Annotated in this window: 89 protein-coding genes and 1 pseudogene (1 of these 90 running past the window's edge); 32 read left to right on the top strand and 58 right to left on the bottom strand. The window is 69.9% G+C overall.

All coding sequences use genetic code 11. The annotated features are described in order from the left end of the window. Window positions 1–266: 266 nt before the first annotated feature. Together ACFY01_RS38560 and ACFY01_RS38555 are read right to left on the bottom strand one after the other, a co-directional pair. A complete protein-coding gene (locus ACFY01_RS38560) occupies window positions 267–1,001 on the bottom strand; it encodes a prepilin peptidase (RefSeq protein WP_390740445.1) in 735 nt (244 codons plus the stop codon). Window positions 1,002–1,009: 8 nt separating this feature from the next. After that, window positions 1,010–3,976, bottom strand: a complete 2,967-nt coding sequence (locus ACFY01_RS38555; protein ID WP_390740444.1) for a BTAD domain-containing putative transcriptional regulator — start codon at window positions 3,974–3,976, stop codon at window positions 1,010–1,012. A gap of 237 nt (window positions 3,977–4,213) precedes the next feature. On the opposite strand from ACFY01_RS38555, the gene ACFY01_RS38550 reads away from it, so the two are divergent. Beyond that, complete coding sequence (locus ACFY01_RS38550; RefSeq protein ID WP_390740443.1) at window positions 4,214–4,858, top strand: hypothetical protein; 645 nt, start codon at window positions 4,214–4,216, stop codon at window positions 4,856–4,858. Between the two features lie 23 nt (window positions 4,859–4,881). Continuing rightward, window positions 4,882–5,904, top strand: a complete 1,023-nt coding sequence (locus ACFY01_RS38545) for a hypothetical protein (RefSeq protein ID WP_390740442.1) — start codon at window positions 4,882–4,884, stop codon at window positions 5,902–5,904. A 250-nt stretch (window positions 5,905–6,154) separates the two neighbouring features. Here the strand turns inward: ACFY01_RS38545 and ACFY01_RS38540 are convergent, their stop codons facing one another. From ACFY01_RS38540 to ACFY01_RS38500, 9 genes are all read right to left on the bottom strand, one after another. Then, window positions 6,155–6,451 (bottom strand): hypothetical protein, encoded by a 297-nt coding sequence (locus ACFY01_RS38540; RefSeq protein WP_390740441.1) that lies wholly within the window; start codon window positions 6,449–6,451, stop codon window positions 6,155–6,157. Next, a complete protein-coding gene (locus ACFY01_RS38535) occupies window positions 6,429–6,623 on the bottom strand; it encodes a hypothetical protein (protein WP_390740440.1) in 195 nt (64 codons plus the stop codon). Before ACFY01_RS38535 ends, ACFY01_RS38540 begins: the two co-directional genes overlap by 23 nt. Before the next feature lie 26 nt (window positions 6,624–6,649). After that, window positions 6,650–7,651, bottom strand: a complete 1,002-nt coding sequence (locus ACFY01_RS38530; protein WP_390740439.1) for an SUKH-3 domain-containing protein — start codon at window positions 7,649–7,651, stop codon at window positions 6,650–6,652. A 44-nt stretch (window positions 7,652–7,695) separates the two neighbouring features. Beyond that, window positions 7,696–8,289 (bottom strand): hypothetical protein, encoded by a 594-nt coding sequence (locus tag ACFY01_RS38525; RefSeq protein WP_390740438.1) that lies wholly within the window; start codon window positions 8,287–8,289, stop codon window positions 7,696–7,698. An 87-nt stretch (window positions 8,290–8,376) separates the two neighbouring features. Next, on the bottom strand, window positions 8,377–8,952 hold the full coding sequence (locus tag ACFY01_RS38520; RefSeq protein WP_390740437.1) for a hypothetical protein: 576 nt from the start codon (window positions 8,950–8,952) through the stop codon (window positions 8,377–8,379). Window positions 8,953–9,049: 97 nt separating this feature from the next. Then, on the bottom strand, window positions 9,050–10,189 hold the full coding sequence (locus tag ACFY01_RS38515; RefSeq protein ID WP_390740436.1) for a hypothetical protein: 1,140 nt from the start codon (window positions 10,187–10,189) through the stop codon (window positions 9,050–9,052). Between the two features lie 759 nt (window positions 10,190–10,948). Then, window positions 10,949–11,326 carry a hypothetical protein gene (locus ACFY01_RS38510; protein WP_390740435.1) on the bottom strand — a complete coding sequence of 126 codons (378 nt, stop codon included), beginning with the start codon at window positions 11,324–11,326 and terminating at the stop codon, window positions 10,949–10,951. Between the two features lie 5 nt (window positions 11,327–11,331). After that, a complete protein-coding gene (locus ACFY01_RS38505; protein ID WP_390740434.1) occupies window positions 11,332–15,888 on the bottom strand; it encodes a DUF6531 domain-containing protein in 4,557 nt (1,518 codons plus the stop codon). An 86-nt stretch (window positions 15,889–15,974) separates the two neighbouring features. Then, window positions 15,975–16,397 carry an ATP-binding protein gene (locus ACFY01_RS38500; RefSeq protein ID WP_390740433.1) on the bottom strand — a complete coding sequence of 141 codons (423 nt, stop codon included), beginning with the start codon at window positions 16,395–16,397 and terminating at the stop codon, window positions 15,975–15,977. A gap of 232 nt (window positions 16,398–16,629) precedes the next feature. Between ACFY01_RS38500 and ACFY01_RS38495 the strand changes: the two genes are divergently transcribed. Next, window positions 16,630–17,481: a helix-turn-helix domain-containing protein gene (locus tag ACFY01_RS38495; RefSeq protein WP_390740432.1), complete on the top strand. Its 852-nt coding sequence runs from the start codon at window positions 16,630–16,632 to the stop codon at window positions 17,479–17,481. 8 nt (window positions 17,482–17,489) lie between these two features. Then, the gene (locus tag ACFY01_RS38490) at window positions 17,490–17,672 is read left to right on the top strand and encodes a DUF397 domain-containing protein (protein WP_390740431.1); all 183 of its coding nucleotides are present in this window, start codon (window positions 17,490–17,492) and stop codon (window positions 17,670–17,672) included. A gap of 3 nt (window positions 17,673–17,675) precedes the next feature. Here ACFY01_RS38490 and ACFY01_RS38485 read toward each other — a convergent pair whose 3' ends face one another. The 15 genes from ACFY01_RS38485 to ACFY01_RS38415 form a co-directional block, all read right to left on the bottom strand. Continuing rightward, entirely contained in the window at window positions 17,676–18,281 is a 606-nt protein-coding gene (locus ACFY01_RS38485; protein ID WP_390740430.1) for a hypothetical protein, read from the bottom strand. 8 nt (window positions 18,282–18,289) lie between these two features. Beyond that, entirely contained in the window at window positions 18,290–18,910 is a 621-nt protein-coding gene (locus ACFY01_RS38480; protein ID WP_390740429.1) for a hypothetical protein, read from the bottom strand. After that, a complete protein-coding gene (locus ACFY01_RS38475) occupies window positions 18,907–20,253 on the bottom strand; it encodes a hypothetical protein (RefSeq protein WP_390740428.1) in 1,347 nt (448 codons plus the stop codon). The genes ACFY01_RS38480 and ACFY01_RS38475 overlap by 4 nt, the downstream gene beginning before the upstream one ends. A 19-nt stretch (window positions 20,254–20,272) precedes the next feature. Beyond that, complete coding sequence (locus tag ACFY01_RS38470; protein WP_390740427.1) at window positions 20,273–21,700, bottom strand: hypothetical protein; 1,428 nt, start codon at window positions 21,698–21,700, stop codon at window positions 20,273–20,275. Beyond that, window positions 21,697–22,011 (bottom strand): hypothetical protein, encoded by a 315-nt coding sequence (locus tag ACFY01_RS38465; RefSeq protein ID WP_390740426.1) that lies wholly within the window; start codon window positions 22,009–22,011, stop codon window positions 21,697–21,699. The genes ACFY01_RS38470 and ACFY01_RS38465 overlap by 4 nt, the downstream gene beginning before the upstream one ends. A gap of 152 nt (window positions 22,012–22,163) precedes the next feature. Continuing rightward, the gene (locus ACFY01_RS38460) at window positions 22,164–22,895 is read right to left on the bottom strand and encodes a hypothetical protein (protein ID WP_390740425.1); all 732 of its coding nucleotides are present in this window, start codon (window positions 22,893–22,895) and stop codon (window positions 22,164–22,166) included. A gap of 3 nt (window positions 22,896–22,898) precedes the next feature. Next, entirely contained in the window at window positions 22,899–23,360 is a 462-nt protein-coding gene (locus ACFY01_RS38455) for a TadE/TadG family type IV pilus assembly protein (RefSeq protein WP_390740451.1), read from the bottom strand. A gap of 5 nt (window positions 23,361–23,365) precedes the next feature. Continuing rightward, window positions 23,366–23,797 carry a TadE/TadG family type IV pilus assembly protein gene (locus ACFY01_RS38450; protein ID WP_390740424.1) on the bottom strand — a complete coding sequence of 144 codons (432 nt, stop codon included), beginning with the start codon at window positions 23,795–23,797 and terminating at the stop codon, window positions 23,366–23,368. Beyond that, window positions 23,798–24,259 carry a TadE/TadG family type IV pilus assembly protein gene (locus tag ACFY01_RS38445; RefSeq protein ID WP_390740423.1) on the bottom strand — a complete coding sequence of 154 codons (462 nt, stop codon included), beginning with the start codon at window positions 24,257–24,259 and terminating at the stop codon, window positions 23,798–23,800. Between the two features lie 37 nt (window positions 24,260–24,296). Next, the gene (locus ACFY01_RS38440) at window positions 24,297–24,548 is read right to left on the bottom strand and encodes a hypothetical protein (RefSeq protein WP_361449563.1); all 252 of its coding nucleotides are present in this window, start codon (window positions 24,546–24,548) and stop codon (window positions 24,297–24,299) included. A 49-nt stretch (window positions 24,549–24,597) separates the two neighbouring features. Continuing rightward, complete coding sequence (locus ACFY01_RS38435) at window positions 24,598–25,518, bottom strand: type II secretion system F family protein (protein ID WP_390740422.1); 921 nt, start codon at window positions 25,516–25,518, stop codon at window positions 24,598–24,600. Next, window positions 25,515–26,546, bottom strand: a complete 1,032-nt coding sequence (locus tag ACFY01_RS38430) for a type II secretion system F family protein (RefSeq protein WP_390740421.1) — start codon at window positions 26,544–26,546, stop codon at window positions 25,515–25,517. The genes ACFY01_RS38435 and ACFY01_RS38430 overlap by 4 nt, the downstream gene beginning before the upstream one ends. Window positions 26,547–26,551: 5 nt before the next feature. Beyond that, window positions 26,552–27,859 (bottom strand): CpaF family protein, encoded by a 1,308-nt coding sequence (locus tag ACFY01_RS38425; protein WP_390740420.1) that lies wholly within the window; start codon window positions 27,857–27,859, stop codon window positions 26,552–26,554. After that, window positions 27,856–28,695 carry a hypothetical protein gene (locus tag ACFY01_RS38420; RefSeq protein ID WP_390740419.1) on the bottom strand — a complete coding sequence of 280 codons (840 nt, stop codon included), beginning with the start codon at window positions 28,693–28,695 and terminating at the stop codon, window positions 27,856–27,858. The genes ACFY01_RS38425 and ACFY01_RS38420 overlap by 4 nt, the downstream gene beginning before the upstream one ends. A 17-nt stretch (window positions 28,696–28,712) precedes the next feature. Continuing rightward, on the bottom strand, window positions 28,713–29,444 hold the full coding sequence (locus ACFY01_RS38415) for a hypothetical protein (protein WP_390740418.1): 732 nt from the start codon (window positions 29,442–29,444) through the stop codon (window positions 28,713–28,715). 285 nt (window positions 29,445–29,729) lie between these two features. Between ACFY01_RS38415 and ACFY01_RS38410 the strand changes: the two genes are divergently transcribed. From ACFY01_RS38410 to ACFY01_RS38375, 8 genes are all read left to right on the top strand, one after another. After that, entirely contained in the window at window positions 29,730–30,659 is a 930-nt protein-coding gene (locus ACFY01_RS38410; protein ID WP_390740417.1) for a hypothetical protein, read from the top strand. Between the two features lie 67 nt (window positions 30,660–30,726). After that, on the top strand, window positions 30,727–31,452 hold the full coding sequence (locus tag ACFY01_RS38405; protein ID WP_390740416.1) for a hypothetical protein: 726 nt from the start codon (window positions 30,727–30,729) through the stop codon (window positions 31,450–31,452). A 112-nt stretch (window positions 31,453–31,564) separates the two neighbouring features. Beyond that, window positions 31,565–32,221: a hypothetical protein gene (locus ACFY01_RS38400; RefSeq protein ID WP_390740415.1), complete on the top strand. Its 657-nt coding sequence runs from the start codon at window positions 31,565–31,567 to the stop codon at window positions 32,219–32,221. Continuing rightward, a complete protein-coding gene (locus tag ACFY01_RS38395; RefSeq protein ID WP_390740414.1) occupies window positions 32,209–33,255 on the top strand; it encodes a hypothetical protein in 1,047 nt (348 codons plus the stop codon). Before ACFY01_RS38400 ends, ACFY01_RS38395 begins: the two co-directional genes overlap by 13 nt. 53 nt (window positions 33,256–33,308) lie before the next feature. Then, complete coding sequence (locus tag ACFY01_RS38390) at window positions 33,309–34,001, top strand: hypothetical protein (RefSeq protein ID WP_390740413.1); 693 nt, start codon at window positions 33,309–33,311, stop codon at window positions 33,999–34,001. Window positions 34,002–34,030: 29 nt separating this feature from the next. Then, window positions 34,031–34,369 (top strand): hypothetical protein, encoded by a 339-nt coding sequence (locus tag ACFY01_RS38385; RefSeq protein WP_390740412.1) that lies wholly within the window; start codon window positions 34,031–34,033, stop codon window positions 34,367–34,369. A gap of 32 nt (window positions 34,370–34,401) precedes the next feature. Then, window positions 34,402–34,782 (top strand): hypothetical protein, encoded by a 381-nt coding sequence (locus ACFY01_RS38380; protein WP_390740411.1) that lies wholly within the window; start codon window positions 34,402–34,404, stop codon window positions 34,780–34,782. Continuing rightward, on the top strand, window positions 34,775–35,110 hold the full coding sequence (locus ACFY01_RS38375; protein ID WP_390740410.1) for a hypothetical protein: 336 nt from the start codon (window positions 34,775–34,777) through the stop codon (window positions 35,108–35,110). The genes ACFY01_RS38380 and ACFY01_RS38375 overlap by 8 nt, the downstream gene beginning before the upstream one ends. A gap of 70 nt (window positions 35,111–35,180) precedes the next feature. Here ACFY01_RS38375 and ACFY01_RS38370 read toward each other — a convergent pair whose 3' ends face one another. The 6 genes from ACFY01_RS38370 to ACFY01_RS38345 all read right to left on the bottom strand — a co-directional run bounded on the left by ACFY01_RS38370 (window position 35,181) and on the right by ACFY01_RS38345 (window position 39,025). Next, window positions 35,181–35,687 (bottom strand): hypothetical protein, encoded by a 507-nt coding sequence (locus ACFY01_RS38370; protein ID WP_390740409.1) that lies wholly within the window; start codon window positions 35,685–35,687, stop codon window positions 35,181–35,183. 38 nt (window positions 35,688–35,725) lie between these two features. Continuing rightward, a complete protein-coding gene (locus ACFY01_RS38365; protein WP_390740408.1) occupies window positions 35,726–36,424 on the bottom strand; it encodes a hypothetical protein in 699 nt (232 codons plus the stop codon). After that, the gene (locus ACFY01_RS38360) at window positions 36,421–36,996 is read right to left on the bottom strand and encodes a hypothetical protein (protein WP_390740407.1); all 576 of its coding nucleotides are present in this window, start codon (window positions 36,994–36,996) and stop codon (window positions 36,421–36,423) included. Before ACFY01_RS38360 ends, ACFY01_RS38365 begins: the two co-directional genes overlap by 4 nt. A gap of 10 nt (window positions 36,997–37,006) precedes the next feature. Next, on the bottom strand, window positions 37,007–38,251 hold the full coding sequence (locus ACFY01_RS38355) for a putative T7SS-secreted protein (RefSeq protein WP_390740406.1): 1,245 nt from the start codon (window positions 38,249–38,251) through the stop codon (window positions 37,007–37,009). A gap of 26 nt (window positions 38,252–38,277) precedes the next feature. Next, window positions 38,278–38,592 (bottom strand): hypothetical protein, encoded by a 315-nt coding sequence (locus ACFY01_RS38350; protein ID WP_390740405.1) that lies wholly within the window; start codon window positions 38,590–38,592, stop codon window positions 38,278–38,280. Window positions 38,593–38,722: 130 nt separating this feature from the next. After that, complete coding sequence (locus ACFY01_RS38345; RefSeq protein ID WP_165955698.1) at window positions 38,723–39,025, bottom strand: WXG100 family type VII secretion target; 303 nt, start codon at window positions 39,023–39,025, stop codon at window positions 38,723–38,725. Between the two features lie 187 nt (window positions 39,026–39,212). On the opposite strand from ACFY01_RS38345, the gene ACFY01_RS38340 reads away from it, so the two are divergent. Both ACFY01_RS38340 and ACFY01_RS38335 read left to right on the top strand, forming a co-directional pair. Beyond that, window positions 39,213–43,844, top strand: a complete 4,632-nt coding sequence (locus ACFY01_RS38340) for an FtsK/SpoIIIE domain-containing protein (protein WP_390740404.1) — start codon at window positions 39,213–39,215, stop codon at window positions 43,842–43,844. Between the two features lie 77 nt (window positions 43,845–43,921). Then, entirely contained in the window at window positions 43,922–44,428 is a 507-nt protein-coding gene (locus ACFY01_RS38335) for a hypothetical protein (protein ID WP_390740403.1), read from the top strand. Here the strand turns inward: ACFY01_RS38335 and ACFY01_RS38330 are convergent. After that, on the bottom strand, window positions 44,421–46,118 hold the full coding sequence (locus ACFY01_RS38330) for a serine/threonine-protein kinase (protein ID WP_390740402.1): 1,698 nt from the start codon (window positions 46,116–46,118) through the stop codon (window positions 44,421–44,423). The two genes, ACFY01_RS38335 and ACFY01_RS38330, sit on opposite strands and share 8 nt — an antisense overlap. A 45-nt stretch (window positions 46,119–46,163) precedes the next feature. Further along, complete coding sequence (locus tag ACFY01_RS38325) at window positions 46,164–47,012, bottom strand: menaquinone biosynthetic enzyme MqnA/MqnD family protein (protein WP_390740401.1); 849 nt, start codon at window positions 47,010–47,012, stop codon at window positions 46,164–46,166. A 288-nt stretch (window positions 47,013–47,300) separates the two neighbouring features. Here ACFY01_RS38325 and ACFY01_RS38320 point away from each other — a divergent pair, with 288 nt between their 5' ends. Continuing rightward, complete coding sequence (locus tag ACFY01_RS38320; RefSeq protein WP_004984723.1) at window positions 47,301–47,504, top strand: cold-shock protein; 204 nt, start codon at window positions 47,301–47,303, stop codon at window positions 47,502–47,504. Window positions 47,505–47,660: 156 nt separating this feature from the next. On the opposite strand, the gene ACFY01_RS38315 is transcribed toward ACFY01_RS38320, so the two are convergent. Continuing rightward, the gene (locus ACFY01_RS38315) at window positions 47,661–48,227 is read right to left on the bottom strand and encodes a helix-turn-helix domain-containing protein (RefSeq protein WP_390740400.1); all 567 of its coding nucleotides are present in this window, start codon (window positions 48,225–48,227) and stop codon (window positions 47,661–47,663) included. Between the two features lie 119 nt (window positions 48,228–48,346). Here ACFY01_RS38315 and ACFY01_RS38310 point away from each other — a divergent pair, with 119 nt between their 5' ends. Further along, on the top strand, window positions 48,347–49,036 hold the full coding sequence (locus ACFY01_RS38310; RefSeq protein WP_390740399.1) for an AzlC family ABC transporter permease: 690 nt from the start codon (window positions 48,347–48,349) through the stop codon (window positions 49,034–49,036). A gap of 14 nt (window positions 49,037–49,050) precedes the next feature. Next, window positions 49,051–49,347: an AzlD domain-containing protein gene (locus tag ACFY01_RS38305; protein ID WP_390740450.1), complete on the top strand. Its 297-nt coding sequence runs from the start codon at window positions 49,051–49,053 to the stop codon at window positions 49,345–49,347. Window positions 49,348–49,351: 4 nt separating this feature from the next. Here the strand turns inward: ACFY01_RS38305 and ACFY01_RS38300 are convergent, their stop codons facing one another. Further along, complete coding sequence (locus tag ACFY01_RS38300) at window positions 49,352–50,293, bottom strand: ketopantoate reductase family protein (RefSeq protein WP_390740449.1); 942 nt, start codon at window positions 50,291–50,293, stop codon at window positions 49,352–49,354. Between the two features lie 104 nt (window positions 50,294–50,397). Continuing rightward, window positions 50,398–50,931, bottom strand: a complete 534-nt coding sequence (locus ACFY01_RS38295) for a DUF6817 domain-containing protein (RefSeq protein ID WP_390740398.1) — start codon at window positions 50,929–50,931, stop codon at window positions 50,398–50,400. Between the two features lie 191 nt (window positions 50,932–51,122). On the opposite strand from ACFY01_RS38295, the gene ACFY01_RS38290 reads away from it, so the two are divergent. Continuing rightward, on the top strand, window positions 51,123–52,016 hold the full coding sequence (locus ACFY01_RS38290; protein ID WP_390740397.1) for a LysR family transcriptional regulator: 894 nt from the start codon (window positions 51,123–51,125) through the stop codon (window positions 52,014–52,016). Window positions 52,017–52,127: 111 nt separating this feature from the next. On the opposite strand, the gene ACFY01_RS38285 is transcribed toward ACFY01_RS38290, so the two are convergent. The 3 genes from ACFY01_RS38285 to ACFY01_RS38275 all read right to left on the bottom strand — a co-directional run bounded on the left by ACFY01_RS38285 (window position 52,128) and on the right by ACFY01_RS38275 (window position 56,371). After that, entirely contained in the window at window positions 52,128–53,333 is a 1,206-nt protein-coding gene (locus ACFY01_RS38285) for a cytochrome P450 (RefSeq protein ID WP_390740396.1), read from the bottom strand. After that, window positions 53,333–54,358, bottom strand: a complete 1,026-nt coding sequence (locus ACFY01_RS38280) for a DUF1259 domain-containing protein (RefSeq protein ID WP_390740395.1) — start codon at window positions 54,356–54,358, stop codon at window positions 53,333–53,335. The genes ACFY01_RS38285 and ACFY01_RS38280 overlap by 1 nt, the downstream gene beginning before the upstream one ends. Window positions 54,359–54,463: 105 nt before the next feature. Continuing rightward, on the bottom strand, window positions 54,464–56,371 hold the full coding sequence (locus tag ACFY01_RS38275; protein WP_390740448.1) for an AMP-dependent synthetase/ligase: 1,908 nt from the start codon (window positions 56,369–56,371) through the stop codon (window positions 54,464–54,466). 375 nt (window positions 56,372–56,746) lie between these two features. Here ACFY01_RS38275 and ACFY01_RS38270 point away from each other — a divergent pair, with 375 nt between their 5' ends. Together ACFY01_RS38270 and ACFY01_RS38265 are read left to right on the top strand one after the other, a co-directional pair. Continuing rightward, entirely contained in the window at window positions 56,747–58,081 is a 1,335-nt protein-coding gene (locus ACFY01_RS38270) for a 3-oxoacyl-ACP reductase (protein ID WP_390740394.1), read from the top strand. 3 nt (window positions 58,082–58,084) lie between these two features. Further along, window positions 58,085–58,927, top strand: coding sequence for a MaoC family dehydratase (locus ACFY01_RS38265; RefSeq protein WP_390740393.1), 843 nt, complete (start codon window positions 58,085–58,087; stop codon window positions 58,925–58,927). On the opposite strand, the gene ACFY01_RS38260 is transcribed toward ACFY01_RS38265, so the two are convergent. The 9 genes from ACFY01_RS38260 to ACFY01_RS38220 all read right to left on the bottom strand — a co-directional run bounded on the left by ACFY01_RS38260 (window position 58,909) and on the right by ACFY01_RS38220 (window position 66,218). Next, the gene (locus tag ACFY01_RS38260) at window positions 58,909–59,574 is read right to left on the bottom strand and encodes a TetR/AcrR family transcriptional regulator (RefSeq protein ID WP_390740392.1); all 666 of its coding nucleotides are present in this window, start codon (window positions 59,572–59,574) and stop codon (window positions 58,909–58,911) included. The genes ACFY01_RS38265 and ACFY01_RS38260 overlap by 19 nt on opposite strands. Before the next feature lie 74 nt (window positions 59,575–59,648). Continuing rightward, entirely contained in the window at window positions 59,649–59,948 is a 300-nt protein-coding gene (locus tag ACFY01_RS38255; RefSeq protein ID WP_390740391.1) for a DUF4229 domain-containing protein, read from the bottom strand. Window positions 59,949–60,055: 107 nt separating this feature from the next. Then, window positions 60,056–60,580, bottom strand: a complete 525-nt coding sequence (locus ACFY01_RS38250; protein WP_390740390.1) for a GNAT family N-acetyltransferase — start codon at window positions 60,578–60,580, stop codon at window positions 60,056–60,058. A gap of 40 nt (window positions 60,581–60,620) precedes the next feature. Next, window positions 60,621–61,274, bottom strand: a complete 654-nt coding sequence (locus tag ACFY01_RS38245; protein ID WP_390740389.1) for a UdgX family uracil-DNA binding protein — start codon at window positions 61,272–61,274, stop codon at window positions 60,621–60,623. A 35-nt stretch (window positions 61,275–61,309) separates the two neighbouring features. Then, the gene (gene mqnE, locus ACFY01_RS38240) at window positions 61,310–62,473 is read right to left on the bottom strand and encodes an aminofutalosine synthase MqnE (protein WP_390740388.1); all 1,164 of its coding nucleotides are present in this window, start codon (window positions 62,471–62,473) and stop codon (window positions 61,310–61,312) included. 38 nt (window positions 62,474–62,511) lie between these two features. Next, window positions 62,512–62,967 carry an Lrp/AsnC family transcriptional regulator gene (locus ACFY01_RS38235; RefSeq protein WP_132856389.1) on the bottom strand — a complete coding sequence of 152 codons (456 nt, stop codon included), beginning with the start codon at window positions 62,965–62,967 and terminating at the stop codon, window positions 62,512–62,514. 91 nt (window positions 62,968–63,058) lie between these two features. Continuing rightward, entirely contained in the window at window positions 63,059–63,715 is a 657-nt protein-coding gene (locus tag ACFY01_RS38230) for a UbiX family flavin prenyltransferase (protein ID WP_390740447.1), read from the bottom strand. A 125-nt stretch (window positions 63,716–63,840) separates the two neighbouring features. After that, window positions 63,841–64,764, bottom strand: a complete 924-nt coding sequence (gene mqnP / locus ACFY01_RS38225) for a menaquinone biosynthesis prenyltransferase MqnP (protein ID WP_390740387.1) — start codon at window positions 64,762–64,764, stop codon at window positions 63,841–63,843. After that, window positions 64,761–66,218 (bottom strand): menaquinone biosynthesis decarboxylase, encoded by a 1,458-nt coding sequence (locus tag ACFY01_RS38220; RefSeq protein WP_390740386.1) that lies wholly within the window; start codon window positions 66,216–66,218, stop codon window positions 64,761–64,763. The genes mqnP and ACFY01_RS38220 overlap by 4 nt, the downstream gene beginning before the upstream one ends. 136 nt (window positions 66,219–66,354) lie before the next feature. On the opposite strand from ACFY01_RS38220, the gene ACFY01_RS38215 reads away from it, so the two are divergent. The 5 genes from ACFY01_RS38215 to ACFY01_RS38195 all read left to right on the top strand — a co-directional run bounded on the left by ACFY01_RS38215 (window position 66,355) and on the right by ACFY01_RS38195 (window position 71,836). Continuing rightward, window positions 66,355–66,657, top strand: a complete 303-nt coding sequence (locus ACFY01_RS38215; RefSeq protein WP_390740385.1) for a PLD nuclease N-terminal domain-containing protein — start codon at window positions 66,355–66,357, stop codon at window positions 66,655–66,657. A 6-nt stretch (window positions 66,658–66,663) separates the two neighbouring features. Further along, window positions 66,664–67,116, top strand: a complete 453-nt coding sequence (locus ACFY01_RS38210) for a nucleoside deaminase (protein WP_390740384.1) — start codon at window positions 66,664–66,666, stop codon at window positions 67,114–67,116. After that, window positions 67,109–68,086 carry an isopenicillin N synthase family dioxygenase gene (locus ACFY01_RS38205; RefSeq protein ID WP_390740383.1) on the top strand — a complete coding sequence of 326 codons (978 nt, stop codon included), beginning with the start codon at window positions 67,109–67,111 and terminating at the stop codon, window positions 68,084–68,086. Before ACFY01_RS38210 ends, ACFY01_RS38205 begins: the two co-directional genes overlap by 8 nt. Before the next feature lie 91 nt (window positions 68,087–68,177). Beyond that, window positions 68,178–70,286, top strand: coding sequence for a hypothetical protein (locus tag ACFY01_RS38200; protein ID WP_390740382.1), 2,109 nt, complete (start codon window positions 68,178–68,180; stop codon window positions 70,284–70,286). Then, window positions 70,286–71,836, top strand: coding sequence for an ABC transporter substrate-binding protein (locus ACFY01_RS38195; protein ID WP_390740381.1), 1,551 nt, complete (start codon window positions 70,286–70,288; stop codon window positions 71,834–71,836). Before ACFY01_RS38200 ends, ACFY01_RS38195 begins: the two co-directional genes overlap by 1 nt. Here ACFY01_RS38195 and ACFY01_RS38190 read toward each other — a convergent pair. Then, entirely contained in the window at window positions 71,833–72,246 is a 414-nt protein-coding gene (locus ACFY01_RS38190) for an SRPBCC domain-containing protein (protein WP_390740380.1), read from the bottom strand. The two genes, ACFY01_RS38195 and ACFY01_RS38190, sit on opposite strands and share 4 nt — an antisense overlap. A 193-nt stretch (window positions 72,247–72,439) precedes the next feature. On the opposite strand from ACFY01_RS38190, the gene ACFY01_RS38185 reads away from it, so the two are divergent. Further along, window positions 72,440–72,784, top strand: a complete 345-nt coding sequence (locus ACFY01_RS38185; protein WP_390740379.1) for a hypothetical protein — start codon at window positions 72,440–72,442, stop codon at window positions 72,782–72,784. Between the two features lie 142 nt (window positions 72,785–72,926). Here ACFY01_RS38185 and ccsB read toward each other — a convergent pair whose 3' ends face one another. From ccsB to hemL, 7 genes are all read right to left on the bottom strand, one after another. Next, entirely contained in the window at window positions 72,927–74,024 is a 1,098-nt protein-coding gene (gene ccsB, locus ACFY01_RS38180; RefSeq protein WP_390740378.1) for a c-type cytochrome biogenesis protein CcsB, read from the bottom strand. A 187-nt stretch (window positions 74,025–74,211) separates the two neighbouring features. Next, a complete protein-coding gene (locus tag ACFY01_RS38175) occupies window positions 74,212–75,936 on the bottom strand; it encodes a cytochrome c biogenesis protein ResB (protein ID WP_390740377.1) in 1,725 nt (574 codons plus the stop codon). 3 nt (window positions 75,937–75,939) lie between these two features. Continuing rightward, window positions 75,940–76,713 carry a cytochrome c biogenesis CcdA family protein gene (locus ACFY01_RS38170; RefSeq protein ID WP_390740376.1) on the bottom strand — a complete coding sequence of 258 codons (774 nt, stop codon included), beginning with the start codon at window positions 76,711–76,713 and terminating at the stop codon, window positions 75,940–75,942. A gap of 1 nt (window position 76,714) precedes the next feature. Next, on the bottom strand, window positions 76,715–77,302 hold the full coding sequence (locus ACFY01_RS38165) for a TlpA family protein disulfide reductase (RefSeq protein ID WP_390740375.1): 588 nt from the start codon (window positions 77,300–77,302) through the stop codon (window positions 76,715–76,717). 91 nt (window positions 77,303–77,393) lie between these two features. Then, window positions 77,394–78,680, bottom strand: a complete 1,287-nt coding sequence (locus ACFY01_RS38160; RefSeq protein ID WP_390740374.1) for a hypothetical protein — start codon at window positions 78,678–78,680, stop codon at window positions 77,394–77,396. A gap of 123 nt (window positions 78,681–78,803) precedes the next feature. Further along, window positions 78,804–79,487, bottom strand: coding sequence for a histidine phosphatase family protein (locus ACFY01_RS38155; protein ID WP_132856404.1), 684 nt, complete (start codon window positions 79,485–79,487; stop codon window positions 78,804–78,806). Beyond that, window positions 79,484–80,803, bottom strand: coding sequence for a glutamate-1-semialdehyde 2,1-aminomutase (gene hemL, locus ACFY01_RS38150; RefSeq protein ID WP_390740446.1), 1,320 nt, complete (start codon window positions 80,801–80,803; stop codon window positions 79,484–79,486). Before hemL ends, ACFY01_RS38155 begins: the two co-directional genes overlap by 4 nt. 302 nt (window positions 80,804–81,105) lie before the next feature. On the opposite strand from hemL, the gene ACFY01_RS38145 reads away from it, so the two are divergent. The 5 genes and pseudogenes from ACFY01_RS38145 to ACFY01_RS38125 all read left to right on the top strand — a co-directional run bounded on the left by ACFY01_RS38145 (window position 81,106) and on the right by ACFY01_RS38125 (window position 84,162). Beyond that, complete coding sequence (locus ACFY01_RS38145; RefSeq protein WP_390740373.1) at window positions 81,106–81,744, top strand: hypothetical protein; 639 nt, start codon at window positions 81,106–81,108, stop codon at window positions 81,742–81,744. Between the two features lie 142 nt (window positions 81,745–81,886). Next, window positions 81,887–82,450 carry a DinB family protein gene (locus ACFY01_RS38140; RefSeq protein ID WP_390740372.1) on the top strand — a complete coding sequence of 188 codons (564 nt, stop codon included), beginning with the start codon at window positions 81,887–81,889 and terminating at the stop codon, window positions 82,448–82,450. A 44-nt stretch (window positions 82,451–82,494) separates the two neighbouring features. Next, window positions 82,495–82,620: pseudogene (locus tag ACFY01_RS38135) on the top strand (restriction endonuclease); the annotation flags it as partial. Between the two features lie 48 nt (window positions 82,621–82,668). Then, window positions 82,669–83,256: a cation transporter gene (locus ACFY01_RS38130; RefSeq protein WP_390740371.1), complete on the top strand. Its 588-nt coding sequence runs from the start codon at window positions 82,669–82,671 to the stop codon at window positions 83,254–83,256. Window positions 83,257–83,361: 105 nt separating this feature from the next. After that, the gene (locus tag ACFY01_RS38125) at window positions 83,362–84,162 is read left to right on the top strand and encodes an SAM-dependent methyltransferase (protein WP_390740370.1); all 801 of its coding nucleotides are present in this window, start codon (window positions 83,362–83,364) and stop codon (window positions 84,160–84,162) included. A 33-nt stretch (window positions 84,163–84,195) separates the two neighbouring features. Here ACFY01_RS38125 and ACFY01_RS38120 read toward each other — a convergent pair whose 3' ends face one another. Further along, complete coding sequence (locus tag ACFY01_RS38120) at window positions 84,196–85,068, bottom strand: helix-turn-helix domain-containing protein (protein WP_390740369.1); 873 nt, start codon at window positions 85,066–85,068, stop codon at window positions 84,196–84,198. Between the two features lie 162 nt (window positions 85,069–85,230). On the opposite strand from ACFY01_RS38120, the gene ACFY01_RS38115 reads away from it, so the two are divergent. Then, window positions 85,231–85,501: the beginning of an SDR family NAD(P)-dependent oxidoreductase gene (locus ACFY01_RS38115; RefSeq protein ID WP_390740368.1), read on the top strand. Its footprint extends 428 nt past the window's final position; only the first 271 of its 699 coding nucleotides appear in the window; its start codon is at window positions 85,231–85,233; its stop codon lies off the right edge, out of view.

Below are 85,501 nucleotides of genomic sequence, written 5' to 3'. Positions count from 1 at the left end.
GCGCCCAGCGCGTGCAGCGGGGCGTCGCGGTAGAGGGCGAGCGCCTCCTCGGGGGTGATCCGCCCACCGGCGGCGGCACGGTCGAGGACGGACTGAAGGTCGGCCTTCTCGGTCACCGGGGTCCCTTTCGCAGGGTTCACAAGGGTTGTGGACGGACCGAACCAGCCTACGTCAGGGCATTCGTCCGGCTCACGTCAGGCCGGATACGCGTCCAGACCTCAGGCCGGGTACGCGTCCAGGCCTCAGGCTGTGTACGCGTCCAGGTCTCAGGCCGTGTACGCGCCGATCAGCACCCCCGCGAAGGCCCCCGCGATCAGGAACGGCCCGAACGGGATCACCGTCTTGCGGCCCGCCCGCCGCGCGACGACGAGCGCACCGCCGTACAGCGCCCCGAACAGGAATCCGGCGAAGGTGCCCAGCATCACCGTCGGCCAGCCGTACCAGCCGAGCACGGCCCCCATCCCGAGCGCCAGCTTCACATCGCCGAAGCCCATGGCGCCGGGGTTGATGAGCCACAGCACGAAGTAGCCGGCGCCGAGGGCGAGGGCGCCCAGCAGGGCGGTGAGCCAGTCCCCGGTGTGTTCGGGGACCAGGGTGACCAGCGCGAGCAGCCCGAGGGAGGCTCCCGCGAGCGGCAGCGTCACCGCGTCCGGCAGCCGGTGCACCCGCAGGTCGACCACCGCGAGCAGCACCGCGGGGGGCGCGAGCAGCAGCCAGACGCCGAGTTCGGGCCGGGTGCCGGTGGCGGCGGCGAGGGCGGCGCAGACGACGCCGGTGACGGCGGCGAGACGCCAGGCGCTCGGGCCGTACGACGACTCGGGCCAGGTGCATCGCGTGCACCGCGCCCGCCCGATCCACCCCTCGACGGGATGGCCGCCCGGACACTGTTCCCGCCACTCCTCCTCCGGGGGGACGGAGAAGCGGTAGGCGGCCCGGGGCAGCAGGGTCCCCGTCGCCGCGCCCCACAGTGCGGCGACGGCGATCAGCAGGGCGTCACTCATCCGCGGCCCTATCCGGCCGCCGCGACGCCGTCGCGCCACGTCGGGAGGAGCTCGTCGAGGAGCGCCTCGGTGCGCGGCGGCAGCCCGCGGGCCCCGCTGCGGCCGAGGAGGTCGGCGGCGAGGGAGCTCAGTCGGGCCGGGTCGCCGGTGGCGTGGGTGGCACGCAGCAGCTCGTTCCACAGGCGCTCGTCGTCGGGGGCGGTCCGCCGGGCCGCGTTCAGGGCCTCGATGGCCTTCTCCGCGCGGTCCTTCTCCAGGTGGAAGGCGGACAGCGCGAGGCCGATGTCGGCGACCAGCAGCGGGAGCCGGGCGTCGATGATCTCGTGGGTGAGCCAGCGGTAGCGGCCCTCGGGCCGGTCGGCGAGCAGTGGTCCGCGGACCAGCACGAGCGCGTCGGTGAGCAGCCGTCCCCGTACCGCCCGGCTGTCGACGCCCTTGCCCTGGGTGGCCTCGTGGTAGAGCGAGCGCAGTACGTCCAGGTCGGAGACGACCGACTTGGCGAGCGTGAGCCGCCCGGTCTCGTCGGCGCGGAGCCGGGGGCTGCCGTCCGGTTCGGTGCCGAGCCAGGCGCGCAGCCGGTCCATGAGCGCGTCCCGCACGTCGTCCGTGACGCCGCGCGGCCACAACGCGGAGGCCAGCACGCGCGGGTGGACGCCCTCGCGGTGCAGGAGCAGCAGGGCGAGCGCCTCGTGCAGCAGGGCGCTGCGGTCGCCGTCCGGGGTGTCGAGGCCGATGATCTCGTACGACCCGACCAGACGCGCGTACACCGCCGGCCGCCCCTGCTCGCTGATGTCGACGAGGAACGGCGGGGTGGTGGTCGGCCCGTCCGGGTCGCGCTCGGGGTCGGCCTCGACGAACAGTTCGACGACCGCGCTGCGCTGGGCGGCGGGCAGGAGCTGGGCGTCGAGTTCGAGGCCGAGCAGCGGGGCGAGCAGCTTGCCCTTGGCGGTGATCTCCATCTCCCAGGCGGCGCCGGGCAGGTCGCCGGTCTCGGTGCCGACCAGGTAGCCGATGCCGAGCCGGCTGGCGTCGGCGGCGAGTTCGGCGAGTTTGACGGCGTCCTCGGCGGCGGGCTGGGCGGCGAGCAGTACGAGGTGCGGGGCCCAACGGGTGTGCTGGGCGGGCCCGGTGCGGCCGGTGAGCACGGAGTCGTGCCCGGCGGCGCCCAGGGCGCCCCGGCGCTGCCGCGTCTCGGCCTCCATGGTCTCGATGAGCGCTTCGATGCCGTCGAGGTGGCGCAGCCGGTTGGGGGCGAGCGCGGTGAGGTCCTCGCCGAAGCCGACGAGGGTGATGGTCATACGGTCCGACCAGCCGTTGGTGGCGAGTTCGGCGGCGACGGAGGCGAACAGGGCGGCCCGGTCGGCCTCGCGCCCGCTCAGCGAGACGATGCCGGGCACCGCCTCCAGGTTGAGCAGCAGCCGCGAGTCGTCCATGGTGCCGAGGCTGACGAGGCCCGGGTAGGGCGCGGCGGTGTCGACGTCCTCGTACCGCTCGGCGTCGGTGCGGGCCAGCATCCAGAACGTCTGGTCCTGCCCGAGCCGCCACGGCGCCGGCGGCTTGCCGGCCGGCTGGGCGAGCTGGAGGTGCAGGTCGCCGTTGCTGAGCCAGGCGGCGTAGACGACGGGCAGCGCGCGCGACTCGGCGGCGAGGGAGGCGGCGAGCCCGCGCAGCGACCGGTCCAACAGCCGTACGCCGTCGGGGTCGGCGCCGACCAGCAGGGCGTCCTGGACGTCCTGGGCGTCACCGGTGGGCGTCGGCGGCTCCATGCCGCGCCGCCCGCCGACGGCCCCGAGCGCCGACTGCCACAGCGCCTGTCGGCGCCGGCGGCCGAGGGCGCCGAGGAGACCGGCGGCGAGGAGGGGGGCGCCGAGGAGGGCCTCGGGGAGGCCGAAGTCGTTGCCGTGGGAGGTGTTGTGGGAGGTGCCGTCGGCGGCCGGGGTCGCGGGGGCGGGCTGCTCCTGCCGGTCCGCACTGCCGTGCGCGGCGGGCCGCTGCTGCGGCAGGGAGACGTGCGAGGAGCTCTCGTGCTGCCCCTGGGCGTGATCCCCGGACTTGGCGTAGTCGTGGATCTGCTGCCGCACCTCATGGGAGACGTGGGCGTCGGGGTTCTCGACGAGCTCTCCGCCGTGGGCGTCGCCGGGCATCTCCATGATCCAGCCGGGCCGGATGAGGCTGGCCTCGGACAGCCGCGAACCGTCGGGCTGGACACGGTCCTTGTTGAGCTCGTAGATCTCCTTGTACCGGCGCCCGTCGCCGAGGTGCCGCTGGGCTATCTCCCACAGGGAGTCGTGGTGACGCCCCTCCGGCGGCTGGATCCGGTAGTACTTGGTCCCCCCGGCCTTGGCGGCGCTGTCGCCGGCATCCGCCTGGGCGGCGGCGTGCGAGGCCTGTTCGGCGACGGCGGCCGCGACGCTCGCCGCCTGCTCCTGCGGCTGCGTGAACAGGCTGCCAGGCGTCTGCTGGGCCGCGGCGACCGTCCCCTTCTGGTTGCCCTCCAGGCTGTGCCCGAGCTGCGACAGCCCCGGCGTGAGGCTGGCCGCCGTGGCGCCGACGAGCAGCAGCGCGGCGACGAGCTGACGGGCGAGCAGCTGGCTGGGCCCGGCACCGGGCACGCGGCCGGGCAGGCCGACACCGGAGAACGCGGCCTTGACCTCGACGAGCACACAGGCGGTGAACTGCGCCCAGGCCAGCCACACGATGACCGTGAGCACATGGAGGAACGTCTGGACCGTGATCTCCTGCTGGAGCCAGTCGAGCGACGGCGCCTCGTGCGGCAGCGGCCAGCCCACGGTGACGGCCAGCGCGCCGGGGACACCGACGACCAGCGCGAGCAGCGCCACGAACGCCAGGAACGCCTTGACGAAGTCCCCGAACGTACGCTGCCGCACACGCACCGGCTGCGGTGTCCGGTTCCGCGGACCCGTCGAGCCTCCGTTCGGGTTTCCCGTCGAGCTTGATGTGCTGCGTCGCGCCATGGCGGGTGTCCTGGGTGGTGTGTGGAGGGAGTCGGTCTGGGGGGTGGGCTGAGCCTACAGAGATCCTATTGACTCGGACTGACACGGCGAACCCCGGAGGGCGAACGCGGACACCCGGCCACGGCCCCCACACAATCCCCAGCAACCGCTCAAGTGACCGTCATACGCCCCTGATAGCTTCGTTTCCAGCCGCATTCGTTTCCAGTTGCATACGCCGAACTCGGGGGAGACTCAACCGTGGCCCGCCGCACCCTGACCCTGACCACCTTGACGACCACCGCGGCCCTGCTGCTGACCGCCTGCGGCGGAAGCGGCGGCGGAAAGACGGACGACATCAAGGGTGCGGACACCGGGTCGAAGAGCCCAGCGGCCTCGGCGTCGGCGTCGGCGCCGTCCGGCGTCAAGCGTCCGGTGATCACGCTGCCGAGCGATTTCCAGCTCACGTTCGCGAACTGGACCAACAGCGACCCGGTGAAGCAGGCGGTGCTCGACGACGCCAAGGAAGAACTCCGCGCGGGATACGCGGCGATCATCGCCGACGACCCCGACAGCAAGGACGTCGCCTTCTACGACACCGAGGGGGTCATCGGGCAGACCAAGTCGTGGATCAAGTCCTACACGGACAAGAACGTCACCGTCATCGGCAAACTGCCCGCCTTCGGCCCCAAGGTCACCCTGGCCAGAACCGGGAGAGGCGCGTCCCTCAGCTACTGCACGGACGAGAGCAAGGCGTACACGAAGAACCGTAAGACCGGCAAGGTCCAGGGGAACCCGGCGGGCACGAACCCCAACGTCCGCTACGTGGTCTCGCTGGCGAAGAACCCGCAGGGCGTGTGGCAGAACGCGGGCCTGCACTCGGAGCGGGGCGGGTGCTCCCAGTGAAGGCGCCGCGCCGGGTGATACCCGTGATCGCCACGTCACTTGTCGCGGCTCTGCTGAGCTCCGCGCCCGCCGACGCGTTCGGGGGCTCCGGCACGCGGGGCGAGTCCAAGGGCAACGAGCTGTCCGCCTCCGCCGGCCGGTCGCGCATCAAGGTCAGCCAGGTCAGCGGCCCCATCGGCGGCAAGCGGGGCACCGTCTCCGCGACGGACGTGAACTGGAAGCCGCCGCCGTGCTGGTACGAGCCGGTCTTCTCCCCCGCCCAGCTCAAGGACTTCGCGGAGAACAACGGCGACGGCGACGCCGGCCTGCGCGACGGCTGGTACGGCTCGAAGCTCTGGACCGCCCACTTCAAGGACGGAAAACCCGCGAGCAGCATCTTCACCACCCCGTCCACCGTGCCGGGATACAAGAACTACAACCTCGGCAAGGACGGCTACTTCTGGCGCGGGGTCGCTCCGGACCTCTACAACCTCGACGACACGTCGCTGTGCACCCGGCTGATGTTCTGGGTGGACGCCGGCAAGATCCCCGACGTACCCAACGCCCCCACGCCCAAGACCCTCGCCGAGTACGCCTACAACAAGATCAAGGTCCCCAGCACCTCGATCGAGCTGAAGCCGACGACCAAGTCCACCGTCAACCTCCCCACCTGGGTGTGGCTGGACAAGGGCACCTTCAAGACAGTCAAGGTCCGCGCGGAACTCCCCGACACCGGCCTTTGGGCGGAGACCACCGCCAAGCCGGTCGCCCTCCACCTCGACCCCGGCACGTCGGACGCCGAGACGTCCCCCTCCTCCGGCAACTGCACGATCAACGACGACGGTTCGATCGGCACCCCGTACGAGCCGGGCGACGGCGACAAGACCCCGCCCTGCGGCCTCACTTACCTCCGCGCCTCCAACGGCACCCCGTACCGACTGAAGGCGAGCATCACCTGGCAGATCTCCTGGAAGGGCTCCGACGGCTCGGGCGGCGACCTGCCAGACGGCGTGTTCGAGACCACGCGGGACATGAACGTCCAGGAGATCCAGTCGGTGAACCGCTGACGCGGCGGCGTCTGGCGCCTCGCACAAGCAAGAACCCCCCGTCCCTGGAGCCCCAGGGACGGGGGGTTCTCTTCGGAGCGCCGGGCAGGCCTTGCACCTGCATCTCCCCGCAGGAAGCGGGACGTCTTTCCTTGGACCACCAACGCACTGAGCCCTGCCCGCTTTTCGGCGGCTAGCTCAAGATCCATCGTACAGCACCGCACCGCCCTCCCCCAACCGCCGCCAAGCCTGTTGGCAGGTCGGTTCGGCGTCACCGGTTCCCCCGTAGGGCCCTCCAGGCGTCAACGACTGTGTCCTCCGAGCGCAGCCACCAGCCCTCGATCTTGTCTCGCACAGCCGACCGCACCTTCCACCACTTGAACCACGGTGGCAGATCCCGGAACGGCACGAAGGTCAGCGTGTCCTTGATGGCGTCCTCGGCGAAGCCGCAGGGCCCCTGCGCACGCAGTGCCTCATACAGCTCCGACGTGAGTGCACCGTTGACCCGCGCCGCGGTGCCCGCCGCGGTGAACGCGAACCCGCGCTCATGCGGATCCGGCAGCCGCATCGCCCGCACGATCCGGGGGGGGGGAGGCCTCCGCCAGCGAGCACTGGAAGGCCAGCCCGATCACCGCCGTACCAAGATGATCCGCGCCGCGCTCGAACGCGGCATCCCACTCCTCAGGATCGTCGAGGCCCAACAGACGCTCGCCGCTCTCCCAGTCCCACTCGGATGCCATACCTGATCTTCGACCTCGGCCGCCCGTCACGCGTCGCACTGCGGGAGCGGACGCACGCGCCTGGTGAGCTTCACCAAGGCCTCGTCGGGGGTGGGGGCCAGCAGGCTGACGCTGTCCATGCCGACGTAGACCGCGCCGTCGTCCGCCATGGCCAGGTACTGGTTCCGGCGGTCGACCATGCCGATGGGGTAGAGACCGACGCCCGCCTGCTCGCCGAGGTCGTCGATGATCTCGGCGTCCCACATCGCCAGGAGCGGGTCCAGCCGGAACTCCGTACACGGCATCGCACCGTGGGGCGCGAGGTGGGGCGCCGGGTGGGGAACTCCGACGCAGCCGAACTCCGCGAGGAAGCGGCGCGCGGCGTCGTGGATCTCGTACCCGTCGCTCTCCAACAGGATGTTTTCCCAGGTTGCCGTGGGGACCGACCGACCAGAAAACCAGCCGCCCGCCCGCAACACACGATCGGTCTCCGCGGGCCGACGCCGGTCGGCCACACCGGCGGCGCCGACGGCATCCACGGTTCCCAACCGCTGCCAGAACGCGTGCGCGCCGGGGGGCGCGTCGGGTGTCCAGGGGGCGACCTGAGCCCCCTGCCCCGACACCAACCGATCCAGTGCCTGGTCGATGCCGCCGCCCAGCGGTTCCACGCTGTCTCCGGCGATGTAGAGCACACCGTCCTCGGCGATACCCAGGTGACTGGCGCCCCCGTCCGCCTTCCCTACGGGATACAACGGCATGCCGACCTGTCGGTTCAAGCGCGCGAAGGTCTCCTCCTCCCACTCGGCCAGAAGCGGGTCGAACCGGACGGCCGAGCGAGTGACAACCGGGTCCGCGGGCCAGCCGTACGTCACCAGCCCACCGAACTCGGAAAGGAACCGCCGCGCCGCCGTGTGCGCCACGAAGGACCCGCGCTCGCGCAGGACGCACTCCCAGGTCTCCGTCGGCACCGCCCGGCCCGGCCGCCAGCCCGCACGGCGTAGCACGCCGTCGGTCTCCGCGGACCAGAACCGGGTCTGCTCAAGGCTCATTCACAACACCGCCCACGTGCCTGCACCGCCACGAACTCCATGGCTCAGATACCCCAGGGATCCGCATGGGGGACGGCCGTCGGGTCCTCGGACCACAGCAGACGCGCCTCGATCTGGTCGCCGGTCAGCTCGATGAGCCGGTCAGCCGCCCAGCCGTTCCACTGGACGGCTCGGGGGAACTGCGGCAGGCGGAACGCCGGCAGGTCCACGGGCAGCCTCTCGGGGAGGAACACCGCCTTCTTGATCTCACCGCTCCGCTTCGGCTTCGACGACCTGCGTGTGTCGAGGCAGTCGACCACCCGCTCCACCAGGTAGAGGAAGTACTCGTCGTCCTTCGCGCCTTCGATGTCGACAGGCACCAGGCGACCGGCAGCCGCCAGGTCGTCCCCGAAGCTCTCGGCAAGACGTCGGCTGAGCACGGGAGCGCCCGGGTAACCAGAGGGGAACTCGCTCTTGGGCCAGTGGCCCTCACCCATCCATTCGGCACGCCACCGAGTGGGCCGGTCAGCCTCGCTTCCGCCGCCCTGCCAGCGCATGAGCCGGCGTGAATCGAAACTGTTGCTGCTCAGGTGGTGGCATTCACTCAGGCTCGGCAGAAGCCGAAACGTCGACATGACTTTTTCGGCCTGGTCAGTCATTGCGTCATCCTCCGTTTCGACGCCGAGGCAGGAACTCCGGAACCAACCTCACCACTCGCTCGACCGGCCCCTGGCCCGGCCGGCGGGTCAGTCGGTCTCCAGTAGCCCCTCCAGTGCTCGGTCGTACGCCCTGAAACCGGCTTTCCCGGCCTCGGGGGCGTCCGACCCGGGGCTGAGGATGTCCGGGAGGTGCGCGACTCTCCACATCCTGTGGACCAGCGTGGGTGCGCTCCTGCCGGTGGGGTCTGCCAGGTCCGCGGCAATGCCGAGAACATGCGCGATCTGGGGAGCCCCCGACCGTGCCGCTGTGCCGGCTGCGACGGCCGCGTTGACCAACGCGTCGAGTAGGCCGACAAGTTGAAGGTCCGCAGCCATGCGGCACATGCGTCGCACCGTTGACGGCTCCTCCAGCCTCTCGAACGGCCGCGGAACGCCTGTGACGCCCGCGGACCACAGAAGAAGCACCGCGGCGGACACCTCGTGGTCGCGGAAGTACCCCAGCTCGTCTCCGATTGCCATGGCCTCGTCCCCGAAGCGGCAGACCGATCGGACGCCTGCGAGCAGGCGCTCCACGTCTTCCCATCGGCGGGCCAGGAACCTACCGACCGAAACATCGCCGAGATCCCATGTCCCAGTGGAGTTCACCGCGCCGATCTCCACCACACCGCCGAGTGGACCGAAGACGGCACGGGCCAACACCGTCTTCGCTGACTGCGCGTTCACATCACCGCCCTGGGGATCACAGCTGAGGCAATGGGCCTCAGTAGAGGCTCCTCTCCACGAACCGTCGCAGTTCGTCGCGCCCCGTGGCACGGAGCCCCGAATCGCCGGTGACGGCCCACGCACCGTCGCTCCACTCCACCCGCCACACCTTGCCCTCGTGATTCTCGTACTCCACGAACGCCTCGTGGGTGTTCTCCAACTCCTGGAGCTCGTCGAGCAGAACCTCGGGGTAGGTGAGGGCGCGTCCCGGGTTGGTGCTGCCGCCGCCGGTGCGCGCGTTGTCGAAGCGCATGGTCAGGAACGGCACGGCACCGCGCTCGATCTCGGCGGTGGGCAGCATCTTGTGGTATCTCGCCTCCGCCTCCGGCAACGTCTCGCGCCCGGAGAACTCGCAGGCGGATCCGGGGAAGACGATGTACGTCAGCGGCATGAGATCGGGGTTCTGCACCTTGTGATGCCGGTGTACCTCGGGAACGACGACTGCGACGGAGTCGAAGTCGTATCCGGGTACATCGAATCCGCCCACGGAGGTGAGGAACCGTCCTTCCACGATCAACTCCGACTCGTGCTCACGGGCGAAGGCCAGCACCGCCGCGGCAAGCCTCTCGTCGTGCTTGCCGCGCTGGTTCATCTGAAGGAGCCGCGTGCCGTCGGAGGTCAGGGCACCCGCGAAGTTCAGGACCGGGGCGAGACTCCACTTCCAGGCACGGTCCAGGCTGGCGAGTGGGGTGGAGTTGGGGAACCCAATGACGGTGACTTGCAGATCCATGAACCTTTCCAATCCCTTCAGGAGATCCAGTCGGTCAACCACTGACACGCCGCGCGTCACGCACGCGGTGGCTCGGATGCCCCAAGGGTCCGGATGCGGGACAGCCGTCGGATCCTCGGACCACAGCAGACGCGCCTCGATCTGGTCGCCGGTCAGCTCGATGAGCCGGTCGGCCGCCCAGCCGTTCCACTGGACGGCTCGGGGGGACTGCGGCAGGCGGAAAGCCGGCAGGTCCGCAGGCAGCCTCTCCGGGAGGAACACCACCTTCTTGACCTCGCCCCTCCGCTTCGGCTTCGACGACCTGCGTGTGTCCAGGCAGTCGACCACCTGCTCAACCAGAAAAGGGACGTACTCGTCGCCCTTCGCGCCCTGGATGTCGACCGGCACGAGGCTGGCTGGCGCCGGCAACTCGGCTCCGAGGCTCTCCGCAAGACGCCGACTGACCACGGGAGCTCCAGGGCGGCCAGAGGGAAACTCGCTCTTGGACCAGCGCCGCCCCCCTGCCAGTCGGCACGGAGCCGAGTGGCCGGTCCTCTTCGGTTCCGGTGCATTGCCGGCGAATGAGCCGAGCTACGTCGGAATTGTCGAGGTGCAGCCCCTGGTATTCGCTCAGGCTCGGCATGAGCCGGTACACCGACTGCATTTTCCCTCCGCGCGCGGTTTCATTCGACGGGCAGATCGGCGTCACAAAGGGAGCACACAAAGAACGCGTCCTTGACGACGTTCCAATTACGACAGTTCGAACAGTGCCGGAATGTAATGGGGTGAGTATACCCAGACCCATGCTCCACACCGGCCCGATCAAAGCTTTCTGCTACAGCAACCCAAGATTCAACCTGAGGGCAGTACCCGGTCGATTGGTTACTGACATATGCCGCCACGCGTCCCCCGGTACCCTCGTTCGAGGAAAACCCTACTTCACCGGCCGCAAGAACGCGACGTCCGCCGGCGCAGGCAACATGTTCAGACCTGCGTGGGGCAAGAATCAGGCAACCCGAGAGGTCCACGACGAAGGTGAAGAGGCAACCCGATTCATCACCTCCATGGCTCGCAAGGAATTGCTCGAGATCTTCAGCGCACGCAATCCGCGTTCCGGTTTCATGCAGACTGCGTTCCCTTATTTCGACGGGTCCCACATATCCGTACTCAACCACGTACTGGCATCCTTCAACCACCTATTCCGAAATCTTCAATCGAAACAGGGTTTTCTTCGACAGAGGAAGGAGACTCCGCCAGCACACGGAGAGGACCTGGAATTCCCGGACCCCACGTCTCCCAGCCATGGCGGAAATAATGCTCGGACAACACGGCTCCCGAAGCGCCGACTGTCAATTTTTCATCGATGAATGCCCTCAAGGCAAACAGGAAGTCGCGCACATCCGCCTGGTCGAGCGACGCTCCGTCATGCGACCAGCATCCCATCCAGCCCTTCCCGTCGCGCCGTCCGAGCCTGACGCACACCCATGCCCTATCTTCTCCGAGGGGTCCACAGTCGATCACATCCGCGATCAATTCCTGCGATTCATCAAGCAGAACCTGAATCATATCCATCACATCCGAAGCGCAAACTCTATCAAAATATCCGGGTCCATCTCTCCGGTTCCGATCCGGCGAACCACCTCCGCCGTCCTGTGGTGACCACCGGTGATGTGCACCTTTGAACCAGGGAATCGAGGTGAGTCACCGGGCCCCCAGTCACGGTACCCGCTGATCGGATCGTTGCCCTGCGGGCCACCAAATCTCGTGAGGTCTTCATTGGAAAGGTTCCTGACACCCCCATGACCCGCTATCTCGCCACCATACATCTGGGCATCGGTCAGCGGATGACTGGCAACACGGTTGTCGACCAGCTCACCCGCTCGCACATAGAACCTGTCGTAGCGAGAGTGAACGGGCAGATCGGCGAGATGCTCGTTAGGGTACGGAGAGAGACCCAGCGGATCGATTCGACTGTGGGGATTTTCCACATAGGTGACAGGGTTTGGCGCTGGCTCCAGACCCAGCGGATCCGGACTGAGGTAGCGCGCGGTCTCCGGGTCATAGTAGCGCCAGCAGTTGTAATGGAGACCCATTTCCGGATCGAAGTACTGGCCCGGGAAGCGGAGCGGAGTATAGGTGAGGGAATCCGACTTCCAGGCTGTCGTACCCCAAAGCGTGCTGCGGGCACGCCACGCGGTCTTGCCCTGCATGTCTACTAGTTCGGTCGGGGCTCCGACCAAGTCCGTGACGATCGCGAAAAAGCGGGAATCGATCTCTTCTTGAGACGCTTCCGCCCTGGTCATGCGTTCCGTCTGCGCTATGGGCCGCAGACCTTGATGATCCCATGTGAGGGTGATGGCACTCGAGAGGCTGGGACCCGTCGTCGTCTGCTCACACAGTGTCGCGCCGTCCCAGACGAAGTCGACACGCTCCATGACTGTCTCAAGGTCTTCATCAAGTCGAAGTTTGGCCGTCCGGCGCCCTAGGGGGTCGTAGTTGTAGCGCCAGTGGGTGCCATCCGGTGTGACCAACGCTATGAGGCGGTTCTCGGCATCCCATTCATAACGCCACGTGTCTGCCTTGTGGGATATCCGCCTCTTCTGGCGCAGGATGATGCGACCCAGTGCGTCGTATTCGTAGCGGACACGGCCGGCCCTTGTGAGGCGCGTTCCCTCGTACTCTCGGGTGCCCACGGCTTCGCCGCCGGGGTGACTTGATGGCCATTCGGCCGCCACTTGGTTGCCGATTGCATCGTAGGCATACCGTTCCGTCCATTTCTCCGCATGCACCGCCGTCACACGACCTGCTGCGTCCAATCCGAAACGAAAGTCCCCGGCAAGTGCATCGTCCATGGCCGTCAGGGCACCGTCAGCGCGGTACGTGTACGTGCGGCGTCCAAGAAGAGAGCCTTCCGAGCCCTCCATCGTCTGACTCGCCAGACGCCCCAGAGCGTCGTACGTCTGGGACAGGGTCAGGGTCCCGCCGATACAGCGGGTCACTTCGCGGCCGACCGTGTCGTAGGCGAACTGAATCGAACGGCCCGACGTCACCATGCTCGTGCGACGCCCTGCCACGTCGTATGTCCAACTGCTGCGGGCGCCGCTGGGTGTGGTGCGGGCCGTACGGCGCCCCAGCTCGTCGTACTCGAAGGAAGTACCGCGACCGTTGACGCTCTCCTCGCGGAGGCGACCGCGATCATCACGGACGAAGGTGACCGTCGAGTCAGGGCCAACGGCATGCTCCAACTGGCCTGCGGCGTCGTACGCAAATGTCGTTACTTGGCGGTCAGCAACCTTCCGCACTACCTGACCCAGTTCGTTCAGCTCGAACAGCACGGTCTGGCCCATGGCATTGGTACGTGACCTCACACGTCCTGCCGCGTCGTACCGGTACGTCAGCGTGCGGTCGTCGAAGTCGGTCTCCGAAACGAGATTGCCCGCGGCGTCATACTCGTACGTCCAGGCGTGGCCCTGGGGGTTGGTCACCTTGGTGAGCCGCAACTCGGCGTCGTGTTCGAATTCGTAACGGGAGCCGTCGGCGGCGGTCCGGGCAGCCAGCAGGTCGAAGTGGGTGTATTCGAAGCGAGAAACACCGCCCAGCGCGTCTACGTGGCGCACGCAGTTGCCTTCACCGTCGTACGCCCATGCCTCAGCCGCGCCGTCGGGGCCCGTGCGGCGCGCCAGACGCCCCTCCACAGTCCACTCGAGGCGCATAGCCGCGCCGCTCGAGTCAGTGATGACCACCGGGCGGCCGAACGCGTCCCGCTCATAACGGGTTACGGCGCCGAGAGCGTTTGCGATGCGGGTGGGAAGACCTGTGCGGTCGCAGTGGACCTCGTTCACACTGCCCAGTGGATCCGTGACGGAGGTGAGGCAACCTGCCTCGTCATAAGTGAAGCGGGTGGTACTCCCGGCAGGATCAGTGATCGAGATGCGGTTGCCTCGGTTGTCGTAGGAATGGAGGTAGGTCCTGCCGTCGTAACCGGTGATGGAGATGGGGAGACAGGCTTCGCTGTATTGCACATGGGCCTCACGGCCGTCCGGCCGCGAGATGACGAGAGGCTGCCCATGCCCGTTCCTCTCGAACACAGTTGTGTACCCGAGGGCGTCGGTCTCCGACAGGACGTGATGGTTCTCGTCGTAAGTCGTACGCGTGGTGTGGCCGAGTGGGTTGATCTCTGCGACGACCTGGCTGTTGTCGTTGACGACGAAGCGGGTGGTCGCGCCCTCGGCGGTGGTGAGTGTGGTGACACGGCAGTCGGGCCAGGCAGGGTCGGAGCCGTCGTAGTCGAGCGTGATGGTGATGTGGCCGGCTTCGCCGCCCTCGGCGACGCAGCGGTCGTAGTCGTCGTAGGAGTAGGCGTAGTGGCTGTTGTTCGTGTCCGTCCAGGACGTGATGCGCAGCCGGTCGTCGTAGGTGAAGCGCAGGGGCAGGCCGGAGGAGTTGATCGTCTCGGTGAGGTTGCCATCCGTGTAGCCGTACCGCTTGAGGACTACGTCCGAGCCGTCGTCGGCGGCGTCGGCCAGGGTCAGGGCGGTGACACGTCCCTCGTCGGTGGTGAGTTTGAGGTGGTAGCCGCCGGAGTGGCGGATGGCCAAGGGCGTACCGTGCTCGTCGTAGTCGAAGGTGATCGTGTGCTGGTTGCGGTCGGTGATGCGGGCCAGGAGGGCGATGCCATCGGCGGGGCGGGTGAAGTGGCGTGCGTGGCCGGTGAGCGGGTCGTCGACGCGGTAGCCGCCGTCGTCGAGCCGGGTCAGGGGCAGGCGAGGACCGGCGTGGGGCAGGGCGGAGGTCTGCGGCCCGCTCGGGTGGGGGTACGCCAGTAGCAGGCCGTCCTCGGTGACGAAGACGATGCCGTCGGCGTCGATCTCCAGGCGCTGGTCGACCGTGGACGACCACGTGGGCCCGAACCACCAGCCGCAGCGGTAGTCGGAGGCCACCCGGCGGGTGAAGGCCAGCGGCAGCAGGCCGGGAAGCTCCACGTCCGTCTGCGGCAGGTACATCGCGCCGGTCGCCATGTCCACCGGGTCGCTGCCCTTGGACCGCACGACGCTCTTGAACCGGTTGAAGGCGCCCTTGGCACCGTCGGCCAGCATCCCCTTGCCGTTCTTGGCCAGCCCGCGCAGGCCCAGTGCCATGCCTTTCAGGCGCATCGCCTTGAGGCCCTTCATCCCCTTGGCGAGCTTGCCGAGGCTGGTAAGGCCCTTGCCGCCGGGTATGCAGTCCATGGCGGCGAAGGCCACGTCGAGCAGGCCGGCTTGGCCTTTTCTGTATTTGTTGAGCGTGTCGGCCAGCACGACGAGCGCCGCGATCACCACGATCGCGCCCAGGATCGGCCCGCCGATGATCATCGCGACGATGCCGACGACCGTCACGACGACCTTGCAGACCGCGACGATCGTGTCCCAGTTGTCCTCGAACCAGTCGCCGATGTCCTCCCACCACGACCGGTTCTGGATACCGGCGTCGGAGGCGTCGTCGATCTTCTGCTTGGCCTCGCGCGCGGCCTCGTCGCGCATCTTGCGGGCGTCCTCGGCCATCTTCTTCGCCGCGTCCAGGGCGCTCTGGGCGGTGGTGACGTCCGACTGGGCCTTGGTGTGGGCGGACTTGGCGTTCTGAACGTCGCGGGTGGCCGCCCGGACCTTGGCCTCGTCCGGCTTGTCGGCATCGCTCTTGCGGCCGGTCGGGTCGTCCTTGTACTTGTCGGCTTCCTTGTTGGCGCGCGTCACCCACGAATCGGCCGAGGACAGGCGGGACTTGGCCGACGACAGGTCGTCCTGCGCCTCCTTCGCCTTGGCCAACGCCTTGTCCGCCAGCGTCTGGGCGCGCTCCAGCTTCGGCCAGTAGTCGGCGAGGGCGTCGCCGCACATCTCGTACGACTTCTTCAGCTTCTTCAGGTTCTTCGGGACATCACCGAACTGGTCCTTGAAGACCTCCGCCGACTTGCCCGCCCACTCCAGCAGCGTGTCCTCGCCCGCCATGCCCTTGACCAGGCGCAACGCCTCGGAGACATCGTCGGCGAAGTCGTGCAACTGCTTCGCGAGGGAGCGGACGCGGGTCGGGTCGCCGGGGGTCGGGTCCTTGTCCAGGTCGAGTGGGTGCCAGTCCGCCGGTCGGTGTCCCGCCATGTTCCTGCAACCCCCGTCGCATGCGCATCATCAACAAGCCTGTGCACACGTGAACTTACAAGGAACGGCCGTTCGACGCGAAGCCCTTACGCGGCGGCGGCCACTTCGCACCACACGTACTTTCCGGCGTGGCCGTTCCTCGACAGCGGATTCCAGCCCCACAGGTCGGCGCAGGCCCGCACCAGGCCGAGGCCGCGGCCCTCCTCCGCCTCCAGTTCCGTCAAGGCGGACGGCGACAGTGGGGGTTTGGGTGGTGTGGGGTCCGCGTCCCATGCGCCGATCCGCAGTACATCGTTCCGCCAGCCCAGCCTGAGTGCGGCCGGGCCCTTGGTGTGTTGTACGGCGTTCGCGACCAGCTCCGTCGCGAGGAGTTCGGCGAGGTCCGTCAGGCGGATCAGGCCGTGGATCGTCAGGATCAGGCGGAGGGTGCGGCGGCAGACGGTGACCGCTCTGACGTCGTGGGGGATGTGGAGGGTGTACTCCCAGGGTTCGGGAGCGGTTTCGGGCATGCGTGATCTCCGATTCGGCGTGGGGAGTGGAGATGGGCTGCGGTCTCGGGCGGTGGCATTGCCCCAGCCGTCACGGCATGACGGAGTGGTGCGCTTCCGGATCCCCGGGTTTCGCAGCGTGTGCGTCGCGTCACCGACGGTATGGCCACAATTTGTGACGGTGCAAGTCGTTGCCGTAATCTTCCCCCCGAACGAGGCCCTGCCGCAGGGTAGTCGGGGCGAGGAGGAAGCGATGCCGCGTAGGCAGGAGCCCACCGCACGACAGGAGCGCTTGGGCGCCGAGCTGCGAAAGCTTCGCGAGGCCGCCGGGCTCAAGGGGCGCGACGCTGCCGCGCTGCTCGGCACGGATTCGGCGCAGATCAGTCAGATCGAGTTCGGGACGGCCGGGGTGAGCGAGGAGCGCGTTCGAAGACTCGCCGCCCATTACTCCTGTACGGACAACGCGTTGATCGCGGGGCTGGTGGCGATGGCCACCGACCGCACACGCGGGTGGTGGGAAGATTTCCGGGGTCTGCTGCCGACATCGTTCCTGGATCTCGCCGAGTTGGAGCACCACGCCAGCTACCGGCACGACATCGAGTTCCTCACCGTCCCTGGCCTTCTCCAGACGGAGGACTACGCCCGCGCCGTCTTCTCCTACCGGGTCCCAGAGCTCCCCAAGGAGGACACGGAACTGCGCGTACGGCATCGCATGCAGCGGAGGACCGTTCTTGAGGGCGCAGATCCGATCCCGTACGAAGCCGTGATCCACGAGGCCGCGCTACGCATCAGGGTCGGTGACCGCGCCGCCGCGCGTGCTCAGCTCATCCATGTTCTGCGGCTCTCCGAGGTAGATCACATCACCGTCAGGGTGATCCCCTTCGACCTCGACAGCTTCGGCGGAGCGTGGAGCGCCATGATGTACGTAGGTGGAGCAGTGCCCCAGCTGGACACCGCCGTGCGCGACGCCCCTCATGGAACGGCCCTGATCGACTCCGAAGCTCAACTCGGTGCATTCCGAGCGCTGTTCCGTAAGGTGGAGACCGTGTCACTCGACCCCGCTCGTTCGCGTGACTTCATCCACAAGCTGGCGAAGGAACTGTGAGGCGCTCCGTGACCACCCCTGTCAATTGGCAGAAGTCGTCCTACTCCGGCGGCGGCGACGGCAACAACTGCCTCGAACTCGCGACCTCGGAGAACACCCTCCACTTCCGCGAAAGTGACGAGCCCGACACGGTACTCAAGACCTCCCGGGCGCCGATAGCCGCCCTCATAGGCCACCTTCGCAACAAGTGACCCTCACACCGTCAACGTCCCCGCAATGTCATCCCCCATCCTCTCCACCGGCTCATCCAGCACCGCCTCCGTCCACGACAGCATCAGCGTGAGCGCCGTGCGCATGCCGGCCGGGCGGACGGCGTAGAAGAGGGAGCGGACCACCGGGCGGGGGCCCAGCAACCGCTTCTTCTCGGCGATGAAGTTCTGGCGGATACGGATGGCGTCGCCGAGGGGGAGGCGGAGCTCGCGGATGTCCGGGGCGCCGAAGTCGTCGACCGTCATGCGCTCGGCCAGCAAGGCGAGGGTGATCTCCGGGTACTCCGCGTCGGGATGGATCGCGTCGAGTTCGAGGCCGGCCGCCATGAAGTCATAGCCGCTCAGGTAGAGGCCGAAGGCGCCCAGCGGGGAGCGGGTGCGGCTGTCCGCCGCCGCGCGCTTCAGGCTTCGGGCCAACACACGGGCGTCGCCCCGCTTGCCCTCCCGCGCGTACCGGGCGACGAGTTCGTCCGCCTGGTTGCGGGCCCAGTAGTCGAGGGGCACGGTGTCGGTGACCGGGAACGGTACCCAGTCCTCCGAGCATTCCAGGCCGAGGTTCGAGAGGTCGTCGGCGGCGTCGTCGTCCGTCATCTGTTTCCTCATTCCGTCCAGGTCAGCGAGCCCGCGACCGCGTCGAAGAGTTCCGCCATCGCGTCCGCTATGGGTTCCAGGGGCGTGGAGAAGGTGAGCAGCAGGAACGCCGTCGTGCCGGGGACGGGGACGTGGTACTCGACGGAGAGCGAGCGGTGTGGCCTGTTCGGGGCGGCAGCGGCGTCCCGTTCCGGTTCCGGCTGGGTCGTTAGCCGGCGTACGCGTACCGCCTCTCCCGACGGCAGCTCCTCGATGGTCACCGTCGCCTCGCCGCCGTCGGCCTCCAGCGCCTCGGCCAGTGCCTGGGCCGGGAGCGGCCCCGGGCGCTGGAGTGGGGCGAGGGTGACCAGCAGGGACGCGGGGATGGTGAACGGGCCGACCTGCTGGAGGCTGAGGTACAGCTCGATGCCTCCGCTGCGGGCCGCCTTCGCCGAGCGGCGGCGCAGGTCCTTGCGGAGGTCGTCCTTGAGGTGGGGCGCGTTGTCCATGCCGTCGAACTGGCGCTCCACCAGCGCGTCGATGGATCTCTCCCGCTCCTCGGAGGGATCCAGGACGATGCGGAACCAGCCGTCCGGCAGGAGCAGGCGGTAGTCGCGGGGAGGGCCGGAGGCATGGGGGGCGGTCGTCATGCGGCTTGCTCCGTGCGGGTGCGGGCCTCGGCCGTCGGGCGGTCCAGGCGGGTGCGGCTGGTGAGTTGGTGGAGGGCGTACGGCGTCGCCTGGAGTACGGCTCCCAGGGCGCCCAGAATCATCGCGGCCGCCCCCGCCCCCGGATGAGCGTCCTCGATCCGTACCCCCCACGTCAGGGAGAAGAAGGAGCCCAGCGCCATCACCGCCGTGGACGACACCCCGGCGATCGTGCTCGGGAAGCGGGAGACGGCGCGTGCCGTGCTCGGCGAGTCGGGGACGGGGCGGGAGCCCAGCACCGGTGTCTTGGGCCACCTGCCCTTGCCGCTCAGGCTGCGCTCGGACACGCGCAGGCCGGTCGCCTGGCGCAGCCGGGACCAGCCGTCCGCGCCGCCCTCGCCCCCGAACCAGGCTGGCCAGGGGAGCACCGCGCGCACCTGGTCGTCGGGGCCGCGGAGTTCGGCCCCGAGCGGCGCCCCGGCGTGATCGCGGACGAGGATCAGGGACGTCAGGGCGTGCGGACCGGCCAGCGGGAACCAGTACTCCTGGCCGCCCAGGTCCCGGAGGACCAGGTCCCTGTCCTGTACGCGTAGTTCGGCGCGTTCGCGGAACCGGACCGTGGCGCCCGTGTCCTCGGCGGGCGCCGGCCCGATCCGCTCCCGTACGGCCGGGTCGTACCGCCGCAGCCGCCACCGCGTCCACGCACGCAGCGCCAGCCGTGCCACCGGGGCGGCGAACGCCGCGACGGCGGACACCAGGACGAGGCCCGGCCGCTCGGAACCGGAGAAGACGATCAGCGTGAAGGTCACGAACCAGACGGCTCCCGCCAGCAGCCGCGTCGTCCAGTACCAGGAGGGGAAGGCCCTTCCCGGGCCGAGGCTCCGGGCCCTGCCGGCACGTCCCCATCCGCGGCCCGGCGCCGGCGAAGCGACCCGCGGGTCCTTCCAGTCCCGTACGACATCGATCGGGATCCCCGCCGACCTCAGCAGGTACGTCACTCCCGTGCGGGCCAGCAACTGCTCCCCCTGTACCGGCCGTTTCGGCAGTACGGGGGATTCCGGCAACCAGTCCTCGATGGCGAACCGGCCGATCAGCGCCCCGGTCGCGTCCTGGAGCTGGACCTCGCCCCAGGAGCCGGAGATCGCCGGGCCCATGCGCTCGCCCCGGTCCTGACCGGCCGTGTCGATGAACACCGCTCGGGCGATCCCGGCCAGGCGGAGGGTCCGGGTGCGGGTGCGCAGCACCAGTTCGCCGTTCTCCGCGTAGAGGCGGGAGCGGTGGCACAGTTCCAGGCCGGGGCCGCGGGAGCCTGCTGGTCTGAGGGCGAGGGCGGGCTCGGAGGTCATACGGGCACCTCGTTCGGGATCATCCGGTGGCCTTGTCGTAGAGAGACGTCACCGTGCCGTACGCCCCCTCCGCGCCTGCCACGACCCCCGTCGCCGTGGCGCCCGCCCACACGTTGGTCTGGCCGGAGAAGTTGCTCATCGCCCGGCTGACGTCCGGCATGTCCTTCGCGGCCTGGGAGATGCCGTCCAACTCGGCTGCGGAACGGGCCAGTTCCGGGTCCAGGGTGCCCGCCGAGCGCGGCGCGGCCAGGCCCTTGGCGCCGTCGCGCCACGCCTGCCCGGAGAACGCCTTCCCGATGGACTTCACGCCGTCGGCGGTGTCCCGGTAGATGGCGACGGGGCTGACGCCTTCCCTGAGGTTGCTCCAGGTGAAGACCTTCCCCTTCGGCATGTTCGCCAGCGCCTCGGCCGCCTGCCTGCCCCGTACCGACCCCTGGGCCCCGGCGTCGGCGATCTTCCACGCCTTGTTGGTCTTGGCACCGGCGGCCACGGCCTCCCGGTACAGGTTGCCGCGCGCCAGCGCCTTGGTGCCCGCGGCCGCTCCCCTCGCCCCGGACATCGCCGCCCGCCCGATCCCGAACGTCGCGAGGCCCACCGCGTCCAGGATGACCGACTTCCAGCTGCCCTCGCCGCCGAGTGCGAGCACCAGGTCGGTCGCGAACGCGACGACGCTCGCCGCCAGGGCGACCGCGTTGGCGACGGCGGCGATGGCCTGCCCGATGACCGGGATCCAGCCGAGTGCGAGGGCCGCCACGCCCGCCCAGAGGGCGATACGGCCCGCCCATTTGGATATCTGGGTCAGCCAACCCGCGTTCTCGTGCACCCAGTTCTTGAACTTGTCCCTCCACCCGTCCTTGAGGCCGTCGCCCTCGATGACGTCGTGAATGGCGTCGGCGGCCAGCCCGGCGGCCCGGTCGCGGATGCCCTTCGCGGCTTCCAGCGCGTCCTTGGCGGCGGACAGCGCGGAGGAGGCCTGCTCCTTCTGGTGCTGGTACTTCTTGGTGTCCGGGTCGTCCTTCGGGGTGTCGTGGGGCTGCCCGTCCAGTGCCTTCTGTGCGGAGCCGAGGTCGCCGTGGGCGGCCTCCGCGTCCTGGAGCGCCTTGTCGGCCATCTGCTGGGCGCGGTGCAGTTCGGAGGCGTACTCGTTGCTGCACACCCCGTCCCGTACCTGGGTGCCCAGGGCTGCCGCGGCCTCGTCGTACCGCTTGAACCCCTTGCGCAGCTTGTCGCCCGCGCCGTCGGCGGCACCGCGGAACTCGGTGGCGGTCTTGCCCTTCCAGTTCTCCACCGAGGCCAGCGCCTTGATCTCGCGGGCCTCCTTCTCGATGGCCTCGGCCGTCCTGCGCAACTGGCGCCCGAGGGCGGCCACTTCCTCCGGGTCGCCGGGGACCGGGTCCGAGGTCTCGTCGAGCACCGCCCAGCGGGCAGCGGCGGGGCGGGCGTTCACTGCTCCGCTCCGTTGCCTGCCTTGTCGGCCTTCCGGAGGGCCTCGGCGAGTTCGTGGTCGAGTTTCTCGTACGAGTCCGCCGCCGTCTTGGTGATCCCGGCGAGCTTCTCCAGTTCCTCGGTGAGTTTCCCGCGGTGGATCTTCCAGTTGCTGCCGAACTTCTCGAAGGCGTCCAGCAGTTTCTGCGAGCCGATCTCGGAGACGCCGTACCCTTCGGCCGGGTTGGCCCGCTCGGCGAAGGTGTCCTTGATACGGGTCAGCGCCCTGGAGCACTCCCTGATCCGGTCGATGTCCGCCTGCTGATCACTCACGCGTACGTCTCCCCCGTCCCCCGTGCCGCGTCACCGGGCGCAGCATCCGTTTCCGGCCATCAGACCGGTCAGCCTGCCGGGGTCGGGTAAGGGACGGGGGCCTCAAGGTGTGAGGAAGGTAAGAAACCCCTGGCGTCTGCCGCGCATCGGGTTCAGCCCTTGCCGCCCTCCCGCACCACCGCCAGCGCCAATGCCAGACGGCGGTCCAGCCAGCTCGCGCGCGGGTGGTACGTCCTGATGTCCGCGAAGTCCTTGAGGTACCGGCAGACCAGCGCCTCGGGCTCGGACTCGCCCTCCGCGCGCCAGGTCACCGGCCAGCCCTCGTTCGTGGGCCCGCGCCGGGCGTCGCCCTCCACACCGAGACTGAGGACGGAGTCGACGACGCTGCCGGCCACCGCGCCCGCGCCGCGCACCACCTTCTCCTTGCCGCGCGCCGCGATGTCCTTGGCGCTGCCCCGCGCCCAGTTGTAGCGGGCCACGATGTCCGGGTGGCCGGGCTGCCGGAGCCACCAGCCGTGCTGGATGGCCCGTTTGGCGGGCGAGGTGCGGTGCAGGAGGCCCAGTTCGGTGCCGTCGGCGTCCGTCACGCGGTAGCGGGCGCCCGGCTCGTCGGGCGTCAGGGAGCACAGGAGCGATTCCGGCCGTGTGGCGTCGTACAGCTCGTACGCGGGCTGCTCGGCGCCGTCGGCCGTCAGCAGCACGGCCGGGGCGAAGTACCGTACGCCCTCGTGTGTCGTGGCCGCCCGCACCGCGCGCTCGCCCTTCACCGGCTTGCGGGTGAGCGTGCCCGGGCGCAGCACGTCGGTCACGGTGAACCAGGGGGCGCTGTGCCAGGGGACCGGGGGGATCTCCGGTTCGGGCTTGTGGCGTGCGAACAGGGCCACGGGTCAGCCGACCTCGTTCTCGGCGGTCGCCCGGCCGTGCACCACGACGTTCCCGCCGTAGAACATGCCGGTGAACACCGGCTCGTACGTCAACTGGACCTCGATCTCGACCCGTTGGGCGTCGGCGGTCACGCAGTGGGTCGCGGCGATGTCCGCGCCGCTCATGTCCATCTCGCGGGCGAAGGTCTTCACCCGGGCGTCGCACTCGGCGAACTTGATGGGTGCGGCGCCGCCCGCGTCGTCGTAGAGGGCTTCCTTGTCGATGTCCTGGGCGGCGTAGCGGGCCGCCTGTTCGGCTATGTCGGCGGCGCGCTCGCGCTTGGAGATGGACAGGCCGCCGTCGATCACGAACGCGGCGAGGGAGAGGAAGACCAGGGTGAAGATGATCACCGCGCCGGCGCCGGAGCCGCGGTCGTCCATGCGTGCCAGGCGCGAGCGCCACCAGGCCCGTACCGGGTGCCCCATGTTCCTCACGCCGTCCTCCGGAACGGGTCCAGCGGGGAGCTGAAGCTCGCCGACAGCCGTGTCGGGACGTCCAGGCCCAGCATCGCCAGGCCTCGCACCTGGCAGCTGACCTCGACCGTGAAGATGGTGTCGGGTTCGAAGCCCTGGCTCGTCTGGACGACGGACACCGGGCCGGAGCACACGTCCGACAGGTCCGCCTCGGCCGCTTTGCGGGCCTCGGCCATCGCCGTGCCGTGGTCCTTCTGGATGGACCCCGCACGGGCCGCGTCACGCGCGGCCCCGTCCAACGCGCCTCGTCCGTCCACGAGTTGCCCGAAGGCGACGAGGACCAGGATGAACATGATCATCACTGGGGCGAGGATGACGACCTCGACGGTCGACAGGCCCCGGTCCCGGTCCTCACCCGTGAGGCGCTCGCGTACGGAGGCGAAGGTCATCTAGTTCTCCCCCTCCTTCACGAACCGCTCCACCGGTCCCGACGACTGCGCGTGCACCGTCAGATCCAGCCCGGGGAACACCGTGGGCACCCGTGCCGTGATCTCCACGCCGACCGTGTGCTGCTCCGGCTGGAGCATCGTCACGTCCGGGGAGAGCACGAGCTGGGGGCCCAGTTGGCGGATGTAGGAGTCGACCACGTCCCGCGCCTCACCGCGCCAGCCGCCGGGCTGTTCGTCGGCCGTGGCACGGGCCTTGCGGGCGCCGGCCTGGGCGGCCGCCTGGGCCACGTGGTCGGCGAAGAAGTACAGCGCGAACTGCACCGTCGCGAAGATCATGAAGAAGAGGACGGGGGTGAGCAGTACGAACTCGATCGCGGTCATGCCGGAATCACCGGCCCGCCCGCGCGCGGCCTCCGTCCGGCGGCGCGCCCATCTGCCCACGCCCATGAACAACCCCGTCATCCCCGTCTTGTCGTACCCGTGATCAGCGGATCGCGGATCAGCAGGTCTTGCTCGCGCTCGCACCCTTGATGCAGTCGCCGACCTTGTTGGCGCCGTCGCTCAGCGCGGTGTTGATGATCGCGGCGACCACGCCGACGATCGCGACGACGACCGCGGAGATGATGACCCACTCCACCGCGGAGGCACCACGGTCGAGTTCGCCGGAGCGGGCGCGCTGCACGCGGGCCTGGAAGAAGGTGACCAGGAAGTCCATCGCCGGGATCCCGGTGCTGAAGTTCCGTCCGTTCATGATGAGTTGTCCTCTCGATACAGCAGTTGGCAGAAGTTCGGGAATCGGCTCACACCTGGAACACCCGCATCGCCGCCGGGAAGATCAGGAACACCAGGAAACCGGCGCACAGCAGCAGCTGGGCAACGAGCATCGACTGTGACTTCTCGCCCGCGCTGCCCTCGATCTCGGCCAGTTCGCGGTGGCGCATCGTCTCGGCGCGGGAGGCGAGGGACTCGCGGACCTTGGCGCCGTCGTCGGCCACCAGGGCCAGCGACGCGGAGAGGTCCTTCAGTTCCTCCACGCCCAGCTCCTCGCCGAGCGCGCCCAGCGCCTGCCACTGGCTGACACCGGTGATACGGGCGTCGGCGAGGGCGTTGCGGATGCGCTGGTTGGCCCAGCCGTCGGAGACCTCGGCGGCGGCCATCAGGGCCTCGGGCAGGCCCCGGCCGCCGGCCAGGCTCATCGAGACCAGGTCCAGGTAGGCGCCGATGACCCGGCGCAGGTCCCGCCGCTTGTCGGCCGCGTCCCGCCGTACCTCGAGGTCGGGAAGGAAGAAGAACAGGGCCGCGCAGAGCAGGGCCAGCCAGACCGGGATGACCGGGCTGCGGCTGAAGCCGAGCGTCCAGACCACCGCGAACAGGAACGGGCCGAAGAACAGCCCGGCCGTGGCCAGCAGCACCTTCGTCGCGAGGAAGTTCTCCCAGCTGCGGTCCAGGACCGCGAGGTCGGCGCGCAGCGAGCGCTGCTCCCAGCCCTGCTGGAGATAGAACTCGCTGACACGTGCGCCGACTTCGGCTCGCAGGGAGCCGATGCGGCCGGTGTCTTTGGCCTGGCGGGCGGATTCGTACGCCGCTCCGCGCGCCCGCATCGCGTCGATCCGCGCGACCTGCGCGACGGCGCTGCGCTTGGTCGGCATCAGGGCGCGGACGAGGGCGTAGACGCCCAGGCCGAAGATCACGCCGACGACGATCGGCATCGTCAGGTTCACGGGCGTACCCCTTCCTCCGACGACTGGGACGGTTGCGGCGCCTGCTGCGGTTGCTGTGACTGCGGCAACTGCTGTGACTGCGGCTGCTGCTGGGCGGGCGTCCGGGGCCGTACGAACTGCACCCCGGACTGGTCACGCACCAGGAAACGCTCCGGCGTCTCGATCGTGGACAGCTTGCGCAGCCACCAGAAGCCGAGTGCGAACAGGCCGCAGACGACGGCGAGTACGAGCTGGCCGACCGGGCTGCTGTAAGGGGCCACGAAGTCGCGGTTGAAGACGGCGAGGCCGAGGACGAACGCGATGGAGACCGCGACGACGATCTGCACCGAGCGCCGGGTCGAGGCCCGCTGGGCCATCACGCGCTGGCGCATGTCGACCTCCTCGCGCGCCGACTTGGCCAGGGCGCCCAGTACTTGGCGCAGACCGGGACCGCGCAGCCGAGCGTTGAGCATGAGGGCGGCGACGATGATGTCCGCCGAGGCGTCGTCGATCTCGTCGGCGAGGTGCTGGAGCGCGTCGGGCAGGGGCGTACGGGCACGCAACCGGTCGACGAGCGCGTCGAGATGGGGCCGCAGCACGGGGGCCGCGGCCCGCGCGGAGGCCGGGATGGCCTGCTCCAGGCCGACCGCGCCGGCGATGGTGTCGCGCAGGGACTCGGTCCAGGAGGCGAGGGCCTCCACGCGGCGCATGGCCGCCCGCTCCTCCGCCGCGCCGCCGAAGAGGCGGTCCCAGAAGAAGACGAGGACGCCCGCCGCGATGCCGGCCACCGCCCAGCGGGTCAGCAGCAGCACGGCGAGCCCGACGATGGCGGCGAGCGAGCCGCGCTGCCCGGCGAACCGGATCAGTTCCGCCGCCCGCTCGTTGGCCCTGTGCTTCTCGTGCTCGGGCTTGGCGGGCAGGCCGCGGAGGGCGATCAGGAGCAGCGCGAGGCCGCCGCCGACGGCGACGCCGGCGCCGATCGAGTACAGGACGGTGGTGGAGAACAGACCGCCCATGGAGCCGAGCGAACCGAGGGCCGTGTAGGTCATGCCGGTCACCCCCAGCTTCCGTGGGGCCGGTAGCCGTGAGCCATCAGGTCCTCCAGGCAGGCTATGGGCGCGTGCGGGACGATACGTCCGTCGGGGGCCTCGGCGAACACCTCGCTGGACAGCACCCGGCCGTCGACGCCGTTGACCTCGCGGACGGAGGTGACCATGCGCTGGAGGCGGCCGCCCGTCTGGAAGTTGTTGCGTCGCTGGATGAAGACGACGAAGTTCACCGCGCCCGCGATCAGCATCTGGCTGGCCTCGATGGGCAGCCGCTCGGAGGCCTGCAACGCGTACGTGGAGATACGGTTGAAGACCTCGCTGGAGCTGTTCGCGTGGATCGTGGACAGGGACCCGTCGTTGCCCTGTGACATCGCGTTCAGCATGGTCACGATCTCGTCGCCGAGGACCTCACCGACGATGACCCGGGAGGGGTTCATGCGGAGGCTTCGGCGGACGAGTTCCGCCATGCTGATGGTGCCCTGGCCCTCGGAGTTGGGCAGCCGCTCCTCGAACGCGACGACGTTGGGGTGCAGATCGGGGAAGGTGTCGAGGCCGAGCTCCAGCGCCCGCTCGACGGTGATGAGCCGCTCGTGCGGCGGGATCTCGTTGGCGAGGGCGCGCAGCAGAGTGGTCTTGCCGGCGTTGGTGGCGCCGGCGATCATGATGTTCTTGCGGGCGCGCACCGCGCAGGCCATGAAGTGCGCGACCTCGGGCGTCAGGGTGCCGTTGCCGACCAGGTCGGAGATGAACACCTTGCCCATGCGCGCACGGCGGATGGACAGGGCGGGCCGCCGGGCGACGTCCATCACGGCCGACAGGCGCGAGCCGTCGGGCAGCCGCAGGTCGAGCTGCGGGTTGGCGGAGTCGAACGGACGCGACGACAGACCGGAGTAGGCACCCAGCACCTGGATGAGCTCGATCAGCTCCTCGTCGGTCTCGGCGACCGCCTCGCCCTTCACCTCCCGCCCGTCCGCGTAGCCGACGAAGACCTGGTCGCACCCGTTGATGTCGATGTTCTCGACCTCGGGATCGTCGAGCAGCGGCTGGAGCCGGCCCACCCCGAACAGCGCGGCGTGCACGGCGGCCGCGTACTGTTCCTCGGTCTCCGCGTCCAGCGGCGTACGGCCCGCGTTGATCTCGGCGCGGGCGTACTCCTCCAGGATCTGGGCGATCACCGCGCGGGCGTACTGCCGCTCGTCCTCCGTGGACATCGGTGTGACGCCGGCCGCCTGGTCCTGACGGCGCTGCTCGGCGATACGGTCACCGGCGTCCTGCCGGAACCGCTTGACCAACTGGTGGTCGACAGCGGTCATCGCCCGGCTCCGGCGTGGGGCTCCTGCGCCGGTACGGTCCAGGCGGCGCCGTACTGCTGGTGGAGGTCCGCGGTGACCTTGCGGGCCGACCGGATGAGCAGGGACTTGTCGAGGCGCCCGCGCCTGCGGCCGGCCAACTGGTCGGCGCCGGCCGGGTCGTCCGCGATCGTGCCGACGACCCGGGCGCCGGTCTGGGCGTGCACCAGCATGTCGTTGACCTGGTTGACCAGCTTGCCGGAGCTGCTCGGGTCGGCGACCAGGAGCACGCCGATCAGCGGGGTGGCCAGGGTGGCGGCGCCCCGCGGGCCACCGTGCAGCTTGGTGGAGAGGGCGGCGGCGCGGTCCCGTACACGGGCCAGGGCCTCGGGCTCGGTTCGCGAGACGAGCAGCACCAGGGCAGCGTGCGGGAACAGCTCCACGGCCGGGGTGTCCCCGCTGACGCGTCCGCAGTCGGCGATGACGTCGGCGGGGGCGTTCGGGGAGTCGGCGAGGGAGGCGAAGGCGCGGCCGAGGGTCGGCCAGAGCCCGGCGAGCCCGGCGGCCTGCTCGGCGATCCCGAGCCCGACGAGGACCTCGAGCCCTCCACTCAACGGCTGCACATGATCCCAGAGTTGATCGGGAACGAGTCCTCGCCGCGCGGTAGCGGCTATGGACAGCATGCCGGTGTTCGGGTTCAGCGGACCGCCGTGCGCGGCGGCACTGCGGTACACCAGGTCACCGCCCGCCGGGTCGGCCTCGGCGAGCAGCACACGCCGCGGCCAGACCGCCGCGAGGGCGACGGCCGCGGTGGTGACGCCGGGGGAACCCTTGTCGGCGGCGATAGCGATGAGCGCCATGGGTCGGGTGCCGCCTTCTAGTTGCTGGTGCCGGAGCCGTTGCCGGAGACGTGCACGATGGCCACCGCCCCGGCGGACGCGGCACGCGCCACGGCGGCGGCGTCGGACTGGTCCACGAGGAGGGTGAGGGAGAGGTTGCCGGTGCTGATGGTGGCGTCGCTGTCGTCGGACACGCTGCTCACCTTCGCGCCGTCGACGATCGCCGCACCGGAGGAAGCAGCCGTGGAGCCGCCGGTCTTGTTCGAACTCGAACTACCGGTGTCCACGTTGTACACGGCCACCGTGTCACCGGACTTGATGTCCGCCGGGTACTGGCCCTCCTTGAGGGCGACGCCCACGACGGCCTTGCCGGCCGGGAGGGAGTCACCCTCCGCGAACATGTCACCGATGACGACGGTGCCCGCGTAGATCGTGCTCTTGGCCTTGAGCTTCCGAAGCTGGCTCAGCTGCTCCCACTTGACGTAGTGGATGCTGTCGTCGGCGGCGACCATGACGGACGTCGTGTTGCTGTCGCTGACGGACTCACCGGGCTGGATGTCCTTGGTCACCTTGACGACCTCGATCCGGTCACCGGCCCGCAGCACGAGCGTCGTGGCCCCGAGCGCACCGAGCAGGATCAGCAGCACCGCGAGCGCGGCCAGCGCGGGCTTGCGTTCACGTGGAGGTGTGGGAAGCCGGTCCCCGACCGACGGCTGAGCCGGAGCGACGGAACGACCGGCGCCCGCCCCCGTACGCTCTTGGATCTTCACGCAACCGCTCCCCGTACATCCAAGAAAATGTCTGCCAATTGCCTTGCAAAAGCGGACACTTCACCCGCGAATCCCTTTTGCCGGATACCCATCGCCGGGGTCAGTGTCAAGCGATCGCACCGTATCAGTCGTACATAAGCCCCTCAAGGCGCGATCCCACTCCTTGACCTCACCCTGCTCACCATTTCAATCCGCAACTACCGCTCGCCACAAGCCAATTGGGCGACCGGAGCCGCAGGGCCGGGGCTCTGTGCGCCAGCGAACACCCCATGTCATGATCTTCCGGTGACGAGGACACCGACACCACCCGGCCTCCTCCCCCTCAACGGCGCGACGCTGGCGTCCGACGCCCGCGTCCTGTCGGCGGTCCGCGCGATCGGGGCACGCTGCGGGGTCGACTACACGGACGACGCGGCGGTGACCGCGCTCCTCACCGAACACCGCCGCGCCCTCGACGCCACCCGACGCGGCCCCTTGGCATGGCTGGGCGGCCTCACCCTCACAGCCGGCGCACTCCTCCACTTCCTGCCCCCCACCCTGCCCGCCCAGGCCGGCAAGACGGCTCTCCTCCTCACCGGCCCCCTGCTCGTCATCGCCGTAGCGGCCCTCGTCCAGACCCGCGTCCACTGGAAGCGCGCCCTGACCCACCCGACGCTCACCGGCTACCGCGAGGTGCTGGGGGTGGCCCGGGCACACGGGCTGCCGCTGGAGTACGTCCCCGGATGGCTGGAGGGCCGTACCTCCGGCCCGGGCGGGGAGGGAGGCGGGAAGGCCGTGGCGCCGATTCCCTCGTACGAGGGAGTACCGGCGGAGAGGGAGGATCCCCCGAACGAGCACGAGGGGCCGGGCCGCGGCGAGACGGACCTGAGCGAGCGCACCCCGCCCCCGGTCCCCCCGAAACCCCCCGCGGTCACCGCGTACGAAACGATCGCCGACCAGGGCGGCTGGCACGACGAGGCCGGCTGCCTGCTGGCACTGGCGGGAGTCGTCGGTGCCCTGTGGGCGGCAACGTCGGACGAACCCATCGGCTACGGCACCCTCGGCCTCGTTCCCCTGGCGATCCTGATCTGGCTGGCAGGCATGCGCCAGGGCGCCGAGAAGCAACGCCTCCGCACCGAGGCGGCCGCGTATGCCAGGGCCGTGGTGGCGGCGCAGGCGGGCGGGGCGCGGGTGCCGGAACTGTCGGCTGTGCTGCGGAGGTTGCTGGACGAGTAGCTTGCGTCGTTCGCCCCCTCTTCCCAGACACGCAGAACCACCAACAGCCCCGAACAGGAGCCCCCCCATGAAGCAGGCCCCGCTTGCTGCCTCCGCCATGACCATGCTGGTCCTCGCCACGCTCAGCGCGTGTGGCGGGACCGCCGACTCGGACGCCGTCGCCGACAAGCCGAAGGCGTCCGTCTCGTCGGCGCCTGAGGTGAGCCCGTCCGCGCGGATCGCAAAGCTCATGGTCACCGACGCGGATGTCAAGGGATTCATCGTGCGCAAGCCGAACACCGACTTCGTCTTCGCCAAGTCCCGGGACGAGGTCACGGTGAACAAGCAGGCGTGTACCTCTCTGGCGTACGCGATGAATCAACTCCCCCTGGGGGAACCGAAGGCGGACCTCACCCGCGTGGTCGCCAAGGAGAAGGCCGCGGACTTCGACGGGTTCACCTACATCACGCTCGCCGCATACGACTCCGACGAAGCGCAGAAGGTCATGGCCGACGTTTCGAAGTCGGTGAAGGCCTGCACGGGCGGTTTCACGGCCAAGGCGAGCGGCGGTACGACGACGTACGCCTCCCTCACCACCGAGCGGGTCACGGCCGTCGGCGACGAGTCCCTCGGCTTCAAGGCCACGATGTCTTTCCGGGGCGCCACCCACACCATGCACACCGAGGTGGTCCGCAACGCGGACGTCATCGGCGTCTACTTCTCCGTGAACGGCATCGCCATCGCCAACGCGAGGCCGAGTGACGCCAAGTTGCCTGCGTCGGTGGTGGCGGCGCAGAGCTCGAAGCTGGGCTGAATCCTGGAGTCTTCGCAGCCGGGAAGAGCCTCGGTCCAGCCTGGCGAAACCACGAACCTCACCGATAACGTCATTGCCCACAACCGCGTCTACGTCTCACGGGGAGTCCACTGTGAAGCGCCGCCCTTTGCCCGTTGCCATCGCGTTCGCCGCAACGGCGACACTCCTGCTCGCGGCCTGCGGGGACGGGGGCGAGAAGGCCGAGTCCAAAGACAAGATCGCAGGTGCGGACACGGGCAAGGCCACGAAGTCCGCCGCACCGAGCGCGTCAGCCGGCGACACCGTCAAGCGTCCCGACGTGTCACTGCCTTCGGACGTGAAGAACGTCTACGAGGGTTGGCATTCGAACGACACATCGGATGCTGCGGCACTCGAAGACACGAAACGACGCATCGACGCGACTGACGCCGCCATCACTGGTGACAACGTCAACTCGAAGGCAATCCCGTTCTATTACACGGGTGACGCGCTGCTCGGTGCCGCTGACTGGATCAAGGGCTACACCGACGACGACTACACGATCACTGGCGCGACCCGCTACTACAACCCGCAGCTCACGAAGCTCGACAAGGGTTCTGTGGCACTCACGTACTGCGCGGACGAGAGTAAGGCGTACGACAAGGACCGCAGGACGGGCAAGGTCGACAAGACCGCTGTGACCAACAAGTCCTACGTCTTCTACAACACCCGGATGGATCAGAACTCGCAGGGTGTCTGGCAGACGAGCAAGCTGGCTTCCGAGAGGGGCAGCGAGAAATGCACGCCGTGACATCGCGCGCGAAGTGGCTCCTCGTTTCCGGAACGGCCACCACACTCGCCCTGCTACCCGGCACGGCGTTCGCTGACCGGCATCACGGCGGCTCTTCCCAGGGCAATTACCACAGCAGTGGAAAGCAAGCGGGCGGGTCCATCGAGTCCCGGATCACATTCTCCGGATCAACTCGGGGCGGTAGCGGCAGCTCGTCGCAAGCGGTGACCCCCGTCGGTGACTGGACCCCGCCCGCCTGCTGGTACGAGCCGATCTCGGCAAGGGACTTCGCCAAACGAACCGAGGCAAGCTATGACGAGGTGGTGAACAACCCCGCGCAGCCCGACTATGCCAAGGCCGCGACGGGCCAGTTCCGGGACATTTACAAGGACGGCAAGTACAAGAACTACAATCTCGACAAGAAGGACGAGGGTAACTGGTGGGTGGCGGTCCAGGACGACAACCGCCTCGACGAACCCGGCGCCTGGGACTGCAGCGAGCTCCCCTTCTGGGTCGAGAACGGTGACACCCCGAAGGTCAAGAACGCGGTCACTCCGCAAGTACTCGCCGAACTCGCTTACAATCGCATTCAGTTGCCGACCACAGAGGTGACGCTGGCGCCGGCGAATACGACCAAGGTCAACCTCCCGACCTGGGCCTGGCTGGACAAGGCCAAGTTCAAGGACGTCTCGGTGACCGCCTCCCTCAACGTAGCGGGTCTCAACATCCAGGCCACAACCACAGCGATGCCGGTCTCCCTCAAACTCGAACCCGGCACCAGCGACGCCCAGACCTACCCGGCCTCCGGCGAGTGCGCCATCAACGCCGACGGCTCCATCGGTGAGCCCTACGCCAAGGGCAAGGCCGACCAGACCCCGCCCTGCGGCATCAAGTACCTCCGCTCCTCCGGAGACGGCACGTACAAGCTGAAGGCGACCGTCACCTGGCAGATCAGCTGGACGGGGTCCGGCGGCGCGGGCGGTGACCTTCCCGATGGCACCTTCGGGGCGACGCAGGACGTCACCGTGCAGGAAGTACAGGCGGTCAACAGGTAAGACGGCACCCGAAGGGAGGAGCCGAAGGCGGGGACCTCGACAAAACCCGGCCGTTGGAGAGCAGCCACGGCCATCTGAGCAACTGGGCCAATGAGCTGGAGGATTTCCAGTCGGACGCGGATAAGGTCCTGGCGAACGCCAAGAAGGAGCAGGAAGAGCTGGAGGCCGACAAGGCCAAGAAGAAGTCCGGTGACAGCGGTGCGTACTCGGACAAGGGGACGGACGAGGACCCACTACAGAAGTACCGCCCCCAGCTCGACCGAATCACCGGCGACCGCCACAAGCGCGCCGCGCACTACGCGGGGAAGATCGGTGAGCAACTGGACGACGTCATCGAGGACAGCTGGTGGGACAACGTCAAGGGCTGGATTCACGACAACATCGATGCCATCAAGTTCGTACTCGACGCCCTCGGCTGGGTGGCGGCGGTACTCGGCTTCATCGCGCTCTTCATCCCTGGTCTCAATGTTCTCGTCATCGGCATCTCGATCTTCATCGCCGCATCGAGATTCCTCATGTACCTGGCGGGTGAGGCCAGCCTCGCCGAAGTCACGGTCGACTGCATCGGTCTCGTCACCATGGCTCTCGGCGTGGGAATGCTGTCGAAGCTGAAGGTTGCGAACAACGCCGTCAAGGCTGCTTCGAAAGCTCAGCGTCTGAGCCGGCTCAAGGCCGCCGTGCGGGCCAACAAGTCGGCGCTGAGGGTATCCAGCGGGTTATCGCGGAGACCACCGATGACGGACTAAGGCAGTTCGGCGGCCAGACGCTCAACCGCATGCGCAGGGAAATCCTGGACAACGTCGGCCGCGTGGCCGACGAGGCGGAGGTTCCACTCAGTCGGCTGGAACGTCTCGGCCTGGGTGACTCCGACGCCCGTGCGCTGGTCGAGAACATCCGTCAGAACGCGGGAACGTTCCCCAACGCAGCCAATGCTCTCGGCCGCTCGGAGGCCTATTACCGTACGGCGGTCGGCGCCGCGACCTTCGGTACGGCCGCCGACTTCACCGACAAGGCACTCGGCGAGAGCCCCGTATTCCCCGACAAGCCCTATTACGCACCCTATGGGGACGGCAAGGGCGAGTTGTGGAAGCTGCCCCAAGACACGCACTGGTAGAGAGCCTCACCGGAAGAGACAGTCACAGCGCAATGAACCCCAACACACAGACCGGATTCCTGGGACGGCTGGGCGGCGGTGAGATCGCTGTCGCCAAGTTGTGCGTCATCGTCGGCCTGGCTTCCATCGCGGTCGTCGTGGTGGCGACCCGGCTGCCCGATACCGCCAAAGAGTCGCTGTACTGGTTGCAGCGCGGCATCGTGTCCGTGGCCATCCTCACGCTGCTCTCGCTCTTCATCCGCCACCCACGGCACTCGAGCCGGCCCCAGGGACTGACCCAGCCTCTGGGGCTCTCCTTCTGTCTCGCCCTCGCCTCCTTGGTCACCGGCTTCTGGCCGGGCGTGTTCGCCGCCCTCGTGACCCCGCTGCTCGTCGTGGGCTCCTGGATCGCCGAAAGGTCCAGCCGTGCCTGAACTCGACGAGCAGCGCCGTTCCACGCCGGTCGGCTACAACCTCGTACCGCCGCCGGGCTGGGACCGGATCCCGCTCCAGAGCGAGTCGATGAACGACACCATCCTGCGGATCATCGACCGCTCCATCGCGAACCTGCCGCAGGACCTCCCCAAGGACGATGTCAGCAAGGCCCGCATGGAGCTGTTCAAGCAGCTCAAGAAGGCGGCGAGGCAGACTGCCAAGAACGACGGGCTGATGCTGTACCTGCCCGTGGTCCCGCACCTGCCCGACGGAATTTTGGGGGCGACGCAGCACGTCACCGTACAGAAAGCAGCGGTCAACAGGTAGCGGCAGCGGCTCAAGGGCGCGCGATCACCTCAGGAGGCTCTGCCCACTCAACCGAGGGCCTGTCACGCGGTCAGACCCACCGGAGAGAATGTGCGATGGCGTCGCACAAGTTTCCCATGGGGCCCTCCGTGCCGCAGAGCGGAACGGAGAACGCGAGAAGCAAGTACCCAACCTCTCCCGGCATGCGCACGTGGAAGCCCATAGTCGTCTTCGTGAGCGTGCGCACCGCCTGCCCTGCGGGCAGTTGGACGACCTCCACCGCTGCATCCGAGTCGGCCCGGCTTGTCAGCTCACGGAACAACTCGTCTGCGCCCGGGCCCTGCCCTGGGGGCATCGGTACTAGTGAGATGAGCAGAGAGGCCGGCAGCGCCGAACTCCCGGGCACCTCCGTCTTGAGGAAGAACTCCACCGCTCCTTGTGTCAGGCTGCTCTCGGCGGTGTTGCGCAAAGTGGTCCAAACGCTGCGGGCGACCTCCGGTGGGACGCTGTTCCTCGTGGTCTCCTTGTCCACGAAGGTCTTCAGCTGATGCCGCCAGCGCTCCCGCGTGAGATCGACCCGGAACCAGTCGCGGGGCACGAGAAGGCGATAATCGGAGGGTGGAGCCTCAAACGCGTTCACGCTCCTGCCTCAGAGGTGATGAGGGGCGAACCGTCGGCGTGGAATAGACGAATGCTGCTGACGGTATTGCCGAACATGGTGGAGAAAGCCTCCCAGCCGGCCGGCGTGGGCGTTGCCATCTCCATGGTGACGGTCGTGCCGTTCGGGAGCGGGACGTAGACGCGTACGTACCAGGTGGGGAACGTGAGACTTTCGCCAGTCTCGGTCAGGTCCCCGGCGAGCTGCGCGTCCCGGGCACCGATGCACGAGACGGCCCAGCCACAGGGAAGTTCGACCTCGGCGATCTCGCCCGCCCCGGCCCGGCGGAGGCTCGACGCGATGGCTTTCGCCGCGCTTCGCACACCTCCTTCGACTTCGGGGCTGTTGATCAGGGAGACCAAGACCGTCGCTGTGCAAGGTGCGCCTTCGACTGCGGTCAGGCAGATGCTCGCATAGCCGGCTCCCATGGCCTGGAGGTCACCGACGGTGAGTGCACAGACGAGGCCGAGCCGCGTCTTGTCGTCTTCCCCAGCTTCCGGAAGGGCCTTGTCCGCCAGTTCATCCAGCAGACGAACCGCCTCGTCGTCCGTCTCGTGGATGGGCAAGTCATGGAAGACTTCGGGCATCACCCAGCGAACGTGAATGTCATCCGCTCGCAGGGCGGGGGGAGCGGCCCCTGTCGGGACCAGCGCGGGCAGTTCGGTTTCGAACGTCACGAGGGCTGTTCCTGGTCGGGGATAGGACGGTCGGGCGCTTCAGGGAAAAACTTGCGAGATGTTGCATACATCCCATAATAAGGGTACAGGCGGGGAATGTCCGCGCCACCTCGTCGGGCGATACCGACAATCTCGCGATAAAGGCGTGCCCTGCATCGCGTGTTCCGAATGGACTTCTGACGCAGATCCCGCATTCGCAGGAGAAGGATTCCCGCGGTGATTGCAATGAGCAGTAGCGCATCGGCGACAAGGAAGGCGATCTGGAACTGACGCGACTTCCTGGATGCAACAAGGTCCCAGAAGGGCCAGGCTCCAACCCCCAGCACCAAGACGGGCAGGGCTAGGAGACAGCCCAGGAGACCGCCCTTCGCGGTGTCCTCGCGCCGCTGGAACAGCATCCAGTGCACAGCTCGGTCATCGAGGAAGTCGAAGCGCACTTCTCGCCCGTATCGTTCAGCCGCCGCTTTGGCAGCCGGCACGGCAGCAATGACCGAAGAGGGGACCATGTCGTGAGTGGTCCCCTGATCATCGATGAACTTTCCGAACTCAAGGGCCTGGTAGTCGCCCATCATATGACTCTTCTCATCCGGCAGGTGCCAAAGCGGCGTGGAACGACGCCGACGAGGGGCTCGGCTGCGGCGTCGGCGCAGGGGTCTTCGAGTCAGAAGAAGGGGGCGTCATGTCAGGCGCGGGGGTGGGTCGGGCATCGCCAGGTGGCGAACTGGGCCCGTCTGAACGGTCACCGTGCTGTGCAGCGAGCCCCAGATGCACAGCGAGATTACCGATCGCACCACCCTTGATGTACCGGGTGATGAGCTCGGGGGCGAACCCGGCCTCCGGCAGACTGATCTTGGTGATTCCCTTTTTCGCGAGGTATTTGGAGGCCAAACTGACACCTTGGTTGATCTTCTGCACACCCCAACCATTGGTGAATCCGCCCCAGACTCCCTGCTTTGCGGCGAGCAGCCGCATTCCCTTCGCTTCCGCCGAGAGTCCCTTCAGTGCGCCCAGGCCGGGCAGGATTCCCAGTACGTCTGTGCCTATCTTCAGAAGGTCAAGCTTTCCACCGCGAGCGAAGTAGTCGTAGAGACGACCGGTCAGCGCTGTGGCACTCATTATGGACCCTGCTGCGACAAGGAACACGGCAAGGGTGCCGCCCGACAGGACGACCGCCGCAACCAGGGCCGCCGCTGCCAGAATCGTGGCAGCGGTCGAAAACCAGTCCGCGTGGTCCGCGATCCAGTCCATGAACCCGCCGGGGTCGTGAATGCCGTCGTGATAGATCACGCCCTTGATTCTCTTGGCCGCGCGCTTCGCGGCCTCGTCACGGATGCTCTCCGCGACCTTGATCCTGCTGACCGCCTTGGCCATGAGATCCGCGGCGTCGTCCCGCTTCTTCTCCTGCTTCGTACGCTCCGCGTGGTCTTCCTTGGATGGGACAGTCCCCTTGTACGGCTCCAGCACCTTCAGAGCCGCCTTGTGATCGACCTCCGCGGCACGGAAGTCGTCCAGGGCCTTGTCCGCCATGCGCTGTGCCCGGTGCAGTTCGCTGGCGTATTCATCCGACTCGACATCGCCTTCGTGCACCTTCGTGCCAAGCGCGGTCGCGGCTTCGTCGTAGCGGTCGTACACCTTCTTCAGCCGACCCGAGGTGTCACCCGCTGTGTCGTGGAAGGCCCGCCCGGCCTCGCTGTCCCAGCCGTCGACCGACGACAGTGCCTTGATGTTCCGTGCCTGCTTGTCGATCTCCTCGGCCATGGCGCGCAGCTTCTTGCCGAGCTGTGCCACTTCGTACGGGTCTCCGGGTACCGGGTCGGAGTCGTACATCGGCGACCAGTCCCTGGGGCGGGCGGTCACTTCTTCCCCTTCTTTCCGCTCTTCCTGGCGTCACGGAGGGCGTTGGCGAGCTCATGGTCCAACTTGTCATAGGTCTTGGCTGCGTTCGCCGTGAACTTGGCCAGGCCCTCGATGTCCTCCATCAACTTCTTGCGGTTCTTCTTCCACGTGTCGGAGAAGTCGTCGAAGACGTCGCGGAGCTTGTCGCTGCCCAGGGCCTCGTCGTAGCCGTCGGCCGGATTGCCGTGCTTGTCGAACTCCTTGTGAATGGCGAACAGCGCGTCCGAGCAGTCCTTGATCATGTCGAGGTCCGCTCTCATCCTGTCAGCCACGCCGGGGCCCCCTTGAATCACCGATCTCATTGATGTGCCGGTGGCACGGTAACGACTTCGTCGCCGAAGGGGGTGGTACGCCCTGCGGCGAACCAGCCGGTCGCACCACCCCCGTTTACTCAGCGGCAGTTCACTTGCTCCGAGCCGCCTTCGCCAGTTCGTCGTCGATCTGCTCGAACTTGTCCGCCGCGTTGGTGAGGTAGTCGCCCATGCCGTCGAGGCCGTCGACCGTGTCCTTGGCGCCGCGGACGAACTCGTCGAAGTTCTCGTCGAAGGCCTTCGAGGAGCTCTTGGTGACGTAGCCGGACTCGACCAGGTTGGCGATGTACTTGCGGAGGGCGTCGAGCTTCTCGTGGAGCTTTTCCTTCTCCTTCACGACGTGCTTGGCTGCGTCGCGCATGTCCTGGTATGTGACATCAAGGTCCTTGGCCATGAACCGCTCCCTCTTCAAAACGCCGCAGGGCCAACCCCCGTGGCTCCCTGTCAGTCTTGCGGCAGCAGCTTACGGGGGTGGCTCGAGGTGTCACATCCCCGATCCGGGAACGAGGTTCGTTGCCTTCGGGAAGAGCGGATATCGTCACTTGCACTGTGGCGGCCACAGCGGCCTGGGGAGGACAAGCGTGCGCCTGACTCTGACCGTCGTCGACCCGTTCGGCGGGGGCTCGGCCGACGTCGTGCTCGACGCCGACCCCGAGTCCACCGTGGGGGACATCGCGCAGGAGCTCGCCAAGCAGGTGGGCCAAGGGGGTGCTCAGGTCATTCCCATTGGGCAAGCCGGGCAGGGCGGGCAAGCCGGGCGGGGCGGGCAGAGCCTTCCGGCCGTCGCGCGCGGTAGTGGTCCGCAGGTGTATGTGGACGGGTATGCCGTCGATCCCGGCGCGACCGTCGTCGGGTCGCCGCTGCGGGAGGGCGCGGTCGTCAGTCTCCAGGACCCTGCCGGGTGTCTGCCCGGTGAGCCCACCGGGCTGGTCGAGTTGCGGGTGGCCGGCGGGCCCGCCGCCGGGTTCGTGCACCGGCTGGGTGTCGGGCGGTACGACATCGGCAGCGGGGCGGCCTCTTACGTGCGGATCGACGATCCCGAAGTGGATGCGCGTGCGCTGACGTTGTCAGTTGCAACCGATGGCAGCTGCCGCGTCGTCGTCCATCAGGAGACCCGGGACGAGGGGCAGGGTGGGGGCGGCGTCACTCTCGACGGCAAGCCGATCGACGGTGACGAGTGGCCTCTCGGCGGGCAGATAGCCATCGGCAACACACTGCTGGAGCTGGCCCGTTACACCCCGCCCAACGCCGCCCTGAAGTGGTCCGACGACGGGGTCGGGCTCGACTACAACCGGCCGCCGCGGCTGCGGCCGCCCGAGCGGCAGACCAAGTTCCGGCTGCCTACGCCGCCGCGGGAGTACGAGGCCCGGCCGCTGCCCTGGCTGATGGCGCTGACGCCGCTCGTCGGTTCGGTCGTGTCCGTGCTCATCTTCCACCGCTGGTACTACCTGATCATGGCGGGGCTCAGCCCCATCATGCTGTTCGCCAACTACTTCATGGACAAGAAGCACGGCCGCAAGTCCCATGCGAAGCAGGTCAAGGAGTACAAGGAGCAGAAGGAGCGGATCGAGAAGGACGCGCAGGACGCCCTCATCGCCGAGCGGCAGGACCGGCGGGGCGCCGTGCCCGATCCGGCTTCCGTGCTCTCCCTCGGCACCGGGCCCCGTACCCGGCTGTGGGAGCGCCGGCGCACCGACCGCGACCATCTCCTCGTCCGCTTCGGCACCGGGCGGCTGCCGTCGGAGGTCGTGCTCGACGATCCCGAACAGGACGACCACCGGCGCCAGGTGACCTGGTACATCGAGGACGCTCCCGTCGCCCTCTCGCTGCGTTCCCTCGGCGTCATCGGCATGGCGGGCCCGGGTGACTCCGCGCGGGCGCTGGGGCGTTGGGCCGTCGCGCAGACGGCGGCGCTGCACAGCCCCATGGACGTGCAGTTCTACGTACTGAGCGAGAACTCCGCCCGGGACAGCTGGGACTGGGTGCGGTGGCTGCCGCATGCGAGGCCGGGCGGCGGTCAGGACGCGAACGTCCTCATCGGGACCGACGCCGAGACCGTCGGCGCCCGGATCGGCGAGCTGACGCAGATCCTCGACGCCCGGAAGAAGGCCGCCGAGAACAATCGCGGTCAGGGCACCTCGTTCAGCGAGCCGGACATCGTCGTCGTATGGGACGGGTCACGGCGGCTGCGGTCCCTGCCGGGCGTGGTGCGGCTGCTGCGGGAGGGGCCCGCCGTGTCCGTGTACGCCGTCTGCCTCGACGCCGAGGAACGGTTCCTGCCGGGCGAGTGCCAGGCGTTCGTGGTCGCCGAGCCCAAGGCGCGGGAGTACGACGCCGCCGGGCAGCAACCCGTGCGGCAGCAGGCCGCCGGTGGGTTCCCGGCCGGTGGCTTTCCCTCCTTCCACCAAGCCTGGCAGAGCACCGATCCGCAGGTCGAACAGGTGCAGCAGGCGCAGGAGTTGCGGCTGCGGGTCGAGGAGGCGGGGGCCGAGCGGCTGACGGACGTACGGCCCGACTTCGTCTCGCCCGCCTGGTGCCTGCGGCTGGCCCGCGCCCTGTCGCCGCTGCGGGACATCAGCGGCGAGACCGAGGACTCGGCGCTGCCGGGTGCCAGCCGGCTGCTGGACGTGCTCCAGCTGGAACCGCCGACCGGCGATGCCATCGTGGCGCGCTGGCGGATGGGCGGGCAGTCGACGATGGCGGTGATCGGGGAGTCGTACGACGGTTCCTTCGGCATCGACATGCGGCGCGACGGGCCGCACGGTCTCATCGCCGGTACGACCGGTTCCGGTAAGTCGGAGCTGCTCCAGACCATCGTGGCGTCGCTGGCCGTGGCCAACACACCGGAGAACATGACGTTCGTCCTCGTCGACTACAAGGGCGGTTCGGCGTTCAAGGACTGTGTGAAGCTGCCGCACACGGTCGGCATGGTGACCGACCTCGACGCCCACCTCGTGGAGCGGGCACTGGAGTCACTGGGCGCCGAGCTGAAGCGGCGCGAGCACATCCTCGCCGCCGCCGACGCCAAGGACATCGAGGACTACCAGGACCTGGTGAGGAGGGATCCGTCGCACGCGCCCGTGCCCCGACTCCTCATCGTCATCGACGAGTTCGCGTCCATGGTGCGCGACCTGCCCGACTTCGTGACCGGGCTCGTCAACATCGCCCAGCGAGGGCGTTCCCTCGGTATCCACCTGCTGCTGGCCACCCAGCGGCCGAGCGGTGTCGTCTCGCCGGAGATCCGGGCCAACACCAACCTGCGTATCGCGCTGCGCGTCACGGACGGCGGTGAGTCGTCGGACGTCATCGACTCGCCGGAGGCCGGCCACATCTCCAAGAGCACACCGGGCCGGGCGTACGTCCGCCTCGGGCACGCCTCCCTCGTCCCCTTCCAGTCGGGCCGCGTCGGTGGCCGTCGCCCCGGCGCGGCGGACCCGGCGGCCCTCGCCCCCTGGGTCGGCGAGCTGACCTGGGAGGACCTGGGCCGGGCCGCCCTCGCCAAGCCGAAGTCCGAGGCGCGGGAGGACGAGGAGATCACCGACCTGAAGGTGCTGGTGGACGCGGTCCGCGACGCCAACCGGACGCTCGGTATCCCCGCCCAGCACAGCCCCTGGCTGCCCGCCCTGTCCGAGACGCTGCTGCTCGACGAGATCGAGACCCCGGCGGCGGCAGTGGCCGCGGGCCCCGGCAAGCTGCCGCCCGCCCCGTACGGCGTGGAGGACCTGCCCGCCGACCAGGCCCGCCGCCCGGTCGTGGTCGACTTCGCGACCTTCGGCCACCTCATGATCGGCGGCGCGCCCCGCAGCGGCCGTTCCCAGGTGCTGCGGACCATCGCGGGCTCCCTCGCCCGCACCCACTCCTGCGCCGACGTCCACCTGTACGGCATCGACTGCGGCAACGGCGCGCTGAACGCCCTCACCCGGCTGCCGCACTGCGGCGCGGTCGTCGGCCGCAACCAGACCGAGCGGGTGATCCGCCTGGTCAACCGGCTCAAGGGCGAACTCTCCCGGCGTCAGGACCTGTTGGCGGAGAAGGGCTACGCCGACATCGGTGAGCAGCGGGCCGCGGCACCCGAGGACGAGCGGCTGCCGCACATCGTCGTGCTCCTCGACCGGTGGGAGGGCTGGATGCCCACGCTCGGCGAGATCGACCACGGGTCGCTGACGGACGAGCTGACGACGATGATGCGGGAGGGCGCGAGCGTCGGCATCCACCTGGTCATCACCGGTGACCGCACCCTGCTCGTCGGCCGTGTAGCGACGCTCACCGAGGACAAGTACGGCCTCCGGCTCGCCGACCGCAGCGACTTCTCGACGCTCGGCATCCCGGCCCGCAAGGTCCCGGAGGAGATCCCGCCGGGCCGTGCCTTCCGCAACGAGTCGGGTACGGAGACGCAGTTCGCGCTGCTGACTCAGGACACGACCGGCCAGGGCCAGGCGGCGGCGATCTCCGCGATCGGCGAGGCGGCGACGGCCCGGGACGCCTCCGTGCCGCGCGCCCGGCGCCCCTTCCGCGTCGACAGCCTGCCCAGCAGGATCTCCTTCACCGACGCCTGGGAGATGCGCGATCCGGAGGCCTCCCGGTCCCGGCTGTGGGCGCTGGCGGGCATCGGCGGCGACGAGATCGTGGGCTTCGGCCCGGACCTGGCCGAGGGCGTGCCGACGTTCGTCATCGCGGGCCCGGCCAAGTCCGGCCGCTCGACGGTCCTGATGAACTTCGCCCAGTCCTTCCTCGCGCAGGGCGTACGCCTGGTCGTCGCGGCCCCCCGCCAGTCCCCGCTCCGCGGGCTCGACGGCACCGAGGGCGTGCTGAAGGTGTTCACCGGCGACGACATCGACGAGGACGACTTCGAGGAGGTCATCGACTCGGCGTCCGTCGAGGAGCCCGTCGCCGTGCTCGTCGACGACGGCGAGATCCTCGAGGACTGCGACGCCGAGAGCCACATGAAGAAGATCGTCTCGCGCGGCGCCGAACGCGGCCTCGCCCTCGTCATCGCCGGTGACGAGGAGGACGTGTGCAGCGGCTTCTCCGGCTGGCAGGTCGACGCCAAGAAGGGCCGCCGCGGCATCCTGCTCTCCCCGCAGGACACCTCCAGCGGCGACCTCGTCGGCGTACGGCTCAACCGCAGCCTGGTGGGCGGACAGGTGGTGCCCGGCAAGGGGATGCTGCACCTGGGGGACGGGGAACTGCGTACGGTCGTGATCCCCGGGTGAGTGGCGGGTCGGCCAGGCCGAAGCGGAGGAGGGCGGCGCCGGCCGGGTTGCGGTACGAGCACGGGCGGCGGCCTGGGGTGCCTGCGAAGAAGCGGGACTTCGCCTGTCTGGGCTTCGTGGGGATACTGCTCGGCTTCCTGGCGCTGATCGTGCCGATGGCCCTGGCCGACTACGCCTGGGGCGACGAGGTGTGGGGCGAACTGGCTCCCGCCTGGCCGGGGGGCGCCTATGCCTTCGCCGCCACCGTCGGCGCCCTGCTGCCGCTCGCGCTCGCCGCGCTGATCGCGCCCCTGTCCCGGATGAACTGGAAGAAGAGCAAGGTGCGCTCGACGGCGTGGGCGGTCGGCGGCCTGCCGGGGTTCGCCCTGGGCTGGGTCCTGACCGTCGTGATCTTCAGCACCTTCCGTCCCAAGCGCCGCCGGGACTGGGACGGCGACTGCTACAGCGAGGGCCACGCCTGCTGGGTCCACGTCCACTATCCCTGGCTGTGGGCGGTGGGCCTGCTCGCGTCACTCGTGACGGCCGCGCTGCTGATCGCCGTCCTCGTCAGGATCGCCGACCGGAAGTCCCCGCCCGCTACTTGACCTTCGACATCCGCGACACCGGGTTGCCCTCCGCCGAGCTGTCCGAGGTGTACTTCAGGTCGTCGCCGACCGGCGTCAGCTCCACTTGGTGGGCTGCCGGGTTGCAGCCGTCGTGGTTGCCCTTGGCGCCCACCGAGGTGGCGAGGATCCGCGTCTTCGTCACCTGCTTCAGGGTGAGTACGTCGGTACACACGCCGCCGAGCTGGTCGGTCTGCGTGAGCCGACCCAACTCCCGCCCCACTGTGGCCTGGTGGACCGTCAGCCGGAACGTGCCGACGGGCAGGTTGCCGTCGAGGGCGGTGGCCTGGCCCTCCCAGGTTCCCTGATAGCGGGCCGGGACGGTGTCGGCGGGGGTCACGGCGGCGCTGGACTCGCTGCCCTCGACGGGGCTGGAGGTTGCGCTGGAGGCGGTGCTCGGCGCCGGCGAGTAGGCCTTGGCCCCGGAGGTGTCGTCGTGATCGGCGCCGATCATCGGCCGGACGAGGAATCCCAGTCCCACCGTCACCCCCGCGAGCGCCCCCGCGACGGCGAGCGCCACCGTACAACTCACCCGGCGGCCACGGCCCCCCTCACCCGGTGTGGAGCTGGCCGCCATGGTGACGGAGACCTTGCCCGGCCGCTCCTCGAAGGGCGGCGGCGGCGCGTCTCGGGGCTCGGGCATGGCCGCCTCGGCGACCCCGTCCGCCCCCGCCCCCGGCATCACCGGCGCCGGCCCGAACTGCCCCGCCCCGACGCCTGACACGCCGCCCACCGAAGGGCTGCTGAACCCCACCGGCCCGGACGGCACCGCCTCCGCGGCCTCCAGGTTCAGCAGCTGTACGGCGCTGCGGCTGACCCGTTCGACCAGGGGACCTGGCAGCCAGCCGCCCGCGACCAGGCGGGCCGCGCCGTCGGGGGCCAGGCGCCGGGCCAGGTCACCGGGGGCGGGCCGCCGGCCGGGGTCCTTCGCCAGGCAGGCCTCGGCCGCCTCCCGCAACTCTCCGCCGAGCGTGCCGAGTTCCGGCTCCTCGTGGACGACCTTGTAGAGCAGCGCGGCCGAGGAGTCCCCAGGGAAGGGCGGCTCGCCGGTCGCCGCGTACGCCAGGACCGCGCCGAGCGAGAAGACGTCCGCCGCGCCGGTGACGCCCTTGCCGACGATCTGCTCGGGCGACATGTAGCCGGGCGAGCCGACGGAGACGCCGGAGGAGGTCAGGGACGCGGTGCCGTCGGTGGCGCGGGCGATGCCGAAGTCGATCAGGAGGGGGCCGTCGAGGGTGAGCAGGACGTTGGACGGCTTGACGTCCCGGTGCACCAGGCCCAGTTCGTGGACGGCCGCCAGCGCCTCGGCGAGGCCGGCGCCCAGGGCCCGTACGGAGGGCACGGGCAGCGGACCGTCGGCCTCCACCGCCGCGGCGAGGGTCGGCCCGGCCGCGTACGCCGTGGCGACCCACGGCACGGGGGCCTCGGGGTCGGCGTCCAGGACGGGGGCCGTCCAGGCGCCGCCGACCCGCCGGGCGGCCGCGATCTCGCGCCTGAACCGCGCGCGGAACTCCTCGTCCAGCGCGAAGTGCGGGTGAACGATCTTGACCGCGACGGTCCGGCCGCCCGCGCTGCGGCCGAGGTACACCCGCCCCATGCCGCCCGCGCCGAGCCGGCCGAGCAGCCGGTAGGGCCCGATGACGGCAGGTTCGTCGGCCGCGAGCGGCTGCATGGCGTCCCCTCTCCCCCGTACGCCTGGCTGCCAGCAGCGTAGTGATTACGGCTGGAGCAGTTCCACCTTCACGTCCGCCGGGAAGCCGGTCGTCGGCCCCACTCGCCGGGCGAACTCCGCGACCGCGTTGAGCTGCGGCCCGCCGAAGCTGAAGTCGAGGGTGGTGAAGTACTGCTCCAGGGTCCGCTCGTCGAAGTCCTCCCAGCGGGCCGCCTGCTCGGCGACCTTGCCGACCTCCTCCAGGGAGAGGTTGCGGGAGGAGAGGAAGGCCTCGTGCACCTGACGGGTGATGTCGGGCTCGCGCTCGACGTACTCCCGCCGGGCGGCCCACACCGCGAAGACGAACGGCAGCCCCGTCCACTCCTTCCACAGCGCGCCGAGGTCGTGCACCTCGAGCCCGTAGCGCGGCCCGTCCAGCAGGTTGGCCCGCAGCGCCGCGTCCCCGATCAGTACGGCGGCCTCGGCCTCCTGCATCATCAGGCTGAGGTCGGGCGGGCAGGTGTAGTAGTCGGGCCGGACGCCGTAGCGGTCGGCGAGCAGCAGCTGGGCGAGGCGGACGGAGGTGCGGGAGGTCGAGCCGAGGGCGACCCGGGCGCCGTCCAGCTGGTCGAGGGGGACCTGGGAGACGATCACGCAGGACATCACCGGTCCGTCGCATCCCACGGCGATGTCGGGGAAGGCGACCAGTTCGTCCGCGTTGCGCAGGAACTCCACGAGGGTGATGGGACCGATGTCGAGGTCCCCGCGCACCAGCTGCTCGCTGAGCTTCTCGGGGGTGTCCTTGGTCAGCTCGAAGTCGAGGAGGGTGCCGGTTCTCGCGAGCCCCCAGTAGAGGGGCAGGCAGTTCAGGAACTGGATGTGACCGACGCGCGGTCGGGTGCGAGAATTGTCCACATCGCGAGACTAGACCCCTTGCGATACGGTGCCGCGCGCGGCCCCTCGGTCAACTGGCCCATCTGGCGGTCAAACTTCCGGGTGACGTGATCTTGACCTCTATTGCTTCGGGGAGCCCACGTGCTAGGCTCGCCGCAAGTTGCAGTTTGGTTTCCCTTGCAGTACAGAGCCTGCGGAGCATGTAACCGCGGGCTCTAGTCGTTTTCAGACGTATGCAGTTGTGCGGCACTTGCTTTCACGCTTGCAGGGTTCTGGAGCAGGGCGACCCTTTGGGCCCAAGGAGGGCTTATGGCTACCGGAACCGTGAAGTGGTTCAACGCCGAAAAGGGCTTTGGCTTCATCGCCCAGGAAGGCGGCGGCCCCGACGTCTTCGTTCACTACTCCGCGATCAACGCCACCGGCTTCCGCTCCCTCGAGGAGAACCAGCAGGTGAGCTTCGACGTCACCCAGGGTCCGAAGGGCCCGCAGGCGGAGAACGTCACCCCCGTCTGATCACAGACTGATTAGCGGCCTGATTAGCAGTACCCAAGGAGCCCCGCGCCATCCGGCGACGGGGCTCCTGCCTTTTCCGCGGATGTTCGTCGGGCGCTCGTCGGGCGCTCGTTGGGCGCTCGTTGGGCATTCGTTGGGCATTCATTCATTTCCGGTTCACAGGTGCTGCATGATCAGTACGAACTTCGTTCCCTCCGCGAGCGCCTCGTACGTGTGCGGCACATCCCCGCGATAGGACACGTAGTCCCCCGGACCCAGCTCGACGGCTTCCCCGTGCGGCCCCGCCTTCACGCGACCCTCGCCGACCACGATGTGCTCGACGGTCCCCGGAATGTGCGGTTCGGAATCGCGTACGGTCCCGGGCTCCAGCCATACGTAGTAAATATCCCGCCGGGCACCGGGCGGGCTCGCGGAAAGCAGTGTGGCCAGATAGCTGGACTGCTCGGAGTGCACGGTGGGCCCCTCCCCCGCCCGGATCACCTGAACGGCCGGCACGGGCGGCTCCACCAGCACACTGAACGGCACCCCGAGGGCCACCGCCAGCGCCCAGATCGTCTCCATGCTCGGATTCCCGCCCGCCCCCTCCAACTGGGACAGCGTGGACTTGGCGATCCCGGCCCGCTTGGCCAACTCCGAGAGCGACAGCCCGGCCCGGCCGCGTTCACGGCGGAGGGAGGCGGCGATCCAGTCGAGGGGGAGCCGGGCGGGGACTGAGTCGGACATGGCGTTCGCTCCATCGGTATGACTGTTCGCCTTGACGAACGGGGTGCCTGCTGTTCATTGTAGAGAACATGCGTTCGCTACCCCGAACACCAACACCATCGACATCGACAGCGGCGGCCATGAACGGCACCCGAACCGCCCTGATCCGCGACAGCTCGCTCGTCTGGCTGGCCAGCGGCATCGTCGGTGTGTCCTTCGGCGCGGTCTCCGTGGCCGGCGGTCTGCCGCTGTGGGTGCCGGTGGTGATGTCGCTGGTGGTGTACGCCGGGTCGGCCCAGTTCAGCGCGGTGGGCGTGCTGTTCGCGGGCGGCGGCCCACTGGCCGCGGCGGCCACCGGCCTGCTCCTCAACACCCGTACGGCCGCCTTCAGCATCGCGGTCGCGGAGATCATCGGCCGGGGCCGCCTGGCCCGGCTCGTCGGCGCCCACCTGGTGACCGACGAGACCGTGGCCTTCGCCCTCGCCCAGCGGGATCCGGAGCGGCGCCGGACGGCTTTCTGGATCTCCGGACTCGGGCTGTTCGTCTCCTGGAACACCGGGGTGCTGGCCGGCGCGTTCGCCGGGAGCGCCCTCGGCGACACCGCCCGGTACGGCCTGGACGCCGCCTTCCCCGCCGTCCTGGTGGCCCTGGTCCTGCCCACCCTGCGCACGGACCGGGCGGTACGACGCTCCGCGCTGCTCGGCGGCGCCCTGGCCCTGGCGGTGACGCCCGCCGTCCCGGCCGGCGTGCCGGTACTGGTGGCACTGTGCGGACTGCTGCTGCACCGCCCCGCTGCCGCTGCGGGGGCCCGGCGGAAGGCGGCCCGGTGAACGCCACGGTCGCCATGATCCTCGCCCTCGCCGTGGGCACGTACGCCTTCCGGCTGGTGGGCCCCGTACTGCACGGGCGCGTGGAGATACCGGCGCGGGTGCAGGAACTGGCCTCGGCCGGGGCGGTCGTCCTGCTGGTCGCCCTGCTGGCCACGGGCGCGCTGACCGAGGGCGGGGGTTTCGCCGGGTGGGCGCGACCGGCCGGGGTGCTGGTGGCGGGGGTGCTGGCGTGGCGGCGCGCGCCGTTCGTGGTGGTGGTGTTGGGGGCGGCTGTGGTGACGGGGGTGTTGCGGGCGCTGGGGGTCGGGTGAGGCCCTAGTGGCCGGCGGCCTCCAGTTCCCGTACCAGACGGGTCGTCACCGGCACGAGCACACCGTGCCGGTCGGCCGCACGCAGCAACGCTCCGCCGATGGCGTCGAGTTCCAGCGGCCGGCCCGCTTCCGCGTCGCGCTGCATGGAGGACTTGGTGTCGGCCGGGAAGGCGTCGTAGCGCGCCAGGGTCTGGGCGGGGTCCACCGGCGCGCCGCAGGCACGGCTGACCGCGGTGGTTTCGGCGACCAGGTTCTTCAGCTCCTCGTGGTGGCGGGTGCGGACCTCTCCGAGGGGAGCTGCGTAGCGGGTGGTGAGGAGGGCGAAGGGGGCGAGGAAGGCCATCTTCGCCCACAGGGCCGTGGTCTCGTCCTCAGCCACGCGGGCCGGCACCTCGGCGGCGGACAGAGTGGCCGCCAGCGCTTCGACACGGGGGCGGGGTGCCGTGCCGACGGCCAGGTCGATCTCGGCGAACGGGCTGCCGTGCTCGATGACGACGGGGCCGGTGGGACCGGTAGGACTGCTGGGACCGGTGGGACCGGGGCCAAGGCGGGTGGACTCCACGCGGATCACTCCGGGAGCCACCCGGTCGGCCTGGTAGTGAGCGCGGAGGGTCGCCGGGTGCTCGACGCCGTTCAGCAGCGGTACGACGAGGGCGTCGCCCAGGGCGGCCGGCGGGACGCGGGTGAGCGCGGCATCCAGAGCGGTCTGCTTGACGGCGATCAGGCACGCGTCGACCGGCTCTCGCAGCTCGGTGTCCGCTTCCACGGCCGCGGTGAAGTCACCGAACCGGCGGCTGCGGACCTCGATTCCGCCGCTGCGCAAGGTGTGTGCCGTGGCTTCGCGGGCCAGGCAGATGACGCGGTGCCCGGAGCGGGACAGCAGCGCGGCCAGCAGACCGCCGACACCGCCCGGACCCAGAATGGCCACCGTGGACTTGCTCGTCATGAGCGTCATGAAGTCGTCCTCTCGTAGGTCGGCCCCGGTGATCGGTGGCCGCCTTCAGAACGATCTTTGCAGAGAAGCGCGCCACGCGTATCCGCATCCCGCCCTTACTCGCCCAGCACCCTCACGCAGTCCTGCCAGGCCGGTGGGGTCAGTAGGGGGCGGAGGCGGGTGAAGAGGGTGAGGAGGGAGGCGGCGTGGCGGCTGTGGAAGGTGGGGTCTTCGGCTGCCAGGTCCAGTTCGTTGGCGGCTGTGAGTTCGGCGAAGTCTCGGGCCTCGCGGGCCGGCAAGGAGACCGCCCGCGTCGTGAAGCGGTCTTGGAAGAAGGAGTCGGGGGCCGTGGTCCCCAGGGTGGGGTACGTCGCGGTGCGGTCACAGCTCGCGTATGTGTAGACGATCGCTTCCGCTTCCTCCCCGACGGCTGCGCGTAGTTCGTCGCGGCGTGTGTGCGGGAGCAGGGGTTTCGGGAAGCCGTCGGTGCCGTAGCAGGCGTGGCAGAGGCCGGCCAGTTGGAGGGCCGGGCGGGCGCCCCAGTCGGACAGGCGGGCGCGTACTCGGGTGCAGTGGGCGAGGAGGGTGCCGCCCGGGTGGGGGATCGTGTCCGCGTTCAGGCGGCGTAGTAGAGCGGTCGCTTCCTCCATGTGCCCCCCCCGTCCCCATCTCCGTCCCCGTCCCCGTGTACCTGTCCCGTATCCGTTTCCTCGTCCTAGGCGGTCGGCACCCGCTCCCGGGAGCGGGTTGCCGCCTGGGCCCTAAGGAGATCCTCGTACCGGCCAACCCTCCAGTCAATCCTGGGGATTTGGCAACAGACCCAAGTGTTAACTTGGGGGTCATGACGCTCGACGACCTGCGTGTGTTCGTGGCCGTGTGCCGGGGTGGGAGCCTCAGCGCGGTGGCCCGGGAGCTGGGGTGTACGCAGTCGGCGGTGAGCCAGCACGTGAAGCGGCTGGAGCGGGAGACCGGCGTGGCCCTGCTGGAGCGGCAGCCCCGCGGGGTCGTGCCGACGCAGGCCGGGCGGGTGCTGGAGGCCGCCGCCGCGGAGGGGATCGCGGGACTCGACCTCGCCGTACGGGAGTTGCGGGACCTCGTCGACGGGCGCAGCGGGTATGTGCGCGTCGCCACCGGGGCCACGACCGTGCGGCACTTCATGTCGGACGCCGTCGTACGGTTCCGGCGGCGCTATCCGCACGTCAACCTTGAGTTCCGGACCGTCAGTTCAGGTCGCGGCAGCTTCGACGCGCTCGCCGACGGCACGCTCGACCTCGCCTGGATCACCCTCGGCCCCTCCGTGCGCGGGATCGAGCAGCGGGCGGTGGTCGAGCTGCCCTGGGTACTGGCCGTGCGGGCCGACGATCCGCTCGCCCGGCGGCCCCGGCTCGACGTCGGCGAACTGCGTGACGTACGGCTGATCCGGCTGCCGCCCAACTCCGCCTCCGCCGCCCATCTCGACGCCGCCTGCGCAGAGTTGGGCGTGCGCCTCGCCTACGAGCCCAGCGTCGCCGACTGGGACACCGCCCTGCTGCTCGCCGAGCTGGGGGTCGGGCGGGCCGTCGTGCCCGCCGTGCCCGGGTTGCCCGTTCCCGGGGAGGGGGAGCTGCGGCTCGTTCCCCTCCCCGGGCTGCGGCCCCTTCCCGTGGGGTGGGCCGTACGCCGCTGGGACGCGCTCAGTCCGGCGGCGCGGGCCTTCGCCGACACGGTCGTCGAGAGCCGGGTGCGGGTGAACTGAGGGGAAACCAGAAGTCGCCGCCCACCCCGCAGCCATCCACATCCGCGACTCCAAACCCCCGCCGCCCTCACCTGACCCTCTCCCCCACCGCCTGGATCAGCTTCCTCCCCCTCACCAAGTCACCGGCAGCTCCACAGGGAACCGGCGGATAGTCTTCGCGTCCCACTGGATCTTCTCCGGCGGCACCGCCAACCGCAGCCGGGGGAAGCGTTCCAGGAGCCGTCCTACCGCCACCTCCAGCTCCGCCATGGCCAAGGGCACGCCGATGCAGCGGTGGCCGCCCCAGCCGAAGGTCATGTGAGGTGCGTGCGGGCGGTCGAAGTCGATGGCGTGGGGGTCCGGGTAGCGGGCGGGGTCACGGTTCGCGGTCAGGTACGACACATGGACGAACTCGCCCGCCCGGATCTTCGCCCCGTCCATCTCGACGTCCTCCAGGGCCACCCGGGGGATGCCGACGCCCTTGCGGAACGGGATGTAGCGGAGCAGTTCGTGGATGATCCCGGACAAGCTGTCGGGGTGCCCCTTCACGTGTTCCATCAGTTCGGGCCGCGTCAGCAGCAGGTACACGATGTTGCTGATCTGGCAGGTCGCGGTGTCCTGGCCGCTGAGGACCAGGGTCAGCGTCATGACGGCCATCTCCTGGTCGTCGAGCTGGTCCTCGCCGTCCCGGGCGGCGATCATCCCGCTGATGATGTCGTTGCCGGGGTTGCGGCGGCGCTGCTCGACAAGAGTCAGGAAGTACGCGGTCAGGTCGGTTTTGACCTGGGCGGCCGCTTCCTTGTTGTCCCGGCCGGTGACGAGGAGCTTGAGGACGAGCTCGCGCATCCGGGGCCATTCCTCGCGGGGGATGCCGAGCAGGTCGAGGATGGTGTGCTGGGGGAACGGGTCGGAGAGGTGCCGTACGAGGTCGGCGGGCGGGCCTTCCTCGGCCATGCCGTCGAGGAGGGAGTCGGCGTGCCCGACGATCCGGTCTCGCATGGCGTCTACGCGTTCCTGGGCGAAGGCCTGGGAGACCAGGCTCCGTACGCGGCTGCTCTGCGGCGGGTCCATGACGTTGACGGACTCGGGGGACACGATGGGTTCCGGGGTCATCCGGGGATAGTCGTGGCCCATGATCTGCGCGCGGCTGAAGCGGCGGTCGACGGTGACCTGCTGGACCGAGTGGAAGTCGGTGACCAGCCAGGCGTCGGCGTCGCCGTACGGGAGGCGGACGCGGGTGGGGGACTCGCGTTCCATGAGGGCGGCGAGTTCGGGGTCGAACTCCAGGGCGTGGCTGTAGTCGAAGGGGCAGGTGCGGGGCTCTTCGTCGGTGGTCATCAGCCGGTCACCCCTGCCATGGGTACGACGTCGGTGGCGTCCACGACGGGGCGCAGCGCCTTGGCGAGCTGGACGGCGTCGCCGACGGCCCAGTAGTGGACGAAGAAGAGGCGGGGCTCGTCGGTGAGATTGTGGTGGTGGAGCTCGACGAGGTCGATGCCGGCGCGGCGGAGGCCGACGAGGGCGTCCTGGACCTCTCTGGCGACCAGGACGAAGTCGCCGTTGATCGCGACCCGGCCGCCGCCGAGGGGCTGGTAGTTGATGGAGGTGGTGGAGCCCAGACCCGGGGGGAGGAGGAGGTGGCCGCCGTCGGTGACCTTCTCCCTGCGGACGAAGGTGCTCTTGTAGACGTTTCCGTCGCGTGAGCCCGGCACGCCGATCGCGGCGTCGACGGCGGCGGTGTCCATGTCGAGGGGCGGCAGGGAGTTGGTGGTGGCCGCTTGCGGCCGTGGGGTGGCGGTCCGGTCGAACGCGGCGCGGAGGCCGTGGGCGACGGTCACCGGGTCCTGGGCGTGGGCGTGTACGTGCACCCACCAGATGTCGGGCCGCTGTGCGAGCAGGTGCTTGTGGATCGCGGTCGCCATGATGCCGTGCTGCTGGAGGACGTCGATGTACGGCTGGAGTTCCTGCTCGGTGAGCACCACGTCGCCCATGAGCAGCGTGCTGCCGTCGGAGTAGCGGACGAAGGACACGTGGGTGCCGAGGGCGAGGCCGGCGTCGACCCTGACGCCGCGTGTGTACACCTTCAGGTCCCGGCGCGGGAGGCCGGTGTGGTACATGAACCGCTTCATGTCGCCGGGGCCCCCGAGGGCCTGGCCCACGTCCGTCCAGTCGGACAGTTGGGTCATCACCGGCTCGATGAGCGTGCGGGCTGTCGTACGGCGGGCTGTCGCGTGCGCGGTTCCGGCCATCACCCCGGGGAGTACGGGTGTGAGCGCGGCGGTGGCCAGGATGCGGCGCCGGGACGGGATGAACGGGAGTTCGGGGTTTTCCTGTCCGTTTTGCTTCTGCCTGTCATCATTCATGTCATATGCCTCCTGGCGCGATGGAAGCACGGCAGGAGGCACGGACCCGTGATCCGCACCCGCTGGTGGGCCAGGTGGGCTAAGCGGGCTGCGGCGGCCGGGTGATCAGCTGTACAGCTCCTCCACCTGCGCCGCGAAGTCGCGCATGATCGCCTCGCGGCGGAGCTTCATCGAGGGGGTGAGGTGGCCGGCCTCCTCGGTGAAGTCGACGGGGAGGACGGCGAACCGGCGGATGGACTCCGGGCGGGAGACCAGCTTGTTGGCCTCGTGCACGGCCCGTTGCAGGACGTCCATCAGTTCGGCGTCGCCTACGAGGAGTTCGGGCGGCACCGGGTGCTTGCCGTTCATCTGGCGCCAGTGGGTGATGCCGTCGGGGTCGAGGGTGAAGAGGGCGCCGACGTAGGGGCGGCCGTCGCCGACCAGCATGCACTGGGAGATCAGGGGGTGGGAGCGGATCCAGTTCTCCATGGGGGCGGGGGCCACGGACTTGCCGCCCGACGTGATGAGGAGTTCCTTCTTGCGGCCGGTGATGGTGAGGTAGCCCTCGTCGTCCAGTTCGCCTATGTCGCCGGTGGCCAGCCAGCCGTCCCTGGTGGCGGGGACGACTCCGCCCGCCTGGGGATCCCAGTAGCCGCGGAGCACGTGGTCGCCGGAGATCAGGATCTCGCCGTCGGCCGCGATGCGGACCTTGGTGCCGGGCATGGGCCAGCCGACGGTGCCGAGGCGGGGTTTGAGGGGTGGGGTGACCGTGGAGGCCGCGGTGGTCTCGGTGAGGCCGTAGCCCTCGAAGATCTCGATGCCGGCACCGGCGTAGAACGCGGCGAGGCGGCGCCCGAGTGGGGAGCCGCCGCAGATCGCGTACCGCACTCTGCCGCCCATGGCGTTGCGGATGCGGCGGTAGACCAGGGGGTCGTAGAGGGTGCGGGCGGCCTTCAGGGAGCGGCTGGGGCCGCCGCCGGCGCCGGTCTGGCGGGCTTCGAGGCCCTCGCCGTAGCGGATGGCGGTGGCGGTCGCGCGGTCGAAGGTGGAGAGGCGTCCGCCCGCCTCCGCCTTGGCGCGGGCGGAGTTGAAGACCTTCTCCAGCATGTAGGGGATGGTCAGGAGGCAGGTCGGGCGGAAGGCGGCCAGGTCGGGGAGCAGGTCCTCCGCCTTCAGGCTGGGGGCGTGCCCGAGCCGTACCCGGGCCCGGACGCAGGCGATGGCGACCATCCGGCCGAAGACGTGGGACATCGGCAGGAACAGCAGCACCGACGCCTCCTCGTCGGACTTCGCCTTGAAGACGGGGTGGAGGAGTTCGATGGCGTTGTCGACCTCGGCGAAGAAGTTGCCGTGCGAGAGGGCGCAGCCCTTGGGGCGGCCGGTGGTGCCGGAGGTGTAGATGATGGTGGCGAGCGTGTCGGGGACGAGCATGCCCCGGCGTACGGCGACCTCCGCGTCCGGCCCTTGGGCGCCGACCTCGGCCAGCCGGTGCACGTGGTCCTTCTCCATCACCCACACGTGGTGCAGGTCGGGGAGGTGTTCGAGTTCGGGGCCGACGGCGGCGGCCTGGCCGGCGGTCTCGGTGACCAGGGCGACCGCGCCGGAGTCCTGGAGGATCCAGCGGGTCTGGAAGACGGAGGAGGTGGGATAGATGGGGACGGTGACCAGTCCGGCCGCCCAGGCGGCGAAGTCCAGCAGGGTCCACTCGTACGTCGTGCGGGCCATGACGGCGATCCGGTCGCCGGGCATGAGGCCCTCGGCGATCAGTCCCTTCGCCACCGCCAGTACCTGGTCGGCGAACTGGTTCGCCGTCACGTCCTGCCAGCCGCCGTCGGAGGTCTTGCGGCTGAGGACGACCGCGCCGGGGTTCGCCTCGGCGTTGTCGAACGGCAGGTCCGCCAGGGACCCGTGGGTGACCGGAGGGGCGAACGGCGGGACGTACGCCTCCCGTACCACCCCGTTCAGGCGCCGTGTCTCGGGCTCGACGAGGATCGGTACGCCGTCGTAGTCGGTGGCGTGGACAGCGGTGCCCACGGAGACCGGGGCGCCGACGGAGACGGGGGCGCCGGAGGAGACGGGTGCGTTCGGGTACGGGGTGGACACGGGCGGCTCCTCGGGCGTGCAGCGTGAACTGCTTGCTGCATTAAGTACGTGCCTCGCGCACCGAGGCGTTCACCGGCGGGCCTGCCACAGAAAGGGGTTACCGACGGTTAGGCAGGTGATCGTACGAGGCTCCTGTGGTGGGTTTGTGGGGGTTCGGGGATGGTCCGGCGCCAGGCCTGTGCAGTCTCGGGGATTACCTGACGGTTGCTCACGTTCTCGGCCTTCTCCTCACCGTGAGGCCTGACATAGGCTTACCACCGGTAACCTTACTCCAGAGTAAGCATTTGAGCCCCTGGGAGTCGTCAGATGGCCGACCGCTACCTGAGCTTCACCGGCACCGCGCCCGGCCGCTTCCTGACCCGCCGGCTCGGGCTGCCCCAGCCGGCGCCGCTGCGGCGCTGGTCGGAACGGGAGAACTCCCTGGACGGTCCACTGCTCCACCTCACCGCCGGGAAGTCCGACCTGGACCTCGCTCCCGTCCTCGGTCGTACGGGGCTCACGGCGGGCACGGAACCGGGCTCGGGCTCCGAGAAACCCGCCGCCGTCGTCCTCGACGCCACCGGCGTCCGGGACGTCGAGACGCTGGGCGAGGTGCACGGGGCGCTGCACCCCGTCGTACGGTCGGTCGCCGCGAGCGGGCGGGTGGTGGTGCTGGGCGCCCCGCCCGACCCCGCCGACCACCACCAGGCCGCCGCCCAGCAGGCACTGGAGGGCTTCACCCGGTCGCTGGGCAAGGAGATCGGGCGGGGCAGGACCGTCAACCTGGTCCGGCTCACCGACGCGGCGGCCGCCGAGTCCACCCTGCGCTTCCTGCTCTCCCCCAAGTCCGCCTACGTCAGCGGCCAGGTCATCGGTGTGGGCGACGGCGGCGTCGGTGAGGGGAGCGTCCCCGGTCCCGGTGACTGGGAACGGGCCCTCGCCGGGCGCACCGCGCTGGTCACCGGCGGCGCGCGCGGGATCGGGGAGGCGGTCGCACAGACGCTGGCGAGGGACGGCGCCCGGGTCGTCGTACTGGACGTACCGGCGGCGGAGCCGGACGCCCGCCGGGTCGCCGAACGGCTCGGCGGCAGCGCCCTCGCCCTCGACGTCACCGCCGCCGACGCCGGTGAGCGGATCGCGGCGGCGCTGCCCGACGGGCTCGACGTGCTCGTCCACAACGCCGGGATCACCCGGGACCGGCGGCTGGTCAACATGCCCGCCGATCGGTGGGGTTCCGTGCTGGAGGTCAACCTCGCCAGTGTGCTGCGCACGACGGACGCGCTGCTCGCGCGCGGCACCCTGCGCCCCGGCGGGCGGATCGTGGCCACCGCGTCGATCGCGGGCCTCGCGGGGAACGCGGGGCAGACGAACTACGGGGCGAGCAAGGCGGGCGTGGCCGGGCTGGTGCGGTCCCTGGCGCCCCGGGCGCTGTCAGAACACGGGGTCACCGTCAACGCGGTCGCTCCCGGATTCATCGAGACCGCGATGACCGCCTCGATCCCCCTGTTCATCCGGGAGGCCGGACGGCGGATGAACTCCCTCGCCCAGGGCGGGCTGCCCGTCGACGTCGCCGAGACCACCGCCTGGCTCGCCCACCCCGCCTCCGGCGCGGTCAACGGGCAGGTCGTCCGGGTCTGCGGCCAGAGCCTGCTGGGGGCGTAGCGCATGACCGAGCTCGCCGGACTCCCCGCCCTCCCGCCGCTCCTGCTGCGCGGCGCCCTCCTCTCCCCCTTCAAGCGCCCCCGCCCGGACGCGGACCACCCCCGCGACCGGCTCGTGGTGCCCGGGCTGCGCGTGGACCTCGGCCGGCTGGCCGCCTACGAGCGGGTGTGCGGCTTCCCGACCGGTGAGGACGCGCTGCCGGTCACGTATCCGCACGTGCTGGGGTTCCCGCTGGCCATGCGGCTGATGAGCGGGCGGGCCTTCCCGCTGCCGCTGCTGGGGCTCGTCCACACGTCGATCGAGATGACCCGGCGCGGCCCGCTGGCGGCCGGCGGGACGTACGAACTCGGCGTGCACGTCGACGGGTTGGCGCCGCACCGGCGCGGCACCGAGGCGGTCGTGGTCACGGAGCTACGGGCGGACGGGGAGGTGGTGTGGGAGTCGCGGAGCACGTATCTGGCACGGCACCGCACCCGGACCGCACCCGCGGCGGCGGCCCCCGTACGTGAAGAGCGCGACCTTCTGCCCGCCGTCGAGGAGTGGCAGCTGGCCGATGACGTCGGGCGGCGGTACGGCGCGGTGTCCGGCGACCGCAACCCGATCCACCTCAGCCCGCTGACCGCCCGCCTCTTCGGTTTCCCCCGTGCCATCGCGCACGGCATGTGGACCGTGGCCCGCTGTCTCGCCGCGCACGGGACACCGGACGCCGTGCTGGTGCGGGCGGGGTTCCGGGCGCCGGTGCTGCTGCCGGGTGCGGTGACGTACGCGGCTCAGGGCGGCCGGTTCGAGCTGCGGGGCGGCGAGAAGACGCACGTCACCGGGGACGTCTACGCGCTGGTCCCCTGAGCCGTCGGCTCCGGCGGCGACCACGGCCGCCCGGCCATCAGGTCGCCCAGGCCCGACCACGCGAAGTTCATCAGCGTCGCCGCCGCCTGCCGGGCGGTGACGCCCGGGGTGGCGTTGGCCCAGGCGGCGAGGGACTCGGCGGCGCCCACCAGGGCCTCGGCGAGGCCGGCGACCTCGCGCTCGGGGAGGTCGGGGTCGCGGTGCGCCTCCCGGGCGGCGACCGCGATCAGCCGGGTGACGAACGCGACGATCTCCTCGCGCATCGCCCTGACCTCGGCGGCGAACGGCTCACCGTGCGTGCGGGCCTGGAGGTGCAGCACGGACCAGCCGTCCGGGTGCTCGGCGGTGTGCGCGAAGAACGCCTGGAGCCCGTCCCAGAGTTGACGGTCGGCGGGCAGACCGGGCCGGACCCCGGTGCGTACGGCCTCCGTGAGCGCCTCGGCCTCGCGGCGGATGCAGGCGGTGAAGAGGTCTTCCTTCGAGTTCAGGTACAGGTACACCAACGGCTTGGACACGCCCGCCAGTTCGGCGATCTCGTCCATCGACGCGGCCATGTACCCGCGCTGGCCGAAGGTCCGTACGGCGGCGTCGAGCATCTGCTGCTCCCGCACCGCGCGCGGCATCCGCTTGGTCTTCACGGCACCCATGGGGGCAAGCCTAGTTGGGGGATCCGCTCGCGCCCCCGGCTTGCCCTCAGGACGTCTCGATCAGGAGGGCTCGCTCAGGAGGCCTGGCCCTGCGCCCGCGCGGTGTCGTCGGCGAGGTCCTCCTGGGTGCGGTTGGCCTCGAGGTTGGCCTTCGCGCGGTCGACCCGCTCCACGATCTGCACGGAGGCGCGGTCCCGCTCCTTGCGCAGCACCACCCAGCTGATCGGCGCCGAGAGCACCATGGAGAGCAGCAGGACCCACAGGAAGTTCGAGTCGCCGAAGCCGCGCGGGAAGATGCCGGAGTAGACGGCGCCCCAGACGACCACGAGGCAGCCCGCGAAGATTCCGAGGCGCATCAGCGTGTAGCGGAGCATCTCAATCCAGTCTTCCGATTACGAAAAGGGGCACTGTCCAGTGAAGCACGCCCCGCGACCGATCTTGGACGGGGGTGGGACGCGTCCGGCGGCGTCACCGCGCGGCGTCACCGCAGGGGCAGGAGCATGGTGATGTCGTCCCGGTCGTCGCCGGGCGCGACGCGGATCGCGGCGGGGACCCGGCCGACCTCCTTGTAGCCGCAGGAGCCGTAGAACCGCTCCAGGCCGAGCCCGCCCCGGCAGCCGAGCCGTATCGCGTCGATGCCCTCGAAGCCTCGGGCGGCGTCCTCGGCGGCCGCCAGCAGGTCCCGGCCGTACCCCTGGCCCTGGTGCTTGGGGTGCACCATCACCGTGTACAGCCAGACCCAGTGCGTCATCAGCCGGTGCGTGTTGAAGGCGAAGAACGCCGTCGCGGCCACCCCGCCCGTCTCGTCGTGGCCGACCAGCAGCCGGTGGCGTCCCTCGACCATCGCCGTGAGGTGCTTCAGCAGCTCCGGGCGTACCTCCTCGCGGGTCACGGGGGCCACGAAGCCGACGGCTCCGCCGGCGTTGGTGACGTCGGTCCACATGTCGAGGATGCCGTCGCGGAGGGCGGGGGTGATGGCGGGGTCGAGAGTGAAGGTAAGAGACACGCAGGGATGTTACCCCTTACCGGAGTGGTGGCACAGCCGTTTACCCGAGCGCCTGCGCGGCCACCTTCAGATCGGCCACCAGCCCCCGGTACGCACCCTCCCGGTCCTCCGCCCGCAGCACCGCCGACGGGTGCACCGTCGGCACCAGCCGCTCCCGCCGCCCGTGGATCTCACGCTCCAGCACGGTCCCGCGCACCTCGGTCACCCGGAACGAGGACCCGAGCAGCGCCTTCCCGGCGGTCGCGCCCAGCACCACGATCAGCTCCGGCTCCACCACCGCGAGCTCGGCCGCCAGCCAGGGCCCGCACGCGGTCATCTCACGCAGGGTCGGCGCCTTGTGGATGCGGCGCTTGCGGGGCTCGGCCTGGGTGAACTTGAAGTGCTTGACGGCGTTCGTCACGTACGCCTCGCCCGGATCGATCCCCGCCTCGGCGAGCGCCTTGTCCAGCAGCTTCCCGGCGGGCCCCACGAAGGGCCTGCCCTGCCGGTCCTCCTGGTCGCCGGGTTGTTCGCCCACGAGCATCACACGGGCGGTCGCGCTGCCCGCGCCGAAGACGGTCTGGGTGGCGTTCCGGTGCAGGGGGCAGCCATGACAGTCGGCGGCGGCCTCCCGGAGGTCGTCCAGGCCGGCGGCACGGTCCGGTACGAAGGGCTCGGCGGTGTAGGCCTCCTCAGGGGCCTTCGTGGTGGCCATGCCGGACGGGTACCCGTCCGGCCGGCGGCGTCACGTCAGACGCGCATGGGCTGCGGCGACTCCCGGCGCAGCGGGTCCGGGCCCTCGTACTCGCGGATGATCTCGTAGCGCGTGTTGCGTTCCACCGGGCGGAAGCCGGCGTCGCGGATGAGGTCGAGGAGGTCCTCGCGGGTCAGCTTGTTCGGGGTGCCGTAGTTGTCGGCGTCGTGGGTGATCTTGTACTCGACGACCGAGCCGTCCATGTCGTCGGCGCCGTGCTGGAGGGCCAGCTGGGCGGTCTGCACGCCGTGCATCACCCAGAAGACCTTCACGTGCGGGACGTTGTCGAAGAGGAGGCGGGAGACGGCGAACGTCTTGAGGGCCTCGGCGCCGGTCGCCATCTGGGTCCGCGCCTGGAGGCGGTTGCGGACCTTGCCGTCCTGCATGTCCACGAAGTCGTGCTGGTAGCGCAGCGGGATGAAGACCTGGAAGCCGTTCGTCTCGTCCTGGAGTTCGCGCAGGCGCAGGACGTGGTCGACGCGGTGGCGGGGCTCCTCGATGTGGCCGTACAGCATGGTGCACGGGGTCTTCAGCCCCTTCTCGTGCGCCAGGCGGTGGATCCGCGACCAGTCCTCCCAGTGGGTGCGGTGGTCGACGATGTGCTGCCGGACCTCCCAGTCGAAGATCTCCGCGCCGCCGCCGGTGAGGGACTCCAGGCCGGCGTCGATGAGCTCGTCGAGGATCTCCGACGCCGACAGCCCCGAGATGGTCTCGAAGTGGTGGATCTCGGTGGCCGTGAAGGCCTTCAGCGACACGTCCGGCAGGGCGGCCTTCAGCTCGCGCAGGGAGCGCGGGTAGTACCGCCAGGGCAGGTTGGGGTGCAGCCCGTTGACGATGTGCAGCTCGGTGAGGTTCTCCGACTCCATCGCCTTGGCGAGCTTCACCGCCTCCTCGATGCGCATCGTGTACGCGTCCTTCTCGCCCGGCTTGCGCTGGAACGAGCAGTAGGCGCAGGACGCCGTGCACACGTTGGTCATGTTGAGGTGCCGGTTGACGTTGAAGTGGACGACGTCGCCGTTCTTCCGCGTCCGCACCTCGTGGGCGAGCCCGCCGAGCCAGGCCAGGTCGTCCGACTCGTACAGCGCGATGCCGTCCTCGCGGGTCAGCCGCTCACCGGAGCGGACCTTCTCCTCCAGCTCGCGCTTGAGCCCGACGTCCATGCCAACACCTTTCCTAGACAGCCCGACCAACGGTATCCCTAGACCTCTTCCGGCAGCTCCCCGACCCGGTTCTCCCACTTCGTGGACAGCACGATGGTGGTACGGGTCCGCGAGACGCCCTTCGTCCCGCTGAGCCGGCGGATGGTCTTCTCCAGCCCGTCCACGTCCGTGGAGCGCACCTTGAGCATGTAGGAGTCGTCGCCCGCGATGAACCAGCAGTCCTCGATCTCCGGCAGGTCCTTCAGCCGGCCCGCCACGTCCTCGTGGTCGACGGCGTCGGAGAGCGAGATGCCGATCAGGGCGGTGACTCCGAGGCCGAGGGAGGCGGAGTCGACGGTGGCCCGGTAGCCGGTGATGACGCCGGCCGCCTCCAGCCGGTTGATGCGGTCGGTGACGCTGGGTCCCGACAGGCCGACGAGGCGCCCCAGCTCCGCGTAGGAGGCCCGGCCGTTCTCCCTCAGGGCCTGGATGAGCTGCCTGTCCACCGCGTCCATGCGATCGAAGCCTTCCGGTGAAAAGTTCTTGGAGTGATGAGAGGTACTGCGTACCGCGTACTGCCAGTGACTCGACTTGCTCAGATGCCGCTCAGGTCGTGCGGGTTGCGTCGCCGCCGCCCAGCTCCCCCCGCCAGCGGCGGTAGAGGCGGTGCTCCACGCCCGCCGCGTCGAGGACGCGTCCGGCGACGAAGTCCACCAGGTCCTGGATGTGGGTGGCGCCCGCGTAGAAGGCCGGGGAGGCGGGGACCACGGTGGCGCCCGCGTCGTCCAGGGCGACCAGGTGGCGCAGGGTCTGCCCGTTCAGCGGGGCCTCCCGTACGGCCACGACGAGCGGGCGGCGCTCCTTGAGGGTGACGCTCGCGGCCCGTTGCAGCAGATCCTTCGACAGCCCGAGCGCGACCCCGGCCACGCCCGCGGTGGAGGCGGGCACGATCAGCATGCCCTTCGCGGGGTACGACCCCGAGGACGGCCCCGCCGCCAGGTCCCCCGCGCTCCAGTACCGCACCCCCTCGACGTCCACCGCGAACGTGCCCGGTTTGCCGTCGGCCCCCCTGGCCAGCCATTCCCGCAGGTCGTCCCGCCAGTGTGCGTCCCGGAACGAGATCCCCGTCTCGTCAAGGAGCGTGAGCCGTGACGCCCTCGACACCACGAGGTCGACCGACTCCCCCGCCTCCAGCAGCGCCCGCAGCACGGCAGCCGCGTACGGCGTCCCCGACGCTCCGGAGACCCCCACGATCCAAGGCACCCGCTGCGTTTCTCCTGCGTTCACATCTTGAGCGTACCGGCGGGGCGGGCGGTGTTCAGGGCGGGTAGGGCGCTGTCCGGGGCGCCCGGCCGGGCCCGCCGGGGAACGGGCCTCACCCGAACGGGCTACACCGTGAGGCCGCGCACCAGCAGATCGAGCAGGGCGCACACGAACAGGGCGATCCCGATGAAGCCGTTGACCTGGAAGAACGCCCTGTTCAGGCGGGTCAGGTCGTGGGGGCGGACGATCCGGTGCTCGTAGAGGAAGGCGCCCGCGACGATCAGCAGGCCCAGCCAGAAGAACGCGCCGGCGTGGGTGGCGAGGGCGTACCAGACGAACAGGGCCGTCGTCACCGTGTGGCAGGCGCGGGCGCCCCAGATGGCGGCGGGGATGCCGAAGCGGGCCGGGACCGACATGACGCCGATCTCACGGTCGGTCTCGACGTCCTGGCAGGCGTAGATCAGGTCGAAGCCGCCGATCCAGATGCCCACGGCGAGGCCGAGGATCACCGCGTTCCAGGACCACTCGCCGCTGATCGCGAGCCAGCCGCCGACCGGGCCCATCGCCTGGGCGAGGCCCAGGATGGCCTGGGGGAAGTTCGTGAAGCGTTTGCCGTAGGGGTAGACCACCATCGGGACCACGGCGATGGGGGCCAGCGCCAGGCACAGGGGGTTCAGCAGGGCCGCCGCGCCGAGGAAGACCACCAGGGCGATCAGGGCGCCCGTCCAGGCGTGCCGGACGGACATCGCGCCGGTCACCAGCTCGCGGTGGGCCGTGCGCGGGTTCCGGGCGTCGATCTCGCGGTCGATGATCCGGTTGACCGCCATCGCGAAGGTACGCAGACCCACCATGCAGACGGTGACCAGGAGCAGCCGGCCCCAGTGGATGTTGCGGTCCGCCTGGTACATCGCGGTGAGGGAGGCGATGTAGGCGAAGGGGAGCGCGAAGATCGAGTGCTCGATCATCACCAGGCGCAGGAACGCCGGCACACCTCCGCGTCGGCGGAGAGGCTCCGCGCTGCCCTCTCCAAGGATGGCCTCTCCGCTCACAGCCCGTACTCCTTCCAGCGCCGCGTCACCCGTTCGGCGGTATCCGGGTCCGACAGGACCATGTCCGGCCATCCCCCGTCCCGCGTGTACCCCTCCTCGGGCCACTTCTTCGTGGCGTCGATGCCCGCCTTGCCACCCCAGAACTGCTGGTAGGAGGCGTGGTCGAGGTGGTCGACGGGGCCCTCGGCCACCGTCAGGTCGCGGGCGTAGTCGGTGTTGCCGAGCGCCCGCCAGGCGACCTCGTGGAGGTCGTGGACGTCGCAGTCGGAGTCGACGACCACGATCAGCTTGGTGAGCGACATCATGTGTGCCCCCCAGATCGCGTGCATCACCTTCTGCGCGTGCTTGGGGTACTTCTTGTCGATCGAGACGATCGCGCAGTTGTGGAAGCCGCCGGCCTCGGGCAGGTGGTAGTCCACGATGTCCGGGACGATGATCTTCAGCAGGGGGAGGAAGAAGCGCTCCGTCGCGCGGCCCAGGGGGCCGTCCTCGGTCGGGGGCCTGCCCACGACGATGGACTGGAGCAGGGGGCGGCGGCGCATCGTCACGCAGTCGATCCTCAGCGCGGGGAACGGCTCCTGCGGGGTGTAGAAGCCGGTGTGGTCGCCGAAGGGGCCCTCGGGGAGCATCTCGCCCGGCTCCAGCCAGCCCTCCAGTACGACCTCGGCGTTCGCCGGGACCTGGAGCGGGACCGTCTTGCAGTCGACCATCTCGATGCGCTTGCCCGCGATGAACCCGGCGAAGAGGTACTCGTCGATGTCGCCGGGCAGGGGTGCGGTGGAGGCGTAGGTGACGGCAGGGGGGCAGCCGAAGGCGATCGCGACCGGGAGGCGCTCGCCCTTGCGGGCCGCGACCTGGTAGTGGTTGCGGCTGTCCTTGTGGATCTGCCAGTGCATGCCGATGGTGCGCTTGTCGTGGCGCTGGAGGCGGTACAGGCCGAGGTTGCGGATGCCGGTCTCGGGGTCCTTGGTGTGGGTGAGCCCGAGGTTGAAGAAGGAGCCGCCGTCCTTGGGCCAGGTGAAGAGCGCGGGGAGCCGGTCGAGGTCCACCTCGTCGCCGTGCAGGACGACCTCCTGCACGGGCGCGCCCGCGGACTTCACCTTCTTCGGCGGTACGTGCGCCATCGCGCCGAGCTTGCCGAAGGCCTCGCGCACACCGACGAAGCCGTGCGGCAGTTCGGGGCGCAGCAGGCCGCCGATCTTGTCGCTGATCTCGCCGTACGACTTCAGGCCGAGGGCCTTCAGCAGCCGGCGGTCGGTGCCGAAGACGTTCATCGCCAGCGGCATCGCGGAGCCCTTCACGTTCTCGAAGAGCAGGGCGGGACCGCCGGACTTCTGCACCCGGTCGACGATCTCCCCGACCTCCAGGTACGGGTCGACCTCGGCCTTGATGCGCTTGAGGTCTCCCTCGCGCTCCAGTGCCCTGAGCAGGGAGCGAAGATCGTCGTAAGCCATGCGTCCCAGTATCGCGGAGGCCCCTGCGCCACCGACGCGCGCCCCGCTCACACCGCCCGCGGGAACGGATTCCGCCCACCCGCTACCCTGGCCCGGTCACCGGGGCCGTCCCACTTCGCGAGGAGATCGCACACCCATGCTCAGGTATCTGCCCCTCCTGCTGGTCCTGGCGCTGTGGATCTACGCCTTCGTGGACTGCCTGAACACCCCCGAGGAAGACGTGCGCGCGCTGCCGAAGGTGATCTGGGTGATCGTCATCCTGCTCTTCGGCGAGGTGCTCGTCGGCCCGGTGGCCTGGCTGATCGCCGGCAAGAACCGCGGCGCCCGCGCGGGCGGCCCGGGCCCGAGCGCGGGCGGGGGCGGGGGCCGTTGGGTGGCGCCCGACGACAACCCCGAGTTCCTGAAGTCCCTGAACAAGGACGACCCCAAGGGGGACTGACCGGGCATGGAGCAGGCACAGGCACGGACATGGCTCGCCACCGCCGTCGCCGAGGCCCGGGCCGGGCTGGCCGAGGGCGGTATTCCGATCGGGGCCGCGCTCTACGGCGCCGACGGCGCCCTCCTCGGCCGCGGTCACAACCGGCGGGTGCAGGACGGCGACCCCTCGGCGCACGCGGAGACGGCCGCCTTCCGCGCGGCGGGGCGGCAGCGGACGTACCGGGGCACGACCATGGTGACCACGCTCTCACCGTGCTGGTACTGCTCCGGTCTGGTCCGGCAGTTCGGCATCTCGAGGGTGGTGGTCGGCGAGGCGGTCACCTTCCACGGCGGGCACGACTGGCTCGCCGGGCACGGAGTGGAGGTGGTTCTCCTCGACGATCCCGAGTGCACGGCGATGATGCGTGACTTCATCGCGGAGAACCCGGCTCTGTGGAATGAGGACATCGGCCATGACTGAGCCCCGTATCCCCACCATCGACCTACGGCCCTGGCGGCACGGCGACCCGGACACCCGCGCCCGGATCGCCCGTACCGTCGACGAGGCCCTCCAGACCGCCGGGTTCCTGCTGGTCAGCGGGCACGGCGTGGCGCCGGGGCTGCGGGAGCGGATCCGGGCGGCCGCGCGGGCGTTCTTCACGCTGCCCGCCGAGGTGAAGCAGGCGTACGAGGCGAGGGTCGGCGGGCGCGGCTGGCTGGGGCCGGGCGCGGAGGCCAACGGGTACGCCGAGGGGACCGAGACGCCGCCGGACCTGAAGGAGTCGCTGACCTTCGCCACGCACGAGCCGTTCGACGATCCGGTCGTCAACGCGGAGTGGTACGCGCCGAACGTGTGGCCCGCCGAAGTGCCCGAACTGCGGCCCCTGTGCGAGGAGTACCTCGGGAGGATGGCCGGGCTGGAGAAGGAGCTGCTGTCCCTGCTCGGGTACGCGCTCGGGGTCGAGCCGGACTTCTTCAGCAGGCACATGGACCATCCGACGTACGGCTTCAACATCAACTGGTACCCCGGCTCCGAGGTGATCGGCGAGGCGCAGCCGGGGCAGTTCCGGATCGGGCCGCACACCGACTTCGGGACGGTCACCATCCTGGACCGGCAGGCCGGCAAGGGCGGGCTCCAGGTGTACACGGATCCCTCGGAGGGCGGGGGCGGCTGGGAGGACGCGCCCTACGACCCAACCGCGCTCACCATCAACATCGGGGATCTGCTGGCCCGTTGGACCGGTGACCGGTGGCGGTCCGGGCGGCACCGGGTGCTGCCGCCGCCCGTGGACGCGCCCGCCGAGGAGCTGATGTCGCTGGTGTACTTCGGGGAGTGCACCCCGGGCACGCTGGTGGAGTCCGTGCCCGCGCCGGTGGGACGGGTGGCCTATCCGCCCGTCGACTCGCATGTTTATCTGCGGGCAAAGCTGGATTCGATCACCGTCGGCTGACGATCCGGGCAGATTCGTAACCCAACGGACATCACGCGATCTGGCCGGAAGCAACTGCCCCTTCCTACACTGGAGTTCGAGGGGGGATGCGGTGCACAGACGTCTGCATGGGCGTGGGGCCCTGTTCGACACGGATCCGGCCGGACTCGCTCCGCGGCTGGTGGGCCTGCGCCCGTACCAGCACCGCGCGCACCCGGTCGAGCATCCCAAGGAGCTGCCCCTCGTCCTGCTCACGGGGGCCCGGGGGCTGGGCAAGAGCTCGGTGCTCGGGGAGTTGCGGGAGGCGTACAAGGGGCACACGCCGGTCGCGTTGATCGACTGTGCCGACGAGCAGTTCGCCGGGCCGCCCGCGGAGCGGCCCGCCGAGTCCTGGTCGCCGGTGGCGCAGGGGCTGCTGGTGATCGCCGAGCAGCTCGCCGAGCCGGTGACCGGCGCCGGGCGGATCCAGTTCCCACGTCTGATGTCGGGCCTGGTCGCGGTGGCCGCGAGCGGCTGGGGCGATGCCGACTCGGAGCGGATCCGGCGGGAGGTCGAGCGGATCCTGCTGCTGAACGAGAGCGGGTCGTGGATCAGCGGCTTCGCCGGGCGGTGGGCCGGGAAGGTGGCGGCGAAGGTGGTCGCCGCCGCGACCGGGACCGGGCCGCTGCTGTCCGGGGCGATCGAGGCCACCCTGGAGTCGGTCGCGGAGGGGTTCACGCACCGGCGGCACCAGAAGGCGTCCGTCTGGTACCGCTCGTACCCGAACGCGGGCGGGCACGCCCAGCGCGGGCTGATGCTGCTGGCGGGGCACTTCCGGGCGGGCGGCACCTCCCGGGAGCACGCCGAGCGGTATCTCGTACGGGCCCTGCTCACCGACCTTGCGGAGGCGTACGCGGGGATGCTGCCGCGCATGCAGCGCCTGGGCCGGCCGCTGGTGCTGGTCGACAACGCGCAGAGCGCGCCGGGGCCGGGGCTCGTCGACGCCGTGCTGCGGGACCGGGCCGAGGGCATCGCCGACCAGGTGGTGTTCGTGGGCGCCCGGCGCGGCGACGGGCGGGAGGCGCTGCGCAACGCCGCCCGCCGCGGCCTGCCCGAGGTGGCCCGGCGCAGCGACTGGACCCCGGACGCGGCCGTGCCGTCCTCCCGGGCGCTGCTGGTGTCGCTGCCGCCGCTGAGCCCCGACGACACCCTGCACATCGTCGGCGCGGTCTGCGACGAGCTTCCGGTGCCGCCCCAACTGCCGCATGCCACGCACCGGCTGACCGGCGGGAATCCGCTGGGTATCGCCCTGCTCGCGGAGTCGGCCGCGCAGCACCTGCCCGGGGCCACCTCGCTCGGTGAGCTGCTCACCGCCGATGTGCGGCTGCACGAGGACCAGGACGGAGCGCCCGCCTACCGCGAACTCCTCGACCGGCTGGTGCCCGCCGACCGGCTGGACGAGCTGACGGTGCTGGCCGCCGCCCACGACCACGACTCGGCCTGCGCGCTGGCGGCCGCGCTGCTCCCGGACGACTTCGGCCCGGCGGACGTACGGGCCCTGCAGACCAGGCTCGCCGAGGAGGGGCTGCCGGGCACGCCCGGGCACTTCGTCGGCGACCTGTTCGTACGGACCCTGCTGCTGCTCCGGCTGCACCTGCGGGATGCCGACCACAGCGGCTGGCGCACGGCGCACGAGACCCTGGCCGCGCACTACGCGCCGGACGGCGCCGAGGATCCCGGCCGCGCCCGCTACCGGCTGCACCACGAACTCGCCCTGGGCACCGCGGACTCGGCGGTCGCCCATCTGCGCGACACCTTCCCCACCGCCGACACCCGGGCCTGGCTGCGCACCCTCCGCTTCGTCGCCGCCGCGCCCTACTTCCACGCGCACGACGCCGAGGGCCGCGACTTCACCGGCCGGGGCGACCGGCGGGCCGCCGTGGCGCTGGGCCGCACGGACACCGACCTGGCGGTGCCGGAGGGCGTGGACGGCGTACTGCACCTGCGGGTACGGCGGCTGCTGCACGCGGTGTGGCAGCTGGCCGACCCGCTGGTGCTGCCCGACCCCAGGGTCTGCGACCGGCTGCGGTTCGAGCTGGAGCAGCTGTCCAATCTGCGGCCGGCGGGCAACGCGCTGCTGTGGCGGGCCTCCCGGGACTGGCCGGCGGCCGCGCTCGCCGGACGCCCGCCGGACACCTGGGACGACCCGGAGGACCCGGACGACCCGAGCGGGGAGGCGTGATGGCGCGCAGAGGCGTGGGCACGTGGGTGCGCGAGGGTGTCTGGGAGATCCCGCTGCGCCGCTATCTGGCGCTGCTGGTGACGGCGGCCCTGCTGACCGGCCTGGTCTTCGCGGTGCGGACGCTCGCGCACGACGACCGGTCCTGCGCGCCCGGGGTGGTGCGGCCGGCGGGCAGCGACGAGTGCGTGGGCGTGGCGACGGGCGCCTACGACTTCGGGCGGGCCCAGTTGCGGGACGCGGTGCGGGCCATCGACCGGGAGAACGGGCGGCTCAAGAGCGGCACGTACGTGACGGTGGCCCTGATGCTGCCGTACACCTCGACCGCCCCGGCGAACCTGGCCGACATCCAACACCAGTTGCAGGGTGCCTACCTGGCCCAGTACCAGGCCAACCACCAGTCCAACGGCGAGGCCCCGCAGATCCGGCTGCTGCTCGCCAACTCCGGGGCCACCGGCGACCACTGGCGGCGGACGGTGGACCAGCTGACCCGGATGACGAGGACCGCCGACCGGCTGCGGGCGGTCGCGGGGATCGGGCAGAGCACCGACAACAACAAGAAGGCCGTCGCGGAGCTGACCCGGCGCGGGATCCCGGTGGTCGGCTCCTCCATCACCGCCGACGACCTGGCCAACGGGCAGGGCGGCAAGGACCCCTTCCCCGGGCTGGCGCGGGTCTCGCCGACCAACACCGACGAGGCGCGGGCGCTGGCCTCCTTCGCCAAGGTCAGCGCGGGCAGGGCGCTGCTGGTGTACGACAAGCCCGGGGACCCGTACACGCGGACGCTGCAGAGCGCGTTCACGGCGCTGCTGAAGGGGTCGCGGTCCGAGCCGCGGCCGTTCTACCCGCCCGCCGACCGCAGCAAGGAGGGCACCACCGCCAACACGTTCTGGGAGATCACGCAGATCCTGTGCTCCACGCCCAGGACGACGGACACGATCCTGTTCGCGGGCCGGCACACCCAGTTGCGGCAGTTCATCAACGCGCTGGGGCAACGCGGCTGCGAGGACCGGAGGTTCACCCTGCTCACCGGTGACGAGGGCTCGTACCTGACCGGTGACAGGAAGCTGGACCACAGCGCCCTCGAACACAACCTCTCCGTGCGCTACACCTCCCTCGCCCACCCGGACACGTGGAAAGGGGCTCCCGCGACGGCCACCGGCGGCTCGGCCAAGGACGCGCGGGACCTGGCGGAGCTGGTGGCCGACGGCAAGCGGGGGCCGGTGGGGCCGATCGGCTCGGTGGCCCTGGACGACGGCCAGCTGATCATCGGCTACGACGCCCTGCGGCTGGCCGTACGCGGTGTCCGCATGGCCACGCACGGCGGCACGGCGACCCCGACGCTGGCGGTGGTGGGCCACGAGTGGACCCAGGTGCAGGGGGCGCTGCGGCTGGGCGGGGCGAGCGGCTGGGTCTGTCTGGACGCGCACGGCAATCCGTACGACAAGGCGGTGCCGATCGTGGAGCTCGTGCCCGAGGGCGGTTCGCGGTTCGTGAAGACGGCCTGGCCGGAGGGGAAGCCGCCGGGGAAGGAGTGTCTGCCGCCGGCCTAGGAGGCCTCGGCGGTCTCCCCCATTAGCTCGATCAAGCGTTCGAATCGAGTCCGCCAGCCCGATCCCGACTCCCCCTCCCCCTGGAACTCGTGGGTGAACCGCAGCACCGCCCCGCCCTCCGCGTCCCGCTCCAGATGGAAGCGGACGCGTCCACCGCCCTCCACGGTGTACTCGGCTACCCGGTCCACGTCCCACGCGGTGATCTCCCCGGCCCCCAGCCCGCGCAGCGCGACGGTCCCGCCGAGCCGCGGCTCCAGCACGTCGACGTCCGTGAACCAGCCCGCCAGCCCCTCCGGCGTGGCGAGCGCCGGCCAGACCTCCTCCACGGCCCGCGGAAGCCGTACCAGGAAGTGCAGGATGTGCGTGTTCCCGTGGGTCTGGCTGGTGCCCTGTTCGATGGAACCGGTCATGACACCAGCCTGACCCTTGGCCGAGGGTTGCGCACCCGGTTGCGGGCGCCGCCGTCAGCGGCTCACACGCGAGTTAAGTCATGGACATGATCCGCGACGGATCAGTATCGTGCTCCCCGACCAGTCCGTCGGTCGTCCACAGCCGACGGCACGCGGCCGGCCTGACCAGCCGGCCTGAACAGAGGGGGATCTCGTGTTCAACAGGAAGACGCTCGGCAAGAGGAAGCTCACCTCGGTCCTCTCGACACCGCTGCTGCTCGGCGGCATCGCCGTGGCCGCGCCCATCGCCGTGGCCACCCCGGCCAGCGCCGCGGTGCACGGCTGCGGGTTCCACCAGATCAACACCTACTCGATCAGTCAGACCTGCCACTACGGCCCGGGAGAGCAGCGGCTCAAGATCCTCTGCACCGACGGCATCAACGGCAACACGTACACCGTCTGGGGTCCGTGGAAGCAGTGGTACCAGAACTCCGTGGCCGCGTGCGGCGCGCCCCAGCGGACCACCGCGAGCTTCCTCGACACGCAGGTCAGGGACTGACCCGCAGGCCGGACAGGCTCCAGCCGTACGAAGACCTCCGTGTGGTGGAGTCCTGGACTCCACCACACGGAGGTCTTCGTGTCCCGGCGGGGACAAGCAGACCTTGTCCGCGGCGACCGCGTCCGCGGCCGGCCCCGGGTACTCAGACGCCCGCGTAGGAGTGCTTGCCGGTCACGAAGATGTTGACGCCGTAGTAGTTGAACAGCCAGCAGCCGAAGGCGATCATCGCCAGGTAGGCGGCCTTGCGGCCCTTCCAGCCGGCTGTGGCGCGGGCGTGCAGGTAGCAGGCGTAGGCGACCCAGGTGATGAAGGACCAGGTCTCCTTGGGGTCCCAGTTCCAGTAGCGGCCCCAGGCGTCGCCCGCCCAGATCGCGCCCGCGATGATCGTGAACGTCCACAGCGGGAAGACGGCCGCGTTGACGCGGTAGGCGAACTTGTCGAGCGAGGCGGAGGCGGGCAGGCGCTCCAGGACCGAGGTCGCGAAGCTGCCGGGCTTGCCGCCGGTCTGGAGCTTGTTCTCGTACGAGTCCTTGAAGAGGTACAGGATCGTGGCGACCGCGCCGACGTAGAACACCGCGCCGCAGAAGATCGCGGTGGAGACGTGGATATAGAGCCAGTACGAGTGCAGGGCCGGGACCAGCTGGTCGCTCGCCGTGTAGAGGACGGTGACCGCGAGGCCCAGGTCGAGCAGGACCGTGGTGACCAGGAACAGGCCCATCCAGCGGACGTTCTTCCGCAGGGCCAGCAGCGCGAGGTAGACGGCGACGGCGACCGTCGAGAACGTGATGTTGAACTCGTACATGTTGCCCCACGGCGCCCGCTCCACGGAGGCCGCGCGGGCGACGACACCGGCCAGCTCCACGAGGAAGGCGAGCACGGTGAGGGAGACGGCGATCCGGCCGTAGAGGTCGCCCTGCTCGTCACCGCCGTGGGCACCGGGCCCGTCCGGCACGTCCCGGGCACCGGCCGCTGACCGCACGACGACCTTGGGCCGCTCCAGCACGGCGGTCCCGCCGGCCTGCTGCACGGTGACGGCGGGCCCCCGCGTGGCCTTGGTGTCCGCCGTGAGCGCGGCGGCCGTGCGGGCCACCTTGCTGCGGCTGCCGAAGAGCCATTCGGCGATGTAGGCGAAGAAGGCCAGGGTGTAGACGGCCATCGACGAGTAGATCAGCGTGTTGCTGATGCTCGCGAGATGTTCGTTGGTGGCGGCGGCGAGATCGGTTGCGGCGGCGAGAGTCACCTCAGCACTCCTTCGGGTGAAGATCCCGGCGACTTGCGGTCGGGCGTTGAGGTCGTGGGAAAGGCTTGCGGTCGTGTCACCGGGCTGGTTTCAACCCGGCCGGCGTTGATCGTGGAAGACCTGGCGGGCCGCTGGTCCGCCGGGCGGCGTGAGCCGGGAATCTCCCTGGATCCGCAGGGGAGAGGATTCAATGCTTCTCAGCCCCTTCGGCAGCGACTGCGGCGTCGGAGTCGAACGCACCGTCCGGCTCCGCCTCCGGTTCATCGGGTACCCCCGGCGCCTGGTCGTAGAGGATTCCGGCGAGGTCGCCCAGTTCCTCGGGGACCTTGGCGGACTCGCTGCGGCCGAGGCCGGCCATCTCGACGACCGTGACGCCGTCGGCGCCGCGGACGGCCCGCACCCAGACGCGGCGGCGCTGGATGAACAGGGACGCGGCGAGGCCGAAGATCGCGGCGAGCGCGCCGCCGAGCGCCCAGCCGCTGCCCGGCTCCTGGACGATCTCGAAGCCGGCCCACTCCTTGACATCCTTCTCGAAGGTGATCGAGCCGGCGCCGTTGGGCAGCTGCATGGTCTGCCCGGGCTTGAGGTTGTCCCTCAGCTGCGCGCCCTTGGCGTCCTTGTACGCCTTCATGTGGGTCTTGTCGAGCTGGTACACGCTCTGCGGCAGGCCCGCGTCCACACCGAGGTCGCCGTGGTACGGCTCCAGGTTCAGCACCGGGTTCAGCAGCGCCGGGAACTGGGAGAGCACCGAGGCGCCACCGCCGTAGGTCGGCAGGAAGAAGGCCTTCACGCCCAGCTGCTCGCTGACGCCCTGGGCGTTCTTGTAGCCGTCCATCACCTTGATGACGCCCTGCGAGCTGACGTTCCCGTCGAGCGGCAGCAGCGGCACGGCGTCCTTGTAGACGACGTCGCCCTTGCCGTCGCGGACGGTGATGACGGGCGCGTAGCCGTGGCTGACGAGGTAGACCTTGGCGTCGTCGATCTTCAGCGGCTGGTTGACCTTGATGGTCGCCGGCCGCGACTTGCCGTACGCGCCCTTGCTGTAGTCGATCTTCGCCTGGAAGGTGCGCGGGGTGCCCTTGTTCGGGCCGCTCATCTCGTAGGTGCCCTGGAAATCCTTCAGGTCGAAGCTGAAGGGCACCAGGTCGTCGCTCTTGAAGAGGCTGCCGGACTTGAAGTCGTCGTACAGGATGATCGAGTTGGAGAACCCGGCGCCCTCGACGACCAGCTTGGTGCCGTCCGACTTGAACAGCTGGCCCGAGGCGAAGGCGACCAGCAGCACGATCAGCGCGATGTGGAAGACCAGGTTGCCCAGCTCACGCACGTAGCCCTTCTCGGCGGCGACGGCGTCACCGGAGGAGTGGGCGCGGAAGCGGCGCTTCTTCAGCAGGGCGAGCGCGGCCTCGTGGACCTGCTCGGGCTCGGCCTCGGTGCGCCAGGTGGTGTAGGCGGGCAGCCGGTTCAGCCGCTTGGGCGCGGCGGGCGGCCGGCCGCGCAGCTGGCCGACGAACTGCCAGGTGCGCGGGACGATGCAGCCGATGAGCGAGACGAACAGCAGGATGTAGATCGCGGAGAACCACACCGAGCTGTAGACGTGAAAGAGGCCGAGCTTGTCGTAGATCGGCGCGAGCGTGCTGTGCGCCTTGCGGAAGTCGGCGACCTTGTTGAGGTCGGCGCCGGTCTGCGGGATCAGCGAGCCGGGGATCGCGCCGAGCGACAGCAGCAGGAGCAGCAGCAGCGCGACCCGCATGGAGGTCAGCTGGCGCCAGAACCAGCGGACCCAGCCGATGACCCCGAGGGAGGGAAAGCTCACCGCCTCTTCCTGCGGGGCGGTGGACAACTGGGAGCCGGCCGCTCCGAGGTCCTGGTCCTCGGCGCTGTTCGGGGAGTTGTCGGCGGTGGTCTTGCTCATGGATCAGATCCCCACATTGAAGCCGTCGGACCAGGTCTGCATCTCCTGCACGAGACGGTCCCACGCGCCGGTCAGCAGCAGTACACCGGTCACGATCATCATGGTGCCGCCGATGCGCATCACCCAGACATAGTGGCGCTTGACCCAGCCGAACGCGCCGAGGGCCTTGCGGAAGGCGACGGCGGTGAGGACGAAGGGGACGCCGAGGCCGAGGCAGTAGGCGACGGTCAGTATGGCGCCGCGGCCGGCGCTCGACTCGTGCCACGAGAGGGCGTTCACCGACGCGAGGGTGGGGCCGATGCAGGGTGTCCAGCCGATGCCGAACAGCGCGCCTAGCACGGGCGCGCCCGCCAGGCCGGTCGCCGGCCGCTTGTGGAAGCGGAACTCGCGCTGGGTGAGCCAGGGCATCAGCCCCATGAAGAACACACCCATGAGGATCATGAGCACGCCGAGGACCTTGGTCAGGGTGTCTTTGTGCTCCTGCAAGGTCCAGCCGAAGAAGCCGAACAGTGCCCCGCTGGAGATGAACACGGCACTGAAGCCGAGCACGAACAGGGAGGCTCCGGCGACCATCCGCCCCCGTTTGGCCTCGGCCAGGTCGGTGCCGGCCACCCCGGTGACATAGGAGAGGTAGCCGGGGACCAGCGGCAGCACGCAGGGCGAGAAGAAGGAGACGAGGCCGCCGAGCACCGCGATCGGCAGGGCGACCAGCAGTGCGCCGTTGAGCACGGTCTGGTTCTTGCCCACCTCGCCGGCGAGCGTGACGAGTGCGCTCACGTCACTTCTCCGCGAGGACCGGCTTGAGCATCTTCAGCAGGCTCTCCTCGCTGAGCGCCTCCAGCGCCCGCGCGGCGATCTTCCCGTCCCGGTCGAGGATCAGCGTGGTGGGGACCAGCTGCGGGTTGAGGGTGCCCTTCTTGAAGCGGAGCATCAGTTTGCCGGTCGGGTCGTAGAGGCTGGGGTAGGTGATCCCCTGTCCCTTCTCGAAGGCGACCGCCGGGGTGGTGCTGCTGTCCCGGGTGTTGATGCCGACGAACTGGACGCCCTTGCCCTCGTACTCCTTGGAGACCTTGGCGAAGTACTTGCCCTCCGCGCGGCACGGCCCGCACCAGGAGCCCCAGATGTTGACGACGACGACCTTGCCCTTGTAGTCGGCGACGTCGAGGGTCTTGCCGTCGATGGTCTTGCCGGACAGGTCCGGCGCCGGGTCCCGGTGGCCCTTGGCGGCCGTGTCGATGCCGTTCTTGCCGGTGACGAAGTTGGTGTCACCACCCCCGCCCGAGATGCCGCCCGAGCTGCACGCGGACAGGGTCAGGGCCGCTGCGGCGGCCGTGGCGGCGAGCAGGAGGCGGCTGCGGGTAGTCATGTGAAAAGTTTCGCATGCCCGTTCTGGGGATGTTGCGCACCCCCCTTGCGGGCGGAAACCCGCATTTCAGGCGGCGTTTCGGGCAGCGGTCTCAGGCGGCGTTCGAAGAGGCCGACTTCGTGTCCGACAGGAAGCCCTTCCAGCCGCCCGCCGGCCGCTGCCCGACCTCCAGGGTACGCAGCTTGGCGAGCACCTCGGGCTTCTGCACGTCCAGCCAGTCCACGAACTGCTTGAAGGAGACCAGCCGTACGTCCGCGCCCTTCTCCTTCTCGCGCGCGATGTGCTTGAAGGCCTCCTCGACGGCGTCCATGTAGAGGCCGCCGTTCCACTGCTCGAAGTGGTTGCCTATGAAGAAGGGTGCCCTGTTTGTCTCGTATGCCCGCTGGAATCCGGATATGTAGGCCTGAGCGGACTGCCGGCGCCAGCCCGGGTAGTTGTAGGCCGGCGCCTTGGTGGAGTTGACGGACTGGTTGGCGAGCATGTTGTAGTCCATGGAGAGCACTTCGAAGGAGTGCCCGGGGAAAGGTATCTGCTGCAACGGCAGGTCCCAGATCCCCAGCTTCTTCTGCGGCCACGTCTGACGGCCGCCCGGCGAGGAGGCGTCGTAGCGCCAGCCGAGCTCGCGGGCGGTGGGCAACAGGTTGTCCTGGCCGAGCAGACAGGGCGTACGGCCGCCGACGAGCTCCTTGTCGTAGTCGAACGGCAGCGCCGGCATGTCCTTCCAGCCGGTGTTGGTCCGCCACTGCTTCACGAAGGACTTCGCCTGCTCGATCTCACTCTTCCACTGCTGCGGGGTCCACCACTTGACCGAGCCGTGCGCCTCGCCGCAGAAGTGCCCGTTGAAGTGGGTGCCGATCTCGTGGCCCTCGAGCCAGGCACGGCGGACGTTGGTGAGCGTCGCCTTGACGTGGTCGTCGGTGAGGTAGCCGATGTCGGAGGCGCCGCGCGGGTTGTTCGGCGGGTTGTAGAGCCGCTTCTTCGACTCGGGCAGCAGGTACAGCCCCGAGAGGAAGAAGGTCATGCTCGCCCCGTGCTCCTTGGCGAGGTCGAGGAAGCGCGGGAAGAGGCCGTTGCCGACCTCGCCCGCACCGTCCCAGGAGAAGACGACGAACTGCGGCGGCTCCTGACCGGGGTGCAGCGGCTCGGGCTTGGCAGGCTGGTGGGGCTGCTTGCCGGTGAAGGACGTGGAACCGTCGCCGAGGGGGCGGGCGGGGTGCGCACTGCTGCCGCTGCCGTGGTCCCGGGAACGTCCCTTGCCGGAACCGGAACCGTGCCCGTCGCCGTCTGACGCGTCGAGCGTTCCGCAGCCGGCGAGTGAGGCGGCGGCCGCGGCACCCGCGCCGAGGCCGAGTACTCCGCGTCGGGAGAAGGTGCGCATGAGAACCCCGATTCGTCACGTCCTGCTGGTGGTCACCCACTCAGAGGGCGTGACGAACCGGTAGGTTCCTCAGTTATTCAGTTAATCCGCAACAAACGTAACAAGCCTGTCTCCACGGAACCCTCAGGCCCCGAACGCCTTCCCCTGCCCCTTCACCGGCTTCGCACCGGCCAGCAGATGGGCCGGGACGAGGTCGCGGGCGGGCTCGGAGTAGCCGACGGAAACGATCCTGTCGCCCTGGTATGTGAAAGTCGTCAGGGAGGCCAGGGTGCACTGACGCTTGCGCGGATCGTGCCACAGCCGCCGCCGCTCGACGTACGAACGCACGATCCAGATCGGCAGCTGATGGCTCACCAGCACCGCCTCGTGCCCGCGCGCCCGGTCCTTCGCCGCGTTCAGCGCGCCCATCATCCGCACGACCTGGTCGACGTACGGCTCCCCCCAGGACGGCTTGAACGGGTTGACGAGGTGCTTCCAGTTCTCCGGCCGGCGCAGCGCCCCGTCCCCGACACCGAAGGTCTTGCCCTGGAAGACGTTGTCGGCCTCGATGAGCCGCTCGTCGGTGTCCAGGTCCAGGCCGTGCGCCTTGGCGATCGGGGTCGCGGTCTCCTGCGCCCGCTCCAGCGGGGAGGCGACGACGTACGTCACATCGCGCGGGGCGAGGTGCTCGGCGACCCGCTCGGCCATCTGCCGGCCCAGCTCGGAGAGACGGTAGCCCGGCAGCCGCCCGTAGAGGACGCCGGTCGGGTTCTCCACCTCGCCGTGCCGCATGAGGTGAACGACGGTGATGTCCTTGCTGTCACTCATGCTGCCGTGGCCTCCGCCGCAGCTCGGGCCGCCGCCGGGAGGGCGTCGGCGATCTTCTGGATGGCCCGCTCGTCATGGGCCGTGGACACGAACCAGGACTCGAAGGACGACGGCGGCAGGTAGACGCCGTTCGCCAGCAACGAGTGGAAGAAGGCGGTGAAGCGGAAGGAGTCCTGCGCCTTGGCGTCCTCGTAGTTCCGCACGGAGCGGTCCGTGAAGAAGACGGAGAACATGTTGGAGGCCCGCTGGAGCCGGTGCGCCACGCCCTCCTTGGTGAGCGCCTCGGTGACCAGACCCTGGATCTGCTCCGACACGGCGTCGACCGTCTCGTACGCGGCGTCGTCGAGCAGCCGCAGCTGGGCGAGGCCCGCGGCGGTGGCGACCGGGTTCCCGGAGAGGGTGCCGGCCTGGTAGACGGGCCCGGCGGGCGCGAGGTGGGCCATGACGTCGGCCCGGCCGCCGAAGGCCGCGGCCGGGAAGCCGCCGCCCATGACCTTGCCGAAGGTCATCAGATCGGGCCTGACCCCGTCGACGCCGTACCACCCGGCGCGACTGGTACGGAAGCCGGTCATCACCTCGTCGGAGATGTACAGCGCCCCGTTCTGCGCGCAGGCGTCCTTCAGCCCCTGGTTGAAGCCCGGCTGCGGCGGTACGACGCCCATGTTGCCGGGGGAGGCCTCCGTGATCACGCAGGCGATCTCGCCGGGGTGGGCGTGGAAGGCGGCGTGCACGGCCTCCAGGTCGTTGTACGGCAGCACGATCGTGTCGCCGGCCTGGGCACCGGTGACGCCGGGGGTGTCGGGCAGCGCGAAGGTGGCGACGCCGGAGCCCGCGGCGGCGAGCAGCGAGTCGACGTGCCCGTGGTAGCACCCGGCGAACTTGATCACCTTGGACCGCCGGGTGAACCCGCGGGCGAGCCGGATGGCCGACATGGTGGCCTCGGTCCCGCTGGACACCAGCCGCACCTGCTCGACGGGCTCGACCCGGGCGACGATCTCCTCCGCGAGGGCGACCTCGCCCTCACCGGGCGTACCGAAGGACGTACCGCGCGCGACGGCCTGCTGCACGGCGGCGATCACCTCGGGGTGGGAGTGCCCGAGGATCATCGGCCCCCAGGAGCACACCAGATCCACGTACTCCCGGCCGTCGGCGTCGGTCAGGTACGGACCGGTGCCGGACACCATGAACCGGGGCGTACCGCCCACGGCACGGAAGGCGCGCACCGGGGAGTTCACGCCGCCCGGCGTGACGGCGGCCGCGCGGTCGAACAGGGCCTGTGAGACGGGCGCCTCGTAGGGGTAGGGCGCTGCCGGCAGCGCTCCCGAGGAGTTGGCTTCACTCATGACCTGCGGCTTCTCCCACCTTCTCTGACAGGGTGACCTCATCAGGGTAGGCCGACGAGGGGACGGGTCCGGCAAAGCGGGGGTGGCTGCACCGATCACGTGGTCGAACTTCTGCCATCTGCGAGACTGGGAAGACCTGGGAAGACTGGGACGCGATCCCGCGGACTGTTGTATCCCCGCACGTTTCGGCGGGCGGCCGTGGGGGAGGTCACTGACACGATGATCGGGTTGCGCGGCGGGGGCCACGCGTCCTAGAAAAGCAGTCGGGTGGAGATATGCATCGCGGTGGCGGACTGGGCGAGGGGACTGATGACCTGGGTCCTCGACGTGCCCGGCGGGGAAGGCACCGGCGCGAGGCGGAGGAAGCGGCCGAAGCACGTCAGGCACAGAGCGGACCGAATGAGCCGGAGGGGCTCGAACGACGTATTGATCGTCGAGTGGACCGGTTGAAGGCGGAGAGCAGGAATGGTGGTCGGGTGGGGGTGACGTACAAATACTTCGGCGCGCCCGACGGCGCGACCGCGGCCCGCGTGCCGATCTCCATGCGCCCCGAGGAGCTCGGCGGCGACGAGCTCGGCATGAACGGCATGTTCACCAAGATCAAGCCGGAGACGATGGCCGCGATGGTCCTCACCGGGATCGAGGGTGTCCCCCTGCACAAGGTGCCGCCCCTGGAGCTGGTCGTCCTGCACCCCGACTACGCGGTCGTGAAACTCCCGATGACCGTCGTCGACCCCCTGCGGGGCATCGGCGAGGAAGCGGTCGGCGCGGCGGCGTTCATCTGGTCCACGGTCCCGGACCGGGGCGGGCCGCGGGACGCGTTCAACGTGTACCAGTTGCTGCACGAGTGGCAGGACTTCAGCCATCGGTTGCATGAGGCGGGGCATCAGCCTTATTGCCTTGTTTGGCCCTGAGCTGGGGTTTCTTGCGGATCGGGCGGGGTCTTCGGGCCTCGCCCTTTTTGGTGCCGGGAGGGGCCGTCAGGCGGCATAGCCGGAATAGTCCTGCGACCATCAGGCCGGCACGCTCTGCTCGACAGGTCTGTAGTGTGCGGCAATGACGAGAAGCGAACGGCTCGCGGAGCAGTTGGACTGGTACTGGCGCAAGAACTTGCGGCCACGGCTGGAGGGTCTTACCGACGAGGAGTACTTCTGGGAGCCGGTGCGCGACTGCTGGAGCATTCGCCCACGTGGCACGTCGGCCGCACCGATGCCGGCAGGTTCGGGCGAGTGGACGATGGACTTCGCGTTCCCTGACCCGGTGCCGGCACCGGTGACCACGATTGCCTGGCGGCTGGCGCACATCATCGTCTCCTGCCTGGGCTATCGGGTCGGATGGTACTTCGGCGGCCAGGACGTCGAATCCGAGACATTCGCCTACGCGGGAACCGCTGACGAGGCGCTGAAACAGCTCGATGAGATGTACGGGAGATGGAACGCGGGGGTCCGCGAGCTCTCGGACGCCGACCTGGACAATCCGCCCACGGCGGGTCCCGAGCGGTTTCCCATGGAGAACAGAGTCCTGCATGTCAACAGGGAGCTGATCCATCACGGCGCCGAGATTTCCCTGCTGCGCGACCTCTACCGCCGGCAGGACGGAGCCGCACCGCACCGAATATGACTTTCGGTAACTGGCGATCGAGCTGCGGAAACCTACATGGACCCATAGCCCTCGCGGGCCGCCCGCTGACCGGCCCTCAGCCGGGAGCCCGCCCCATCGCGGCGGCCCACCGCGCCTGGCACACACGCCAGGTCTTCCACGGCACCCCGCGGCCGGCCGGCGTCGCCTGACCGGACTGCCCGTACCGCGCGCGAAGCACGAAGTGGGAGACTCTGCCGGTGAGCGTCCCGGACGACAGCAACCGCAGCGCCCTGCTCCGCCGGGGCTTCGCCCTGGAGTACGTCACGCTCGGGTGGAACGTGGTCGGCATCGTCGTCCTCGCCGTCGCCGCCCTGCGCGCCCGGTCGGTCGCGCTGGCCGGGTTCGGTCTGGACTCCCTCATCGAGATCGGCGCGTCGACCGTCGTCGTGTGGGAACTGTCCGGCACCGGTGAGGCGCGGCGGCGCCGGGCCCTGCGGCTGATCGGCTTCGCGTTCGCGGGACTGGCCGCGTACCTGTTCGTGCAGTCCACGGTGGTCCTGACCGGCGGACACCATCCCGGGCACTCGCCGCTGGGCATCGTCTGGACCGCGGTCACCGCCGCCGTGATGTTCGCTCTAGCCGCGGGCAAGTCCCGCACCGGCGCGGCGCTCGACAACCCGGTGCTGCGCACCGAGGGCCGGGTGACGCTGATCGACGGTCTGCTGGCCGTCGCCGTCCTCCTCGGTCTCGTACTGAACACCTCCCTCGGCTGGTGGTGGGCCGACCCCGTCGCCGGCTACGTCCTCGTGTTCTACGCGGTCCGTGAAGTCCGCGAGATCTTCTGACGAACCGCCACTGTCCGGCTGGCCGGTTCGCTCCCCCCTGGAATCAGGGCGGCCGTATCCTCCCCGGCATCCGATGCGAAGCACGCCCATCCGAGGACGCCTGCCGTGTATGAAGAGCGCTTAGCCGGTTTCGCCCCCACCACCGCTCACCCCGCCCGGACCTGGAACTACTGGCTCGGCGGCAAGGACAACTACGAGGCCGACCGCGAAGCGGGAGACGCGATCCTCGAGATCTATCCCGAGATCGCGGACATGGCCCGCTTCCAACGTGCCTTCCTCCGGCGGATCATCCGGTACTTCACCGTCGACTGCGGCATCCGCCAGTTCCTCGACATCGGCACCGGCCTGCCCACCGCCGACAACACCCACGAAGTGGCCCAGCGCCTGGCGCCCGAAGCCCGCGTCGTCTACGTGGACAACGACCCCATCGTCCTGCGCCACGCCGAAGCGCTGCTCCGCAGCACCCCCGAGGGCAGGACCGACTACATCGAGGCCGACCTGCGCGATCCCGGCCGGATCCTCGACGAAGCCGCCCGCACCCTCGACTTCACCCAGCCGGTCGCCATCACCCTCCTCGGCGTCCTCCTGTTCATCCCCGGCGACGACACGGTGGACGCCATCATGGGCCGCCTGCGTGACGTCATGGCCCCCGGCAGCCACCTCGCACTCACGCACACCACCACCGCCGTGGGGGGCGGCCGTACCGACGACGCCGCCAAGGAGTGGAACGACAACAGCCCCAACCCCATGGTCATGCGCACCCCCGAGCACATCCGCGGCTACGTGCGGGACCTGGAACTGCTCGAACCCGGCATCGTTCCCCTCACGCGCTGGCGTCCCGACCCCGCGGACGCGAGCCGCACCCGCGACATCGACGAGTTCTGCGCGGTGGCCCGAAAGCCGTGACCGCGTGAGCTCGTGAGCTCGTGACCTCGCGGATCAGTTGGGCGTGGTGGCCGGTCGGGCGGCGATGGTGGTGAGCCGGAGCTTGGTCTCGTCCTCGCTGCCGGGCACGGCGGTCATGATGACGATCTTCAGCTCGGAGTCGCCGTCGGTCAGGACGTCGCAGTCCACCGTGACCGGGCCCACCGTCGGGTGGTCGATCGTCTTGTGGTCCTCACGGTGCGCGGCCACCCCTCCGGTCGCCCACAGTTCGGCGAACCTCCCGTTGCCCGCGTTCAGTTCGCGGATCAGCGTGGCCAGGCGATCGTCCTGGGGGAAGCGGCCGGTGGCGCGGCGCAGGTCGGAGACGACGGCGGCGTCGATGGCGTCGCGGTCCGCCTCGGTCACCGGCCACAGCGCGAGGCGGGCGGGTCCGGTGTCCACCGGGAACCTGTCGCGGGCGAAGTTGCGCAGCCGCGACGGCGAGGCGGAGGGGTCGCCCAGCAGGGCGGCCCAGCCACGGTTCCACCACACCAGTTGCCAGTCCGCCGCGAACACGGCGGCCGCCACGTCCCCGAGGCGGGCGAGCACCCGCTGCATGCCGGGCGGGAGGTGGTCGGAGATCGCGCCGTCCGCCGGCGGTACGAGCCGGGCCAGCCGGTACAGGTGGTCCCGCTCGGCGGTGGACAGTTGCAGGGCGCGCGCCAGTGACGCCACCACCGACGCCGAGGGTGTCGTGGCCCGCCCCTGCTCCAGGCGCACGATGTAGTCGACGGACACCCCGGCCAGGTCGGCCAGTTCTTCGCGCCGCAGCCCGGCCGCCCGGCGCCCCCGGGGCACCGGCAGCCCGGCGGCCGACGGGGGCAGCCGGTCGCGCCACGTGCGGATCATCGCGCCCAGTCCGGTTCCGGTTCCCGGGGTCGTCGGCATGAGCTCCATCCTCCTGCATCCCCGGTCGTGCGGGTGGGCGCGAGGCTGGTACTGGTCTTCCTACCGTCGAGGCGTCCCTCCGTCGGGGCGTCCCTCCGTCGGGGCGTCCCTCCGTCGAGGCGTCCCTGGTCCGCCTCCTTCGCCGGGACCAGTATCGAACGTATGACGATCACCTTCATCACCGGAGCCAACAAGGGTCTCGGGCGCGAGACCGCCCGCCGTCTGACCGAGTGCGGCCACACCGTGCTCGTCGGGGCCCGCGACCGCGGGCAGGGCGAGGAGGCCGCCGCCGCGCTCGGCGCCCGCTTCGTCCCCATCGACGTGACCGACGACGCGTCCGTGGCCGCCGCGGCCGCGGACGTCGCCGCACACGAGGGCAGGATCGACGTCCTGATCAACAACGCCGGTGTCCACGGCCCCGTCGGCGATCCCA

The organism is Streptomyces sp. NPDC001480 (assembly GCF_042894725.1).
Taxonomy (GTDB): domain Bacteria; phylum Actinomycetota; class Actinomycetes; order Streptomycetales; family Streptomycetaceae; genus Streptomyces.
This window is presented reverse-complemented; position numbering and strand designations above follow the sequence as displayed.

Excerpts from the sequence above, each read along its gene's own strand:
- ACFY01_RS38560 (WP_390740445.1), bottom strand. The coding sequence starts at position 1,001 with ATGAGTGACGCCCTGCTGATCGCCGTCGCCGCACTGTGGGGCGCGGCG.
- ACFY01_RS38555 (WP_390740444.1), bottom strand. The coding sequence starts at position 3,976 with ATGGCGCGACGCAGCACATCAAGCTCGACGGGAAACCCGAACGGAGGC.
- ACFY01_RS38540 (WP_390740441.1), bottom strand. The coding sequence starts at position 6,451 with ATGCGGCTGCCGGATCCGCATGAGCGCGGGTTCGCGTTCACCGCGGCG.
- ACFY01_RS38535 (WP_390740440.1), bottom strand. The coding sequence starts at position 6,623 with ATGGCATCCGAGTGGGACTGGGAGAGCGGCGAGCGTCTGTTGGGCCTC.
- ACFY01_RS38530 (WP_390740439.1), bottom strand. The coding sequence starts at position 7,651 with ATGAGCCTTGAGCAGACCCGGTTCTGGTCCGCGGAGACCGACGGCGTG.
- ACFY01_RS38525 (WP_390740438.1), bottom strand. The coding sequence starts at position 8,289 with ATGACTGACCAGGCCGAAAAAGTCATGTCGACGTTTCGGCTTCTGCCG.
- ACFY01_RS38510 (WP_390740435.1), bottom strand. The coding sequence starts at position 11,326 with ATGATTCAGGTTCTGCTTGATGAATCGCAGGAATTGATCGCGGATGTG.
- ACFY01_RS38505 (WP_390740434.1), bottom strand. The coding sequence starts at position 15,888 with ATGGCGGGACACCGACCGGCGGACTGGCACCCACTCGACCTGGACAAG.
- ACFY01_RS38500 (WP_390740433.1), bottom strand. The coding sequence starts at position 16,397 with ATGCCCGAAACCGCTCCCGAACCCTGGGAGTACACCCTCCACATCCCC.
- ACFY01_RS38495 (WP_390740432.1), top strand. The coding sequence starts at position 16,630 with ATGCCGCGTAGGCAGGAGCCCACCGCACGACAGGAGCGCTTGGGCGCC.
- ACFY01_RS38485 (WP_390740430.1), bottom strand. The coding sequence starts at position 18,281 with ATGACGGACGACGACGCCGCCGACGACCTCTCGAACCTCGGCCTGGAA.
- ACFY01_RS38480 (WP_390740429.1), bottom strand. The coding sequence starts at position 18,910 with ATGACGACCGCCCCCCATGCCTCCGGCCCTCCCCGCGACTACCGCCTG.
- ACFY01_RS38475 (WP_390740428.1), bottom strand. The coding sequence starts at position 20,253 with ATGACCTCCGAGCCCGCCCTCGCCCTCAGACCAGCAGGCTCCCGCGGC.
- ACFY01_RS38455 (WP_390740451.1), bottom strand. The coding sequence starts at position 23,360 with ATGGGGCACCCGGTACGGGCCTGGTGGCGCTCGCGCCTGGCACGCATG.
- ACFY01_RS38450 (WP_390740424.1), bottom strand. The coding sequence starts at position 23,797 with ATGACCTTCGCCTCCGTACGCGAGCGCCTCACGGGTGAGGACCGGGAC.
- ACFY01_RS38445 (WP_390740423.1), bottom strand. The coding sequence starts at position 24,259 with ATGACGGGGTTGTTCATGGGCGTGGGCAGATGGGCGCGCCGCCGGACG.
- ACFY01_RS38440 (WP_361449563.1), bottom strand. The coding sequence starts at position 24,548 with ATGAACGGACGGAACTTCAGCACCGGGATCCCGGCGATGGACTTCCTG.
- ACFY01_RS38430 (WP_390740421.1), bottom strand. The coding sequence starts at position 26,546 with ATGACCTACACGGCCCTCGGTTCGCTCGGCTCCATGGGCGGTCTGTTC.
- ACFY01_RS38425 (WP_390740420.1), bottom strand. The coding sequence starts at position 27,859 with ATGACCGCTGTCGACCACCAGTTGGTCAAGCGGTTCCGGCAGGACGCC.
- ACFY01_RS38420 (WP_390740419.1), bottom strand. The coding sequence starts at position 28,695 with ATGGCGCTCATCGCTATCGCCGCCGACAAGGGTTCCCCCGGCGTCACC.
- ACFY01_RS38405 (WP_390740416.1), top strand. The coding sequence starts at position 30,727 with ATGAAGCAGGCCCCGCTTGCTGCCTCCGCCATGACCATGCTGGTCCTC.
- ACFY01_RS38395 (WP_390740414.1), top strand. The coding sequence starts at position 32,209 with ATGCACGCCGTGACATCGCGCGCGAAGTGGCTCCTCGTTTCCGGAACG.
- ACFY01_RS38385 (WP_390740412.1), top strand. The coding sequence starts at position 34,031 with ATGCGCAGGGAAATCCTGGACAACGTCGGCCGCGTGGCCGACGAGGCG.
- ACFY01_RS38380 (WP_390740411.1), top strand. The coding sequence starts at position 34,402 with ATGAACCCCAACACACAGACCGGATTCCTGGGACGGCTGGGCGGCGGT.
- ACFY01_RS38360 (WP_390740407.1), bottom strand. The coding sequence starts at position 36,996 with ATGATGGGCGACTACCAGGCCCTTGAGTTCGGAAAGTTCATCGATGAT.
- ACFY01_RS38355 (WP_390740406.1), bottom strand. The coding sequence starts at position 38,251 with ATGTACGACTCCGACCCGGTACCCGGAGACCCGTACGAAGTGGCACAG.
- ACFY01_RS38345 (WP_165955698.1), bottom strand. The coding sequence starts at position 39,025 with ATGGCCAAGGACCTTGATGTCACATACCAGGACATGCGCGACGCAGCC.
- ACFY01_RS38330 (WP_390740402.1), bottom strand. The coding sequence starts at position 46,118 with ATGCAGCCGCTCGCGGCCGACGAACCTGCCGTCATCGGGCCCTACCGG.
- ACFY01_RS38320 (WP_004984723.1), top strand. The coding sequence starts at position 47,301 with ATGGCTACCGGAACCGTGAAGTGGTTCAACGCCGAAAAGGGCTTTGGC.
- ACFY01_RS38315 (WP_390740400.1), bottom strand. The coding sequence starts at position 48,227 with ATGTCCGACTCAGTCCCCGCCCGGCTCCCCCTCGACTGGATCGCCGCC.
- ACFY01_RS38310 (WP_390740399.1), top strand. The coding sequence starts at position 48,347 with ATGAACGGCACCCGAACCGCCCTGATCCGCGACAGCTCGCTCGTCTGG.
- ACFY01_RS38305 (WP_390740450.1), top strand. The coding sequence starts at position 49,051 with ATGATCCTCGCCCTCGCCGTGGGCACGTACGCCTTCCGGCTGGTGGGC.
- ACFY01_RS38300 (WP_390740449.1), bottom strand. The coding sequence starts at position 50,293 with ATGACGAGCAAGTCCACGGTGGCCATTCTGGGTCCGGGCGGTGTCGGC.
- ACFY01_RS38295 (WP_390740398.1), bottom strand. The coding sequence starts at position 50,931 with ATGGAGGAAGCGACCGCTCTACTACGCCGCCTGAACGCGGACACGATC.
- ACFY01_RS38290 (WP_390740397.1), top strand. The coding sequence starts at position 51,123 with ATGACGCTCGACGACCTGCGTGTGTTCGTGGCCGTGTGCCGGGGTGGG.
- ACFY01_RS38285 (WP_390740396.1), bottom strand. The coding sequence starts at position 53,333 with ATGACCACCGACGAAGAGCCCCGCACCTGCCCCTTCGACTACAGCCAC.
- ACFY01_RS38280 (WP_390740395.1), bottom strand. The coding sequence starts at position 54,358 with ATGAATGATGACAGGCAGAAGCAAAACGGACAGGAAAACCCCGAACTC.
- ACFY01_RS38270 (WP_390740394.1), top strand. The coding sequence starts at position 56,747 with ATGGCCGACCGCTACCTGAGCTTCACCGGCACCGCGCCCGGCCGCTTC.
- ACFY01_RS38265 (WP_390740393.1), top strand. The coding sequence starts at position 58,085 with ATGACCGAGCTCGCCGGACTCCCCGCCCTCCCGCCGCTCCTGCTGCGC.
- ACFY01_RS38260 (WP_390740392.1), bottom strand. The coding sequence starts at position 59,574 with ATGGGTGCCGTGAAGACCAAGCGGATGCCGCGCGCGGTGCGGGAGCAG.
- ACFY01_RS38255 (WP_390740391.1), bottom strand. The coding sequence starts at position 59,948 with ATGCTCCGCTACACGCTGATGCGCCTCGGAATCTTCGCGGGCTGCCTC.
- ACFY01_RS38245 (WP_390740389.1), bottom strand. The coding sequence starts at position 61,274 with ATGGCCACCACGAAGGCCCCTGAGGAGGCCTACACCGCCGAGCCCTTC.
- mqnE (WP_390740388.1), bottom strand. The coding sequence starts at position 62,473 with ATGGACGTCGGGCTCAAGCGCGAGCTGGAGGAGAAGGTCCGCTCCGGT.
- ACFY01_RS38235 (WP_132856389.1), bottom strand. The coding sequence starts at position 62,967 with ATGGACGCGGTGGACAGGCAGCTCATCCAGGCCCTGAGGGAGAACGGC.
- ACFY01_RS38220 (WP_390740386.1), bottom strand. The coding sequence starts at position 66,218 with ATGGCTTACGACGATCTTCGCTCCCTGCTCAGGGCACTGGAGCGCGAG.
- ACFY01_RS38215 (WP_390740385.1), top strand. The coding sequence starts at position 66,355 with ATGCTCAGGTATCTGCCCCTCCTGCTGGTCCTGGCGCTGTGGATCTAC.
- ACFY01_RS38210 (WP_390740384.1), top strand. The coding sequence starts at position 66,664 with ATGGAGCAGGCACAGGCACGGACATGGCTCGCCACCGCCGTCGCCGAG.
- ACFY01_RS38205 (WP_390740383.1), top strand. The coding sequence starts at position 67,109 with ATGACTGAGCCCCGTATCCCCACCATCGACCTACGGCCCTGGCGGCAC.
- ACFY01_RS38195 (WP_390740381.1), top strand. The coding sequence starts at position 70,286 with ATGGCGCGCAGAGGCGTGGGCACGTGGGTGCGCGAGGGTGTCTGGGAG.
- ACFY01_RS38190 (WP_390740380.1), bottom strand. The coding sequence starts at position 72,246 with ATGACCGGTTCCATCGAACAGGGCACCAGCCAGACCCACGGGAACACG.
- ACFY01_RS38175 (WP_390740377.1), bottom strand. The coding sequence starts at position 75,936 with ATGAGCAAGACCACCGCCGACAACTCCCCGAACAGCGCCGAGGACCAG.
- ACFY01_RS38165 (WP_390740375.1), bottom strand. The coding sequence starts at position 77,302 with ATGACTACCCGCAGCCGCCTCCTGCTCGCCGCCACGGCCGCCGCAGCG.
- ACFY01_RS38160 (WP_390740374.1), bottom strand. The coding sequence starts at position 78,680 with ATGCGCACCTTCTCCCGACGCGGAGTACTCGGCCTCGGCGCGGGTGCC.
- ACFY01_RS38155 (WP_132856404.1), bottom strand. The coding sequence starts at position 79,487 with ATGAGTGACAGCAAGGACATCACCGTCGTTCACCTCATGCGGCACGGC.
- ACFY01_RS38145 (WP_390740373.1), top strand. The coding sequence starts at position 81,106 with ATGCATCGCGGTGGCGGACTGGGCGAGGGGACTGATGACCTGGGTCCT.
- ACFY01_RS38140 (WP_390740372.1), top strand. The coding sequence starts at position 81,887 with ATGACGAGAAGCGAACGGCTCGCGGAGCAGTTGGACTGGTACTGGCGC.
- ACFY01_RS38120 (WP_390740369.1), bottom strand. The coding sequence starts at position 85,068 with ATGCCGACGACCCCGGGAACCGGAACCGGACTGGGCGCGATGATCCGC.